95 protein-coding genes, 1 tRNA gene and 1 pseudogene (2 of these 97 cut by a window edge) are annotated in these 115,343 nt (G+C 61.2%); 59 read left to right on the top strand and 38 right to left on the bottom strand.

Annotation, left to right across the window (positions count from 1 at the left end; genetic code table 11):
- A protein-coding gene (locus tag ABZS45_RS05750) for a BCCT family transporter (protein ID WP_412101013.1) crosses the window boundary here: on the top strand, nucleotides 1–902 show its 3' end. It extends 1,036 nt beyond the left edge of the window; the window shows 902 of its 1,938 coding nt (coding positions 1,037–1,938); its start codon lies off the left edge, out of view; it ends in the stop codon at nucleotides 900–902.
- Between the two features lie 9 nt (nucleotides 903–911).
- Nucleotides 912–1,709 (top strand): zinc transporter ZupT, encoded by a 798-nt coding sequence (zupT, locus tag ABZS45_RS05745; RefSeq protein ID WP_412101012.1) that lies wholly within the window; start codon nucleotides 912–914, stop codon nucleotides 1,707–1,709.
- 3 nt (nucleotides 1,710–1,712) lie between these two features.
- On the opposite strand, the gene ABZS45_RS05740 is transcribed toward zupT, so the two are convergent.
- The 3 genes from ABZS45_RS05740 to ABZS45_RS05730 are packed head-to-tail and all read right to left on the bottom strand — an operon-like array spanning nucleotide 1,713 to nucleotide 3,932.
- A complete protein-coding gene (locus ABZS45_RS05740; RefSeq protein WP_412101011.1) occupies nucleotides 1,713–2,633 on the bottom strand; it encodes a DUF808 domain-containing protein in 921 nt (306 codons plus the stop codon).
- A 43-nt stretch (nucleotides 2,634–2,676) separates the two neighbouring features.
- Nucleotides 2,677–3,213: a DUF402 domain-containing protein gene (locus ABZS45_RS05735; protein WP_216379834.1), complete on the bottom strand. Its 537-nt coding sequence runs from the start codon at nucleotides 3,211–3,213 to the stop codon at nucleotides 2,677–2,679.
- Nucleotides 3,213–3,932, bottom strand: a complete 720-nt coding sequence (locus ABZS45_RS05730; protein ID WP_070718718.1) for a hypothetical protein — start codon at nucleotides 3,930–3,932, stop codon at nucleotides 3,213–3,215. Before ABZS45_RS05730 ends, ABZS45_RS05735 begins: the two co-directional genes overlap by 1 nt.
- Before the next feature lie 270 nt (nucleotides 3,933–4,202).
- Between ABZS45_RS05730 and typA the strand changes: the two genes are divergently transcribed.
- The 8 genes and pseudogenes from typA (at nucleotide 4,203) to ABZS45_RS05690 (ending at nucleotide 11,974) form a co-directional block, all read left to right on the top strand.
- Nucleotides 4,203–6,113 (top strand): translational GTPase TypA, encoded by a 1,911-nt coding sequence (gene typA / locus ABZS45_RS05725; protein ID WP_070443198.1) that lies wholly within the window; start codon nucleotides 4,203–4,205, stop codon nucleotides 6,111–6,113.
- 71 nt (nucleotides 6,114–6,184) lie between these two features.
- The gene (locus tag ABZS45_RS05720; protein WP_412101010.1) at nucleotides 6,185–7,786 is read left to right on the top strand and encodes an ABC transporter family substrate-binding protein; all 1,602 of its coding nucleotides are present in this window, start codon (nucleotides 6,185–6,187) and stop codon (nucleotides 7,784–7,786) included.
- The gene (locus tag ABZS45_RS05715; protein WP_412101009.1) at nucleotides 7,776–8,645 is read left to right on the top strand and encodes a PIG-L family deacetylase; all 870 of its coding nucleotides are present in this window, start codon (nucleotides 7,776–7,778) and stop codon (nucleotides 8,643–8,645) included. The genes ABZS45_RS05720 and ABZS45_RS05715 overlap by 11 nt, the downstream gene beginning before the upstream one ends.
- Entirely contained in the window at nucleotides 8,642–9,034 is a 393-nt protein-coding gene (locus ABZS45_RS05710) for a hypothetical protein (protein ID WP_412101008.1), read from the top strand. The genes ABZS45_RS05715 and ABZS45_RS05710 overlap by 4 nt, the downstream gene beginning before the upstream one ends.
- 50 nt (nucleotides 9,035–9,084) lie before the next feature.
- Nucleotides 9,085–9,408 (top strand): ferredoxin, encoded by a 324-nt coding sequence (fdxA, locus tag ABZS45_RS05705; protein WP_005327491.1) that lies wholly within the window; start codon nucleotides 9,085–9,087, stop codon nucleotides 9,406–9,408.
- A 3-nt stretch (nucleotides 9,409–9,411) separates the two neighbouring features.
- Entirely contained in the window at nucleotides 9,412–10,497 is a 1,086-nt protein-coding gene (gene dapC / locus ABZS45_RS05700) for a succinyldiaminopimelate transaminase (RefSeq protein ID WP_412101007.1), read from the top strand.
- 48 nt (nucleotides 10,498–10,545) lie between these two features.
- Nucleotides 10,546–11,305, top strand: a pseudogene (locus tag ABZS45_RS05695) (pseudouridine synthase).
- Between the two features lie 105 nt (nucleotides 11,306–11,410).
- Nucleotides 11,411–11,974, top strand: coding sequence for a GtrA family protein (locus ABZS45_RS05690; protein ID WP_412101006.1), 564 nt, complete (start codon nucleotides 11,411–11,413; stop codon nucleotides 11,972–11,974).
- A gap of 420 nt (nucleotides 11,975–12,394) precedes the next feature.
- Here the strand turns inward: ABZS45_RS05690 and ABZS45_RS05685 are convergent, their stop codons facing one another.
- From ABZS45_RS05685 to ABZS45_RS05660, 6 genes are all read right to left on the bottom strand, one after another.
- Nucleotides 12,395–12,874: a transcriptional regulator gene (locus ABZS45_RS05685; RefSeq protein ID WP_412101005.1), complete on the bottom strand. Its 480-nt coding sequence runs from the start codon at nucleotides 12,872–12,874 to the stop codon at nucleotides 12,395–12,397.
- Nucleotides 12,858–13,067, bottom strand: a complete 210-nt coding sequence (locus tag ABZS45_RS05680) for a helix-turn-helix transcriptional regulator (RefSeq protein WP_412101004.1) — start codon at nucleotides 13,065–13,067, stop codon at nucleotides 12,858–12,860. The genes ABZS45_RS05685 and ABZS45_RS05680 overlap by 17 nt, the downstream gene beginning before the upstream one ends.
- Nucleotides 13,068–13,121: 54 nt before the next feature.
- Entirely contained in the window at nucleotides 13,122–13,982 is an 861-nt protein-coding gene (locus ABZS45_RS05675; RefSeq protein WP_412101003.1) for a DUF559 domain-containing protein, read from the bottom strand.
- 489 nt (nucleotides 13,983–14,471) lie between these two features.
- Nucleotides 14,472–15,902, bottom strand: coding sequence for an amino acid permease (locus ABZS45_RS05670; protein WP_412101002.1), 1,431 nt, complete (start codon nucleotides 15,900–15,902; stop codon nucleotides 14,472–14,474).
- Between the two features lie 123 nt (nucleotides 15,903–16,025).
- Nucleotides 16,026–16,997 carry a 2,3,4,5-tetrahydropyridine-2,6-dicarboxylate N-succinyltransferase gene (gene dapD / locus ABZS45_RS05665; protein WP_070443173.1) on the bottom strand — a complete coding sequence of 324 codons (972 nt, stop codon included), beginning with the start codon at nucleotides 16,995–16,997 and terminating at the stop codon, nucleotides 16,026–16,028.
- Nucleotides 16,998–17,015: 18 nt separating this feature from the next.
- On the bottom strand, nucleotides 17,016–18,374 hold the full coding sequence (locus ABZS45_RS05660) for an amino acid permease (RefSeq protein ID WP_412101001.1): 1,359 nt from the start codon (nucleotides 18,372–18,374) through the stop codon (nucleotides 17,016–17,018).
- A gap of 91 nt (nucleotides 18,375–18,465) precedes the next feature.
- On the opposite strand from ABZS45_RS05660, the gene dapE reads away from it, so the two are divergent.
- The 7 genes from dapE to ABZS45_RS05625 all read left to right on the top strand — a co-directional run bounded on the left by dapE (nucleotide 18,466) and on the right by ABZS45_RS05625 (nucleotide 23,408).
- Nucleotides 18,466–19,554, top strand: a complete 1,089-nt coding sequence (gene dapE, locus ABZS45_RS05655; protein ID WP_412101000.1) for a succinyl-diaminopimelate desuccinylase — start codon at nucleotides 18,466–18,468, stop codon at nucleotides 19,552–19,554.
- Nucleotides 19,555–19,561: 7 nt separating this feature from the next.
- Entirely contained in the window at nucleotides 19,562–20,332 is a 771-nt protein-coding gene (locus tag ABZS45_RS05650; RefSeq protein WP_412100999.1) for a TIGR00730 family Rossman fold protein, read from the top strand.
- Between the two features lie 26 nt (nucleotides 20,333–20,358).
- Nucleotides 20,359–21,171: a dihydropteroate synthase gene (gene folP, locus ABZS45_RS05645; RefSeq protein ID WP_412100998.1), complete on the top strand. Its 813-nt coding sequence runs from the start codon at nucleotides 20,359–20,361 to the stop codon at nucleotides 21,169–21,171.
- A gap of 3 nt (nucleotides 21,172–21,174) precedes the next feature.
- On the top strand, nucleotides 21,175–21,912 hold the full coding sequence (locus ABZS45_RS05640) for a glucosyl-3-phosphoglycerate synthase (protein WP_412100997.1): 738 nt from the start codon (nucleotides 21,175–21,177) through the stop codon (nucleotides 21,910–21,912).
- A 3-nt stretch (nucleotides 21,913–21,915) separates the two neighbouring features.
- The gene (locus tag ABZS45_RS05635; protein ID WP_216379824.1) at nucleotides 21,916–22,212 is read left to right on the top strand and encodes a DivIVA domain-containing protein; all 297 of its coding nucleotides are present in this window, start codon (nucleotides 21,916–21,918) and stop codon (nucleotides 22,210–22,212) included.
- Between the two features lie 131 nt (nucleotides 22,213–22,343).
- A complete protein-coding gene (locus ABZS45_RS05630; protein ID WP_010187237.1) occupies nucleotides 22,344–22,511 on the top strand; it encodes a DUF3117 domain-containing protein in 168 nt (55 codons plus the stop codon).
- A gap of 9 nt (nucleotides 22,512–22,520) precedes the next feature.
- On the top strand, nucleotides 22,521–23,408 hold the full coding sequence (locus ABZS45_RS05625; RefSeq protein WP_216379823.1) for a methyltransferase domain-containing protein: 888 nt from the start codon (nucleotides 22,521–22,523) through the stop codon (nucleotides 23,406–23,408).
- 430 nt (nucleotides 23,409–23,838) lie between these two features.
- Here ABZS45_RS05625 and ABZS45_RS05620 read toward each other — a convergent pair whose 3' ends face one another.
- Both ABZS45_RS05620 and glgA read right to left on the bottom strand, forming a co-directional pair.
- Entirely contained in the window at nucleotides 23,839–25,296 is a 1,458-nt protein-coding gene (locus ABZS45_RS05620) for a GH32 C-terminal domain-containing protein (RefSeq protein ID WP_412100996.1), read from the bottom strand.
- Between the two features lie 11 nt (nucleotides 25,297–25,307).
- Complete coding sequence (gene glgA / locus ABZS45_RS05615; RefSeq protein ID WP_412100995.1) at nucleotides 25,308–26,462, bottom strand: glycogen synthase; 1,155 nt, start codon at nucleotides 26,460–26,462, stop codon at nucleotides 25,308–25,310.
- Nucleotides 26,463–26,627: 165 nt separating this feature from the next.
- Here glgA and glgC point away from each other — a divergent pair, with 165 nt between their 5' ends.
- Entirely contained in the window at nucleotides 26,628–27,845 is a 1,218-nt protein-coding gene (gene glgC, locus ABZS45_RS05610; protein ID WP_070443154.1) for a glucose-1-phosphate adenylyltransferase, read from the top strand.
- 393 nt (nucleotides 27,846–28,238) lie between these two features.
- Here glgC and ABZS45_RS05605 read toward each other — a convergent pair whose 3' ends face one another.
- Nucleotides 28,239–28,886 (bottom strand): O-methyltransferase, encoded by a 648-nt coding sequence (locus ABZS45_RS05605; RefSeq protein WP_070443206.1) that lies wholly within the window; start codon nucleotides 28,884–28,886, stop codon nucleotides 28,239–28,241.
- 162 nt (nucleotides 28,887–29,048) lie between these two features.
- Here ABZS45_RS05605 and sigE point away from each other — a divergent pair, with 162 nt between their 5' ends.
- From sigE to ABZS45_RS05590, 3 genes are all read left to right on the top strand, one after another.
- Complete coding sequence (gene sigE, locus ABZS45_RS05600; protein WP_216379819.1) at nucleotides 29,049–29,714, top strand: RNA polymerase sigma factor SigE; 666 nt, start codon at nucleotides 29,049–29,051, stop codon at nucleotides 29,712–29,714.
- A 94-nt stretch (nucleotides 29,715–29,808) separates the two neighbouring features.
- Nucleotides 29,809–30,258 (top strand): anti-sigma factor family protein, encoded by a 450-nt coding sequence (locus tag ABZS45_RS05595; RefSeq protein WP_412100994.1) that lies wholly within the window; start codon nucleotides 29,809–29,811, stop codon nucleotides 30,256–30,258.
- Between the two features lie 67 nt (nucleotides 30,259–30,325).
- Nucleotides 30,326–30,904 carry a Sec-independent protein translocase TatB gene (locus tag ABZS45_RS05590; protein WP_070718753.1) on the top strand — a complete coding sequence of 193 codons (579 nt, stop codon included), beginning with the start codon at nucleotides 30,326–30,328 and terminating at the stop codon, nucleotides 30,902–30,904.
- Between the two features lie 7 nt (nucleotides 30,905–30,911).
- Here ABZS45_RS05590 and ABZS45_RS05585 read toward each other — a convergent pair whose 3' ends face one another.
- The gene (locus ABZS45_RS05585) at nucleotides 30,912–32,051 is read right to left on the bottom strand and encodes an Mrp/NBP35 family ATP-binding protein (protein ID WP_307891089.1); all 1,140 of its coding nucleotides are present in this window, start codon (nucleotides 32,049–32,051) and stop codon (nucleotides 30,912–30,914) included.
- A gap of 161 nt (nucleotides 32,052–32,212) precedes the next feature.
- Here ABZS45_RS05585 and ABZS45_RS05580 point away from each other — a divergent pair, with 161 nt between their 5' ends.
- On the top strand, nucleotides 32,213–32,989 hold the full coding sequence (locus tag ABZS45_RS05580; RefSeq protein ID WP_412100993.1) for a hypothetical protein: 777 nt from the start codon (nucleotides 32,213–32,215) through the stop codon (nucleotides 32,987–32,989).
- Between the two features lie 379 nt (nucleotides 32,990–33,368).
- Nucleotides 33,369–39,248 carry a YPDG domain-containing protein gene (locus ABZS45_RS05575; protein WP_412100992.1) on the top strand — a complete coding sequence of 1,960 codons (5,880 nt, stop codon included), beginning with the start codon at nucleotides 33,369–33,371 and terminating at the stop codon, nucleotides 39,246–39,248.
- Nucleotides 39,249–39,807: 559 nt separating this feature from the next.
- Here ABZS45_RS05575 and ABZS45_RS05570 read toward each other — a convergent pair.
- Nucleotides 39,808–43,551 (bottom strand): multifunctional oxoglutarate decarboxylase/oxoglutarate dehydrogenase thiamine pyrophosphate-binding subunit/dihydrolipoyllysine-residue succinyltransferase subunit, encoded by a 3,744-nt coding sequence (locus ABZS45_RS05570; protein WP_412100991.1) that lies wholly within the window; start codon nucleotides 43,549–43,551, stop codon nucleotides 39,808–39,810.
- 153 nt (nucleotides 43,552–43,704) lie between these two features.
- A complete protein-coding gene (locus tag ABZS45_RS05565) occupies nucleotides 43,705–44,472 on the bottom strand; it encodes a hypothetical protein (RefSeq protein WP_070710948.1) in 768 nt (255 codons plus the stop codon).
- A 115-nt stretch (nucleotides 44,473–44,587) separates the two neighbouring features.
- Here ABZS45_RS05565 and ABZS45_RS05560 point away from each other — a divergent pair, with 115 nt between their 5' ends.
- From ABZS45_RS05560 to ABZS45_RS05550, 3 genes are all read left to right on the top strand, one after another.
- Nucleotides 44,588–46,309: a carboxylesterase/lipase family protein gene (locus tag ABZS45_RS05560; protein ID WP_412100990.1), complete on the top strand. Its 1,722-nt coding sequence runs from the start codon at nucleotides 44,588–44,590 to the stop codon at nucleotides 46,307–46,309.
- Nucleotides 46,310–46,385: 76 nt separating this feature from the next.
- Nucleotides 46,386–47,249: a DNA primase gene (locus tag ABZS45_RS05555; RefSeq protein WP_412100989.1), complete on the top strand. Its 864-nt coding sequence runs from the start codon at nucleotides 46,386–46,388 to the stop codon at nucleotides 47,247–47,249.
- 75 nt (nucleotides 47,250–47,324) lie between these two features.
- The gene (locus tag ABZS45_RS05550; RefSeq protein ID WP_412100988.1) at nucleotides 47,325–48,176 is read left to right on the top strand and encodes a hypothetical protein; all 852 of its coding nucleotides are present in this window, start codon (nucleotides 47,325–47,327) and stop codon (nucleotides 48,174–48,176) included.
- A gap of 50 nt (nucleotides 48,177–48,226) precedes the next feature.
- On the opposite strand, the gene ABZS45_RS05545 is transcribed toward ABZS45_RS05550, so the two are convergent.
- On the bottom strand, nucleotides 48,227–48,754 hold the full coding sequence (locus ABZS45_RS05545) for a hypothetical protein (RefSeq protein ID WP_308607479.1): 528 nt from the start codon (nucleotides 48,752–48,754) through the stop codon (nucleotides 48,227–48,229).
- Nucleotides 48,755–48,860: 106 nt separating this feature from the next.
- Here ABZS45_RS05545 and ABZS45_RS05540 point away from each other — a divergent pair, with 106 nt between their 5' ends.
- On the top strand, nucleotides 48,861–50,096 hold the full coding sequence (locus ABZS45_RS05540; protein WP_412100987.1) for an MFS transporter: 1,236 nt from the start codon (nucleotides 48,861–48,863) through the stop codon (nucleotides 50,094–50,096).
- A 306-nt stretch (nucleotides 50,097–50,402) separates the two neighbouring features.
- Here ABZS45_RS05540 and ABZS45_RS05535 read toward each other — a convergent pair whose 3' ends face one another.
- Genes ABZS45_RS05535 through ABZS45_RS05520 form a run of 4 tightly spaced genes read right to left on the bottom strand, consistent with a single transcriptional unit; the run spans nucleotide 50,403 to nucleotide 56,313 of the window.
- The gene (locus tag ABZS45_RS05535) at nucleotides 50,403–53,519 is read right to left on the bottom strand and encodes a DUF3427 domain-containing protein (RefSeq protein WP_412100986.1); all 3,117 of its coding nucleotides are present in this window, start codon (nucleotides 53,517–53,519) and stop codon (nucleotides 50,403–50,405) included.
- Nucleotides 53,516–53,908, bottom strand: a complete 393-nt coding sequence (locus ABZS45_RS05530; protein WP_412100985.1) for a (deoxy)nucleoside triphosphate pyrophosphohydrolase — start codon at nucleotides 53,906–53,908, stop codon at nucleotides 53,516–53,518. Before ABZS45_RS05530 ends, ABZS45_RS05535 begins: the two co-directional genes overlap by 4 nt.
- Before the next feature lie 33 nt (nucleotides 53,909–53,941).
- Nucleotides 53,942–54,910, bottom strand: a complete 969-nt coding sequence (hutG, locus tag ABZS45_RS05525; protein WP_412100984.1) for a formimidoylglutamase — start codon at nucleotides 54,908–54,910, stop codon at nucleotides 53,942–53,944.
- Between the two features lie 2 nt (nucleotides 54,911–54,912).
- Nucleotides 54,913–56,313 carry an amino acid permease gene (locus ABZS45_RS05520; protein WP_412100983.1) on the bottom strand — a complete coding sequence of 467 codons (1,401 nt, stop codon included), beginning with the start codon at nucleotides 56,311–56,313 and terminating at the stop codon, nucleotides 54,913–54,915.
- 362 nt (nucleotides 56,314–56,675) lie between these two features.
- Here ABZS45_RS05520 and ABZS45_RS05515 point away from each other — a divergent pair, with 362 nt between their 5' ends.
- The 8 genes from ABZS45_RS05515 to ABZS45_RS05480 all read left to right on the top strand — a co-directional run bounded on the left by ABZS45_RS05515 (nucleotide 56,676) and on the right by ABZS45_RS05480 (nucleotide 68,645).
- Nucleotides 56,676–58,022: a YjiH family protein gene (locus tag ABZS45_RS05515; protein WP_216380455.1), complete on the top strand. Its 1,347-nt coding sequence runs from the start codon at nucleotides 56,676–56,678 to the stop codon at nucleotides 58,020–58,022.
- A 37-nt stretch (nucleotides 58,023–58,059) separates the two neighbouring features.
- Nucleotides 58,060–58,788 carry an IclR family transcriptional regulator C-terminal domain-containing protein gene (locus tag ABZS45_RS05510; RefSeq protein ID WP_167595757.1) on the top strand — a complete coding sequence of 243 codons (729 nt, stop codon included), beginning with the start codon at nucleotides 58,060–58,062 and terminating at the stop codon, nucleotides 58,786–58,788.
- A gap of 185 nt (nucleotides 58,789–58,973) precedes the next feature.
- Nucleotides 58,974–60,527: a histidine ammonia-lyase gene (gene hutH / locus ABZS45_RS05505; RefSeq protein ID WP_412100982.1), complete on the top strand. Its 1,554-nt coding sequence runs from the start codon at nucleotides 58,974–58,976 to the stop codon at nucleotides 60,525–60,527.
- Between the two features lie 297 nt (nucleotides 60,528–60,824).
- A complete protein-coding gene (locus ABZS45_RS05500; protein ID WP_070443688.1) occupies nucleotides 60,825–61,724 on the top strand; it encodes an endonuclease domain-containing protein in 900 nt (299 codons plus the stop codon).
- A gap of 349 nt (nucleotides 61,725–62,073) precedes the next feature.
- Entirely contained in the window at nucleotides 62,074–63,750 is a 1,677-nt protein-coding gene (locus ABZS45_RS05495; protein ID WP_070443691.1) for a urocanate hydratase, read from the top strand.
- Nucleotides 63,751–63,771: 21 nt separating this feature from the next.
- The gene (gene hutI / locus ABZS45_RS05490; RefSeq protein ID WP_412100981.1) at nucleotides 63,772–64,950 is read left to right on the top strand and encodes an imidazolonepropionase; all 1,179 of its coding nucleotides are present in this window, start codon (nucleotides 63,772–63,774) and stop codon (nucleotides 64,948–64,950) included.
- A 58-nt stretch (nucleotides 64,951–65,008) separates the two neighbouring features.
- Nucleotides 65,009–66,559 carry an ATP-binding protein gene (locus ABZS45_RS05485; protein WP_412100980.1) on the top strand — a complete coding sequence of 517 codons (1,551 nt, stop codon included), beginning with the start codon at nucleotides 65,009–65,011 and terminating at the stop codon, nucleotides 66,557–66,559.
- Nucleotides 66,560–66,635: 76 nt separating this feature from the next.
- Nucleotides 66,636–68,645 (top strand): DEAD/DEAH box helicase, encoded by a 2,010-nt coding sequence (locus ABZS45_RS05480; RefSeq protein ID WP_412100979.1) that lies wholly within the window; start codon nucleotides 66,636–66,638, stop codon nucleotides 68,643–68,645.
- 103 nt (nucleotides 68,646–68,748) lie between these two features.
- Here the strand turns inward: ABZS45_RS05480 and ABZS45_RS05475 are convergent, their stop codons facing one another.
- From ABZS45_RS05475 to putP, 3 genes are all read right to left on the bottom strand, one after another.
- A complete protein-coding gene (locus ABZS45_RS05475; protein ID WP_070443704.1) occupies nucleotides 68,749–69,192 on the bottom strand; it encodes a DUF2269 domain-containing protein in 444 nt (147 codons plus the stop codon).
- A gap of 47 nt (nucleotides 69,193–69,239) precedes the next feature.
- Nucleotides 69,240–69,782, bottom strand: a complete 543-nt coding sequence (locus ABZS45_RS05470; protein WP_412100978.1) for an HNH endonuclease family protein — start codon at nucleotides 69,780–69,782, stop codon at nucleotides 69,240–69,242.
- Nucleotides 69,783–70,095: 313 nt separating this feature from the next.
- Complete coding sequence (putP, locus tag ABZS45_RS05465) at nucleotides 70,096–71,658, bottom strand: sodium/proline symporter PutP (RefSeq protein WP_412100977.1); 1,563 nt, start codon at nucleotides 71,656–71,658, stop codon at nucleotides 70,096–70,098.
- Between the two features lie 243 nt (nucleotides 71,659–71,901).
- On the opposite strand from putP, the gene ABZS45_RS05460 reads away from it, so the two are divergent.
- The 8 genes from ABZS45_RS05460 (at nucleotide 71,902) to ABZS45_RS05425 (ending at nucleotide 81,638) form a co-directional block, all read left to right on the top strand.
- Nucleotides 71,902–74,973: a DEAD/DEAH box helicase gene (locus ABZS45_RS05460; RefSeq protein WP_412100976.1), complete on the top strand. Its 3,072-nt coding sequence runs from the start codon at nucleotides 71,902–71,904 to the stop codon at nucleotides 74,971–74,973.
- On the top strand, nucleotides 74,974–75,807 hold the full coding sequence (locus ABZS45_RS05455) for a hypothetical protein (protein ID WP_412100975.1): 834 nt from the start codon (nucleotides 74,974–74,976) through the stop codon (nucleotides 75,805–75,807).
- Nucleotides 75,808–75,869: 62 nt separating this feature from the next.
- Entirely contained in the window at nucleotides 75,870–76,994 is a 1,125-nt protein-coding gene (locus tag ABZS45_RS05450) for a metallophosphoesterase (protein WP_412100974.1), read from the top strand.
- A 3-nt stretch (nucleotides 76,995–76,997) separates the two neighbouring features.
- A complete protein-coding gene (locus ABZS45_RS05445) occupies nucleotides 76,998–79,583 on the top strand; it encodes an AAA family ATPase (protein WP_412100973.1) in 2,586 nt (861 codons plus the stop codon).
- Between the two features lie 24 nt (nucleotides 79,584–79,607).
- On the top strand, nucleotides 79,608–80,117 hold the full coding sequence (locus tag ABZS45_RS05440) for a MarR family winged helix-turn-helix transcriptional regulator (protein WP_412100972.1): 510 nt from the start codon (nucleotides 79,608–79,610) through the stop codon (nucleotides 80,115–80,117).
- Between the two features lie 65 nt (nucleotides 80,118–80,182).
- Nucleotides 80,183–80,476: a molecular chaperone GrpE gene (locus tag ABZS45_RS05435; RefSeq protein ID WP_412100971.1), complete on the top strand. Its 294-nt coding sequence runs from the start codon at nucleotides 80,183–80,185 to the stop codon at nucleotides 80,474–80,476.
- A gap of 181 nt (nucleotides 80,477–80,657) precedes the next feature.
- A complete protein-coding gene (locus ABZS45_RS05430; RefSeq protein ID WP_412100970.1) occupies nucleotides 80,658–80,867 on the top strand; it encodes a hypothetical protein in 210 nt (69 codons plus the stop codon).
- A gap of 330 nt (nucleotides 80,868–81,197) precedes the next feature.
- Nucleotides 81,198–81,638, top strand: a complete 441-nt coding sequence (locus ABZS45_RS05425) for a hypothetical protein (RefSeq protein ID WP_412100969.1) — start codon at nucleotides 81,198–81,200, stop codon at nucleotides 81,636–81,638.
- Nucleotides 81,639–81,838: 200 nt separating this feature from the next.
- Here the strand turns inward: ABZS45_RS05425 and ABZS45_RS05420 are convergent.
- The 6 genes from ABZS45_RS05420 to ABZS45_RS05395 all read right to left on the bottom strand — a co-directional run bounded on the left by ABZS45_RS05420 (nucleotide 81,839) and on the right by ABZS45_RS05395 (nucleotide 88,636).
- Nucleotides 81,839–81,912 (bottom strand) — tRNA-Arg (locus ABZS45_RS05420).
- 140 nt (nucleotides 81,913–82,052) lie between these two features.
- On the bottom strand, nucleotides 82,053–83,648 hold the full coding sequence (locus ABZS45_RS05415) for an alpha/beta fold hydrolase (protein ID WP_412100968.1): 1,596 nt from the start codon (nucleotides 83,646–83,648) through the stop codon (nucleotides 82,053–82,055).
- Nucleotides 83,649–83,752: 104 nt separating this feature from the next.
- Nucleotides 83,753–84,382: a LutC/YkgG family protein gene (locus ABZS45_RS05410; protein ID WP_412100967.1), complete on the bottom strand. Its 630-nt coding sequence runs from the start codon at nucleotides 84,380–84,382 to the stop codon at nucleotides 83,753–83,755.
- Nucleotides 84,379–85,884 (bottom strand): LutB/LldF family L-lactate oxidation iron-sulfur protein, encoded by a 1,506-nt coding sequence (locus tag ABZS45_RS05405; protein WP_412100966.1) that lies wholly within the window; start codon nucleotides 85,882–85,884, stop codon nucleotides 84,379–84,381. Before ABZS45_RS05405 ends, ABZS45_RS05410 begins: the two co-directional genes overlap by 4 nt.
- Nucleotides 85,884–86,669: a (Fe-S)-binding protein gene (locus tag ABZS45_RS05400; protein WP_412100965.1), complete on the bottom strand. Its 786-nt coding sequence runs from the start codon at nucleotides 86,667–86,669 to the stop codon at nucleotides 85,884–85,886. The genes ABZS45_RS05405 and ABZS45_RS05400 overlap by 1 nt, the downstream gene beginning before the upstream one ends.
- Before the next feature lie 314 nt (nucleotides 86,670–86,983).
- A complete protein-coding gene (locus tag ABZS45_RS05395; protein ID WP_412100964.1) occupies nucleotides 86,984–88,636 on the bottom strand; it encodes an L-lactate permease in 1,653 nt (550 codons plus the stop codon).
- 236 nt (nucleotides 88,637–88,872) lie between these two features.
- Between ABZS45_RS05395 and argS the strand changes: the two genes are divergently transcribed.
- The 4 genes from argS (at nucleotide 88,873) to thrB (ending at nucleotide 94,318) form a co-directional block, all read left to right on the top strand.
- On the top strand, nucleotides 88,873–90,534 hold the full coding sequence (gene argS / locus ABZS45_RS05390; protein WP_412100963.1) for an arginine--tRNA ligase: 1,662 nt from the start codon (nucleotides 88,873–88,875) through the stop codon (nucleotides 90,532–90,534).
- 28 nt (nucleotides 90,535–90,562) lie between these two features.
- Entirely contained in the window at nucleotides 90,563–91,900 is a 1,338-nt protein-coding gene (gene lysA / locus ABZS45_RS05385; protein WP_412100962.1) for a diaminopimelate decarboxylase, read from the top strand.
- Between the two features lie 151 nt (nucleotides 91,901–92,051).
- Complete coding sequence (locus tag ABZS45_RS05380; RefSeq protein ID WP_412100961.1) at nucleotides 92,052–93,377, top strand: homoserine dehydrogenase; 1,326 nt, start codon at nucleotides 92,052–92,054, stop codon at nucleotides 93,375–93,377.
- Between the two features lie 17 nt (nucleotides 93,378–93,394).
- On the top strand, nucleotides 93,395–94,318 hold the full coding sequence (gene thrB, locus ABZS45_RS05375) for a homoserine kinase (RefSeq protein WP_412100960.1): 924 nt from the start codon (nucleotides 93,395–93,397) through the stop codon (nucleotides 94,316–94,318).
- Between the two features lie 5 nt (nucleotides 94,319–94,323).
- Here thrB and ABZS45_RS05370 read toward each other — a convergent pair whose 3' ends face one another.
- The 4 genes from ABZS45_RS05370 to ABZS45_RS05355 form a co-directional block, all read right to left on the bottom strand.
- Nucleotides 94,324–95,025 carry a helix-turn-helix transcriptional regulator gene (locus tag ABZS45_RS05370; RefSeq protein ID WP_412100959.1) on the bottom strand — a complete coding sequence of 234 codons (702 nt, stop codon included), beginning with the start codon at nucleotides 95,023–95,025 and terminating at the stop codon, nucleotides 94,324–94,326.
- Between the two features lie 116 nt (nucleotides 95,026–95,141).
- Nucleotides 95,142–96,872 carry an ATP-binding cassette domain-containing protein gene (locus ABZS45_RS05365; protein ID WP_412100958.1) on the bottom strand — a complete coding sequence of 577 codons (1,731 nt, stop codon included), beginning with the start codon at nucleotides 96,870–96,872 and terminating at the stop codon, nucleotides 95,142–95,144.
- Between the two features lie 9 nt (nucleotides 96,873–96,881).
- Complete coding sequence (gene modA, locus ABZS45_RS05360) at nucleotides 96,882–97,604, bottom strand: molybdate ABC transporter substrate-binding protein (protein ID WP_412100957.1); 723 nt, start codon at nucleotides 97,602–97,604, stop codon at nucleotides 96,882–96,884.
- Nucleotides 97,605–97,626: 22 nt separating this feature from the next.
- Entirely contained in the window at nucleotides 97,627–97,887 is a 261-nt protein-coding gene (locus tag ABZS45_RS05355; RefSeq protein ID WP_412100956.1) for a DUF2249 domain-containing protein, read from the bottom strand.
- Between the two features lie 96 nt (nucleotides 97,888–97,983).
- Here ABZS45_RS05355 and ABZS45_RS05350 point away from each other — a divergent pair, with 96 nt between their 5' ends.
- A complete protein-coding gene (locus tag ABZS45_RS05350) occupies nucleotides 97,984–99,183 on the top strand; it encodes a beta-carotene 15,15'-monooxygenase (RefSeq protein WP_412100955.1) in 1,200 nt (399 codons plus the stop codon).
- On the top strand, nucleotides 99,164–100,543 hold the full coding sequence (locus tag ABZS45_RS05345) for a multicopper oxidase domain-containing protein (RefSeq protein ID WP_412100954.1): 1,380 nt from the start codon (nucleotides 99,164–99,166) through the stop codon (nucleotides 100,541–100,543). The genes ABZS45_RS05350 and ABZS45_RS05345 overlap by 20 nt, the downstream gene beginning before the upstream one ends.
- Here ABZS45_RS05345 and ABZS45_RS05340 read toward each other — a convergent pair.
- The 5 genes from ABZS45_RS05340 to ABZS45_RS05320 all read right to left on the bottom strand — a co-directional run bounded on the left by ABZS45_RS05340 (nucleotide 100,530) and on the right by ABZS45_RS05320 (nucleotide 105,870).
- Entirely contained in the window at nucleotides 100,530–101,096 is a 567-nt protein-coding gene (locus ABZS45_RS05340; protein ID WP_154762053.1) for a molybdenum cofactor guanylyltransferase, read from the bottom strand. The genes ABZS45_RS05345 and ABZS45_RS05340 overlap by 14 nt on opposite strands.
- A 6-nt stretch (nucleotides 101,097–101,102) precedes the next feature.
- Nucleotides 101,103–101,588 (bottom strand): cyclic pyranopterin monophosphate synthase MoaC, encoded by a 486-nt coding sequence (gene moaC, locus ABZS45_RS05335; RefSeq protein WP_046648922.1) that lies wholly within the window; start codon nucleotides 101,586–101,588, stop codon nucleotides 101,103–101,105.
- A 127-nt stretch (nucleotides 101,589–101,715) separates the two neighbouring features.
- Nucleotides 101,716–102,933, bottom strand: a complete 1,218-nt coding sequence (locus ABZS45_RS05330) for a molybdopterin molybdotransferase MoeA (protein WP_412100953.1) — start codon at nucleotides 102,931–102,933, stop codon at nucleotides 101,716–101,718.
- Between the two features lie 10 nt (nucleotides 102,934–102,943).
- Complete coding sequence (gene moaA, locus ABZS45_RS05325) at nucleotides 102,944–104,077, bottom strand: GTP 3',8-cyclase MoaA (RefSeq protein WP_412100952.1); 1,134 nt, start codon at nucleotides 104,075–104,077, stop codon at nucleotides 102,944–102,946.
- A gap of 41 nt (nucleotides 104,078–104,118) precedes the next feature.
- Complete coding sequence (locus ABZS45_RS05320) at nucleotides 104,119–105,870, bottom strand: long-chain fatty-acid--CoA ligase (RefSeq protein ID WP_412100951.1); 1,752 nt, start codon at nucleotides 105,868–105,870, stop codon at nucleotides 104,119–104,121.
- 470 nt (nucleotides 105,871–106,340) lie between these two features.
- On the opposite strand from ABZS45_RS05320, the gene rho reads away from it, so the two are divergent.
- The 10 genes from rho to ABZS45_RS05270 form a co-directional block, all read left to right on the top strand.
- Nucleotides 106,341–108,257 (top strand): transcription termination factor Rho, encoded by a 1,917-nt coding sequence (gene rho, locus ABZS45_RS05315; RefSeq protein WP_412100950.1) that lies wholly within the window; start codon nucleotides 106,341–106,343, stop codon nucleotides 108,255–108,257.
- Nucleotides 108,257–109,333 (top strand): peptide chain release factor 1, encoded by a 1,077-nt coding sequence (gene prfA, locus ABZS45_RS05310; RefSeq protein WP_412100949.1) that lies wholly within the window; start codon nucleotides 108,257–108,259, stop codon nucleotides 109,331–109,333. Before rho ends, prfA begins: the two co-directional genes overlap by 1 nt.
- Nucleotides 109,334–109,349: 16 nt before the next feature.
- The gene (gene prmC, locus ABZS45_RS05305; RefSeq protein WP_412100948.1) at nucleotides 109,350–110,270 is read left to right on the top strand and encodes a peptide chain release factor N(5)-glutamine methyltransferase; all 921 of its coding nucleotides are present in this window, start codon (nucleotides 109,350–109,352) and stop codon (nucleotides 110,268–110,270) included.
- Nucleotides 110,271–110,323: 53 nt separating this feature from the next.
- Entirely contained in the window at nucleotides 110,324–111,001 is a 678-nt protein-coding gene (locus ABZS45_RS05300) for an L-threonylcarbamoyladenylate synthase (protein WP_412100947.1), read from the top strand.
- A gap of 10 nt (nucleotides 111,002–111,011) precedes the next feature.
- Nucleotides 111,012–112,187, top strand: coding sequence for an MraY family glycosyltransferase (locus tag ABZS45_RS05295; RefSeq protein ID WP_070443800.1), 1,176 nt, complete (start codon nucleotides 111,012–111,014; stop codon nucleotides 112,185–112,187).
- Nucleotides 112,188–112,203: 16 nt separating this feature from the next.
- On the top strand, nucleotides 112,204–112,638 hold the full coding sequence (locus ABZS45_RS05290) for a hypothetical protein (RefSeq protein ID WP_049155069.1): 435 nt from the start codon (nucleotides 112,204–112,206) through the stop codon (nucleotides 112,636–112,638).
- 444 nt (nucleotides 112,639–113,082) lie between these two features.
- The gene (atpB, locus tag ABZS45_RS05285) at nucleotides 113,083–113,895 is read left to right on the top strand and encodes a F0F1 ATP synthase subunit A (RefSeq protein ID WP_070443803.1); all 813 of its coding nucleotides are present in this window, start codon (nucleotides 113,083–113,085) and stop codon (nucleotides 113,893–113,895) included.
- A 98-nt stretch (nucleotides 113,896–113,993) separates the two neighbouring features.
- On the top strand, nucleotides 113,994–114,236 hold the full coding sequence (locus tag ABZS45_RS05280) for an ATP synthase F0 subunit C (RefSeq protein WP_010187073.1): 243 nt from the start codon (nucleotides 113,994–113,996) through the stop codon (nucleotides 114,234–114,236).
- Nucleotides 114,237–114,281: 45 nt separating this feature from the next.
- Complete coding sequence (locus ABZS45_RS05275; protein WP_070443806.1) at nucleotides 114,282–114,854, top strand: F0F1 ATP synthase subunit B; 573 nt, start codon at nucleotides 114,282–114,284, stop codon at nucleotides 114,852–114,854.
- 6 nt (nucleotides 114,855–114,860) lie between these two features.
- On the top strand, nucleotides 114,861–115,343 hold the 5' portion of the coding sequence (locus ABZS45_RS05270; protein WP_412100946.1) for a F0F1 ATP synthase subunit delta. It continues 333 nt past the right edge of the window; 483 of the gene's 816 nt are visible here — the first part of the coding sequence; it begins with the start codon at nucleotides 114,861–114,863; the stop codon falls past the right edge of the window.

Raw genomic sequence — 115,343 nt, 5'->3', positions numbered from 1 at the left:
AAGGCGAGGAGATGGTGTCATTCCTATCCTCCTGGACCACGTTCTACTGGGCCTGGTGGGTCTCTTGGTCGCCCTTCGTTGGCGTCTTCGTGGCCAAGATTTCGCGTGGCCGCACTATCCGCCAATACATTTTGGGCGTCTTACTCATCCCTTCCGCCATCATCGTCTGTGCTTTCACCATTCTGGGCGGTACCACGATCTGGCTGCAGCGCCGCGATGGCGATATTGCTCCTGATGGCACGATTGATTCTATGCCGCCGGCGGAGGACATCTTCTTCACCGTCCTAGACCATCTCCCGGGCGCGCACATCATGGCTCCGCTCGTGCTCGTGATGCTCATCGTCTTCTTTATCACGACGGCGGATTCTGCGTCCATAGTGAACTCACAGCTGACGCAGCGTGGTAACCCGAACCCGAAGCCTGGCGTCACAATCTTCTGGGTTGTGTGCATGGCCGGCATTGCTGTCGTGATTTTGCTAGCGGGCGGCCGCAACGCCCTGCAAGGCCTGCAGAACCTTATTACCGTGACGGCTCTGCCTTTCGCGGTCATCATCGTGCTCATGTGTATCGCGCTGATTCGAGAATTGCGGCACGACCCTGCAGCAATCCGTAGCTTCTACGAGGAACAGGCCATCTCTAATGCTGTCTTGCAGGGTGTGCGCGAGCACGGCGATAACTTCGCGCTAGCCATTGAGCCGACTGCGGACGACTCCGATTACGCCACTGGCGCGGAATTTGATTCCACCGCAGCGGAAGTCACCGAATGGTACGCGCGCACGGATGAAGAAGGCCACGCGGTGGGTTATGACTATGAAACCGGCGAATACACTGACGATGATCCAACCGTGAAGGATGGCGAGTCACTGGTGCTACCCCCAGAGGAGAACTCCGACAAGCTATAGTTTCCCACTATGGACTTAGTCACCATTGCCTTCGCTTTCAGCCTTGTGCTGTTGTCGGGCTTGTCGACGTCCATCGGTGCTGCCTTGGCCGTCGGCAAGCGCGAGCCTGGCCCGAAGTTCATGGCGGCTGCGCTGGGCCTGTCCGCGGGTGTGATGCTTTATGTCTCCTTTATGGAAATCCTGCCGGAGGCCTTGAAGAAGCTAGAGAGCACTCTCGGGGACGAAGCTCGCGCCACCTGGACGATGATGGGGGCGTTCTTCGCGGGCATTGCGCTTATCGCCATCATTGACCGCCTCGTGCCGGAGGAGATTAACCCACACGAGCCGGCCACCACCGAAGAAGAAGCCCGGCGCAAAAGGCTAATGAAGACCGGCATGTTCACCGCCTTCGCGCTGGCCATTCACAATTTCCCCGAGGGTTTTGCCACGTTCCTCTCGGGCCTGGAAGCCCCGGAGATCGCCATCCCCGTTGCCGTGGCTATTGCCATTCACAACATCCCCGAGGGCATTGCGGTAGCGGTACCTTTGCGCAGTGCAACGGGCTCACGCAAGAAAGCCTTCTGGTGGGCCACGCTATCTGGCTTGGCAGAGCCCCTCGGCGCCCTCATTGGCTTCGCGCTGCTGATGCCATTTATCGGGCCGATGACTATCGGCATCTGCTTTGCCGTCATCGCCGGCATCATGGTGTTCATCTCCTTGGATGAGCTTTTGCCCACGGCGGAGGAGACCGGAGAACACCACTGTGCCATCTACGGACTGATCGCCGGGATGGCGGTCATGGCCGTCTCCCTCGCGCTGTTTATCTAAGGTCTATTTCACGCGCTCGGCGGTGGCCTTGACCGCCATGATGATGGTGACGATAACGGCGCCCAGAATAAAGCCGCACAACATCGACAAGCCGGTGTCCGCCAACCAGGCGAGGGCACCGTTGTTGATGCTCTCGGTCACGTGGTGGCTAAAGCCATAAGGCTGTTCGGCGCCGAATTCGCTCAGACCCTTGACCACAATGTGGCCGCCGACCCACAGCATGGCGGCGGTGCCGATGATGCCGATGATATTGAGCACAATCGGCATGCCCTTCACCAAGGCGGTGCCCAGGGCGGAGTCACCATCGTGACGCTTGAGCAGGGCGACGCCGATGTCATCCATCTTGACTAGCAGCCCGACGGCGCCATAGACGCCCAACGTGAGGAGGACACCAACGGTGACCAAGGCGCCGAGGCGCAGCCAGAAGGGCTGATCAATGACCTCGTTGAGGGAGATCACCATGATCTCGGCGGAGAGGATGAGGTCGGTGGTGATAGCGGATTTCACCAGGGAGTCCTCGGCATCGGGGCCCTTTTCTTCCACGGTCTGTTCGTCCTTATCACCGCGGTGAAGGACAGCATGGAAGATCTTCTCTGCGCCCTCGAAGCACAGGTAAGCACCACCGCACATGAGGATAGGGGTGAGCGCCCACGGCGCGATCCACGACAGGATGAGCGCAATCGGCAGGATGATGACGAGCTTGTTGATGAGCGAGCCCTTGGTGATGCGCCAAATCATGGGCAGCTCACGCTGCGGCTTGACGCCCTGGACATATTGGGGCGTGACAGCGGCGTCGTCGACAACGACCCCGGCGGCTTTCACCGAAGTCTTTCCGGCCAATGCTGCCACGTCGTCGACGCTGGAGGCAGCGGAGCGGGCGATCAGGGCGACGTCGTCAAGCAGGGCAAAGAGACCACCGGCCATGGCTCACATCCTTTTAAGGTGGGGGAGAAGTACTCACCCTAGGTTACTCGGCAGGAACGAGCTCCACATTTTCTGCCCAAGTAAGGTCCATTCCCAGCGTGCGCAACCAATTCATGGCGTCATCGCCGTAGCGCGTGATGCCTTCGACGGCGGTCAGGGTCCGCTCCATGGCGCGCTCGGCCTCCTCGGCACTGATGAGGCCGTTGGAGGTGGCGGCGGCTAGCTCGTCAATATCGAGAACATCGACTGGCTCGCCAGAGGTGGAGACCAAGTCGACGTAGAGATCGCGGGTGGTCCACACGTCCCCGTCAATATCGATATCGGCAACGTCGATGTAGAAGTCCTGGTGCACATCGATGCCCTTGCGGAAGTGGAAGATGTTGGCGCGCAAGCCAAGGTCCGGCAGCAGCCAAGACTCGAGGTAGCCGAAGCGCGGGTGATTAGCGCCGCGGGCCATGTAGAGGCCAAAGTCGGTGACCCGGTAGGTGTCTACCTCGCGCTCGAAACCTTTCGGGTCGACGTTGATGTTGTCGGTGGTATTAAAGGTTTCTTGCTTGACTGGGTGCAGGTCTGTGCTCATTAGTTCACCTCGAGGTAAGCCGCGGTAGGTGGGAAGGAACACGAGGATTCAGCAGTGTTGACCGCGCCGGAAAGGACCGCCACGACGGTACCCTTGCCAGTCGTGGCACGGCCCGAGACCGTGGTTGGCCCATCGGTGTTGATGCCATTGTTGAACAGGGGAGTAGTGCCAAACTGGAAGGTGTCCAGGTTGAACCACTGAACGCGCATGGCGCCCTGCTCTTCAGCGGCGGTCGGGGTGCCCAGCGCGGTGAAGAGGAAGACTGCTTCGCCTTCACCGGCACCTGGGGCCGGCATATCGGTCGGGCCAGGCACGGCGATGGCGGAGCCCACCGAATCGCCCTGCCCGCCGATGCACTGCGCGGAGACCGTGGGCCAGTAGAACTGGCGGAAGCCGGGGTTATTTCCCTCCGGCATGGCAACGCCGCCTTCGCCGCCTTCACCGGCGGTGAAATTAAGGGCGGTGAGGATGGCGCTGCGGGCCTCCTGCGGGATCCATGGCTGTGCCGCGAAAGCACGAACGCGCTCCTGCGTCTCCGGGGTGGGACGGCCGAGGCTGTCCAGCGGGTTGCTGCTCTGTGGGATATTCACGAGCGAGGAGAGGTCGGGGGCGCCGGCGTTTGCGGGCGTGATGCTGAGTAGGCCCATCATCACGGCAGCAGTGAGTCCGGCGACGCCACGACGGGCGGAGCGGGAAGAGTGCTGTTCGGAAAAGGCCATGGAAAATCCTTGTGTGTGGGTGGGGGGCGTGACGGCAGAAACTAAATCACATGCGTCACAATAGTATCTGCTGCCACAATATTCACTTTTTTGATGTAGTCAACTCTCAATAGAGGACTACTGTGCGGTATGTCGGGTGTTGATATCAATTCGTTACATCCCGCAGCGCTCTGCGGGATCCTGCGCGATGCTGCACATCAAAGAGCTAGAGAGTATATTTAAGGGCCGTTCACATCGCTAACGCATCATGCTTTAAGGAGCACCCCACACGTGAGTAATACTGAGTTCCGTAACGTAGCCATCGTCGCGCACGTTGACCACGGTAAAACCACCCTCGTCAACGGCATGCTGGAGCAGTCCGGCGCTTTCGGCGACCATGGCGAACACTCGGATCGCGTCATGGACTCCAATGATCAGGAGCGCGAGCGCGGCATCACCATTCTGGCGAAGAACACCGCCATCCACCGCAAGGGCCTGGGCAAGGACGGCGGGGATCTCATCATCAACGTCATCGACACCCCGGGCCACGCCGACTTCGGCGGCGAGGTGGAGCGCGGTATCTCGATGGTCGACGGCGTCGTGCTGCTTGTCGACGCCTCCGAAGGCCCCCTCCCACAGACCCGCTTCGTGCTTACCAAGGCGCTGGAGGCGAAGCTGCCGGTCATCATTTGCGTGAATAAGACCGACCGCCCGGATGCCCGAATCGATGAGGTCGTTACCGAGGCCCAGGACCTGCTGCTGGAAATCGCCGCCGGCCTGGAAGATGAGGAAGCAGCAGCTGCTGCCGAGGAGCTGCTGGATCTGCCGGTCCTCTACACCTCCGGCCGTGAGGGCAAGGCCTCAACCGAAAACCCGGGCAATGGCAACGTCCCGAACGCCGATGATCTGCAGGCGCTTTTCGACGTCATCTATGACGTCCTCCCTGAGCCCTCCGCCAAGGTCGACGCCCCGCTGCAGGCGCACGTGACCAACCTGGACTCCGATGACTTCCTCGGCCGTATCGCTCTGCTGCGCATCTACTCAGGCACCATCAAGAAGGGCCAGCAGGTGGCCTGGATACATTATGACGAGGAAGGGGAGATGCACACCAAGACCGTCAAGGTGGCAGAGCTCCTGCGCACCGTCGGCTTCCAGCGCCAGCCGGACACCGAGGCTATCGCCGGTGACATCGTGGCCATCTCCGGTATCTCCGACATCATGATTGGTGACACCATCGCGGACGTCGAGCACCCAGAGCCGCTGCCGCGCATCAAGGTCGACGAGCCGGCTATTTCCATGACCATCGGCGTCAACACCTCCCCGATGGCAGGCCAGGGCGGCGGCGATAAGCTCACTGCCCGCATGGTCAAGGCTCGCTTGGACCAGGAGCTCATCGGTAACGTCTCCCTCAAGGTGCTGCCGACAGAGCGCCCGGATGCTTGGGAGGTTCAGGGCCGCGGCGAGATGGCCTTGTCCGTGCTCATCGAGAACATGCGCCGTGAGGGTTTCGAGTTGACCGTCGGCAAGCCGCAGGTGGTCACCCAGGTCATCGACGGAAAGACGATGGAGCCGTACGAGATGCTCACCATCGATTCCCCCTCCGAGCACCAGGGCGCTATTACCCAGTTGCTGGCCACCCGCAAGGGCCAAATGCAGTCCATGGATGTCCGCGAGGGCGACTGGGTCCGCATGGTTTTCCGCGTCCCCGCCCGCGGCCTTATCGGCTTCCGCACTCAGTTCATGACGGAGACTCGCGGCTCTGGTATCGCCAACTCCATCTCCGATGGTCTCGATGTTTGGGCTGGCGATATCAAGGCACGCCCGACGGGCTCGCTGGTGGCCGACCGTTCCGGCCAGATCACCGCCTACGCTCTGCAGCAGTTGGCGGACCGTGGTGACTTCTTCGTGGAGCCGGGCATGGAGGCCTACGAAGGCATGGTTGTCGGCGCCAATAACCGTGATGAGGATATGGATATCAACATCACCAAGGAAAAGAAGCTGACCAACATGCGCTCCGCTACCGCGGATGCCACCGTCACCCTCGCCAAGGCTCGGACCCTGTCCCTGGAAGAGGCGCTGGAGTTCTGTGGCACCGACGAGTGCGTCGAGGTCGGCCCGAACGTCCTGCGCGTGCGCAAGGTCGAGCTGTCCTCCACCGAACGCAAGCGTGCGGCCGCCCGCGCCAAGCAACTCAACAAGTAGCTCGCTCAGCGGCGCCCCTCGCGGAACTACAGTGGTGGGGAAAGTTTTCGGAACGTAAAAGGTTGTGTGGAGTGGACCGTTTCCTGCCTCGGCTCGGCGTTATCCTCGCAGCCGCCCTGCTGACGGCCTGCCAGGCCAATCCTGGCCCGCCGCCAGTGGTAGATGAGGATGATCGCAGCGCCACTCCTACGAATTCCAGCACAACGTCCCCGCCACCTGAGGCAGTGCCCGAAGAGGACCTTCTGCCGAAGCGCAGCACCGTGGCCATCGGTGTCGACCCGCTGCGCGGCGGGCTCAACCCGCACCTCGTGGCAAATAATTCTGAGCTGGTCAACCAGATTTCGGAGCTAGTGCTGCCTTCTGCTTTCCACGGCACCGAGATGGACACGGATGTCCTCGAATCCGCCGAGGAGATCGAAGCCCCCGAAGGCGTTGCGATGCGTGTGCGCTACAGCATCGCCGCGCCAGCCCAATGGTCTGATGGCACGCCGATCAGTGGTTCCGACTTTAACTATTTGTGGTCCCAGATAACGCGCACACCAGGCGCGAAAGACGTGTCCGGCTATCGCGCCATTACAGCCGTGCGGACCTCCGGCAATGGGCGAGTGGTCACCGTCGACTTTGGCCATCGCGTCGAAGATTGGCACAAGCTTTTTGCTCATCTCATGCCTTCCCACCTCCTCGAAGACCGGGACTTCACCTCGGCCTTGGCGGATGGCATCCCCGCCTCAGCCGGGCGTTACCTTGTGGAAAGCATGGACCGCGGGCGAGGGATTATCACTCTGAACCGCAATGACCGTTTCTGGGGAGAAGATCCCGCGAACATCGATATCATCCAACTGCGCGCTGTCCGCGATACCGCGCAGGCGGTGAACATGCTGCGTTCGCACCAAATAGGGTTTGCTGATATCACCCCGCAGCAGACCACTTTGGAGAATTTGAGCCTGATCAGCGATGTCAACACCGGAGTGGTGAACCGGCAGCGCCAGCTGCGCTTGGAAATGTCGGCTGCGGAGGGGGCTCTCGAGGAAGAACCGCAGCGCCGCGCCTTGGCCTCGCTTCTCGACACCGACCAAATAGCCCGCTTGGCCACTGGCCGCGCCTCGGAGCTGGAGCCGGGGGATAATCCCTTCGATAGCAATGTTGAGCTCGCCCCACTGCGGGAGCGGGCGGGACGCAAACCCGTGCGCATTGGTGTGGATCCCCAGAACCCCACTGCTTTGGCGGCGGCCACCACCATCGTGGACGTGCTGCAAGCCAAGGCCATTGACGCGGAGGTCGTCACCGAACGCCTGACTACAATTACCTCGGATCTGCTTCCGGCGGGCAAGGTGGATGCCGTGGTGGCGTGGGATGAGAACGGCAAGGATGCGATGACCTTGGCCAATTACTTCGTGTGTGCAACGCCGACGCGCCCAGCGGCAACGCTGTCGAGTTTCTGCCCGGACAACTCTGCGGAGACGGCCTTTGGCATTCTCTCAGGCGAGCTGGATTCCACAGCCGCCCAGGAGAACGTTAAGCACCTGAACAAGGAACATGTGCTTTTTGTCCCGCTGCTCAATGAGGTGCGAATCCACGCTTTAGGCAAGGGTATTGTTGGCCCCGGACAAAGCATTCACGACTGGGATTCCGGTCTTGTCAGCGCACCGCAGTGGAGGAAAGATGATGAATAAGGATCTCACCGGATATCGCGTCGTAGCTGTCCACGCTCACCCGGATGACGAGGTGCTTTTTACCGGCGGCACGCTGGCGGACTTGTCCGCGCGCGGCGCGCAGGTCACCGTGATTACCGCGACGCTGGGTGAGGAAGGCGAGATTATTGGCGAGCCCTACCAGGGGCTCGCGGAGACCGACCAGCTGGGAGGGTTCCGCGCCTGGGAGCTCAAGCACGCGCTCGATGCTTTAGGTGTTGAAGGCATTCAGCTGGGTGGCTTCGGGCACTTCCGCGATTCTGGGATGGAAGGCTCGTCTGCACACGAGAACCCGCGGGCCCTGGTCAATCGTGTGGAGGAGGCCGCAGGCCTGCTACGGGGCCATCTCGATCGGCTGCGTCCGCACGCGGTACTGACCTATGGTCCGGACGGCGGCTACGGGCACCCCGACCATATCGCCGTGCACAAGGCCGTGCATGCGGCTGCCGAGCCGGAGCAGCGGATCTGGTGGGCCGTCTTCGAGCGCACCGCGCACTACCGTGCGCTCGACGCCATCACTCCTCCGGAGGGGTGGAGCGTGCCGGATAAGGCATACCTGGACAACTTCACCAACGCCGGCTGCGATGTCGCCTACGAGCTCACTGACGCGGCTCTCAGCGCCAAGCGTGCAGCGATGCTGGCCCATGCCACACAGATCTGGCTTGCCGATGGCTCCCTCACCACCGTCAACCCGCACGCCGCCCAAGCGGCGCTGCAAGCCCCTTCCGAGGTTCCCGCCGCCTATGCCTTGTCCAACTTGCTCACCATGCCTCTGCTGCGCCAAGAGTTCTACCAATTGGGACAGGGTGAACCACAGGATTCATTGCTGGGGGAGAAATGACCGAGCGCGCCATTCGCACTGATTTCTCCCGCGGCGAGCAGGTAGGGGGTCTAGTGTGGCTCGTCTTAGGCGCACTCTGCTCGCTGACCCTCGAGGTTGTCTACCTCACCGCTCGCTTGCCGTGGCCTGGCGAGGCGGGCGTGGCCTTTCCCATCACCATCCTCATTGCATTCTGGTTCAACGGAGTGTTGACCCGCACAGCCCGCCTGTGGAGTGAGAATCCCTACATCGCAGGTGTGCCCGGGCTGGCGTGGGTGGGAGGATTTCTCGCGTTCATGCTGGGAGCCGCCATCGGTGGCGGTAGCCTGCTGCCCAATAATATTCTCAGCCTGCTGCTGTTCGCCGCGGGAATCGCGGGTAGCGTTTGGCCATTTTTCGCCTCGGAGTAGCATACTGTTAGTCGTAGAAAACCCGTGACACACAGGAGTTTAAACACCTTATGACTTACACCATCGCGCAGCCTTGCGTCGACGTAATGGATCGAGGCTGCGTTGAAGAGTGCCCGGTCGACTGCATCTACGAGGGCAAGCGCATGCTCTACATCCACCCGGATGAGTGCGTGGACTGCGGCGCCTGTGAGCCGGCTTGCCCGGTGGAGGCCATCTTCTATGAGGATGATGTCCCGGATGAGTGGCTGGACTACAACGATGCCAACGCCGCCTTCTTCGATGATCTCGGCTCCCCGGGTGGCGCAGCAGCTCTCGGCCCGCAGGACTTTGACGTCCCGATGATCGCTGCACTCCCGCCTCAGAACCAGGAGTAGACCATGAGCCGCACGCCGCTTGGACACACGCTCCCGGATTTTCCGTGGAACTCGCTTGCTGACGCCAAGAAGAAAGCACAGGCGCACCCAGACGGAATCGTCGACCTATCAGTTGGCAATCCCGTTGATCCGGTCGCTCCTGGCGTGCAGTTAGCAATGTCCGCCGCGGCTGAGGCTCCCGGTTATCCGCAGACCCAGGGCACCCCGGAGCTGCGGGAGGCCATCGCGAAGGCGCTGCAGCGCCGCTACAACATGAACGTGGACGCGGTGCTGCCGGTCATCGGCACCAAGGAGGCTATCGCCTGGCTGCCCACTTTGCTGGGTATGCGTGGCGAGACCGTAGCTTTCCCGACGGTGGCTTATCCCACCTATGAAGTCGGTGCGCTCTTGGCCGGTGCTAAGCCCCTGCGTGCGGACGATGACTTCGAAGACTCCTCGCTGGTGTTCATCAACTCGCCGTCGAATCCGACGGGCAAGGTGTTGGGCGTCGAGAAGCTGCGTGAGATCGTCGCTTGGGCGCGCGCGAACAATGTCATCGTGGCCTCAGATGAGTGTTACATGGGCTTGGGTTGGGATGATGAGAACCCGCCGGTGTCCATCCTGGACCCGCGCGTAACAGACGGCGACAATACCGGACTCATCGCCATGCATTCGCTGTCTAAGAGCGCGAACATGGCCTCCTACCGCGCCGGTTTCTTCGCCGGTGATGCCCAGCTCATCGCGGAGCTGTTGGAGCTGCGCAAGCACGCAGGGCTCATTGTTCCGGGCCCCATTCAGGCGGCCATGGTTGCCGCGCTTGACGACGACCCCTCCGAAGCCCTCCAGCGCCAGCGCTACGCCGCGCGCCGTGTAGATCTGATGCGGGCGCTGACCAGCGCGGGCTTTAGGATTGATCACTCCGAAGCCGGTCTCTATCTGTGGGCAACCCGCGGTGAAAACTGCCGCGAAACCGTCGACTGGCTGGCCGAGCGTGGCATCCTCGTTGCGCCTGGTGATTTCTATGGTCCGGCGGGCGAGCAGTACGTGCGCATCGGCCTCAACGGCACCGATGAGCGGATTGCCGCAGCCGTTGCGCGCTTGGCTGAGTAAGTGGTCTTTCGCCCGCCGGCGCGGGAGGGGATTAGCCCGCGCAAGGTGATGCTCACCGGCATCGTGCCCGCCACTCCTACCTATTGGGCAGGTGAGGCGGGCGATTCCGCGTTTTCTCCTGGCACTCGCTTGGAGCCCGGCACTCTACTTCCTGGGCCCACGTTAGCGTGGTATCACCCTTCTATCCCGCGTGAAGTGCCCATTCCCTTTGACTACCGGGTGGTATATGAGGACGAGGACCTGATAGTCGTCGACAAGCCGCACTTCTTACCCCACGACTTCGAATGGGCGCATCGTCCGCGAGACCCTCCAGACCCGCCTGCGAGTGGATTATGGGGAGGACTCCATTGTTCCGCTGCACCGGTTGGACCGGTTGACGTCGGGGTTGGTGTTGTGTTCGCGCAATCCGCGTACGCGGTCTGCCTACCAGCTTCTTTTCCAGGAGCGTGCGGTGCTTAAGCACTACAGGGCTAGGGTGGCCGCGCCCTTCTCCTTCGACGGCACGGTGCGGCTGGGTATGCGGCGAGTGCGGGGCGAGCGCCAGGTCCGCGTGGATCCTTCCGGCACGCCTACCGTGACTCGGGTGCGCGTTCGGGGAACGGTGGCCGATGTCTGGCCGCTGACCGGCCACACCCACCAGATTCGCGTGGTGCTTAAGCACCTGGGGCATCCGATTGTGGGGGATGATACCTATCCGGTGGATCGTGGATTGTCCCTCTATGATTTTTCAACGCCGCTGCAGCTTTCCCACATTGCGATGAGCTTTAAGGACCCGCTTTCGGGCGAGAAGCGTGAGTTTAAGCTGTGAGATTGGGCGCTATTGCGGCGCGCGTTTTAGTCTGCGCTTCGCGAGGGACTAGACTCATACGAAGTTTTATTCATCATTTTTGAGCATTTTGCAAAGGACGTGTCCATGGCGGATCTGAGCTTTGCTCGCTTTGCCTCGAATCTTGGCCAGTTCATCAAGTTTGGTCTGGTCGGCGGCTCGGGCACGTTGGTCAACATTGCGACCTCGATTGTGGCTGCGAAATGCGGTTTGGCCTGGTTTGACGCCACGCCGCATGACGCGATGTTCAATCTCTTCGGCACACAGTTCCACGTGCGCTGGTTCATGCTCTTTTCCACCATCGCCTTCCTCGTGGCAAACACCTGGAATTACCAGCTCAACCGCATGTGGACGTTTAAATCCGTCAACAAGGTGTCCTGGCTACGCGGCTTTTTCCCATTCCTTATTACGGGTATCGGAGCTTACCTGGTTACACTCGCGGTGCAGTACCTGCTGATGAATCCGACCTCGCCGCTGCAACTGCCTCCCCATATCTTCGATGACTCCACGGGCTTCCGCACGATGTACTACTGGGCCAATGCCATTTCAATCGTGGTAGCCATGCCCATCAATTTTATCTTCAACAAGCTGTGGACCTTCCGCTCGACGCCCAAGGCGCCGGTCGTGGTCCACGAGACCGAGCCGGCTTAACCCCTTCCGCCCCGCCTGTCCTTCCGCACGGCACCTGCCCCGCGCCTGCCTTTCACGCTCACCAGCGATGGCCGGCGGGGCTTTTTACATGCTGCGGTGAGCGCGAAGGGGGCGTCGGCAAGCTATGCCCCTTCGCGCTCACTGAAGGCACGGCGTGGAAGCGCTCCATCGCGCTGGTGAGTGCTTAGGCGTGGAAATCAGAAACCCGCCCTTTGCGCTCACCGGCATCTAATAGATTCGCTAGTTCCCGCTCACGGTGAGCGCGAAGGGAGATGGCAGCGGTTTAGCGGGGCAGGGCCGCATTCTTAGCGGGGGCGGGCAGTATCGGCTTGAACTACCTTTGGCGCTCACCGGCGCCTGTAAAAAGCAAGACCCGCCGTCCGCGGTGAGCGCGAAGGGCGGGACGGCAAGGAGAGCAAGCTAGTCGTCGAGCTCGGCGTCGAGGCGGGCTTGGTCGCGTTGGTGCTGGCGGCGGCGGAGGAATGGTGTGAAGATGATGGCGGCGGTCACGCCGGCCCCAGCGCCAATCAAGTAGGAGGTGGAGTCCGGTGCGTAAGCGTTATGGGCAATTCCGACGAACATCACAATGAGCGGGATGAGGTCGACGGTCATCGCAGACCAATTACGGCCAACAGATGGGGTGGCGACTCGTTTGCGCAGCCACGCCGTGCCGAAGAGATTGCCGATGATAGACGGCGCGATGGCGAGGAAGCACAGCATGCTCATCTTCCCAGGTAGTACCCAAGCGAGGATGGCTGCTGCGACGATCTCGAGGAACTGTGCAGGCGGCGCAGCGATGGCATACGCCTTGTAGAAAGTCTCGCGCTCGAATTCGTCGCGAGAGGCGCGGTCGATCTCGCGGAGCGTGTAGTTGGCCAGGGCGTTAATCATGTTGTTCATCTCCAAAGATTTCTTCGACGGTTTTTCCTAGTTCGCGGCAAATGTCGAGTGCTAGGTGCACAGAGGGGGAGTAGTTGCCGCGCTCGATATTGGCGATTGTTTGGCGGGAAACGCCGGCTCGTTCGGCGAGTTCGGTTTGAGACATTTCGAGCCAGCGCCGCCATTTGCGAACCATGTTCTGGTGCTCAGCCATCTGCCCTCCTTTACGGTGTGTCGTGCGTACATGACTAAGTGTAAAGCAAACTTGTCACGATGGCAATGTTTGCATGCATAAGTGCCAAGTCCAATAAGGCTGGGTCGCGGCAGAAGGGAGCTTGGGATTTCGCCCTTTGAGCAGCTCAAGGGTCGCTTTGATAAGCAAGAAGGCATCGTCGAGGTGGTAGCGGATATCGTCGGCAGTAAAGCGCAAAACCGTATAGCCATGCGCCACGGCCGCGTTCTGCTTCGTACGGTCTGCCTGAAAAGCCCTTCCATGCTTGTGGTATTCCCAACCGTCGACCTCGATGATGAGCTTGCCAATCTTCAGGTCAAAGCGGTAACCCGCAATGAGCACGTTGTGCTCAGGAAAGATCCCGTCCGCGCTAAGCCTTCGGCTAAGCTGGCGCTCCGGCACGCTGTCCGCGCCGATGGGCGTGTGGCGGATAGTCTCTTTCAAACGCCGGGGAACTCGACGCATTCTCCGCCGGTCATTTTCTAGACGGGCAGGCCCTGTCTTGCTGCGATAGTACTCTTCCAGCAGCTGCCCGCACGCCGCAGCTATACGACGGGCTGCCCACAGCACTTGAACAACAGGCAGGCCATTCACTTTGGCGGTGGCCGACAGGCGTGAATGCGTTACGCGAAAATTCTTGCCCTTAAGCGTGCGTGGGCCCTCGGCTTCCAGCGGAAACGTCAGTTTCCTCCCCAAGTGAATCTCCTGTGCGGTCTTGCCCGTGAAATGTATTCGACTGAGACCGTGCGCCAGAGCCCGCGCCACAGCTAGCGGCGACCACTCGTCGCTATAAATCCCGCGGTGCACGCGAAAGAGCGTCCCCGCGCGAAGCTTCCGCCTGATTGCTTCCTTGCTCAAGCCTTGCGCGCGAAGCTCCGCGGTTGTCCATGTTTTCATGACGCTCAAGGTATGCAGTGCTTAACGACGCGTCGAGGGTCAATTCCTCGCCTGTGGATAACTCGTCTCTGCGTGGTCGATTTTGCGCTAAGAAGCTGTCATGTCCGCAATTTAAGTTGCCATACGCCCCTCAAAACTCTCTTCGCGCTCACCAGGTGCGGGAAAACTGTGGTTTGCACCATGTCAGTGAGCGCGACGGGAGGAGGCGACGGGGAAGCGGCACCAATTCGGGTCCACCTACCTTTCGCGCTCACCGGGAAGCATCGGCCGTTGTTCCACCCATCGCTGGTGAGCGCGAGGGGCACGAAGCTGCGGTGTGAAGGGCGCGTGGGAGGGCGCGTGGGGAGGGGATTTCACGCGGCATGCCCTTGGCGGCCACGGGGAGCAGACAAGCGGCGCTACGACCGGCACCGGTGAGCGCGAAGGGAAGGAGGGGTCCGGTAGTGAGGCGCGGCGCGAAGGGAAGGAGGGGCTGCGAGAAGGGGGCGGCTAGCGGGCCTCGAGCTCCTCGGCCGTTGGTAGGGGCAGGCGCGAGGTCGGGGCGATGCCGCGGGCCTTCGCGTTGATGACACCGGCGATAGCCAGTACCACGAACATGGCGGCGGCGGAGAAGAGCTGGATGCGGGCGGAGGCGTCGGTAAGCATGAGCACCGCGATGGCCGCAAAGAGCACCAGGGCGAACCACGTGAGATACGGGTAGGCCCACATACGCACCGGCAGTGGATGCATGGCCTCGAGCTGGGGGCGCAGGCGCAACTGGCTCACCGCGATGAAGACCCACACGATAAGCAGCGAAGCACCAGCGGCGTTCAGCATGAAGGAGAGTAGCCATCCGGTATCCGCATAGTTGAGAACAACCATCACCGTGGAAAGAATGACAGATAGCGCGATGGCCGCAGTCGGGACGCCGCGACGGTCGGTGGCGGCGAAGAGCTTGGGGGCTTCACCGCGGCTAGCCAGTGAGTGCATCATGCGGGAGGAAGCGTAGATTTGCGCGTTGAAAGCAGAGAGTAGCGCGAGAACGATGACCACTTCCATGATGGCTGCCGCGCCTGGGATACCAGCCCGGTCCAGCACCATGGTGAACGGCGACTCGGCGGCAGACTGTGCTGAGCCGAGCGAAGAGTAGGGCAGGAGGAAGGTGATAACGAGGACAGAGCCCAGATAGAACACCGAAATGCGAGTAATGGTAGTGCGCACTGCGTTGACGAGAGATTTCTCGGGGTCCTCGGATTCCGCAGCGGCGATGGCGACGACCTCGATGCCGCCGAAGGCGAATGCCACGGCGAGCAGACCGGCGGCCACACCACCGAGGCCGTTGGGCATGAAACCGTCGGCAAGGAAGACGGATGTGCCGATGAAGGTGTGGCCGGGGAGAAGACCGAAGATGAGCAGCGCGCCGATGACAAGGAACGCAATGATGACGGCGACTTTGATGAAGGCGAACCAGTACTCGAACTCGCCGAACAAGCGCACCCGCAGGAGGTTGATGGTGCCGAAGAGAGCCACACAGATGGCTGCAGGAATCCAGGGCGGGCAGTTAAACCACGCGCCGATGAACCCGGCCGCGCCGGTGATTTCCGCGCCGAGAACCGCGACGGTGGCGAGCCAGTAAATCCAGCCCTGCGTAAAGCCTGCCCAGCGGCCGATGCCGTGCTCCGCGTATTCGGAAAAGGAGCCGGATGCGGGGATGACCGTGCCCATCTCACCGAGCATCTGCATGACTAGGATGGCAAGGAAACCAGCGATGAGATAAGCCAAAAGGACCGCGGGGCCGGCGGCAGAAATGCCTACACCGGTGCCTAAGAAAAGGCCAGCGCCAATGGTGGAGCCCAGCCCCATCATGGTCAGGTGGCGGACCTTCAAGCCGCTGCCGAGTGAGCGAGAGGAGGAATCGTTTTGAGCAGTCACCTTTAGCATTCTAGGCCGCGGCTGTCGTAGGTAGGGCATCGAGGGGTGCCCGTGGCGCAGGGACGTGGGCGAGGGAATGAATTTGGGATCACGAAAGGCCCCCGCAGAAACGGGGGCCTCAAGCAGCAGCGCTTAGTTCTTGTGCAGATCCTCGTTGAGAGCCACAGCCTCAGACTTCCAATCGACGGCCTCGACGGCGCCGGTCACGGAGTTGCGGCGCAGCAGCACGCCGGAAACACCAGAGAGCTTGGAACCCTTGATGGTGTCGCCCTCAGACAGGCCTAGGGCCGCCGCGATCTTGCCAAAGACGGCAATCTTGGTGCCGGCGGTGACGTAGAGGCCGGCTTCGACGACGGCGTCGTCGCCAAGCGAAATGCCCACGCCGGAGTTCGCGCCGAGCAGGCAGCGCTCACCGATGGAGATGACCTCCTTGCCGCCACCGGACAGGGTGCCCATGATGGAGGCGCCGCCGCCGATATCGGAGCCATCGCCCACGACGACGCCTGCGGAAATACGGCCCTCGACCATGGAGGCGCCCAGGGTGCCGGCGTTGAAGTTAACGAAGCCCTCGTGCATCACGGTCGTGCCCTCAGCGAGGTGGGCACCTAGGCGAACGCGGTCCGCGTCACCAATGCGCACGCCGGAGGGGACAACGTAGTCCACCATGCGCGGGAACTTATCGACGGAGTAGACGACGACCGGGCCGCGGGAAGCGAGGCGGCCGCGGACCATCTGGAAATCGGCAACCGCGCAGGGGCCGTAGTTGGTCCACACGACGTTGGCCAGCTTGCCGAAGATCCCGTCTACGTTCAGGCCGTGAGGCTTGACTGCGCGGTGGGAGAGCAGGTGCAGGCGCAGGTAAGCGTCGTAGGTGTCGGCGGGAGCCTCGTCCAGATCCTTGATGGAGGTCTCCACCGCGATGCGGGCAACGCCGCGCTCCTCGTCGGGGCCAACCAGGTCAGCGAACTGCTGCGGAACCTCCTCCAAGCGCTCGGTGCCGCTGGCTTCTACAGAGATATCGGTGTGAACTGCGGGGAACCAGACGTCCAGGACGGTGCCGTCGTGGGTAATGGTTGCCAGGCCGCGTGCGGATGCTGAAGTCATAGGCTCACACCCTAGCAGTTACGCGTCCGCCGCGCGCCTTGAGTTACCCGGGAGTAGGTGGAATATCACAACCAGGGCCACGGTCAGGATGAGGACGGCGAGGACTTGGTTGCGGGCGGAGGGATCGAAAAGCATGAGAATTGTAAGACCCACCAGCGCCAGGGCGGTGATCCATGGCAGCCACGGGAAGCCCGGAACACGCAGCGTAGTGAGCTCTCCATTGGCCTTCATCTGAGGGTGCAGCTTGATGTAGGACGCCACGATGAAGCACCAGATGATCAGCAAACAACCGCCCACCGCGTTGAAGAGGAAGGCCAGAAGCCCCGGCGGGTTCCAGTACTGCAGAGCTACCGATGCAAAGGCGAAGACGATGGAGAGCACCACCGCATAAATGGGGGAGCCGGAGGCGTTGGTCTTCAAAAAGACGTGGTGCGCGCTGTGGTCCTTAGCCATGTCATAGACCAAGCGGGAGGTGGCGTAGATCTGCGCGTTGAAGGCGGACAGCAGCGCCAGGGCAATGATCGCCTCCATGAATCCCGCAGCGAAGGGGATTTTCGCGGCCGCAAGGACCAACGTGAAGGGCGAGTCCGCGGCCACATCGGCGTCCTGGATAGAGCTGAAAGGCAAGGCCATGGTGATGACCAGAATGGAGCCGATGTAGAAGACCATGATGCGCACGATGATGGCGCGCACGGCAGTGGCCACGTTGTGTGCGGGGTCTTCGGACTCAGCTGCGGCAATGGTGACCAGTTCGATGCCACCGAATGCGAAAGCCACGGCGAGCAGGCCGGCAGCAAAGCCGGGGCCGCCATTGGGGAGGAAGTTCTCCGTAAAGTTGTGGCCCGCCACCGAGAGATCCATACCCGGCAGGATGCCCAGTGCCATGAGCACGCCGATGCCGAGGAAGGCCACGATGGTGGCAACCTTGATGATGGCGAACCAGAACTCGAATTCGCCGAAGCCGCCCACGGCGGCAAAGTTGACGATGGCGAAGAGAATTACGGCCACCAATGCTGGAATCCAGGGGTCTACCCCGAACCAGTTGGAGACGATTGCCGCGGCACCAGTAATCTCTGCGCCCATCACCATGACCAGCATGAACCAGTAAATCCAGCCCAGCGTGAACCGCGCCCACGGCCCGAAAGCCTGGCCCGCATAAGTGGAGAAAGCACCCAACGAAGGGCGGGCGGCAGCCATCTCACCGAGCATCCACATCACCAAGGCGATGAGCACACCAGCCACCGCATAGGAAATAAGGACGGAAGTGCCGGAGACCTGGATGCCCAGGCCGACGCCCAGGAAGAGGCCCGCGCCCACCGCGGAGCCGAGCCCCATCATGGTGAGGTGGCGGGTTTTGAGTTGAGTGGCCGCAGCCATAGGGAAATCACCTTCAACGCTGTTGATTGTTTGCAACGGGAAGTACTTTACGCAATGCACTAAGCAACCGGGGGCGCTAGCATGGCGGGTTGTGACTTTAAATCTCTTCTCCGATCCCATTGAGCTGACCAAGGCCTTGGTGGATATCCCCAGCCCTTCACACCACGAGCAAGCGATCGCCGCTGCGGTCGAAGAGGCTCTGCGTGGTCTGGACCAGAGCAAAGTAGAGGTGGAACGCTACGGTAACACCGTCTGTGCCCGGACGAATCGGGGCTTTAAAAGCCGCGTGGTCCTCGCCGGCCACATCGATACCGTGCCCTTAGCCGATAACGTGCCCCACACCATGTCGGAGGACGGCAGCATCATGTATGGCTGCGGCACCGTTGACATGAAGTCCGGCATGGCTGTCTACCTCAACGCTTTTGCGCAGCTGTACAACTCCGATGAGCTCAAGCACGATCTCACGGTTATTGCCTATGAGGGCGAGGAGGTCGCCACCGAATTCAACGGTCTGGGCCACCTGCAAAAGGATCACCCGGAGTGGTTGCAGGGAGAACTAGCGCTGCTGGGTGAGCCTTCCGGCGCCATGATCGAAGCCGGCTGCCAGGGCACCATCCGCGTGCGGGTGACCGCCCACGGCACCCGCGCGCACTCAGCCCGCGCCTGGCTCGGCTCTAACGCGGCGCATACCTTGGCGCCGGTGATGCTCAACGTGGCCAACTACCAGCCCCGCGACGTTGAGATTGACGGCTGCACCTACAAGGAAGGCCTCAACATCGTCCACCTCGAATCGGGTGTGGCGACCAATACCATCCCGGATGAGGCCTGGATGTTCGTCAACTTCCGTTTCGCCCCCGACCGCAGTGCCGAGGAGGCGCTGGCGCACCTGATGGAGGTCCTCGGCGAGCACGAGAACATCACCGTGGAGGTCGATGACATCGCGGGTGCGGCCTTGCCCGGTTTGGGCCAGCCGGCGGCACGCGCGCTTGTCGACGCCGTCGGCGGCAACGTCCGCGCCAAGTATGGTTGGACCGATGTGGCCCGTTTCTCCGAGATGGGGACCCCAGCCGTCAATTTCGGCGCCGGGGATCCGGGCTTTGCCCACAAGAAGGACGAGCAAGTACCCGTCGTTCAGATCACCGAAGTCTCGACCGCACTCTTGAATTACCTGAAGGGATAAGACCACTATGACGCCTGAGCAACTGCGCACTCTGCGCGGACCTCTTCTCGTGCGCACTGCTGGAGAGCAGTCCTCCACCTTTGACCAGCGCCTGCTGCAGTCCGGTGCGGATCATGAGTGGCAGCACGCCGATCCCTGGCGCGTCCTGCGCATTCAGGGCGAGTTCGTGGACGGCTTTGACGCGCTGGCCAAGCTGCCCAAGGCCGTGACCGTCTTCGGCTCTGCGCGCACCCCGGAGGATGATCCGAATTACCAGCTGGGCGTGGCTTTGGGCCGCCGCCTAGTAGAGGCCAAGTACGCCGTTATCACCGGCGGCGGCCCCGGCATCATGGAGGCGGCCAACCGCGGCGCGCATGAGGCCGGCGGACTGTCTGTGGGCTTAGGCATCGAGCTGCCGCACGAGCAGGGCCTGAACCCCTACGTCGATCTTGGCCTGAACTTCCGTTACTTCTTCGCCCGCAAGACCATGTTCCTCAAATACTCCCAGGCCTTCATCTGCCTACCCGGCGGCATGGGCACCATGGATGAATTCTTCGAGGTCATGTGCATGGTCCAAACCGGGAAGGTGACCAACTATCCCATCGTGCTCATGGGCACCAAGTACTGGGCCGGCTTGGTGGAGTGGATGAAGAAAACCTTGGCCGAGGGCGGGTTCATCAACCCTGAAGACCTCGATCTCTTCTTGATCACCGACGATATCGATGAAGCCGTCGCCCACATCTTGGCCGCGCACAAGGTGATGTCGGACAAGCGCCTGCGGGAGCAAGAAAACAAGTGACCTCTGCTCCTAACCTCGCGCGGGTCATGGCGATCGTGAACCGCACGCCCGACTCCTTCTACGACAAGGGCGCTACCTTCGAGCTCGACCCCGCCATCCAGCGCGCTGAGCAGGCGCTTGACGACGGCGCCTCCATCATCGACATCGGCGGAGTCAAGGCCGGCCCGGGTGAACATGTGGACGCGGCCGAGGAAATTGAGCGCGTCGTGCCCACCATCACGGAACTGCATCGCCGCCGCCCGGAGGCGCTGATTTCCGTGGACACGTGGCGCGCCGAGGTAGCAGAAGCGGCTATCGCCGCCGGTGCTGGCCTGGTCAACGACACGTGGGCCGGCTGGGACCCCGAGCTCATCGAGGTGGCTGGCCACCACAAGGTGGGCTACGTGTGCTCGCACACCGGTGGGGTCACACCACGCACCCGCCCGCACCGCGTTCATTTCGATGATGTTGTCGCCGATGTCATCTTCGAGACCACGCAGCTGGCCGAGCGAGCCGCCGATCTGGGTTGCCCGGAGGAGCTGACGTTCATCGACCCCACGCACGACTTCGGCAAAAACACCTTCCATGGTCTGGAACTGCTGCGACGCATCGACGAAATTGTCGCGACGGGGTGGCCGGTGCTCATGGCCTTGTCAAACAAGGACTTTGTCGGCGAGACCCTTGACCGCGCTGTGGACCAGCGCGTCGCGGGCACGCTGGCGGCAACGGCGTGGTCAGCTGCACGTGGCGTGGCAGCGTTCCGGGTCCATGAGGTGGCCCCGACGCTCGATGTTATTCGCATGACCGCCGCCATCCAGAGCCAGATGGCGCCCTTGGCGACGACCCGGGGGCTAGCCTAAGCCATGTCTGTCAGCGTTTCCGTAGTCATCCCTGCGCTTAATGAGGAGCGCACCGTCGCCCACGTGGTGCGCGCCGGCCTGGCTGACGATCCGTTAGAGGTCATCGTCGTCGACGCCGACTCCACCGATGGGACCGCGGCACAGGCAGCCGCGGCCGGGGCTCGGGTGTGCAATTGGCGCGACGTGGTGGAGGAGCCGCCGCAGCCTGGCAAGGGCGAGTCCTTGTGGCGCGGGGTGGCCGCGGCCCGGGGCGAGGTCGTCGTCTTCATCGACGCGGATTTAGAATCCGCCGCCCCCGGCATGGTCACCGCACTCAGCGAGCCTTTCGTGGATCCCCACGTGCAGATGGTCAAGGCGCGTTATACGCGCAGCCTGAACGGTCAGCCCACAGGTGGCGGGCGGGTCACGGAACTGAGCGCCAAGCCGCTGCTGCGCATGTTTTTCCCGGAGCTCGCGCACATTGATCAGCCTTTGGGCGGGGAGTATGCGATTCGCCGCGATGCGGCTGTGGGTTTGCCTTTCGTTGCGGGCTATGGGGTGGAAGCGGGGTTACTGATAGACGTCGCCAAGCGCCACGGCCCCCACGCCATCGCCGAAGTGGACCTGGGCACTCGCGCCCACCGCAACCGCCCGCTCCATGAGCTATCCCCGATGGCCGATGTAGTTTCGCGCACCATCCTCTCCCGCGCGGGCGTGGTCGGGCCTGTTACCCAACGACCGCCGCTGCTGGGTAAGATTTAGCGCATGTTGTCCTGGATTCTTCTTATCGTTGTCCTTATAGCTCTCGTCATCTTTGGTACATGGTTGTGGGGAACCCTTGTGGGGCGCGGAACTGTCATGGACGCACCCGACATAGCGGTGAGCACTGTTAATGAGAATCTGCAGGCTCTTGACGAGGGGCGTTTCGACGACCTGCGTTTCGACGTGGTCGCGCGCGGCTACCGTCAGGACCAGGTGGACGCCCTCCTAGCTGCGGTGGAGCGCCGTTTAAAGGCCGCGCCGGCGACATCGTCTGACGCTTCTTCCGAACCTTCGGCTTAACCCTTTGACTCGTCCTTGGACGAGGCCTTGAGGGAGCTTGCGGGGAAGCCTGTGGGAACGAGCCTGCCGCCGTCGGCTGAAAAAGGGCTAGACTAGAAGGACGTACAAAACTCAGTCGAAGGAGACTCAATATGGCAGCGATGAAGCCCCGTACCACTGGTGGAGAGATGGAAGCGGTAGAGGAGTCCCGCAAGATCGTTATGCGCATTCCTTCTGACGGGGGTGGGCGCATTGTTATTGAGCTCAGCAAAGAAGAAGCAGCGGAGCTGGGTTCACTCCTCGTAGCAGTTTCTAGCTAGTCTAGGAGCATGCTTTCACATATCGTCGATATTCTGGCCGATCCCGCCGATGGCAGCGCCCTGCAGGGTGCGGATGATTTTTCCCGCCTCGTGTCGGAGACTGGCCATTCCTATGATGTGGCCAAGCAGGGCTACGTCACGCTGGCAGCCGGTGCAGGCCTGAAGCATCAAGGCGATGATGCCGCGATGGTCACCGCCCGTGAAACCTACCTGGCCATGGGGCACTTTGCTCCCTTCGTGGAGGCAGTCACCGGTGCGGTGCAGGATTCTCTGGAGACCCAAGATGCGGCCGAACATGCGGCTGGCCTGAATGTGGACACCGCACCTGCGCTGCTTGAGGTCGGCGCGGGTACTGGCTACTACCTCGCTCACACCCTTGATTCGATTGCGGGCGCACGCGGCGTTGGCCTGGATATCTCTACGCACGCGGCTAAGCACTTGGCCAAGTCGCATGAGCGAGTTGGTGCCGTGGTTGCGGATGTATGGGAGCGTCTTCCGCTAAAGGATGATTCGATTCACGCCATCTCGGTGGTCTTCGCCCCGCGCAATCCGGCGGAGTTCCAGCGCGTTCTCGCACCGGGCGGGGAGGTCATCGTGCTGACTCCACAGGCGGGCCATCTGGACGAGCTGCGGGAGCCCCTGGGCATCCTCGGTGTGGAAGAAGGCAAGGTGGAACGCCTCTATGCGCAGGCGGAAGGCTTCTTGGAGCAGGCGGCCGACCCGGTCGATATTTCCTTCCCCATCGTCTTGGATAAGGCCTCCATCGCCGCACAGGTCGGCATGAGCCCGTCGGCGCGCCACATCAGTCCGGAAGAGCTGGCAGAGCGCATGGCCTCCTTGCCGCAGTCGCTGACCGTGACGGCTCACGCTCGCCTGGATCGCCTGCGCTCGGCCTAATTGCTGACGCTCCTTTTTAGGGCCTTCCTTCGCTGCTTCTCTTCGAAACCACCCTTCGCGCTCACCGGCAGCGCCCGCGGTGGTTGTTTGATGTCCTCGGTGAGCGCGAAGGGGGCTTGCAGCTGCCCAGTCCGCCGTGGTCTCCCTTCGCGCTCACCGGGGATGAGCGTGGAGGAAGTTTATGGTCCGCGGTGAGCGCGAAGGGCGGGGTGAGGCCCGGCCTGGCTCGTTGTGGCTCTGATGTTGCGTGGTCTTGTCGGCGCTCGAAGGCATCTGCATCGACCTCCGCCTCAATCTCCTTTCGCGCTCACCGGCAGCGCCCGCGGTGGTTGTTTGAGAACCCCGGTGAGCGCGAAGGGTAGGGGCGCATTAAAAAGAGGACCGAGACAACTCGGTCCTCCTCCTATATGCCGTCTCGCAGTCGATGCGATTAGGAGCGCTTGGTACCCTTGCGGCTCCACGATTGCTCAATGACAGCTTCGCCATCGGTGCTGACCTCGATGGCGGAGCAACCACCATCGAAGTAGACACGGGAGCTCATGGCCACCAAACCGCCGTCGACGAAGACCTCAACGCTGGCACCATCCTGAATGACGGTGAGGGTATCCGAATCCCCCTCAGCCAGCGGCGCTACCGCAGGAGCGGAGTCCTTGAAGTAGTTATCGAAGGCCTTGGACATGGAGCGGTCCAGGCTGATTTCTTCACCAGTATGGCGAATGACCGCAGCGGTATCGCCAGAGCCGTCCTTCAGCGTCACGGTCACGCTCGAACCCGTAGGTACTTCGAGGACGCCCGTCCAAGACTGTGCGTAATCCGAAAGCTTTACAGCATCCGGCAGCCCCTCTGCCGGGGTTTGGAACAGCACGCCGCCCTGCAGTGTCACCGCGCGCGGCAGGGACAAGCTATTAGCCCAGCCCTCAGCCTCCCACGTGGGGTGCTTGGTGGCATCATCGCCGCGGCCGTTGCCGTTGAGCAGACCGAGGATGACTGCGCGGTCGTAGCGGCAATCCTGCGGAATTGTTCCGGTCGTGGTGTTGGTGTTGCGCGGGCGGGAGAAGTCATGGCCAAAGTCCACGCGCTGGAAGCCTTTCGCCACGGTGAAAACGGTGCCATCAAGGCGGCCCACGATATATCCGGAGACATCGCGGCCCTCGCGTTCCAAGGTCACGAAGAGAACGTCGTAAATTTCCCTATCCACCTCGTCGCGCAGGCGTACCAGACGCGGTGAAACCACCGGCGGGATGGGGGAGGTGGCCGGAACTTCGTCCTCCTTAAAGCCAGGATCACCATCGAAGCTCAAGGGCCCGAGGAGCGTCCAGGATTCGCCATTGGGGCTGTCCAGGATTACCGGTACTGGTGCGTCGGAATGCCCGGTCAGCGCCAGCATAAGCCAGCCATCGTGTCCTTCTTCGCGGTCTTCCTTGGCCCAGTCCGGGACCACGGAGGGCGAGCGGAAGCGGTCATAATTGGTGTGGGCGCCTACGGCTTCCCCGAAGCGGACAACGTCTGGGTCGAGCGCCGAAGAGTCATCTGACACGATGCATTCATCGGCGTAGTCGGTGTAGCGCGCCAAGCGCACGCTAGTGCCGACCGAGGTCACCGACGTGAAGTACAGGTTGAGAGCGTCCTTTCCTTCCGCCACGGATCCTGCACGCAGCGATAGCTCGCCGCCGACGGTGGCGAGGACGTCGTCGCACTCCAGCCACTCGAAGGCCGTTTCCTCAGAGGTGGAATGGCCCCAGCGCGCAGGCTGGCCGGCATCAGGACGGTACTGGTGGAACAGGTGCCAGGTATGACCGTCCCGAACGATTCCTGCGGGGGCCTCGAGGATCCCGCTATCGGGAACGAAGTGAAGTTCTGGGCGATGGTGCGTTTCTTTATGCGTCACGGCAGTCCTTCCTACATTAACGAGCGGTAAATGTCCACGGTCTGCTGCGCGATGGTAGCCCACGAGAAGTCCTCGATGGCGCGCTGGCGGCCGGCGGAACCGAAGCGTAATGCCAGCTCTTTATCGGCGGCGACACGGTTCACAGCGGCAGCCAGATCAGCTTCAAAGGTGGCTTCGTCATTTACGTCATAGTTGACCAGAACGCCGGTTTCGCCGTCCACGACGACCTCAGGGATGCCACCCACATTGGAGGCCACAACCGCGGTGCCACAGGCCATTGCCTCAAGGTTGACAATCCCCAGCGGCTCATAAATAGAGGGGCACACGAAAACGTCCGCACCGGAGTAGACCTGCTTGATCTGCTCGCGCGAGAGCATGTCCTTGACCCAGTACAGGCCGTCACGTTGCGCGCTCAGTTCCTCCACGAGGGCTTCGGTCTCTGCCGCAATCTCCGGTGTGTCCGGCGCGCCAGCACACAGCACAAGCTGAATGTCTGCATCAAAGCTCTGGGTAGCCTTGAGCAGGTGCTTGACGCCTTTCTGCCGAGTAATCCGGCCCACGAAGGCAACGATGGGACGCTGCTTGTCGACGCCCAGCTCATCCAGCACCGTGGATTCACCCGGCTGCCAGACCTGAGTATCAATGCCGTTAAGGACTACATGGACCTTGTCGGCGTCGATGCGGGGGTAGGCATCCAAGATGGAATCTTTCATCCCGGCCGACACGGCGATGACGGCATCGGCATATTCCATAGCGTTCTTCTCGGACCACGAGGAGACCTCATAGCCACCACCGAGTTGCTCGCGCTTCCATGGGCGGTGCGGTTCGAGCGAGTGCGCGGTGACCACGTGGGGGATGCCGTATAGGCGGCCGGCAAGGTGGCCACCTAGACCGGTGTACCAGGTATGGGAGTGAGCCACATCGATATCGGAGGCGGCATTGGCCATACGCAGACCCGTGGAAAGCGTCTGCACGGCGGCATTGGCCTCCTTCAACGCAGGATCAATGCCATGTACAAAGACGTCCTTCTCATCGCGTTCAGAACCCATGCAGTGCACAGAGACATCAATAATCTCGCGCATGAAGCGCGTGAGCTCTGCAACGTGGACGCCCGCTCCGCCATAAATCTCTGGCGGATACTCCTTAGAAAATATTCCGGCTCTCATACTCGCCAGAATACGGATTATCCACAGCTCGCGCTAAACCTTGATGGACAGGTCGGTGCGGTGGTTCGTCGGAAAGCAGCGGGCGGGGTGTGAGGTGGACAATGGGGGGTAGAAACAAACGCACTTCTTCTGCGCGATCCAGAAAACGTCTATAAATTGGGTGGTGTGAGAAGCCTTCCTAATGTCCTTGCTATTGTCCTTGCCGGCGGCGAGGGAAAGCGCCTCTTTCCGCTGACGGAAGACCGCGCTAAGCCCGCCGTTCCTTTCGGTGGTTCCTATCGCCTGATCGACTTCGTGCTGTCGAACCTTGTCAACGCCGGATTCCTCAAAATTGCTGTGCTGACCCAGTACAAGTCCCACTCTCTGGACCGCCACATCTCCCAAGCGTGGAACCTGTCTGGCCCGACTCCGCAGTACATCGCTTCCGTGCCCGCTCAGCAGCGCCGCGGTAAGCGCTGGTACAACGGTTCGGCCGATGCGATCCTGCAGTCGCTGAACCTCATCTATGACGAGAAGCCGGATTATGTCATCGTCTTCGGTGCTGACCACGTCTACCGCATGGACCCAGCGCAGATGGTGGAGGAGCACATCGCGACTGGCCTGGACTGCTCGGTGGCGGGCATCCGCGTCCCGCGTTCTGAGGCTTCTGCCTTTGGCTGCATTCAGGCGGATGGGATGGGTACGATTACGGAGTTCGTCGAGAAGCCTGCCAATCCTCCGGCGACCCCGGACGACCCGAACATGACCTACGCCTCCATGGGCAACTACGTTTTTACCACGCAGGCGCTTATCGACGCTTTGCTGGAAGACGAAAAGGATGAGGACTCCGCACATGACATGGGCGGCAACATCATTCCTTATTTTGTGGAGCGTGGGCAGGCGCATGTTTATGACTTCATGGCCAATGAGGTGCCCGGTGCCACGGAGCGTGACCATGGCTATTGGCGTGATGTTGGCACCATCGACTCCTTCTATGAGGCACACATGGACATGATTTCGGTGCACCCGATTTTCAACCTGTACAACCGTTCGTGGCCCATTCACTCCACGGATGATTCCAACTTCCCGCCGGCGAAGTTCGTGCAGAACGGTATTGCGCAGTCTTCGATGGTGGCTCCGGGCTGCATCGTCTCCGGTGGTACGGTGCGCAACTCCGTGTTGGCTTCAGACGTGCACGTGGCGGATGGCGCGACGGTGGAAGGCTCCGTCATCCTGCCAGGCGTGCGCATTGGCCGGGGCGCGGTAGTTCGTCATGCCATCTTGGACAAGAACGTGGTGGTCAGCGACGGGGCCATCATTGGTGTTGACCGCGAGCGCGATGAGGAGCGATTCAAGGTGTCTGAGGGCGGCGTGGTTGTCGTGGGCAAGAACGTAAAGGTCTAAGCCGCGAGACAGCGCAGCGCCTTAAGCGGGCGTGTGGGTGGATTGAAGTCCACTCCACGTCCGCTTTTCGTGGTTTTGGTGGTGCCGACGAGTCCCGGAATGCTTCAGGAGCTGCGTAACAACGCCCTGCAACACCGCACCTTTCAGTACACTCCCTTCGCGCTCACCGAGAGCGCGCAGCCCGCCTAGAGAAGCCCCCACGGTGAGCGCGAAGGGTGGGGGAACGGAGAAGGAATAAAAAGTCGGCGCCAAAAGGACACCGGCGACACAGGGCGGGGTTTAGCTCGGAGACGTATCAGTGGCTAAACCAACGGTGCCCTAGATGACGAAAATCTCCGTGCCGATCGAAAAACGGGCGATGGTTTTGGCAGATCGGGCAGTTTCAGAAGGCGACTACAGCTTGGTGATGAGTGTTAGGCCCGCCCCATACGGCAGGCGAGTGACGGCAGCACCCTCGAGAGAGCGAGCGTATTCGTCGGCTTCGCGGGCGGCGGCGGTGTCGCGGTCGGTGCGGGAGGGGTCGGCGACGGTGCCGTCGAGAAGCGCATTGGCCAACACCAAGGTGCCGTGCTGATGCAGTAGAGGCCAAGCGGCCTTGAGCAGCGCGGGCATATCGAGCGCCGGGACCTCGGCGTAAATCACCTGGTAGGTGTCATTGGCTAGGCGGCCCATGATGTCGAGGGGGCGCGAGGGCAAGAAGCGCCCACGGCTAGGGGAGTAACCGGCCTCGCGGAAAGTTCTCTTGGCGCTGGCCTGGTGCTCGGCTTCCGGGTCAATGCAGGTAAGGATTCCGTTCTCCGGCATGCCGGCGAGCAAGTAGAGGCCCACGACGGATGCTGCGGGAGTAATCGCTACCGCTTGCGGGCGGGAGGTGGTGCCGGATGAAGCCGCCGCGAGCGTGCTGAGCAGCTGGCCGGTGGCTTCATCCGGGGCCGGCAGGCCGTACTCCTCCGCATGGGCGCGGGCGCCGGCGAGCACCTCGGAGACCTCGCTGGTGGATTCGATATAGGTACGCATTGCGTCATAAGCCGTAGTAGTCACAAAGAAAACCATAGTGAAATCGCCACAGCTGCGTGCCGAGAATCGCCCGCAACTCTCCTCAGCTGTGACGCAAGAAGCGCATGTAAGAGGTGTGACGGATTCACAGGTTGCTCACAGGGCCGTGGCTGGAGTTTCGACGCGCACTATAGAAAGATATTCGCCATGACCACACAGCAGCGCGAGTTTGAGCACGCTCACCGTTCCACCGATTCCTCTGCCACTGGCAGCCATGATGTCAGCGCTGAAACTGAGAAGTTGACCGGAACCGCTGCGTTCGACGCCGGCCAGGCCGATATGCCTTCCTGGGGCGAACTCGTGGCCGAGCACGCCGATGATGTCTATCGCTTGGCTTACCGCCTCTCCGGTAACCAGCACGATGCTGAAGATCTCACGCAGGAAACTTTCATGCGTGTCTTCCGCTCCTTGGATAAGTACCAAGCAGGAACCTTTGGGGGCTGGCTGCACCGGATTACCACCAATCTCTTTTTGGATATGGTCCGCCACCGCTCCAAGATCCGCATGGAGGCGCTGCCGGAGGATTATGAGCGTGTCCCAGGTACAGATATGACCCCGGAGCAGGCCTACTCGGTGGCCAACCTGGATCCGGCGTTGCAATCAGCCCTGGATAACCTGGCGCCGGACTTCCGTGTGGCGGTGGTTCTCTGTGATGTCGTGGGTATGAGCTACGACGAAATCGCTGAAACCCTCGGCGTGAAAATGGGTACTGTGCGTTCGCGCATCCACCGCGGCCGCTCCCAGCTGCGTGCCGCGCTGGAAAAGGAAGCCCAGACAAACGCAGACACGCGCAGCCTGCTGCGTACCCGCTAGACTGGGCAGCGTTTGAATCTTAGAGGGCTAGACTCCCGCAGCTAAGCGCTAGGCCACTGCAGAAGAGCATGCACTGAGGTGAGGTGACGTTGAGGTGAATGCAGAAGGACATAGCAGCGACGGGCATTCCCTGAGCCTGTCCGGGTTCTTCACCGAGGCCCAAGCCAAAGTCCGCGATAAAGCAAAGTCCCGCGCCCAGCGGGCAGATACTATCGGCCATTTGGGGCCCGAGGCGGTCGTCGCTTTTGTCGACGGCGAAATGCTGGCCAAATATGCCCACCGCGTACGCATCCACCTCGTGCACTGCCCGGAATGCCGGGCGGAGATTCACCACCAGCGCAACGCCGCCGAGTGGGTTCGTGAATGCAGTGTGGAATCCCATGTTAAGGCCCCGGATTCCCTCATGGCGAAGCTCGCGGGTATCGCCCATCAGGGCATAGGGCCCGGGCCGGATGCGGAAGCGCCCGCGCACCAGCCACGCCAGGATTTCCTGGACAAGGTGGAAATGGTGGTGCGCGCCATCCGGCATAACCAGCGGGGCTAACAAGAGACCGAAGCCTCCCGCGCGCCCGTCGCCCAGTCACCACTAGCTAAGTAGTTAAGATAGTTTCGTGTTTTCCTCAATTGGTTGGGTAGAGATCCTCGTCATCGTGCTGCTGGGGCTGGTGATCATTGGTCCCGAGCGCCTGCCCGGCGTGATTATGGATGTCCGTGCGGCTATCTACGCGGCGCGCAAGGCCATTGCCAACGCCAAGGCGGAGCTCAACGGCGAGATGAGCGGTCTCGGGGCGGAGTTCGACGATCTCCGGGTGCCTTTGAGTCAGGCGGCGGAGTGGACGCGGATGGGCCCGCGCGGGGTTATCACCAAGGCGCTTTTCGACGGCGACGATTCCGCCTGGGATGACTTCAACCCGAAGAAGATGGCTGAGGACATCAAGAAGAGCACCAGCCCGTATGAGCACGATGCGGATATGAACAACCAACCCGCGCACACGCAGCAGGGTCCGGCGCAGCCAGCGCCGCAGCAGACCCCTGGCCGGCCGACTTTTGATTATTCGGAGGTCTACCCGGACCTGAACGCCGGAGTACAACAGCCGACGGGGGAGAAGGCGACTAAAACGACACAGCCCCCGCGCGGTGGGAATGCGCCCACCGGCGAGGGCAGCTCCTCCTGGGAGGATGTCACCTAAAGGCTATTTAGCCTTTGCGGGTCACACCCAAGCCGAGCTTCTTACCCACGAGGGAATCGGAGCGCACCGCAATGGAATCCGCCACCTTGGTGATGGCTTGGGTAGCGGGGGAGTCGGGCGCGGAAATGACGATGGGGGTTCCGGCATCGCCAGCCGCGCGCAGGCTCGGATCGAGCGGAATGCTGGCCAGCAGGGGAACCTCGTGGCCCAGCAGCACGCTGAGGCGCTCGGCCACCACGCTGCCGCCGCCGGAGCCGAAGATATCCATGGTGGATCCATCCGGCATGACCATCGCACCCATGTTCTCAATCACACCGGCCACGCGCTGGCGCGTTTGCTGCGAGATGGAACCGGCGCGCTCGGCCACCTCGGCGGCGGCCGCCTGCGGCGTGGTCACGATGAGGAGCTCCGCATTAGGGATGAGCTGGGCTACGGACAGGGCAACGTCACCAGTACCCGGCGGCAGGTCCAGCAGGAGCACGTCCAAGTCACCCCAGAAGACATCTGCGAGGAACTGCTGAAGTGCGCGGTGGAGCATCGGCCCGCGCCAGACCACGGGCGCATTGCCCTCCACGAACTGGCCAATGGAAATGTGCTTGATGCCGTGGGAGATGGGGGGAAGCAGCATTTCGTCGTCAAGCACGGTTGGCCCGGCAGTAGAACCCAGCAGGCTGGGGACGGAGTGGCCGTAAATATCGGCGTCCACGATGCCTACCTTGAGGCCCTTCTTGACCAAGGCCGCGGCAAGGTTCACCGTGACGGAAGACTTGCCCACGCCACCCTTGCCGGAGGCCACCGCAAAGACTCGGGTGGTGGACTCCGGCTTGGCAAAGGGGATCTCCGGCTCGGCTTGGCCGCCGCGCAGCTTCTGCTTGAGTTCTTTGCGTTGCTCGTCGCTCATCGGCGTCATGGAGATGCTGATGTCGCCGACACCGTCGAGCTCTGCGACGGCCGCGCGGGTATTGGACTCGATGGTGCCCTTCATCGGGCAGCCGGCGATGGTGAGATAAAGCTCGATATCCACGTCCGAACCGTTAACAGTCACGGACTTCACCATGCCGAGCTCCGTGATGGGGCGGCCGATTTCTGGGTCATCGACGCGGGTGAGCGCGTCGCGAACGGAAGATTCAGTAATAGCGCTAGTCATAACGGGCATTAGTCTAGTCACGTGCTATCGGGGAGAGCCACCCCGCCGTCTGGCCAGCGGGGCGTGTAAAATTCAGCCAGATGCTGCGGCCCAGCGCTGCGGACTTTGGACCCTGAAGAACAGCGACATGTGTGCTCGACATGTCCAGTTGAATAGAAAGAATGCGCCTGATTCTGATGCCCCGCCTTATTGCACATTCCCGCACCTTCGCCCGCATTGTTGGGGTGGCCTTGGTGGGGGTTGTGGGGGCGTCGTTAAGCGCCTGCTCTGGGTATGAACCCAAGCCGGAACCGAACCCAGTGAACTCGGCGCCGATCACCATCATGATTGATCCGACTTCCCATGAGCAGCGCGTGCTGGCGGAGATCTATCGCCAGACCCTGCGCGATGAGGGACGCGCGGCTACCGTTTCTCAGAAGCCAATGCTGGTGCGCCAGGGAGGGGAGCATGTCAGCGGGGTAAGCGCTAATGGCAACTTCTTCGTCGGCTGCACGGGTGAATTCTTAAGCGTCTACAACCCGGAGGAAGCCCGCGCCGTTTCCAAGGACTACGTGGCTGCCAAGGAAGAGGGCGCCAAGGACGTGGATTTTTTGGAGCGCACCCACATCGCTCTCATGGCCTCCTTGCCGCCAGAGGTCTCCGTGGTGGAGCCAGCCGGTGCTGAAGGTTGCCCTAGCTCTAAGCCGGAGCTTCCACAGAATTACGTCGTGGTCTACCAGGATGGGCTATTCAACCGCGATGAGAAGCTGGAGATAGCCTCCTTCACCAAGTTCCTCACCACGCAGGATCTTGATGAAGTCGTGCAGGAAGTGGAAGATGCCGAGGACTTTGAGGCGGCCGTGCGTGCCTGGATGGAGGCCAACCTCATGCAGAACCTCAACGAGGAGGGCGACTCCAATTCTTCCGGTGGCTCGGATTTGGTGCACGGGCAATCCTAGAAAATTCACCTTCAGAGATTCAGTTCTAGTGGACGCGCGTGGCGGGGTGGGGCTGTTGAAACGGTCTTGCTTGGCGCTGGCTCCCTGCACCGCTAACGCCCGGAAATGGGAGGAAAATCTCTAAAACTTGGCAAACCTGACGATTCTGTGAAGTTCATCCTTCACATGAAACGTGCACTGGCTTTCTTAAAATGCAGGTTAAACAAGTTTTTCCTTGCTTATGTCTGAAGAGAGAGGTATCGTTTTTAGGGATCGTCTGCTTGTTCCCTGTCTATTCTCTGGGGCAGTCGTGGGGAAATAACTTGATAATCCACAGGGGTTTGGGTTTTCCGCGCTCAGAGGGCGAGGCAGAGTGCTGCATTTGAAAGGACATTTAATAATGAATGCACCAAAAAATCGCTCCACCCGGCTGCGCTCCTCCCGTAAAGGGGTGGCAGCTCTTTCTGCTATTACGCTCGCACTGAGCGGCCTTAGCATTACCTCTTTTAATACGGTGGTCCCTGACGCCACTGCTGCGGAGTTTTCCGGAGGCATTCGTGAGCATTCCGGTGCGGTGGAGCCCGATGCCCAGCAGGCCTCGGATCTGCCGGCCGGTTCGTGTGTTGTGTCGGAAAACTCTCCGCAGGGCAGCCAGGCTGGTTTCAGCTGGTATACCTCTGAGCCGGCTGCGGCCAGCCCCGACAAGAAAGCCTGGGGCTTGAGTGTTTCCTTTGATAACTCGAAGGACCGCACGTTCGCTGATTGGAGCTTTTCCAATTCAGGCCTTATGGGTGCGTACCTCGATGCAGCGCAAATTCCCGCTACGGACGGGGGCCAGACCTTTGTTGACAAGGTAGTCACGCACAAGGCCGACGAAGCCCTCGTGATTGATGGCTCTAGGCAACAGCGAAATCTGAACCTCTACGCGGAACTGACCGATGCGAAAGTCAAGCAGTTCGCTGAGGCCACTGCCGCTAACCCGGTACGTTACGCCTGGCAGGGAAAATATAAGACTGACCGTACCTCCGCTCCGTTTGCCACCCAGGGAGACAGTGCATCCTTTAAGGCCGTCGTTAACCCGTGGCCGAGCGAGAACATCGAATGTAACCCGATTTCAGTGTCATGGGAGAACCAAGAAAAGCTGGTGATCAGGCCGGGCGAAGAGCTTAAGGTCGGCAAGATTAACGTTCCAGCGATTAAGGGCGGGGGCGTGGATGATTCCCTGTCCCGCATGGTTGTGGAGGCCTACGACGCCCAGGGTAACTTCATCGGAACAAGTGACACTGACGCTTCCGGTGGTGGCACGCCGAGCGTGCGTATTGACCAGACCACCGGCGAGATTTTCTACACCATGCCGGAGTACAAGGGTACGAAGCTGAGTCAACAGCAGGGCATGCGGTTTAGCGTGTTGGCAAAGCCGCGTTCTGTGGAGCAGCTTCAAGCTGCCGCTGAGACGAATAATGACGGCGAAGGCAGTGCTTTTGATAGCTCTAATTCGCTTTCTCGCTACAATAAGGCCAACGTAGTGAGTAACAATCAGTGGAGTTTCGACGACACTCAGTTCCACGATCCGGAGTATTCGCCGGTCCAGCAATCAGTGACCTCTGGCGTTGATAAGACTTCGAATACAGTTGTCACTGGGCCCCAAACTCTTACCTATAAGCAGGTTGGTGACAAGATCGCTGATCTGGTGAGGAGGCGTGAGGATGGCGGCGTCGAAGCCGAGGTGAAGCTTGATAAGCGCTACGTTTATAAAGGTTGGGACGCCAAACTAGATCCAAACACTTACGATGTCACCGTCACAACACCTGCTAATCCGATGCCGGGCACGTTCGCTCAGCCTCGTGTTATCGTCACCTATTCCAATGGCTCGCAAGATATTATTCCGCTGCTCGCTGTCATCGACCCGAACGATACTCAGGTTACGGAATTAGCTGTCAGGGGAACGGTTGAGGGCCCAGCTGGTAAAGTACTCGTTTCAGAGCTTGACCTAAAGCCTAGCTTTGAGGGATACGACCCAGTCCGGCCCAAGTCTTTTGATGTTGACCCTGCGTCAGTTCCAGAAGGATGGAAGGTGACCGTCGATGATGATGGCACCGTCAAAGTCAGGGCAACGTCCCCGGAAGCTGCTGCGAACAACACCAAGATTTTGCCGAGGGTTATCGCTACCTACCCAGATGGGACGACCGATACCGTTGAGGTTCCCTTCCAGATCGTCAATGCGATCAAGGTGCCGGACTACACCGCGGAGTCTGGCCACGTAAATGAAACGGTTACGCTTCAGCCAACCTTGCCAGAGCTTGGCTTGGGCGGTCGCGCCGATGACGAGAAACCTAATCGCTATACCTTCCCCGACGGTTCTTTGGAGTACAAGTATGGTGACTGGACAGTCACTATCGACGAGAATACTGGTGAGCTGACTTCGACGATTCCGGAAACAGCTATACCTGGCGCGCGACTAACCATCCCAGTGAAGGCTTACTACGCTACGGGCGCTACCCCACAGGTGGTGACCGGCACCATCAACGTTATTGGTGATGGCACCGGCAAGGACTTCGCTTCCTACCCTGCGCAGGTGACTAAGGCAGGGGAGAAGGTGAGTTCGGATATCGATACGATGTTGCCTGATCCGACACTTGCTAAGTACAAATTGCCTGATAACTTGCCGCAGGACTGGGAATTCGACATTGATGAGAAGGGTACGGTTACCGCAACCCCGAATGTGACAGTGGAGAATGGTACGACTGTCACCGTCAATGTAGAAGTAACCTACCCGGATGGTTCCACGGCTACTGTTCCGGCTGAGTTTACGGTCATCGATGCCTACGCGCGTACGAATGACCCCTTGTATCCGACGGTTAGTGGTCAACCCGGTACATTAGTGGTTAGCCAGGTGGATCGTACTAACCTGTACGATGCTGCTGAACCGAAGTTTTCCATCATCACGGATCCGAATGACCCGGAATATATTGATCCACCCCGCAACCTGAAATGGGAAGATGTGAAGATTGACCCGGTTACGGGCGTCATCACCACTCCGATCAGCAAGTTTGCTCTGCCTGGAACTTCCGCAGATATCCCTGTTCGTGTCACATACAAGGACGGTTCGACTGATAAGACCATCGCCACAGTCGTCGTTAAGGCGGAAGTACGGCAGGTCTATGAGGCACAGTACTTGCTGCAAAACACCACGCCTGGTGGAACAGTCAAGTCCGAAATTACGGAAGTAACGAGGATTCCTGAACGCGACCTCGCTAAGGATCCTTCGAAGCGTTTCCAGGTGCCCTCAGACTTCAATGGATGGAAGGTCAGCGTCGACGAAAACGGTGTCGTCACCGCCACCGCACCGAAGGACGCTCGACCTGGTGACGGTGTGGATATCCCTGTTACCGTCACGTACTACGACGGTTCCACTGACACCGTCTTCGCACCGTTCAATGTGAAGGAGAACCAGAAGGACATCAGCGAGCCTACCTACCCGGTTCAATCCACCAAGCCAGGCCACGAGGTGAAGCGTTCCGTTAACCGGGACGGTGCACCGGACGGCACGGCCTTCTCCTTCGGCATGGACGGCGGCAAGCCGAAAACTGAGGACACCGTTGACGGATGGACCTACACGATCGATCCGAAGACCGGTGAGGTTTCCGTAACCCCGCCCGCTGACTCTAAGCCGGGTGACAAGCACGTACACAACGTCACGGTGACGTACCCCGATGGTTCGACCGACGAGACTCCAGTTACCACTGTGGTGAACTTGACTCAGAACTTCGAGGTTGATCCGACCTATCCACCAGAGACTACGTTCCCAGGCGAGACTGTGACTTCACCGCTCACCATTGAGCTGCCTGACGGTATTACCGTGGCGAAGGAACAGCCATACAAGATCACTCCGGCTGATGGCTACACGGCAACCGAGGATAAAAACGAGTTTGGTAACCCGACGTACACGGTTACGACAGCCAACGGTGACTGGCTCGTAGGCTTGGATGACAAGGGCAATGTAATTGCTACCGCACCGAAGACCGCGAAGCCGGGTGACTCTATCAAGGTTCCGGTCACGGTGACATATTCTGATGGTTCCACTGATCGGATCTATGCACCGATCAACATCCAGGATGCCCCGACTCGCGAGGTGCCGTTCGATGTTGAGTACAAGTTCGATGACACCGTCCCGCAGGGTACCTACAAGGTCGAAACCGAGGGTGTTCCGGGTACAGAGGTACAGGACCCTAAGGGCAACTGGTCGCAAACCAAGGCACCGGTCAATGAGGTCGTCGTCATTGGTACCAAACCCGCAAAGGCTACCGATGAAATGACCTGGAAGATGTCTACCGGTTTCGACACCATCATGCGTCCGAACCCGGCACTCAAGCCGGGTGAGGTAAAGGTCGTTCAGGAGGGCGAAGCTGGCGAGCGCACGATTACTGCGAAGTTCGACGCCACGCTCGAGCCGGGCGGTGTCCCGACGGTAAAGACCACGTCAGATACCGTGACCAAGGACCCGAAGCCACGCATCGTGGAGTACGGCCCGCGCCTTAAGGATCAGGAACTGGTTTTCACTGACAAGAACCGCATCCCGTTCGAGACTGAGGTTAAGTACGATCCGAACCTGGAGGCTGGCAAGCAGGTTATTGACCAGGAGGGAGAAGAAGGCGAAGAGACCGTTACGACTAAGCAGAAGCTTGTCGACGGTCAACCTTCTGGCGACCCTGTAATCACCACCGAGCGCACCAAGGAACCGGTCAAGCAGATCATCCGCGTTGGTGGCAAGACCGAAGGCTCTGACACCTCCGAGCACGAGGTTGATGTTCCGTTTGAGACCGAGGTCATCTTCGATGACACGATGGAAGCCGGTACCCAGGAGACCGTCCAAGAGGGCAAGCTGGGTAAAGACAAGGTTACAACGACCAAGACCATTGAGAATTCAAAGGTCACGGGTTCGGAGACCAACATCGAGCGTGTTGCCGATCCAGTCAAGAAGATCGTCAAGGTCGGCACTAAGGGCAAGCCTGCATCCACGGTTATCGAATGGAATGAGCACACTCCGTTCGAGGTTGAGGTGCGAGTTAACCCTGCGCTGAAGCCGGGCGAGACCAAGGTTGTCCAGCAGGGCAAGCAAGGCGAGGTTAAGCACACCGTTAAGGTGAATGCCGAGAACGGTGAGGCGACAAAGGACGAGTCCACTGAGAAGATCAGTGATCCGACCACGCACATCATCGAGGTTGGTCCTGCGGACCACCACGAGACTGAGCTGACGGATAAGTACAAGGAGAACACTCCTTACGACACCATCATTGAGTACGACCCGGACATGGAGGTTGGCAAGGTCGTTGAAGACCAGGCTGGCCAGTTCGGTGAGAAGGAAGTAACCAAGACCTGGAAGCTCAAGGACGGCGTGCCGGAGGGCGATCCGGAGACTTCTGAGGAAGTCATCAAAGACCCGCAGCCGCGCAAGCTGCGCGTCGGTACCAAGTGCAAGTGCGAGGGACCGACGGACGATCCGAGCCAGGAGCCGAGCGAAGAGCCCGGTGACGACCCGAGCCAGGAACCCAGCCAGGAGCCGAGTGAAGAGCCCGGTGACGACCCGAGCCAGGAACCCAGCCAGGAGCCGAGTGAAGAGCCCGGTGACGACCCGAGCCAGGAACCCAGCCAGGAGCCGAGTGAAGAGCCCGGTGACGACCCGAGCCAGGAACCCAGCCAGGAGCCGAGTGAAGAGCCCGGTGACGACCCGAGCCAGGAACCCAGCCAGGAGCCGAGTGAAGAGCCCGGTGACGACCCGAGCCAGGAACCCAGCCAGGAACCCAGCCAGGAGCCGAGTGAAGAGCCCGGTGACGACCCGAGCCAGGAACCCAGCCAGGAGCCGAGCGAAAAGCCGGATAAGCCTGGTACATCGAGCATCCCGGATCTCAGCAGCCTGTGGCCGCTCATCCCGCTGGTGATTATTCCGCCGGCACTGGCCCACTTCTTCAAGCCTCCGCACATTCCGGAGCTGCCGACGAAGCCGGCCAAGCCAGCAGAGCCGCTGAAGCCTGAGGAACCGAAGGCGCCAGAGGCACCGAGCACGGAAGCACAGCCGACGGCTGAGCAGACTCCGAGTGCACAGCCGAGCCAGGCTAGCCAGCCAGGAACGACATCGAGCACCCCGGCCTCTTCCAAGAGCACCTCGTCTAGCAAGCTTGCCAACACCGGTGCTAACGTCCTAGGCCTCATTGGTGTGGCACTGGCACTCATCGCTGGTGCAGCTCTGATTCTGCGTCCTAGCCGCCGCAAGGATTCCTAAGCACTAGGTATCCGCAGGGGCCCGACCGGCCTCACGGCAGTGGTTGAGTAAACCACGAGCAAACGCCCGAGCATTAGCTCGGGCGTTTCTTTTTGCTCAATCACACTGAGGCGATCCACTTGCCCTGTCGAGGTTCGATGCCACATGAGAAGGGGTGTCTGCCGTCGTCGTCGGCTAGGGCGTCAGCGTGATCAATCGCGCCGGTTGACGGATGGATCACTTAGAGGTTGTGCCACAGCCTCATCTACGTGTGCCACGCTGCCTAGCCTTTCGCGGGGTATCTGAGAAAGCACTCACTCATATGGGCGTCTCCCTTCGCGCTCACCGGGAGTGCTTGCGGTTGCTGTTTGAGGCTCACGGTGAGCGCGAAGGGCGAGTAAGGGAGCACGGAGGGCGGGTGGCTGAGCGCGCAGCGCGGCTTTTGTGGTCTGGTAGGGGAGGCACCCCGGGTTACACAAGCAAGAAAAGGCCCCGGCCACCGCACTCGCTGTGAGTTCGTGGTGGCCGGGGCCTTGCTCGGCGCTGGGCTGTGTGCCAGCGCCTTCGGCTTTAAGCGCCTTTAGACGTCGAAGGCTTCCTCGAGCAGGTTCTTCTGCTCAATCTGGTGGACCTTCGCGTTGCCGGTGGCAGTCGAGGACTGCGAGCGGCGGGAGACGCGGACCAGCTCCGGCATATCCGGGATGAGCTCACGCAGGTGCTCGTTGTAGAACGGCCACGGGCCCTGGTTGGCCGGCTCGTCCTGTACGAAGCGAATCTGCGTTGCGTTCGGGTAAGCCTCGAAAGCCTCACGCAGGCGATTGAACGGAATCGGGTGGAGCATCTCCACGCGCACGATGGCGATGTCATCGCGGCCATCGGTTTCCTTCTTCTTGGCCAGCTCCCAGTAGAGCTTGCCGGAAACCAGCATGATGGTCTTGACCTTGTCAGTATCGCCGACCTTCTTGCCGTTGATGTCAACGTAGTTCGGGTCGTTGATAACGGACTGGAACTTCTTGACCTCAGTGAAGTCCGCCACGGAGGAGGTCGCAGCCTTGTTACGCAGCATGGACTTCGGGGTGAAGACCACCAGCGGGCGCTTCATCTCACCGAGAGCCTGGCGGCGCAGCAGGTGGAAGTGGTTAGCCGGGGTGGAAGGCTGAGCCACCGTCATGGAGCCCTCAGCGCACAGCTGCAGGAAGCGCTCGATGCGGGCGGAGGAGTGGTCCGGACCCTGGCCCTCGTAGCCGTGCGGCAGCAGCAGGATCAGGCTGGAGAGCTGGCCCCACTTGGCCTCACCGGAGGAGACGTACTCATCGATGATGGTCTGCGCACCGTTGGCGAAGTCACCGAACTGTGCCTCCCAGGCCACGACAGCATCCGGGTTACCCACGGTGTAGCCGTACTCGTAGCCCATGCCGGCGAACTCGGTCAGCGCGGAGTTGTAGACCATGAACTTACCGCCATTGCCCTTGGACTTCGCCAGGTGAGCAACCGGGTTGTGCTCCTCACCCGTGCGCGGGTCGAAGGCCACCGCGTGGCGCTGCGTGAAGGTACCGCGGCGAGAATCCTCACCGGCCAGGCGCACGACCTTGCCGGAGTTAGCCAGGGAACCGAAGGCGATGAGCTCGCCCCAGCCCCAGTCGATGCCTCCCTCGCGCGAGGACTTCTGGCGCTCCTTGGCCACCTTGGCCACGCGCTTGTGGTACTCGAAGCCCTCCGGCGGGTTGCCGTAGGCATCACCAATCTCGGCGATCTCCTCAGCGGTAATGGAAGTGTCCAGACCGCGGGTCAGCTCCTGGGAGGAGGTGATACCAGTCTGCTCCTTCGGGCCAGCCTCTTGTGCCTTCTTGTGGTCAGCGAAGACGGACTCCATCTGGTCGTGGAAGTCACGCGCAGCTGCCTCTGCCTCTTCATCGGAGAGGTCACCGCGGCCGATGAGTTCCTCGGTGTAGCGCTCACGGACGGACTTGTGGTCATCGATGATGTCGTAGAGACGTGGCTGGGTCATGGACGGGTCATCGGCCTCGTTGTGGCCGCGCAGGCGGTAGCAAACGAGGTCAATGAAGACGTCCTTGCCAAAGCGGCGGCGGTACTCGGTGGCCAGCTTGCCCACCCAGACAACAGCCTCCGGGTTGTCGCCATTGACGTGGAAGACCGGGCAATCGAAGCCCTTGGCCAGGTCGGTGGCGTAGTGCGTGGAGCGACCGGAATCCGGGGTGGTGGTGAAACCAACCTGGTTGTTAACCACCACGTGGACGGTACCGCCGGTGGTGTAGCCGCGCAGCTGGGAAAGGTTGATGGTCTCCTGGACCACGCCCAGGCCGGTGAAGGATGCATCGCCGTGGAGCATGATCGGCACAACAGTGTGGCCCTCAGCACCCTTGTCCAGGATGTCCTGCTTGGCGCGTGCGATACCTTCCATGACCGGGTCGACGGCCTCGAGGTGAGACGGGTTAGCAGCCAGGGTGACCTTGATTTCCCCGTCACCGAACATCTGCAGGTGCTCGCCCTCTGCGCCCAGGTGGTACTTCACGTCACCGGAGCCGCCCATTTGGCCGCCCTTGTAGTTGCCGTCGAACTCACCGAAGATATCTGCCAGTGGCTTGCCAACGATGTTGAAGAGGACGTTGAGGCGGCCACGGTGCGGCATGCCGATAACAACTTCGTCGAGGTCCTGGCCTGCTGCGGTGTCCACGATGGAATCCAGCAGGGCAATGAGGGACTCAGCGCCCTCCAAGGAGAAGCGCTTCTGGCCCACGTACTTGGTCTGCAGGAAGTTCTCAAAGGCCTCAGCGGCGTTGACCTTCTGCAGGATGTACTTCTGCTCAGAGTTAGTCGGCTTCGGCATGCCGGCCTCAATCTGCTCCTGCAGCCAGCCGCGCTCATCGCGGTCGAGGATGTGGGCGTACTCGGAGCCAACCTTGAGGGTGTAGGCGGAGCGCAGGCGGGTAACCACCTCGCGCAGCGTCATGGTCTCCTTGCCACCGAAACCGCCAACGTTGAAGGTGCGGTCCAGATCCCAGATGGTCAGGCCGTGGGTAGCCAGGTCGAGGTCGCGGTGATCCGGCCAGGGCAGGCCCGGCTGCTTCCAACCCAGCGGGTTGATGTCCGCGAGAAGGTGGCCACGGGAGCGGTAGGCCTCGATGTACTGCATGACGCGGGTGTTCTTGTCGACGCCCGTGTTCGGCACGTCGGCAGCCCAGCGGAAGGGCTGGTAGGGAACTCCCATGGACTCGAAGAGCTCGTCCCAGAAGGCATCATCCAGGATGAGCTGGCCCACGGTACGCAGGAACTCACCGGACTCCGCGCCCTGAATAACGCGGTGGTCATAGGTGGAGGTCAGGGTAACCAGGCGGCCGACGCCGAGGTCTGCCAAGCGGTCGGCGGAGGTGCCGGCAAACTCTGCCGGGTAATCCATGGATCCCACACCGATGATGGAGCCGGAGCCCTTGGTCAGGCGGGCGATGGAGTGGCGGGTACCGATGCCACCCGGGTTGGTCAGGTTGATGGTGACGCCGGAGAAATCATCCATCGTCAGCTTGTTCTTGCGGGAGCGGTCAACGATGTCCTGGTAGGCATCGATGAACTCGGAGAAGGTCTTGTTTTCCGCTTCCTTGATGGCGGCGACGACGAGGGCGCGGGAGCCATCCTTCTGCGGAAGGTCGATGGCCAGGCCCAGGTTGATGTGCTCCGGCTGAACCACGGTGGGCTTGCCGTCCTGGATTTCGTAGCGGACGTTCATATCCGGGTGGATCTGAACAGCCTTCACCAGCGCGTAGCCCAGGATGTGGGTGAAGGAGATCTTGCCGCCGCGGGTGCGCTTGAGGTGATCGTTGATCATCGCGCGGTTTTCCCACATGAGCTTGACTGGGATATCACGCACGGTGGTAGCGGTGGGGATCTCCAGGGACTCGTCCATGTTCTTGGCAATGGCCTTGAACATGCCCTTGAGTACGCGGGAGCCCGGCTCCGGTGCCTCCTTGATGCGGTCCAGCGGGGCCTCGGACTTCTTCTCCGTCTTCTTCGCGTCCTTCTTGGATGCGGCGGAAGTCTTGGAATCGCTCGGTGCCTTAGCGCCTGGAACAGCGGATGACTTCTCCTCAGCCTGGGTCTTCTTCGGCGCAGCCTGTGCCGCGTCCTTCTTCTTGGTGGGGGTGCTGGATTGAGCGTTCGCAGCCTTGGACTGTGCGGCCGACTTCGGTGCTCCGTTGGCCTCAAAGTACTCGCGCCACTCCTTGTCTACGGAGTTCGGGTCCTTGGAGTACTGCTGAAACTGTTCGTCAATCAGCCACGCATTCGGGCCATAGATGCTCGAGTTGCTCACGGCAGATGCTCGCCTCTTTCTGTGCTTCTAAGTTTGTCTTTATTCGACTCTAGTAGGCCAATCCACGGGTGCGAAAGGCACCCCGAAAAGTGTCTCTCCTTATGATACGGCCCTTGTAAGTTTGCTCACTAACCTGAGCGGGTTTCGCCCCTTTTATTCCCCCTGCAGGGGGGAGAGTTGGGTGCCCGCATGGCTGATTACTTGGCGGCCCAATTTACGGTTGGCGGTTGTTCCCAGCACCGCGCCTACACCCATCGGCAGCAGTTTGGATACCCATGCCCACTTGAGCTTCTTGGTGGCCTGCTTCATGAAGAGCTTGGTCAGGCGGCCGTTGAGACCGCTGAGGGTAGGGCCGGAAAAACGCGAGAGGGTAGCAGCGGAGGTGACGCCCGACAGCGAGGTTGCATCACCCACAAAGGTATCGACCAACGCGCTGCCTTGGGAGCCGGTGAGCACCACCAAGACCAGCGCGCGGCGGCGCTCCTTATCCCGGATGTTGTCACCGCGCAGGTGCGCGGAGGCGAGAATGTACCAGGCGGCGGCTTCAAGGAAGACCAGGGATTCCGCGCCGATAGTGGCTGCGCCGGTGACCAGGCCGATGCCAGGGATAGCCGCGGAGGCGCCCGCGGCAGCACCGGTACCGGTGATGATGTTCATGAAATGCTTGTCGATGAGCTCTTGCAGCTCCGCAGGGCTGGCGTCGGGGTTGCGCTTCTTTAGACCCTCGACATAGTTGATGATGACGGAGGACTGGACGGAGACGACTTTGTCGATGGCCGCCAGGAATCCCTTGGTGATGCGGTTGGCCTCATCCACCTCCAAGGTTCCCACAGCCTCTGCGGAGCCGGCCTGATCGACCGATGCATCCCGGCGACTAATGTCCTTGCCCTCTTTCTCCTTGTTAAAGACCTTGTCCAACATTGTCTCACCTAACTTTTTAACTAAATCTGATTGTGAATCTGAACTGTATGTTTACCACCGTATCGAAAAAGCTTTATCCAGCGCGCTAGCAGGGTGGCGCACTAGGGTATGAGGCATGAGCGAGTTTGAGCCTTTCCCTCCGCGTGAGGTCAGCGCGGCTGCGGCGCGCTTGCTTGCAGATTCCCTCCACGCCCGTGCCCTCGCCGCACAGGAGGCGGCACGCACCGCGCTTGCCGACGATCTCACGGTGCTCACCACCGGCGGTTGGGTACGAGGTTGCATCGAGGAAGAGTTACGCACGGACCGCCCGCTCAGCGCTCCTGTCCGCTCGTGGCGCGGTATCCCTTTTGGCGCAGATACCTCGGGCGCCAACCGTTTCATGGAACCGCGGCCTGCCCCGGCGTGGGAAGGAATCCGGGATTGCCGTGAGTTCGGGCACGTGGCCCCGCAGCCGGTGTACTCTTGGACCGACCGCATCGAGGGTGCAGAAGATTGCCTGACCCTTGATGTCGTCCGGCCGCACGATACGGGTTCACCCGATACACCGTCGGGTTCTAAGGCAGGGGAGAAGCTGCCCGTCGTAGTGTATTTGCATGGCGGCAGTTTCATTGTGGGTTCCTCCCACATGCTGATGCTGCGCGGCTTCGAGTTCGCAGCCCAGATGGACGTTGTTTATGTTTCGGTGAATTTCCGCTTAGGTGCCTTGGGCTACCTCGACGTCCGCAGTCTTGGCGGTGAGGCCTGTGCCAACCCGGCCGTGGCAGATCAGGTCTTAGCGCTGGAGTGGGTGCGCGAGAATATCGCGGCCTTCGGCGGGGACCCGGACAACGTCACGCTCATGGGCGAATCCGCTGGCGGCGCAGCGGTCCTGACTCTCATGGCGGTGCCGCGCGCAGAAGGGCTCTTCCACCGCGCGATTGCGCAGTCACCGCCGATAGGCATGATTCATTCGCGGGCGCAGTCGGTGTTTTGGGCCCGCGAGCTGGTTCACAAGATGGCCTTGCCACGCGATACCACCGCCGATGATCTGCGCCGCGAGGACTTCGCGGACCTAGTGCGCTCTGGCCAGTCCATGATGTGGCGCGCGGGCGAGTTGCTGTACCTGAACTCCTGCTATGCGCCGACTGTCGACGGCGACCTCATCCCGCACCATCCCATCGAAGCCTTTGAGGACGGCAACCAACACCCGGTGCCGCTGCTGGTGGGAACCAACTCCGGTGAGGCCAGCTTTGGAAAATTCCTCTTCCAACGCCAGAGCGCCCGAGAGCGCGCGGCCCTGCGGCTGCTAGCCTCTTTTGATCCGGAGAGCGCACCGGATGTCATCGCGGCCTACGGCGGTGCGGTCTCGCGCCGTGATTTCGGGGATCTGCTGACCGACGCCCTCTTTTGGGCCCCGACCGTCCGCGTAGCTTCCGAGCACGCACGGCGCTATCCCACGTGGATGTACCGCTTCGACTTCGCTCCGGCGGCGCTGCGCTGGTTAGGTCTGGGTGCGATGCATTCGATGGAGCTATCCAACATCTTTGGCGATCCAGGGGCGTCGAGAGTGTCCTTCCTAAACAGCATTGCTAAGCCTTCCGAAATGGAGGACGTGACCGAGACCATGCAGGCGCAGTGGGGCGAGTTCATTCGGGGCGGAGCGCCTCTAGACAACTGGCCGCAATACCGCGCGCCGCAGCGCTCGACCATGGTTTTTGATGTGGGGCCGCGCGTGGAGGAGGCGCCGATGGAAGGGCGTCGCCAAGCATGGGAGGCCTATGACATGTTGGAGTGGGGTACTGGGCGCCCGGAGATTCTGAAGGAACTGGGATTCCTGCTCGATGAGGAGAGCTATTGACGGAGATCGCAGGTAAGATGTGTGGGGCCTTGGCAGCAGCCCGGGTGAGACTCCCACATGGACGGATGTTAATCACATGAGCTTTTTTGAAGATATCGCCTCTGCGCTGGACGGGGAGGGCATTGAGTCCCGCGTCAACGACGATGTGATGTTCGTGCCCATCACCTCCGATTTGGAAATCCAGTTTGTGGAAATTGACCCCATCCTGCCGGCGGCCAACGTCTACATTGCCGCGGCCGATGTGGATGAAGATGATGAAGACTTCGAGGCCGTTTTGGTGTCCGTGGCGTTTTCTGTGGACGATGCGGTTGAGGCCGTATCCCGCCACATTGCCACGGACCAGGTGGTGACGGTGCTGCGTGACCTGCTGGAGGGCACTGACGAGCGCATCGCCGAGTTGGAGTTTCTCCAGGATGAGTTCAACCCGAACCTAGTCGTGGCGGAAGTCGCCAACGACTCGGAGCTGCGCGTGCTCGTGGAAACCATCGACGGTGTCCCGAGCGCGATCGTGCGTTTCCTCTCCTTCGACTTCGATGAGGAAGAGCTCGACGAGCTGGAGGATGAGGCGATCAGCAAGCTCTGGGAAATCGATACCCCGGAGGACATGAGTGAGGAAGAGCGCGTTGCCATCTTCGGTGATGCGGACGACGAAGACGGCGGGCTAGCCCCCATCATTGAGGTCCCGGCTGAGGCACTTGAACTGGGTACCTACACAGACTTCGACCGCCTCTTCGATGTGCTCAACTTGGTCTCCGATCAAGCCTTAGATTGGGAAGCACAGCTAGTGAGCATCGATGACGATGACTTCGACGAGCCGGAGGTCTATGACATCTTCGGCGCCGACGACGAGGATGAGGACGACGTTCTCTTCGACGATGACGATGACGAAGACTACGACGGGGACGTCGAAGACGTCGAAGAAGGCAACGAGTCAGACTAATCAGACGACACCGAGCTTCTACGGTAGGGTAAGCGGGTATTATTTCTCGACTTCGAAGAGGAGCAGCCGCAGCCAATGCCGGATAACAAGGCATCGCACAGCCAACGTCTGTGTGTTGGATTCGCTCTAGCATGCTTGTGCCTGGCCTGGGTTCTGACGCTGAACCCGAGTTACGGCCACACAGGCTTTGTCTTCGATTCCGTCTTATCAACCGGTGCATGGTGCCTGAGTTTGCTGGCAGCATTGCTGTTCATTGCCGCGCAGTGGCGTTCCTTGGGGAACCACGCGCTTTTCAACCCACTGCTGGCGGTGGCGGCAAACCTGCTGTTGTCATCGCTGATTTTCAACGTCAACATCCCCTTGTACCTTGACATGATGGGCACGGCGTTTATAGCAATCGTCTATGGCCCCGTCTTAGGAATGGGCACGTCAGTCTTGAGCGCGTGCCTGGCCAGCATCAACAACCCGCTGCTCTTGGTCTATCTGCCGACCGCGGTGGTGGTGGCGTACCTGTTTGGCTGGCTAGCGCGCCGTGGAGTGTTTAAGCGGATGGTGCCCATGATGCTCGCCGGAACCGGGGTAGGCGTGGTTGCCGGGCTACTATCCGCTATGTCGACCTTGCTCCTTCCAGCTGAGTACGAGCAGCGCGGGCCCCTCCAGTTCATGGCATTGCTGGAGCTGATTCTGCGCGACGAGCGCCTAGCAGTCCTAGTACAAACCTTGAGCTCCGACATGATTGATAAGACGTTTACGGTGCTCGTGGTCTGCTTTTCCATTCGCTTGGAGCCGCAGGCGATCCGCCGTCTCTATGATTTCCCGGAGACACGCCCGGCTCTCGGCCGCGTGTTAACGGAGGATCGGTTCTCGCTTTCGCTTGAAGAAGAGCCGTCCCGCAACTTTTTCGACCGCATACAGCGCTACTTCTAGCAGGCGTATAGCACTCGATGCAGGGCCTCACGCACTGCGGAGGGTGCGCATTACGCCGCCTGGCTGAAGCCTTCGAAGAGCGAGAGCGGTGAATGCACCGGGGTATAAGTGCTATCCACCAGCCACACGAATGTGGCCGCGCTGCTGCTGGAAATCTCATGCACCGCGGAGACGAGCTCCTCTGGGACTAGGGCCCGCACCCATGCTTCCGCCAACGAAGGGGAAACCGGGCGGCCGGTGGGGTCGGTGATGCGCACCGTAATGAGATAGGACGGCACGCGCTTTTCGCCGTAGCCCAATACGCGAGCCTTGGCGCGCTCACCCACGCGGTGGCGCGAGACAGTAAAGGTCAGTGGTAGTGATTCACCACCCTGTATGTCTACTGGTGGCAGCATCTTGGATGGTGGCCGCCACTGCGGTGTGGGTCGCGCGAGCGAGCGTGGGTGGCGGATGATGCTTTCGATGGAGCGAAGAGTGTCATGGTGGTGGTAGAGGATCTCAGTGGTGAGTTCGCTCGTGCTCACGTCGGCCGGGAAAGGGGGCTGAACGGACTGGTGAATGCTGCTGTAGTTCTTCATGGCCCACACACTAGGAGTCGGCACGGACATCACTGCACACAGATTCGAACAGAGGTTCGGTTAAACGTTCGGCCATTTGACGTGATGGGCTACAGTGAGTGGCGATATGAAAAATACTGCAGTACCGCAGGTTAAAATCCCGCGGGAAATCTGGGTCATGGTCGCCGCCGGGTTCATCATTGCCTTAGGCTACGGTCTCATCGCGCCGCTGCTGCCGCAGTTCATCGTCAGCTTCGATGTCTCGATGGTCGCGGCCGGTCTGGTTGTCTCAGTCTTTTCTGCCAGTCGTCTCATCTTTGCCCCTGCTGCGGGCTTTCTCATCGACCGCGTAGGTACGCGCAGGGTGTATGTGACAGGATTACTTACCGTGGCGGTCACCACCGGCCTCGTGGGCGTGGCGCAGGAGTACTGGCAAATCGTTGCCTTGCGCACTATCGCTGGCATTGGTTCGACGATGTTCACCGTCGCGGCGATGGGGCTCATTGTGCGCCTGGCACCACCCAGCATTCGCGGGCGCTGTTCGGCCACCTATGCCACGTCTTTCCTCTTGGGTAACGTGATTGGCCCGCTCGTGGGCGCAAGCCTCTCTTTCTTGGGATTCCGTTGGCCTTTCTTCATTTATGGCGTTGGCGTCGCCATCGCCGCACTCGTTGTGTGGATCCTTATGCCCTCGGTCAATGAGGCCGATGAACGTCGGCGTCACCTAACTCCAATGCGCTTGGAGGAAGCTTGGGAGGATACTGCTTTCCGTGCAGTGCTCACGTCGAACTTCGCCCAGGGCTGGATCAATATGGGGGTTCGCGTGGCGGTCCTCCCGCTCTTCGCGGCCGCCATTTTTGCCAACGGTGCATCTACATCAGGCGTTGCGCTAGCGGCCTTTGCCGCGGGCAACGCCATCGTCTTGCAGTTCTCCGGCTCTTGGTCGGACCGCGTGGGGCGCCGGCCACTCATCGTGGCGGGACTTGTGGGCTCCGCGTTGTTCGTGGGCACACTGGGCTTGGCGACGAACATCGTCACCCTCCTCGCCCTCTCGGCCCTGTCCGGCGCGGCCTCGGGCCTCATTGCCCCTTCGCAACAAGCAGCCGTGGCGGATATCGTCGGCTCGAAACGCTCGGGTGGTCAGGTGCTGTCGACATTCCAGATGGCAGGCGACTTTGGGCAAATTTTAGGCCCCATCGTCATTGGACTGCTGGCGGATAAGTACGGGTTTGAGACGGCCTTTGGCTTCTGTGCGGTAGTGGCTGCAGCTGGCGTTGTGGCGTGGATTTTCGGCCGCGACACGTTGGGGGAGAGGAAAGGTATCCTGCAGGGCCTGCGCCACCGCTACCGCCCGCGGCGATAGTAAGCGTGGTTCTAGTGAGCGCGGCGCGCTTTCTTGCTACACGCAGCCCACGGAGGGGTGGTGCCAGTTTTGAAGCTGCGCTCCCGAAAGCGCGTAAAGCCATACACGGAAGTTTCAGAACCGTTATCTGGGTGGCTCCACCCCTTCCGGCTACGCTCGCTCGCGGCTTCCATAACCGTCCTCCACATTTCTGTCCACGGCATCAGAGACTAATCTTTTCTTAATCTGCTAAGGAAATCTTAATTTAACGGTGATTACGGCGTCAACTTCATAACCTGACCATAATTACCTGACCATAATTGAGGTTTAAGCCACAGTGCGCCCGGCGGCGTATAGCTGCTTAGGCATATCGCGGCGAAGGCTCCATTCAAACTGGATGGGTTTCTCGCCTCGGTGCGAGACGTAATCGACATTGCCCAAGAAGGTATACGCCGACGCCGTGTCGACTTTGTTCCGCTTGGTAAAACGCGTGGCGATGATGATGTTGCCGTTGAGTTCGTGGTGGTGGATGTAGCGTCGGGCCATTGCGGACTTGAGCGACGTAGTGGATTGGGATTCCCAGTGCAAACGATCGGGCGCCAAAGGGTAATCACGGTAGTTCGTGGAGGCACTCACGTTCTCATCCTTCTGGAAAGTTACCAGGAAGAGATCGGTATTGGTGGCATCGAAGCGGCGTACGCCCTCACGTGGCAAATTCGCGAGCTTGCGCAACGGGCCATCATCCAATGCGCCTACCAGCTCGGCAAGGCTGTAGTCCGCGTGAGTCTCCAAGACGTTATTCGTAGACTTCTCTGGAATGACGCGGGAGCGGTCGAGCGTGAGCTGCATGACCTGAGTTACCTCAGCGACGAAGGAAGGACAGGCCCGGATGATACGCAGGGCCTCATCAAGGGATTCCGGCACCGTCGTATTTGAATTTGCCCACAGAGCCAACACGAGCATGGTGGCATATCGGGTTTGCTCGGGAGTCATATCCTTCTCCTTGGGACCGTCCGGGGAAACAAGAAGGCTGTAGGCCGCTACGCGGTTGGGGTCATTGATGTGCAACAGCACGCGGATTCGGCTGAGAAGGAATTCTTCGTGCTCGCCCGCGGGGCTGGAGGGTAGCAGCTTCTCATCACGCAGCAGCGTGGTCCACGTAATTCCCTTACGGCGGTAGATATCTTCCACCGGAACACCGGAGCTATTAATGAAACTAGCGAGATCGGTTGTGCCGTAATCAGAAATGAGCGCTCGTATCTTTTTAACGGAGTTACGGGCCAAGCGCTTCATGTTCTTGAGAACGCGTTCGGTCGTTACTCGGTCCAAGGTGATGTTGGAGCCCGGCGGAGCAGTGGGGAAACCTTGCTCCACTTCCTTGGCGAGGTTCTTTCCACGTGCGGCAGTCAGCGCTTTGAAACGTTGTTCGAAATCGAATTCTTCGTGCTGAACACCCAAGAAATCAAAGACGGTGCAGGCATTCTTTCCCTCGTGGAGGCGCAGACCGCGGCCTAGCTGTTGGGCAAAGAGCACCGGACTTTGCGTAGGGCGCAGAAGCAGCAGCGTGTTGACCGCGGGGATATCGACGCCTTCGTTGAAAATATCGACCGCAAAGATCGTCTTGATAGTGCCTTCGCGGAGTTGCTCTATCGCGCGGCGACGTTCATCAACGCTGAGCTTGCTACTGACGGCCAGGGAAGGGATACCGAAATGAGTAAATTGCTCCGCCATGTATTCGGCATGGGCGATGGATACGCAGAAACCAAGGGCCTTCATATCGGAGAGGTCGAAGATACGGCGGTTGAGCTCATTGATGATGAACCTGGTGCGCTTCTCACCGGCCTTGATATAGAACTCGCTTAGCTCCGAAACCTGGTAGTCCTTCTTCCCGCGGTTCCAGGTCAAGCTCGTCAGGTCAGTATCATCGTCGACTCCGTAGTAGTGCAACGGGGCGAGAAGCTGCAGACGCAATGCATCCCAGAGACGAAGCTCATGGGCCACGCGGTAGTCGAAGTACTTTTGTACGTTTTCTCCGTCACCGCGCTCTGGTGTGGCCGTTAGTCCCAGGAGTTCACGCGGTTGGAGGTAGTCAAGTACTGCACGGTAGGTCGGGGCCTCAGCGTGGTGAAACTCGTCAATGACGACGACTTCAAAGTGCTCCGGTGCAATGTTTGGCAGGCGCCTGCTATGCAGAGACTGGATGCTCGCAAAGACATGGTCCCACTCGCCGGGCTGCGAATCGCCGACAAGGAGCTCACCAAAATCAGAGGTGCTAAGCACCTCGCGATATGTCCGCTGGGCCTGGGTAAGAATCTCGCGCCGGTGGGCAATGAAAAGCATTCGTGGTCTGCGCCCCAGCTTCTCACTTAAGCGGCGGTAGTCAAGTGCCGCCACAACAGTCTTGCCTGTACCAGTAGCGGCAATGAGCAGGTTGCGGTGGCGGTCGTGAACTTCGCGCTCGGAGTCTAAAGCTTCGAGCATTTCCTCCTGGTAGGGGTAGGGCTCAACGCGAAGGCCTGAGAGTTCGAGCTTTTCACCGGGCTTTGCTTCTAGAAATCTGGCACTGCCGAGGGCCTCCTTGAGGCGCTCATAGTCTTGGGCCGGGTCAAATGCTTTGAAATGAGTGTCGTACCAATAGCTGTCGAAAGTCTTGATGAACTTCTCGATGATCTCCGGAGTGGAGGAGCGAGAGCCCCGGACATTCCATTCCCAACCGTCAACAAGCGCTGAGCGCGAAAGGTTTGAGCTACCGATAAACGCGGTGTCGAACCCAGACTGGCGGCGAAAGAGCCAGGCCTTGGCATGCAACCGTGTGGTCTTGTGCTCGTAACAGATCCGGACTTCAGCGCCGTAGTCTTCCACGAGGCGGCGTACTGCGGCGGCCTCGGTCGCCCCGCAGTACGTCGAAGTGATAACACGCAGTGGGATCTGATGATCCCTGAGGTATTCCAATTCATCGCTGATGACCGCGATGCCTGAAGTCTTGATGAAAGCGCACAATAAATCGACGGAGTCCGCAGTGCGGATCTCGCGGGCAATCTCGACCGACATATTCGTGTCGTCCACGCTGTTGGTGAACAAGGCGCTGGAGTTGAGCGAGACTTCCGGGAGTTTCGGAGCCTCTTCGAGCTCTGAACTATAGATGGCGTAAAGCAGTTCTTCGGCGGAGATGGACTCATCTTCCCCGAGGTGCTGGGCCAGTCCATTGATGAGGGCTACACGCTCCTCGGGCTTAGTTAGCTCTGTGAGCTTGTGCTCGAGGACTTTGGCAAAATGCTGGGACACCGCCGCGGCGAACCGCGGGTTGACATCCTTCTTGGAACCGGGGGCGATGCCGGTTGCTGCCGTGGGCCGGGCACGCGTGGTTTCCTCGATTCGCTCCTGGATACGAGCAGTGACTGGGGTTTCGTAGATGCCAAACGGCAGGATGGATCCGGAACTCATAGGCGCGAAGAAAGCAGTTTGACGGCGGGGATATCGGCAGGGGCCCAGTCGAGTTCCTGCGCCTCGGCAGGGGACACCCAACGGGTGGCATCGTGATCACTAAGAACGAGTTCCCCGGAATCCTTAGTGCACAAGAACGTAGTGAGTTCGATGGTGGCGAAATCGTACTCGTACACAGTCGTGGTGACCTTGTCACCCACGGTTGCGATGACGGACAGCTCTTCCTCGATTTCGCGCGCGAGAGCCTCCTTAGGCGTCTCGCCTTCTTCAATCTTGCCGCCTGGAAATTCCCACATGCCGGCGAGTGATTTTCCTGGAGCTTTGCGACAGGCCAGGAATCGCTTGCCGTCTACGAAGACGGCTCCGACGACGCGAATCGGTGAACTCATGGGCACTAGTATGCCGGCTGGCCGGCGTCTTATCTAGGAATTCGCTCCTGTGGTAGCAACAAAATGCGCCGTCACAATGTCATCAATTAACCGCGCGGCCAGCTTGGCGGTGTGGTTGTCGGCGTCGAAGGTGGGGTTGAGCTCGACGACGTCGACAAGCGCGAGGCGTCCCGTGGCGGCGATGGTGAGCGCGAGTTCACGGATGATGTTCAGGGGTACGCCGAGGCCAGCGGGGGCGGAGACACCCGGCGCCTGGTCGGCGGGGAGGACATCCAAGTCGATGGAGAGGTGGATGGGCTTGGTACCGGCGCAGATACTGTCGACGGTTGTGCGCAGCTGGGAGCGATCCATGTTGAGCAAATCCTCGTCGAGGACGACGGTGACGCCGAGGGCGGAGGCTTCGTCGAAAAGCACGGGCGTGTTGTTGGGGCGGGAGATTCCCAGGACGGAATAGTCGAAGTCCTCGCGGCCGACCAGTTCAGAGATCTGCTTAAACGGGGTGCCGGAGGTAGGCACGTCCGCGGTGCGGAGATCAAAGTGCGCATCCAGGTTGATGATCTGCAGAGGGCCCTGTGCGCGGAAAGCACCGCGGTGGGAGCCGAAGGCGGTCTCGTGTCCACCGCCGAGGATGATGGGCAGGTGCCCGGCGCGTGAGAGTGTCTCCACCGTATCGGAGAGACGCTCGTGGGCGGCCTCCAGGTCGGTGCCTTGGGTGGTGATCGTGCCGGCGTCGTAAAGCGGATGCGGATGGTGCAGCGCCAGGGAACCCAAGGCGTCGCGCAGGGCGGCCGGGCCCGCAGCCGCGCCGGGGCGGCCATGGTTGCGCTCAACGCCCTCGTCGGAGGCAAAGCCCAGGAGCGCGATGCCGGGTTCTGCCTGGGGCTTGGCGACGTCCAGCGGGCGAACCACGCTGTGCCACCGCGCATGCTCGGGGCCTGGGCCATCGGAGCGGCCGGACCACTCGGGGGCAGGGGAGTAGGCGGGGGCATCAACGGTGTTCATGGTTATCCTTTCGTGGTTGTTCCTTGTGTGGCTGTTTCTTGTGGGGCACTCGCGGCGGCGCTACGGCGGCCGGTGAGGTAGAAGATGGCGGTCATCAGGAGGATGAAGATAACGCCGGTGGCGAGTGCCGGGCGGTATTGCTCCTGCCACACCATGATGCCAAAAGTAAAGATGATGAAGGCGATGGAGAAGTACTGGCCCCAGGGCCAGAAGGGGACGGTGTATTCCAAGCTGGCGCGTTCTTCGGTGGGCATTTGGCGGCGGGAAGCCACGTGGGCCAAGAGGATCATCAGCCACACATAGATGGTGGCAAACGTGGCCAGGGAGGCGATGACCTCGAAGACGTTTTCTGGGATGAGCGCGTTGAGCCCGGTGCCGATAATCATGACGATGAGCAGGATGATCATGGTCATCACCGGCACACCCCGAGTCTTTTTGGCCATGATCTTTGGTGCCAGGTTCTGGCGTGCCAGGCCGGTGAGAACGTTGCCGGCGCCGAAAAGGTCGGCGTTGATGGCAGAAACCGCCGCGGTGATGACAACGACGTTGAGTGCGGCGGCAGCCCAGGTGACACCGAGTGTGGAGAAGATTTGGACGAAGGGGCTTTCCTCACCGGTGATGCTGCGCCAAGGATTGATCATGAGGATGACCAGGATGGCCAGGACGTAGAACAGCAGGATGCGCACCGGGATGGTGTTGACGGCCTTCGGTACGGACTTGGCGGGATCTTCTGCCTCCGCACTGGCGACGCCGACGATCTCCGTGCCGCCGAAGGCGAAAAGAACGAGGATGAAGGAGGCGACCATGCCGGAGACGCCGTTGGGGAAGAAGCCGCCATCGTTGACGAGGTTGGCCGGGCCGGTGGTCTCCGCGGTGGAGAGGCCGAAGATTAAGACGGCTACGCCGCCTAAGATCATGGCGATGACGGCGCCGACCTTGACGATGGTGAAGGCGAATTCCAGCTCGCCGAAAGCCTTGACGGTGGCGAGGTTGGCGCCGCCGACGAGAAGCAGTGTGGCGGCGACCCACACCCACTTGGGTGAGCCGGGGAACCAGAATTGCATGTAGACGCCAATAGCGGTGAGGTCGGCGAGGGCCACGATGACCATCTCGAAGGCGAACATCCAGCCGGTGATGTAGCCGGCCCAGGGGCCTAAGAAGGTGCGGGCGTATTCGGCGAAGGAGCCGGTAACGGGGTGGTGCACGGACATCTCACCGAGTGCGCGCAGGAGGAAATAAACCACGGCGCCGCCGAGGAGATAGACCAAGAGGACCGAGGGGCCGGCGGCTTGGATGGCGCCGGCAGAACCGTAGAACAGGCCGGTGCCGATAGCTGAGCCTAAGGCGATGAAGTGCAGGTGCCGGTGTTTCAAGCCGGCGCGCTTGGTGGTGGTTTCTGCCACGGGGATGCGTCCTCCTCTGTCCCCCTGTGCGGGCGCTAGTTGGTTCTAGCACCGCGAATGTGGGGAGTGGTTGGTGCGAGTGGGTCTGGGAGCTACTTTCCTCTAGTTGAGACGCGGGGTCAATTTTGTGGTGGGTAGCTTCATCCGGCGCTATGGTGGGCGCCTCATTTCGTGCGTGGGGGTGACGTGCGTGACATTTGTGTGGGGTGCCGCTAGTATGTGGGAGACCTGCGTGTGGCTGTCGCGTGGGCATGGCTAGAAGCAATCGCTGTGTAGCGGCGTGTGTGCTTGGCGCGTTCCTTTAAAGGGCGCGTGCGTGGCCGTGCTAATGACGTGTCGTTTCCACCACCGTGAGGTAGAACATGAACTCTGAAGACGCAATCGTTGACGCCTTCTACGAGAACGAGGATGACGTGCCCTCCAAGAAGGGCATCTGGCGCCTCTTCGTCTACAGCGCTATCGGCGCTTTCGTATTCTTCTTTCCCATTAGTTATGACGGAAAGAAATCCATCCCGCTTGACCACATGGTCACCATCATCCGCACCTATGCCGATGCCTTCGTGCCGTGGTTTATCCTGGCGCTAGCGCTCTATGGCACGGTGCGCAGTATCGTGAATAAAAACTGGCAGGAAGGCCCGCTGCAAGCGGTCTTTACCGCGCTCAACGTGGTGGGCCTGGTGGTCTCCTTCTTGATGGTCATCGGAAAGCTTCCAGGGGTACTCGGCAACGAGGACATCGTGCCCTTCCTGTGGAATTCGGTTGCGACACCCGTCGGCCTCATCGTACCCATCGGCGGCGCATTCCTAGCTCTGCTCATCAGCTACGGCTTTCTGGAATTCGTGGGCGTATTTATGCAGCCCATCATGCGCCCGCTCTGGCGCACACCGGGGCGCTCCGCCATCGACGCGGTAGCCTCCTTCGTGGGCTCCTACTCTTTGGGAATCCTCATTACTGACCGTGTGTACCAGCGCGGCGGCTACACCGCGCGTGAGGCCTCCATCATCGCGACGGGCTTCTCGACGGTCTCGGCAGCGTTCATGGTCATCGTGGCCAAGCAGCTGGACTTGATGGATATGTGGGGCGTGTACTTCGCAGTATCCCTTGTGGTGACCTTCCTGGTCACGGCGATTACCGTGTGGATTCCGCCGCTGAGTAGGATTCCTAATGACTACGTAGATGGTGTAAAGCCGGACCCGGAAAAGCCGGTAAAGGGCAATTTCTTTAAGGCCGCCTGGCGGGAAGCGCTGCTAGCGTTGGACCGCGCGCCGTCTTTAGGCGCTGCCATTTGGGAGAACCTGCGCGATGGCGTGCGCATGGCGTCGGCGATTGTGCCCTCCATCATGTCCGTGGGCCTGATTGGTTTGCTGCTGGCAAACTACACCCCTCTCTTCGACTGGCTGGGGTACCTGTTCTACCCGTTCGCCTGGATTGTTCAATTACCGGAACCGGAACTGGCGGGTAAGGCCGCGGCCATGGGCATTGCGGAGATGTTCCTGCCGGCGACGGCTGTGGCGGGCTCAGAAAGCATGGTGCTCAAGTTCGTCATCGGTGTGGTGGCTATCTCCGCCATTATCTTCTTCTCCGCGCTGGTGCCGTGCATCTTGGCCACCAAGATTCCGATCAAGCTGTGGCAGATCGTGGTCATCTGGTTCGAGCGCGTGGTGCTGACCATCATTATTGCGACGCCGATTGCCTTCCTGGTGACTTAGCTGGGGCTTGTACGAGGGCTCATTAGAATGTGGGCCCATGAGTACCTCCCGAGTCCCGGCGGCGCGCAATGCACTGGAGATCCTCCGGCTGCTGTCGACCATCGACGTGCCGATTTCCGCCGCGCGCATCCGCAGTGAGCTGGACCTGCCACGCTCAACTACTTACCACCTGCTCAAGGAGATGGTGGACGCGGGATTCGTGGTACACCTGCCGGAGAACCAAACCTACGGGTTGGGGCTTGCTGCCTACTCGATGGCCGCGGCCTATGCCACGCAGCAGCCCTTGGTGCGGGCGACCCAGGGGCACCTCGAGCGGATTGCCAGCAGTGTTGGGGGATCGGGGCACTTATCGCGTTTGGCGGGCTCGGAGATTCTCTACCTCAACGAGGTGCGCGCGCCGGGGGCGCTGTCGCTGGTGACGGAGAAGGGCGTGCGGCTGCAGGCACAGCGGACGGCCTCTGGGCGGGCCATGTTGGCATTGCTTCCGGAAGCAGAGTGGCGTGCAGCATTTGTCCCGGGTTCCTTAGGTTTTGGGGAGTACAAGGAAATCTTGCGCCAGGTACGCGAACGCGGTTGGGCCGAAGAGGTCGAGGTGGTGGCGCGCGGGCAGGCGTCGGTAGGCGTGGCGGTGGTTGACCACGTGGGCAGGCCAGCAGCGGCACTCGCGGTGACTTTTCCCGCGGGCACAGCTGATGCCACTGATGCTGCGCAGCAACTGCGCGCGGCCGCGCAGCAGGTGGCGGAGAGGATGTACGGGCGCCGCTAACAGGTAGTGCCCGAGGTATTGGCGCGTCGGGCAGCCTGTTGTACTATGAGCGCAACGCGTAAGGCTGTCGCGCGTATCACTATTTTTCTATTCTTGTGAAAACGAGTACGTGTTTTCACGTGCCTTCTTCCCTTCCACGTGGGTGGTGGGACGTGGGTAACGCAGCGACGTTAAAGGAGCCTTACATGTCTAATTCTTATCCTTCCACCGTGACCGTGGGTATCGGGGCGCTGAGTATCGAAGAAGTCGTGGCCGTTGCGCGCTACGGCGCGAAGGTGGAAATTTCCGAGGACGCCCTGGCAGAAATCGCCTCGACCCGCGAGCGCGTCGAGGAACTAGCCCAGGATCCGACCCCCGTCTACGGTATTTCCACCGGCTTCGGTGCGCTGGCGCGGCGCCACATTCCGGAGGAGATGCGCGCGCAACTGCAGCTCTCACTCGTGCGCTCGCATGCGGCGGGAACGGGCCCGGAAGTTGAGCAAGAGGTCATCCGTGCGCTGATGTTGCTGCGCTTGTCCACCCTGTGCACTGGACGTACCGGCGTGCGTCCGGTGGTGGCGGAAACTTATGCCGCGGTGCTCAACGCCAATATCCATCCGGTGGTCCGCGAATACGGCTCCCTGGGCTGCTCCGGTGACTTGGCGCCGCTGGCACACTGTGCGCTGGCGCTGCTGGGTGAGGGTGAGGTGCGCGTCGATGGCGGCCAGGTCACCCCGGCCGCCGAGGCGCTGTCGGCTGCGGGCATTGAACCGCTCAAGCTGCGGGAGAAGGAAGGCTTAGCACTCATTAACGGCACCGACGGCATGCTGGGGCAGCTCTGCCTGGCTATCACTGACCTGCGCGAGCTTGCCAAGACCGCTGACATCGCCACCGCAATGACGGTGGAAGGCCTGCTGGGTACGCTCGTGGTCTTCGCCGATGACCTGCAGCAGCTGCGCCCGCACCCGGGCCAGGCAGATGCCGCGGCCAATATCCTGCAGGTCGCAGAGGGCTCGGAGATTCTCGCGGCCGCCCTCGAGGAATTCAAGAAGAAGCAAGTCCAGGACGCCTACTCCGTGCGCTGTGCCCCGCAGGTGGCCGGTGGTTTCCGCGATACCGTGGCGCACACAGCAACGGTTGCTGAGCGCGAGCTGGCCGCGGCCGTCGACAACCCGGTGGTGGCCAAGGATGGACGCGTGGTCTCCAACGGCAACTTCCACGGCGCGCCGGTGGCCTATGCGCTGGACTTCTTGGCCATCGTCGTGGCTGACCTGGCCTCTATTTCGGAGCGCCGCACCGACCGCTTCCTCGACGTCGCCCGTAACCGCGGCCTTAACGCCTTCCTTGCGGATGACCCGGGCGTGGACTCCGGCCACATGATTGCGCAGTATGCGCAGGCGGGCATCGTCTCTGAGCTCAAGCGCTTGGCCAACCCGTCTTCGGCGGACTCCATTCCGTCTTCGGCCATGCAGGAAGACCACGTGTCCATGGGCTGGTCGGGTGCCCGCAAGCTGCGCAAGGCCGTAGACGGTCTGCAGCGCGTCCTCGCCATTGAAATCCTCACTGCCGCCCGCGCCATCGATATGCGCGAGGGCCAGCCCGCCAAGGGTACCGGCGCGGTCATCGATGCTCTGCGCCAGACCGTCCAAGGTCCGGGCACCGACCGCTATCTGTCCCCGGAGATCGAAGAGACCGTGCGCCTGGTCAAGGAAGGTGCGCTGGTGGCTGCGGTAGAGGGGGCTGTCGGCACGTTGCGCTAACTCCACCCCCAGCCCCATGGCGTATGCCATGGGGCTTTTTCATGCGCGCTTGATTTCAAAAGTGCAGACCTGGAAGTGCAGACCTGCTGGTCGCCGCAAAGCACTGTCCTCGCGATTGACGACGCCCACCTGCATGAATGCACTTCCAGGTCTGCACTTTTGCCTTCGCAGCGGAGACGAGAGGCGCCCTGAGGCAATGAGTGGGTGATTTTTTGTAGTGCGGCGCGGGTGTGGATGCGGGTGAAGAGCGGAAGCCTATCTGTGGCGAGTCACACAAAGCTGGGTTATGAGTAGTGCATGAACAATGAAGAACTCTTTAACTTTTTAGACCAGCATCTTATCGACCTTCGGAAGCTGCCCAATGATGATCCCCGATGGAAGAAGGTGCACGCCGGCAAAGTGGCCACACTGGCGTGGTGCTTCGTGCTGCCGTTGGTGCACTGGCACGAGCTCAAGCCGTGGCACAAGGAGACCGCGAAGGCATACGCGCTCGGGTTGACCTTGCCCAAGGCAACATTAGTAGGAAAATCCGCCGCGCTCATTCACGGGGTTCCCCTGGTTGTGCCACCCGCCGAGTGGGAGGCAACGTTGCCTTCGAACTCGGTACCCCCACGAGCTAAAGCCAATGTCCGGTATCGGCGCATGAACTTGCGCGGTAAAGAGGCGGTGGTGCACGGGATTCGCGTGTCCTCGCTGGAACGCACGGCCATTGATATTGCGCGGTTCTATGGATTTGAGGAGGGGCTCGTTGCCGTCGATGATGTGCGGGCGCGCAATGTTGGCCAGTTCTGGATCAATGAGACGCTCGGCGCTATGGGGAGAGTTAAGGGCGTTGCCGCCGCGCGGCGGGCGGTTGCTGAAAGTATTAACTGCGCGGAGTCACCGTGGGAATCCTATGCCCGTGCCTTGATCCTTGCGGCTAATTACCCTGAGCTGCGCTGGGTCAAGGCGCAATATGTGATTGAGAATTACCGGGCGGACCTGGTTATTAATGGGTGGTTGGTGATTGAGATTGACGGGAACGTCAAGTACCGGCACGAGGTTGAAGAGGTGATTCGCGCGGAGCATCGGCGTCAGCAGGACATCCTCAACAAGGGCTACATCGTCTTGAGGTTTAGCCCGGAACAATTAAGCGCGCGCCCCGACTACTTCCAGGAGACCGTGGGGAAGCACTTGGCGCGTGGTCCGCGGTTGTAAAAGTGCAGACCTGGAAGTGCATTCATGCAGGTGGGCGTCGTCCAGCGCCCGGGCAGTGCTTGACGACGACCAGCAGGTCTGCACTTCTAGGTCTGCACTTTTGGCTTTGGGCGTTGCTGGGTTACTGGGTGTCAGACGGACATGGCGGGTGTAGGCAAGACGGGGGCAGACCACCGGTCACGCGGCAGTCTCGTATCTGAGACAGCTAGGCCAAAAGTGTCCTGGCTCATGGTTTTGGGTCACAGTAACTTGTGCTGTGTGACGCTGACCAAGCCCCACTAGGGACAGCCCCGGGGAACCGGCCTTGGGGGTTTGGGAGGGCGTCGAAAAGCACGAGCGAAAGGAAGTCATGTCTGAACCCCGCGAAGTACGCGCTCCGCGCGGAACCGAAATCACCGCCAAGTCTTGGCAGACCGAAGCCCCGCTGCGCATGCTCATGAACAACCTTGATCCCGAGGTTGCTGAGCGCCCCGAGGACCTCGTGGTCTACGGCGGCACCGGGCGTGCAGCCCGCAGCTGGGAGGCTTTTGATGCCATCGTGGAGTCCCTCAAGGACCTCGAGTCCGATGAGACGCTGCTGGTGCAGTCCGGCAAGCCGGTCGGCATCTGGAAGACCAATGAGTGGGCGCCGCGCGTGCTCATCGCGAATTCCAACCTGGTGGGCGACTGGGCCAATTGGGAGCACTTCCGCAAGCTCGAGGACGAGGGCCTGATGATGTACGGCCAGATGACGGCCGGTTCCTGGATCTATATTGCTACCCAGGGCATCCTGCAGGGCACTTTTGAGACCTTCGCGGCCGTGGCCAAGAAGCGTTTCAACGGCACGCTCGCCGGCACTTTGACGCTGACCGGTGGCTGCGGCGGCATGGGCGGCGCGCAGCCGCTCTCCGTAACCTTGAACGGCGGTGCCTGCCTCATCGTCGATGTGGATGAGACCCGCCTGAAGCGCCGCCAGCACAAGCGCTACCTCGATGAGGTTGTTACCGACCTGGATGAGGCGCTCAAGCTGGTGCTCGACGCCAAGGAGAACAAGAAGCCGCTGTCCGTGGGTCTCGTGGGCAACGCCGCCGAGGTTTTCCCGGAGGTGCTGCGCCGCCAGCGCGCGGGTGAATTCACCGTGGACATCGTCACGGACCAGACCTCCGCGCATGACCCGCTGAGCTACCTGCCCACCGAAATCACCGTGGAGGATTGGCACAACGAGGCCAAGGCGGACCCGACCACCTTCACCAAGAAGGCCCGCGAGGCCATGGCCGCCCAGGTCCAGGCCATGGTGGAATTCCAGGACGAGGGTGCTGAGGTCTTCGACTACGGCAACTCCATCCGCGACGAGGCCCGCAAGGCCGGATACCAGCGCGCCTTCGAGTTCCCGGGCTTCGTCCCGGCCTACATCCGCCCGCTCTTCTGCGAGGGGCTCGGCCCGTTCCGCTGGGCAGCGCTCTCCGGCGACCCGGAGGACATCAAGGTCACCGACCAGGCGCTCAAGGAGCTCTTCCCGGACAACGAGCACCTGCACAACTGGCTTGATGCCGCCGAGGAGTACGTGGAGTTCGAGGGCCTGCCGGCGCGTATTTGCTGGCTGGGCTACAACGAGCGCCACAAGGCTGGTCTGCTCTTCAATGACCTGGTCAAGGAAGGCAAGATCAAGGCCCCGATCGTCATCGGCCGCGACCACCTCGACTCCGGCTCCGTGGCCTCCCCGTACCGCGAGACCGAGGCCATGCTCGATGGCACCGATGCCGTGGCCGACTGGCCGCTGCTCAACGCCATGACCGCTGTGTCTTCCGGTGCCACCTGGGTATCTCTCCACCACGGTGGTGGCGTGGGCATGGGCCGCTCCATCCACGCCGGCCAGGTCACCGTGGCCGATGGCACCGAGCTGGCCGCCGCCAAGCTGCGCGCCGTGCTCACCAATGACCCGGGCATGGGCGTTATCCGCCACGTGGATTCCGGTTACACTCGCGCCAAGGAAGTCGCCGACGAGCGCGGCGTGCGTATCCCGATGGAATTCAAGGCCCGCGACTAGATAAGAGAGGAAAAGAAGATCATGTCCACCCTGTTTACTGGAATCTCAGAGCTGCGCACGGTGTCGGAGGCAGGCACGCTTGCCGACGCCTCCCTCATCGCCAACACCGACGGCACCATCGCCTGGATCGGACTGGAGTCCGAGGCGCCGGCCGCGGATGAGAAAGTCGACCTGGGCGGGCGCGCGGTCCTGCCGGGATGGGTGGATTCTCATACGCACATGATCTTCGACGGCGACCGCTCCGCCGAGTTCGAAGCCCGCATGGCGGGTGAGTCCTACCAGGCCGGTGGCATCGCGGTGACCATGGACGCGACCCGCTCGGCGGGGGAGGAGCGCCTGGAAAAGCTGTTGGTGGAGCGCATTGCCGCCGCCCGCCGCGGGGGTACGACGACCTTGGAGACGAAGACCGGCTACGGTCTTAATACTGAATCCGAGGTGGAGGCCGCTCGCGTGGCGGCTCGCCACGTCGATGACGTTACCTTCCTCGGCGCACACCTCGTGCCGCCGGGAGCGGAAGCCGAGACTTACCTCGACGAGGTTGTCGGCCCGATGCTGGACGGTGTGGCCGAGCACGTGCAGTGGATCGATGTCTTCTGCGAGCGCGGCGCCTTCGACGAGGGGCAGTCGCGCCGCGTGCTCGAGGCGGGCAAGGCCCGGGGCTTAGGCGTGCGAGTGCACGGCAACCAGCTCGGCGAGGGCCCAGGCGTAGCACTCGCGGTGGAGTTGGGCGCTGCCTCCGTGGACCACGTCAACTACCTCAGCGATGCCGATGTCGAGGCGCTGGCCTCCTCCGATACGGTGGCTACGCTGCTGCCAGCCTGCGATCTGTCCACACGCGAGCCGCTGGCGCCGGGCCGGAAGCTTATTGATGCCGGCGCGACCGTCGCCATCGCCTCGAACCTCAACCCGGGTACCTCGTATACCTCCTCGATGAACTTCTGCGTGACCACGGCTGTGCTCCAGCAGCACCTCACGCTTGATGAGGCCATCGCCGCCGGCACGCTGGGCGGTGCCACCGCGCTGCGCCGCCAGGATGTTGGCTCAGGTAAGGACGCGCAAGGCCGCCCGGCTAAAGGCTCGCTGGTGGTGGGCGCTGCTGCGGACCTGCACGTGCTTGATGCCCCGAGCGCTATCCACCTGGCTTATCGCCCGGGCATGCCGATGACCTGGAAGACCTTCGTGGGTGGCCGTGAAGTCTAGAACGTAAAGTCTTGCACTCTAGAGTGTAACACTTTGTAGTCTGCGGTATTCTGCAGGCATGATGTGGACGGTTGATGAGCTCGAGGATTACCTCGAGCACTGTCGCCTTTTGCAGTCGGATACTACGACCGTGGAAGTGAAGTCGGGACGCGGGGGAATGCCGCAGTCCCTCGGGGCTACTCTGTGTGCCTTCGCCAACATGCCGCGCGGTGGCACCGTCATTATTGGAGTGGCGGAACCCGACTTTGCGGTGCACGGCGTGGACGATCCCGGCGCCATCGAAAGCGCGCTGGCGGATCAGGCACGCACTCTAGTGGAACCCGCGCCCTTCATTGAGACTCAGACCCTGTACGTCGAAGGGCGAGCTGTCGTGCTTGGACACGTCGAAGGCGTGCTGCCGCACCAGCGGCCGGCACTCTATCGGGGTCGGCCTTACCTGCGAATGGCGGATGGTGACTACGTCATGAGCGCCAATGATCTTCGCATGGTCGAGGTGGATAAGCTGCACGCTCGCGAGGCCATTGCCTATGACTCAGCACCGGTTCCCGGGTCAAACCTAGAAGTCTGTGATGCTTCGGTGCTTAAGGAGGCGGTGGCGGAGCTGCGCAGCGCCACCCCTCGTTTGCGGGGTGCGAGCGATGCCGAGCTGCTGGAGCTATTCCGCGTGCTTGATTCCCAAGGGCAGCTGAGTGTGGCAGGTTTATACGCTCTGGGGCGCTTTCCGCAGGGATTCTTTCCCGACCTGCATATTTCTGCGGCCGTGCAATACCCAGCGGGGGAAGAAGGACCGCGTACCCGGAATCTGGAGGAATTCTACGGCCCTGTGCCGGATCTGGTGGATGGAGCCGTGGCGTGGGTGCACAGGAATATCGACACTGACTTGGTCTATGGCACAGATGGCCACCTGCGCGAGGTTCCAGAACTACCGCTGGAGGCTGTTCGTGAAGTCATTGCTAATGCCGTGGTCCACCGCGACCTTGGCCCAGAAAGCTTAGGCGCCGGCAAATTTGTCACTGTCCGGCTGACCCGCCAAGCACTGATTGTGACCAGCCCCGGTGGATTGCGGGGCATCTCCGTGGAAGAGCTTAGGGGAAAGATGCTGTCACCCGTCGCTGTGAACCCGCGCCTATACACATTGAGCACGAAGCTGCGGCTTGAGGACGGCGAGCGTGTCATTGAGGGCCAGGGCGGAGGAATGCGGGTGGTTTTTGAATCGCTTCGGAAAGCTGGATTGCGTCCGCCCACCCTCATCGACACTGGTGTGCGCTTCACCGTGATCCTCTGGAGGGCGGGGCGAGGCGATGACGAACATGACGCGGCACCGCACGGCGCTAACGCTTCCTCTCTGTCTGCTCCGGAGCCTGCGAGCATAGGCAGTGAGGGCAGTGTGGTGGAAGACGGGCTCGTCGCCAAGCTCGGCGGAAACCCCGCACTTGTGCTTGCTGCGTTGCGCCGGAAGGGCGAGCTCTCGCTCGTGGACATCGTAAACAGTACGCAGCTCACCCGCGGCCAGGTGCGTTACGCGCTGGGCAAGCTTATCGAGTCTGGGCACGTCATCATGCGCGGCAAACACGGTGACCGAGCCACGCGTTACGCTGCGAAGGAGTAGCCCCTAGTGGAAAAGCTCGGGTAAATCTTCGGCGAAATAGCTAATTGGATGTTGGTACCGTACTCTGGTGTGAGCAATGAGCATTACCGATAACGCCACCGGCGGCGTCAACGAGCCGGAAGAATTCAATAAGTCGGAATCTCAGGAAAACTCGCAAGGTGGCGAAGCATTGGACGCTTCGCAGGTGTCGAATCAGGACACCGGGGCTGCGAATAACCCTGAGGACACCGGCGCTGAAGAAAATTCAGCCAACGACAACTCCCAGGGTTTTGCACACCTCGGCCTTCCCGATGACGTTCAGGAAGCCGTGTCCAAGGTGGGCTTTGCCAAGCCATCCCCAATTCAGGAAGAAACCATCCCGATCCTCATGGAAGGCCGCGACGTCGTCGGTCTGGCCCAGACGGGTACGGGTAAGACCGCAGCCTTCGCGCTGCCGGTCCTATCTCAGATCGATACCGAGGCCCGTTACCCGCAGGCTTTGGTCCTCGCGCCCACGCGCGAGCTGGCCCTCCAGGTAGCGGACTCCTTCCAGTCCTTCGCTGACCACTTGGGCCGCATCGAGGTTCTGCCGATCTACGGTGGCCAGGCTTATGGCATCCAGCTCTCCGGGCTGCGCCGTGGCGCCCAGATCATCGTCGGCACCCCAGGCCGCGTCATTGACCACCTGGAGAAGGGCTCCCTGGACATCTCGCAGCTGCGCTTCCTCGTGCTCGATGAGGCGGACGAGATGCTCAACATGGGCTTCCAAGAAGACGTCGAGCGCATTCTTGAGGACACCCCGGAAGATAAGCAGGTCGCACTCTTCTCGGCGACCATGCCGAATTCCATTCGCCGCCTGTCCAAGCAGTACCTCAACAACCCCGCTGAGGTCACTGTGAAGTCGGAGCGCCGCACGAATGACAACATCACGCAGCGCTTCCTGTTGACCCCGCACCGCCACAAGATGGATGCCTTCACCCGCATCCTCGAGGTCATTGACTACGACGCCATTATTGTCTTCTGCCGCACCAAGCACGCGACCGAGGACGTGGCCGATAGTCTCAAGGAGGCCGGTTACAACGCTGCCGCCATCAATGGCGATATTGCCCAGCAGCAGCGTGAGCGCACCGTGGACCAGCTCAAGGATGGCCGCCTCGATATATTGGTGGCTACCGACGTTGCCGCTCGTGGTCTTGACGTGGACCGCATTACCCACGTGGTCAACTACGACATCCCGAATGACACCGAGTCCTACGTGCACCGCATCGGCCGTACCGGCCGTGCTGGCCGCACTGGTGAGGCCATCCTGTTCGTCACCCCGCGTGAGCGTCGCATGCTGCGCTCCATCGAGCGCGTGACCAACGCCCGCCTGGAGGAGATGGACCTTCCGACTGCGGATGAGGTCAACGCCAAGCGCAAGGAGAAGTTCTTCGCTTCCATCGGCGCTTCGCAGGAGGACAAGCAGTTCGAGTTCTTCCGTGACATGGTGCGCGAGTACTCCGCGGCTGAAAACGTGGCGATGGATGATATCGCTGCCGCCCTGGCCGTGCAGCTGCAGGGCGGGACGGATTTCCTGCTCAAGGAGCGCCCGGTATCCAAGAAGGACCGTCGCGAGCGCGACCGCTTCGAACGCGATGGCCGCGGGCGTGACCGCGGTGATCGTGGCCGTGATCGCGGCGGCCGCGACCGTGACCGCGGCCCGCGCCGACCGGACGGGGACTTTGAGACGTACCGGCTGGACGTCGGCAAGCGCCAGAACGTGCGCCCCGGAGCCATCGTGGGCGCGCTGGCCAATGAAGGAGGTCTGTCCTCGAAGGACTTCGGTCGCATCACCATTGCGGTGGGCCACACCTTGGTGGACCTGCCGAAGAACCTGGACCCGGCAGTGCTGGAGCGTCTGAAGGACACCCGCATCTCCGGACAGCTGATCAAGATTCAGAAGGACACCGGCCGCCCACCGCGCCGGAACTTCGATGATGACCGTGGACGCGGCGGCTACGGCGGACGTGGCCGTGGTGGACGCGGTGAGCGCGGCGGATACCGCGACCGTGACCGCGGTGGACGCGGTCGTGATCGTGGCGGGCGCCGCGGCGGCTGGCGCGATTAATACCCGCTAGGCGTTGCAGCGGCCTTAATGCTGCACGAGAAAACCTCCCAAGCCCTCATTGAGGGCTTGGGAGGTTTTGCTATTGAGGGCTAAACCGGAAAGTTTAGACGTACATCAGGATGGCGCACACAACCCACAGCAGGTTGAAAATGCCGGAGAACATTGCCAGCTGCTTCTTCAGCTTGGCCACATCGGCGCTGCCCGGGCTAGCAATCGCAGCCATGGCCTTGTTCTGCTTCGGGATAACGACGACGAGCAGAATTACCCAAGCGATGACAGAGAGCAGAAGGGCAATGTGGAACTGGACCTGGGACTTGTAGGCATCCAGGTCAGTAAGGAAAACGGCCAGGCCAATAACCGGAACAATGGCGGAAATGTAGCCATAGGTCGAGGTGATCTTGTTGAGGATGCCGGCGGCACCAGCGGCCGAAGCATCACCAGCGCCAGCCTTTGCCAGCTGTGCTGGGAAGGCGGAGGTAGAGATACATACGGTACCGACCAACAAGATAGCGGCGAAGGCGTGGAGGAAAATGAGCAAGCTAGTCATGGGGAGTGCGCTTTACCTTTCTGTACGGGGCTTTTCCCAGCGAAAGTCTAACGGTGCTGTGAGATGAAATCGAATCGGCACTGGTGGCGCATGACCGCATAGTCACGGGAGGGGAGCGGTAGTTGGTACTTGCGTGCCACCGCAGCAAGCCGCTGCGAATAGTCGCAGCGGTCGGCGGGCGGGAGCCACTCAGCCGGCAAGGAATCGGACTTGGCTTGGTTCAAATTGCGGGCGGTAGCGACGAGGTTGAGCGGATCGTTGGCGAAGGCCATTTTCTTATCACGCGGCCAATCTGAAGCGCCGAGATCCCAAGCGGCGGAGAGCGGAAAGACGTGGTCGACTTCCACGCGCGCCGGCGCCGGGGCGCGGGCATAGGGATCGTAGAGAGTGCCGTCGATGGTCTGCGCGTCTTTAACGTTGTCGCGGGTTCCGGGTGCCCAGCCGCCGAAATCATCGCGGTCATAGCCAGGGGCCTCCACGCGCGCAGGCACGGTAGTCACACCCAGGTCGGGGCCGGGGAGGAGGTGGTAGCCGCTGTAGGCCACCGTGGCTATAGAGAGGAAACCGATATAGGCCGCGCGCAGGTTCATGCACTTTTAGACTGTGCGGCGGTGTTCGCGGTTCCCGAATCAGTAGCAAGCTTGTGAGCACACAGAAGGGCTACGTGGATGCACTCAAAAAGGCATTTCCCAGAAGGCATTAGTTAGAAGGTTTCTTTGGGGGCAAAGGCACCTTTTAGAGGCTCGCACACGGCGTTTTCGAGGCAAAGGCACCTTTTGAGAAATGCCTTTTGAGTAGCGACCATGTAAAGCCATCCGAGCCAATCACAAGCGAAACCCCGCCACAGCAGTAACTTGACTGCCGGAGCGGGGTTTGCGCGTAGGGAGGGAGAAGGGAAGAGGCTTACTTCTGAACCTTCTCTGCGGCCTCCTCGAAGTCCAAGTCGTCGTTCTTCTCAACGAGCTTGGCCAAGCGGGTAGCCTCCTCGAACTCCTGGGTGACCTTCGCATCCGGGGCCTTGGTGGCCAGGGAAGCGCCGACAGCCACGAGTAGAGCGGAGATGAAGCCCGGAACCAGCTCGTAGAGGGTATCGCCCAGCGGGCTCATGCCCCAGCCGATGGCCACGATCGCACCGGTGAGCATGCCGGCGATAGCGCCGGTGGAGTTGAGGCGCTTCCAGTACAGCGCCAGCAGGATGATTGGGCCGAAGGCGGAGCCGAAGCCAGCCCAGGCGAAGCCAACTAGGCCCAGAATCGAATCCGACGGGTTGATGGCCAGCACAGCAGCGATGATGGCGATGGCCACGACCGCGGTACGGGACAGGTTGATCAGAACGTTCTGGCTCGGCTTCTTCTTAGCGAAGATGAGGTAGAGGTCCTCGATGAGGGAGGTGGAGACCACCAGCATCTGGGAGGACATGGTGGACATGATGGCCGCGAGAACGGCGGTCAGAACCAGACCAGCAAACAGCGGGTGGAACATGACCTGAGCCATGTCCAGGAAGATGGTCTCGTAGTTCTCCTGGTCAGTAATGGAGTGGCCGGTCTGGGTGAAGAACACGGTACCCGACAGCGCCACGAAGATAGCGCCAATCAGGGAGATACCCATCCAGCTCACACCGTAGAAGCGGCCCGCGCGGGCGTCGGAAGGCTTACGCAGCGCCATGAAGCGCACGATGATGTGCGGCTGGCCAAAGTAACCCAAGCCCCAAGCCAGATTACCGATGATGACGGCGGCGGATACGCCGGAGAACATCGAGAAATAATCGGGGTTCTCAATAACGCCATTGGTGGCGTAGGGGTTCTCAGCGGCGAAGCTGAAGATTTCGCCCGGGTTGTCCAAGGAGAAGAGCACCATGATCGGCACGATGATGAGAGAAGCGAACATGAGCAGGCCCTGGACGGTATCGGTGTAGGACACCGCAAGGAAGCCACCGACGAAAGTGTAGAAGACCGTCACGGCAGCAACGACCAACATGCCGACCATGTAGTCGCCGCCGAAGCTGGACTCGAAGTAACGGCCGCCGGCCACCATGCCGGAGGAGACGTAGAAGGTGAAGAAGAAGATAATGATCGCCGCCGCGATAATGCGCAGCAGACGCGACTTATCGTGCAGGCGGTTTTCAAAGAAGGAAGGCACGGTAATAGAGTTGCCGGCAATTTCGGAGTAGGAGCGCAGACGTGGCGCAACCCACTTCCAGTTGGCCCAAGCACCGACGAGCAGGCCGATGGCCATCCACAGCTCGGACATACCGGTCAGGAACAAAGCGCCCGGCAGGCCCATGAGCAGCCAACCAGACATATCGGAGGCGCCGGCGGACAGGGCGGCTACGAACGGGTGAAGGCCGCGGCCGGCGAGAACGTAGTCGTCATACTCATCCGTCTGCTTGTAGCTCCAGAAGCCGATAGCGGCCATGGCAAGCAGGTAGATGATCATCGCAACGACATACCAAGTGGAGTCTTGCACTGATCTCTCCTTGAGATTGAGATTAAAAAATAGGACCTAACCACGCTAACGAGGCACAAGCTCCTACCCAACTGAAAATTGGCTGGTTGACCAGTATTTGGTTACCTTGGTCACAGCTTAATGTACGGTCTTACTGGTGTTACGTTGTTATGTAACGAGACTGTAACGATTGTTTATTTGGGCTGGATTTGGGAACTTTCTGAGACCTCCACCCACAAAAGGTGTGCTGCTAAACTGGCCCCTATGGCTTCTTACCTGCTGCATGGCCTCTGGCTGCCCGTCTCCGGCCTGAGTCTATGGATCGAACAGGTCGAAGGGCACAAAATCATCATGCCCTCAGCAGTCCCAGAGGGAACCTTCCCGGATGTGGTCGATAGCATCCTGAGCAAGAAAACCTTCCGCAACCGAGCGCGAGTCTCCCTGCGCACCCCGAAGGGCAAAGAAGTCTCCCTCATGGTGCCCATGGCTATGTTCGCCCCAGATGAAGCAGTGGAAACACTGGCCAAGCTGGAATTCCTTGACACCGATAGCCAGGCGGTTTCGGCGAAACAGCGTGCAGCTATTGCGCCGGATCTCCTGTGGCTCATTCGCGCCTACCGCGGGCTTTACCGTTTTGTCCGCGCCGGCCGCGTGACCATCCGACTGTCCTATCAAGCCGGCGAGTGGTATCCCATGTGGCAACTGGCCTCCGGTTTGGGCGAGCGCAGCTGGTTGGCGGAAATGCTGGCGTCCGCACCCGGCATCCTGTCCATTAATAACCGGGCTCTCTCTGATGATTTGGCAGATGAGCTCACGCACTGGATTGCCTATACCCAGCTGCGCCCGCAGATCGACGCCCCACGCGCTGCCCCCTGGCACGACTTTGCCCAAGCGCTGCTGAAAACCGCGCCCGTGAAAAAGGGGCGCGCTCAGCTGTTGCGCGGGCTCAACGAGTGGAAAGATTCCATAACCTCTGTGGACCTGCAACTGGTCTTCCTCGTCGAGGAGCCGCCAAACGATGACGTCGCCGTCGAGGATGCGGCGTGGCCCATCCGCCTGCTGGTTCGCTCTGGTACGGATTCTCCTCTGCCGGTGCGGCAGGAGCAGTTGGATCGGGGGAGCGTCGAGAAGCTGCGTGAAGCCCGTCGACACGCCTTCGACGTGGCCCCGCGGCTAAAGTACAATTCCGCCCCGGCGAGCCGGAATGCGGGGGACTGGGATGTGTACCTGACCACGGAACAACTCGTGGATTTTGTGACCCACGACGCCGCCGCCCTGCGCAAAGCTGGCTTTACCGTGCTGCTGCCCAAGTCCTGGTCCCACATGGAGACCAAGGCCAAGCTGGAAACCACAGAGGTGCGCGATCCTGCTGATGCTGCCACCAAGGCGCACATCGGCATGGAGAAGCTGTTCAGCTATGACTGGAAGCTTTCGGTGGGGGATACGCAGCTTACCGACGCCGAAATGCACGAGCTCATCTCCTCCAAGTCCGGCCTCATTCGCCTGCGTGGCGAGTGGGTCATGGCGGATACACAGGCCCTCAACAAGATCTCGCAATACATGCGCGAACTGGCCGATACCGCCCGCAAGCGCGCCCTAAAGGAACTGGAGCAGCTCGCTGCGACCGCGGAGATGGCCCGCCAACTGGAACAGCCTGGCTGGGAAGAGCTCGTTGCGGAGGTGGAGCGCCGCCGCAAGGAATTCAACGAGGGTGAACAAGAAGAAGCGGTAACGCTTGCGGACCTACGCGAGATGGCCTTGAAGTCGATGGCGGAAGACCCCGTTGCCTTCACCGGCTCTGAGTGGCACACCTCGCTGCTTGGCGGGCTGGATAGTACTGCGCCCGACCGCGTGGAAATTCCCGATATGGTCCATGCCGAGCTGCGCGAGTACCAGCGCCGTGGCGTGGATTGGCTGTACTGGATGTCCCGCAACAATATCGGCGCGGTGCTGGCAGATGACATGGGTTTGGGCAAGACCCTGCAGCTGTTGTCCCTGCTGGCGGTAGAAAAGGCCGCCCATGAGACAGAGGGGGAAGCAGAGGCGTGGAAGCCTACCCTGGTGGTTGCCCCGACCTCCGTGGTGGGCAACTGGGCTAGGGAAGCCACGCGTTTCGTGCCGGACTTTAAGGTCATGGTGCAACACGGCACCGGGCGCCTGAAGGGCGAGGAGCTGGTCACGGCGGCGCAGAACGCCGATATCGTCATCACCTCCTATGGCACGGTCAGCCGTGACTTCCTGACCTTGAGCAAGGTGGAGTGGGACCGCGTGGTCCTCGATGAAGCCCAAGCGATCAAGAACGCCTCCACGCGCTCCTCCAAGGCCGTGCGCGCCATTCCTTCGCGGCACCGCGTGGCGCTGACGGGCACGCCGATTGAGAACCGGCTGTCGGAAATGCGCTCTATCCTGGATTATTGCAACCCCGGGATCCTGGGCTCTGCTTCCTTCTTCCGCAACCACTTTGCCAAGGCTATTGAGCGCGAAGGAAGCGATGTCATGGCGGAGCGCCTGCGCCTGCTCACCGGCCCGTTCATCCTGCGCCGCCTCAAGACGGACCCGAATATCATCGATGACCTGCCGGAGAAGTCTGAGCAGATCATCACCGTGCGCATGACCGATGAGCAGGCCGCACTCTATAAGGCTCTGGTCAATGACGTGGAGCAAGCCCTACAGAAGAAGAAGGAGGGCATTTCGCGCCGCGGCCTCATCTTGGCTTCGCTGACCCGCATTAAGCAGATTTGTAATCACCCGGCCCACTTCTTGGCTGATGGCAGCGCTGTCACCATCAAGGGCAAGCACCGCTCCGGCAAGGTGGAAGAGCTCATGCGGATCATCGACCAGGCCATCGAATCCTCGGAGCGCGTACTGATCTTTACCCAGTACAAGGCCTTCGGTGACGTTCTCCAGCCCTACCTGTCTGAGCAGCTGGGCTGTGAGATTCCCTTCCTCCACGGCGGGGTGAGCAAGAACCGGCGCGACCAGATGGTGGAGGACTTCCAGGCCGAGGATGGTGCGCCCGTCATGCTGCTCTCGCTCAAGGCGGGTGGTACAGGCTTGAACCTCACGGCGGCGTCGATTGTCGTGCACATGGACCGCTGGTGGAATCCGGCGGTGGAGAACCAGGCCACAGACCGCGCCTTCCGCATTGGCCAGCAGCGCAACGTGCAGGTGTACAAGATGATTACCGCCGGTACCTTGGAGGAATCCATCCAGGACATCCTTGATGGCAAGACGCAGCTGGCCGGGGCCGTCGTGGGCGAAGGCGAGGGCTGGCTCACAGAACTGAGCCCCGAGCAGCTGGCGGATCTCATGAGTTATAGGGAGCAGGAGAAGTAAATGGCACCGAAGAATACTGAGGACAACAACGTCATCTACGCCAACTTCGGCACCCGCAAGCGCGTGAGCACGCCGGAGGAGGTCAACCGCGTCGACCGCGTGCGCACCATGCAGCCGGCGGCCACACGCCTGCTCAATTTTGTGAACCAGCAGACGGATTCCGGTCGCATTCGCCGCGGGCGACAGTACGCCACGGAGGGCCATGTCGTGGGCCTTGACGTGCGCAATGGCGCGGTGCACGGAAAGGTCGCGGGCTCCCAGAATGAGCCTTTTGCGGTGCTCATCCAGGTGCCCTACCGCAATAACGAGGACATCGGGCGGCTGTCGGAGATGTTCGCACGCACCCCCAACTCAGTAGCGAAGGCTAAGGAAGGCATGCTTGCCGACGCCTCCCTCGACATCCTCATCGCCGAATACCCCGACGACCTCCGATTCTCCTGCACCTGCCCCGACCCGGAATATGTGTGCAAGCACGTCGTGGCGGTGGCGGACCGCCTCGCGGCCCGGATGGATGCCGATCCTTCCGTCATCTTCGCCCTGCGCGGACTTGATTTCGCGCGGCTGGAGCAAGCGGTCATGGAACAGGCCAAGGCGGCCTCGGAGGACTCTTTTTCAGCTTCCGCGGCCTCTGAAATCTCTGCCGAGGAACGCAATGCCTTGTTCTGGGAGGGGCGCGAATTGCCGCCCTTGCCGGAGCCCAAAACTGCTCCTGCCGTGGATGATTCCGACCCGGAATTGCTGCGCAAAGCCATGCGCTCCGTGAGTCATACGAACATAGATTTGCTTCGGGCAGTCTCCGATGTCGAGGACCTTTACTATCATCTGACGCACTAGACATTGCCACCCCAGGGGACAGGCTCAAGCGCCAGCCCTGGACCACGTTGTAGGGAGTTTGCATGGCCGCGGTTACGTTCATCCACACCTCAGATTTCCAGCTGGGAATGACACGCTGGTTTTTAAGTCCCGCGGCGCAATCGCGCTTTGATGATGACCGCGAAGCAGCGGTCCTGCGGCTGGGGGAGCTGGCCACCGAGACGGGCGCGGAGTTCATCGTCGTGGCCGGTGACGTCTTCGAGCACAACTCCTTGAACAAATCAACGCTGCTGCGCGCGAAGGACATGTTCAAGCGCCTGCCGGTTCCTGTTTACCTGCTGCCCGGCAACCATGATCCGCTGGTGGCGGATTCCATCTTCTTCAACTCTTTTGCGGATAACGTGCACGTCATCGCTGATTCGGAGCCGATTGAGGTTCGCCCAGGCATAGAGATCGTTGGTGCCCCTTACCTGTCTAAGCGGGCTAATTATGACCTCGTGCGCCGTGCGCTGGAGCCTTTAGAGCCTGCCGAGGAGGGCGCGGTTCGCATCGCAGTGGGCCACGGCCAGGTGGAGTCCCGCGCAGGCACAGGGGAAGACTCGGACGCCGATACTATCGACCTCGCCTTCGTGGAAGAGTGCCTGGATAAGGGTGTTATCGATTACCTTGCGCTGGGGGATACGCACTCCACCGAATCCCTCGGTTCTACCGGCAAGGTATGGTTCTCCGGCAGCCCGGAGACCACGGCCTTCGACGATAGGGAGCGCGATTCGGGCAACGCCTTGGTGGTGACCGTTGAGGGGGAGCGGGTGGATGTGGCCAAGCACCACGTTGGCCGTTGGGACTTCCGGGCGATTGATGCGGACGTTAACTCACTGGAGGAGGTCGAGGCTTTTCTTGCGGAGCTCGATGCCGTTCCGGAGAAGATTCGTACCGCGGTGAAGTACAGCCTGCGCGGCACCGTGGGCTTGAGCGCGCAGGCCCGTCTGGAGCAGGGCCTGGCGGAGATGGAGGAGGTCTTTGCCTCCCTCAAGCCGCGCAAGAGGACCATGGACCTGCATCTGGCGCCCTCAGAAGAAGAACTCGGCGAGCTGAGTTTGAGCGGGTACGCCGCCGATGCGCTAGCGGAGTTGCTCGAGGACCTAGATAATCCCACTGCCCGCGACGCCGCCAACCTGCTGTTCCGCCTCAGCGCGAAGGGAGCCTAAACCATGATGCAGCTGCATTCTGTTGAACTGAACAACGTCCGGGGCGTGGAGCACCTGGAGGTCAAGGACCTCCCGGAGACCGGGGTGGTGGTCATCGGTGGGCCGAACGAAGCTGGAAAGTCCACGCTGGTGGAGGCCATCGATTTCGTGCTCACGGAAAAGCACACGGCAAATTCCAAGCCGGTGAGGGCGCTGCAGCCTGCCGGCCGCGATGTGGGACCTGAGGTCACGCTGGAGGCAACCGTGGGGCCGTACCGCTTCCGCATTCGCAAGCGGTGGGTGAAAAAGCGCACCTCGGAGCTGCATGTTTTCTCCCCGCGCCCGGGCCAGTGGACCGGTGCCGAGGCCGATGGGGAGCTGGAGCGCATCCTCAGTGAGCACGTGGACCGCGCGCTTCTCGACGCCCTCTTCGTCCGTCAGGACGACCCCCACCAAGGCATCGCCGCAGTGGGCATTCCTTCCCTGACCGCAGCGCTGGAGGAGGAAACCGGGACGAGTGCCGCGGCGGAAGACTCCGAGCTGCTCACACGCATCGAGGCGGAGTACAAGGAGTACTTCACCGCGAAGACAGACAAACCGGCAGGAGACTATAAGGCTGCCATTGCTGCGCTCGCGGATGCTGAGGAAAAGCACGCTGCCGCCGAGGCCTCGCTGCGCGAACTCGACGGCGTGGTGGAGCGCTATGAAGCCGCCGAGCTGAAGAAAGCCGAGGCTGAAGCAGCCCTGCCGGCCGCCGCGGAAGAACGCGAGCGCCGTGACGGTGAGCTGCTCGCCGCTCGGGCCGCCCAAGAGAAAATCACCGCGCAGAAGCAAGCAGTGACTCGAGCGGCGGAGGCTGTGACTCGCGCAGAGGAGGAGGCAGAGCGCCGTAAAACTGTGGTTGCTGAGCATGCCGCAGCTGTCGAGGCTGCTGAGCGTGCCGCCGCTGCGGTTGTGGGGGCCCGCGAGCGGGCCGAGGAAGAAGCCACTGCCCGCACAGCCTTGGAAAAGGAGCGCGCCGAGGTTCACCAGCGCTACGAGGCCGTGCGCGAGGAGCGCCAGCGCGCCCGCCGCGCGCAGCAACGCGCTGAACGCGAGGCCCTGGGTACCCGCCTCGAAGCACTGAACAAACTGGAAGAGACTTTGGCGTCCCGCCGCCGCGAGCTGGCTGCGACGCCCGACGTACCGAATCTGCAGGCACTGGAGGACGCTGCACGCGAGGTCACTGTCCAGGAGCGCCTGCGGGCGGCTGCGGCGGCCAAGCTCTACTTTTCTGGCGAAGGCGTTGTCACCGTCGATGGCGAAGCACGTGCACTGGAGAGCAACAAAGAACTAGTCGTTGAGCTGCGCGAAGGTACCACGCTGAAGATCGGCGACATCACTGCCCGCTATGCAGCCGGTGCGGGCGATAGCGGTGAGGAAGGCGTGGAGAAAGCCCGCGCGGAGCTCACACGCCTGCTGGAAGACGCCGGGTGCGAGGACGTGGAGGCTGCCCGTTCCATCCACGAAAAACACGTAGAGCTAGCATCCGCTGCCGATACCGCAGCCCGCGAACTCGCTGCGGCACTGGGTGGGGAGGACCTCGGTGAGTTGCGTGCTCGCTTCGAGGCGGGTGCGGCCGATGCTGAGGACACCGAGGGTGCCGGCGGCACTACCGATTCCACCGCACAGCCGCGGGAGCTCGACGTCGTGGAGCGGGAAGAAGAGAAGCTGCGCAGGAAGCTGGATGAGCTCGACCGCGCCCTGGCACCCTACCGCGAGAACAAGGCGGGCGCCGCACTGGAGGTGGCGATGGTCCGTGCGGAGGAGGCCACGATGCAGCGTGATGCTCAGGCCGCAGCCGTGGAGGCCGCCCGCGCCCAGCTCAGTGATGCCGAGGTGACCGCCGCGATTGAGACAGCACGGACTGAGCTGGCGAAAGAGAAGGCGGCTTTGGAGGAGATGTCCACCGTGGATGTCGACACCGCAGAGCAGCTAGCTAGGGGAGCACACACGCACGTTGATTCGCTGAACGCAGCGGTTAATGCGGCGGTTGGCGATATGCGCGAGTTTAACGGGCTTATCACTATGCACTCTGGTGCAGCTGAGGATGCAGAGAAAGCTGCCGCGGAGCTCGAAGTGGCTCGTGAGCGCCACGCCGCTATCGAGCGCCGTGCGAATGCCGCGCGCTACCTGCGCACGCTCATGCTGCGCCACCGCGATGCCGCCCGCCAGCGCTATGCTGCGCCCTTTGTCACGGCTCTTAATGGTTTGGCTCGCACCGTCTTTGGCGGTGACGTGGACTTCGAGCTCTCCGAAGAACTCAAGGTCCAAGCTCGCAGCCGTAACGGTGAGACCGTGTCCTTCGACGCGCTCTCCGGCGGCGCCAAAGAACAGCTGAGCATCCTGACACGCTTTGCCATCGCACAGCTAGTGTCCGGCGAACCGGTTCCCGTCGTCATCGACGACGCGTTAGGGTCTACCGACTCGCAACGCCTTCAGCTTATGGCGGCGTTGTTCAGCAAGGCCGGGAAAAACACTCAGGTCATCGTGCTGACCTGTATGCCGCAGCGCTACTCGTGGGTACCGGGGCGCATGGACCTAGATATGGAGAGACTTACAAGCGCTTAAGTCATGGAGTGTAGGGTGTGAGCCATGACTGCGGACACTCGATGGCTCACCGAAAGCGAACAGGACCTCTGGCGGCACATTCTCGCCAGCATTCGCAAGATTAATCGCGGTATGGAGGAAACCCTCTTAGCCTGCAGCGATATCTCCGCGGCGGAGTTTGCGGTCCTCGTCTCGCTTTCGGAGGCACCCGAGCGCACGCTGCGTTTGCGCGAGTTGTGCTCGGAATTGGAGTGGGACCGCTCCCGTGCCTCCCACCAGATCACCCGCATGGAAAAGCGCGGTTTGGTGCGCAAGGAAAAGTGCGCAGGCGATGCGCGCGGCGTTGAAGTCGTCATGACTAAGGCCGGCCGGGCACGCCTGGAGGCGGCAGTTCCTGAGCACGTCGAGTCGGTGCGTCGCATGGTGTTTGATCACCTCGATCCTGCCGATGTTCCGGCACTTCTGCGCTTTTGCAAGGGCGTCCTGTCGGAGAATAACCTTCCGGGCTTTGACGGCTTCGTTCCGGACGAACGTCTGGGCCTCCACGCAGACTAGCCGTGCTTGGCGCGGGTAGAGTAAGGCCCGTCCGTTTACGCACCAGGAGGTGACCTTCCCACACCATGATGGGACAAGAACTGTTTGAGCATCCGCAGCGCCAATACGCTACGTACGGCATCACTCCCTTGAAGGAACTGAGCGCTCAGGTTGGTCCGGTTGAGGATCTGGAAGAGCTCACCGAGGAACAAGCCACCGCGCTTGAGGCAGCCCTTGAGCAGCATCCGGAGGGCGCACTAACCTTCGATGATGCCGCACAGCTGTGGATTATTGGCGCGGAGGAGGATATTGAGCGCATGTTCCAGGACCGTGAGGACTTCGTCGAAGCGCTCAATAACAATGAGGACCCTGGGGTCTAGGCCACAGTCGGCGTCAAACTAAAGGCGGATGCCGGCCGAAATATCTGCGTTTAACTACGGGCGGCTCTGCATAAACTGCTAAGATACTCTGTGTTAAAGGGCGAGCATCCCCCGTGTAGTGAAGAGAAGGCATTCAATGAGAATGCAGTCTGGCTAGGGGAGCTAAGTGAAAGGACAAAACATGATGGTCGAGCGCGATTTGGCTCAGGAGCAGCGCGAAGCAGCTGCACGTGACAAGGCTGACGGCTGGGTATCCGTCTTCGTTCAGTGGATCCCCTCCATGCTTCTTGCCGTGGTGATGGTGGGTGCCATGATGCTCGGTATGTACTACGTCGAGCACGGCACCCTGGATATCACTCAGCCGATCGTCAACCAGTACATCACCCAGTAACCTGGTTCGCTTTCCACGCTGCCGCCCAGCGGGGAGAGTAGTTTGACGTCAAGCCCCAGCAGATTTGCTTGCTGGGGCTTCATCTTTTTCACCAGCCCCCAAATCTTTAACTCGTGCCGCCAACTGCCCTAGTTGCCAAAAACATTGCTCCTGCCGCACGATCTGGCCAGAACTTTGTCAACTAGGGCAGTGCTAAGCCTGAAAGTGAGTCTCCGAGTGCGATGTCTCCGAGACATTTTGACCCCTTCGCGCTCACCGTGGGCCTTAACCGTCTACCGCGCGCCCTTCCGGTGAGCGCGAAGGGTGTATTCGTCCGATAGTGTGAACGCTATGGACCCTCACATCTACGTTCGCTATCTCAACGGCCCGCTCCAGTGGCTAGGAATTATCGTTGGCCTTGCCGTCGTGGCAGCAGTGGTGCCCACAATGATCGATTCCACATGGGCAGCGATCCTCTTTGGCGTCCTGGTCATCGCTGCGACGGCAGTGTGCATTCTGATGCGGGTAAAGATCGTCGTCAACGACCATGAAGTTGCAGTGTCTGTTTTGGGAGTCTTCACACAGACGATTCCTCTGCGCGAGATCACCGAGGTAAGTAAAGGTCCCGAAACTGGGCTCAAGGAAGGCGCGGGCCCACGCGTCGTCGACGGCGCACCGGCTTATATCGTTTCTGGGTCGACGGTGCGCATCAAGTATGGCCACGATTCTCTTATCGCTTCGGCGAAGCACCCGGAAAACGTGGTTGCGGATATTAAGGCACGCTTGGGTTAGTTCCATACCCCCAGACCTGGATCCCGCAACCTCCTGGTGGGTGGTGGGCGACGCCAAGGGCTTGGCGACGCCCACCTGCAGGTTGCGGGTTTCAGTTCTGGGGAAATGCAGAATGTGTACAGTTCCCCCGCACACGTGGCGTCGTTGAAACTGTGGGCCGGGGCGGAGCCTGATTGGAGAGAGATTTGGGCAAGAAAAAGTGCCCCTGACAGGGATCGAACCTGCGACCTTCGGTACCGGAAACCGATGCTCTAATCCGCTGAGCTACAAGGGCATTGCTGGCTAAATGCCAACGATGCGATTCTAGCCTATAAAGGCTGAAGCGCAGTAATTGGCCTCACGCCGATGGGGGTGTGGTGGAGGACAGAGCGGCTAAGATAGCCGCTCCCTCGTCGCTTTCAGCAGCTTGTAGGGCTAGGCTGGCTGCTCCTGAGCCTGGGGCTGGTCAAAGAAGCCCGGGGCGTCCGCGGTGTGGACTTCACCGGTGCGCAGGTAATCAACCACAATCTGGTCGACGGCCTTGTTGCCCATTGCGAAGTGGCCGTGGCCCGGGCCGTGGACGGTCACCACGCGGGACTGCATCGGATCGGAGAGGCCGCGGTAGAAGGCGTACGGGGTCTGCGGGTCACCGGTAGCCTGCAGCTGCAGAGGCTTGGTCTGCAGCTTCTCGCCGGAAACGGCAATCGGGGTGCTGACGGGCGCGCGTCCACCGCAGCCGACGCCCGAGGCATACATGGAGTTGAACAGCGTGAAGGGATCAATCGTGACGTAGTTCGACCAGAGGAACGCCGGAATGAGAGTCGGATCCGTCGGTGCGGTGTTCTCATTGCACATAATGATGTTCTGCATGCTCATTGCGTTGACAAGCTGCTGCTGGGCTTTTTCTGGATCCTGCTGAGCCTGCTGTGCGGCCAGGTCCGCAAAGTTCATGGGCTCAACACCGCCGATGTGCTTGGCCAGTGTGTCCCACATCTCGGGGCGGGGGAGGAGCTCACGGGTCGCGCTCAGCGTCTGCGAAGAAGCTTGAACAGCCTGCGGGTTGCGTACCTTGCCTGCAAGGTGCTCTACCTGTACGCGCAGCTCACCCGTGGCGGTCATGACATTGGCGCCGGGCTGGCCAGCAAACTCCAGTCCTGGCGGGAGGTCACCAATTTGGGCGTTTGGCGGAAGCACAGTCGGGCGCACGCCTGCTTCCTTGGCCACGATCTGGGACCAGCGCTCATAAGCCTTCAGGGGAGTCGTGCCGGCGTGGTAGGTGGCGTCATTCTTGGCCACGTACGCAAAGAAGTCATGGAGGGCATTCTCATAGCCTGCCTGCTGGGAGGCGAAGATCTGGTTCCATGCCATCTTCGGATTCATACCGGAGTCCAAAACGACCTTGTCGGTGTGCTCCGGGAAGAGCGTGGCATAGGTGGACCCCAGGAAGGTGCCGTAGGAGAGACCAGCGATGTTGATCTTCTCCTCGCCGAGGGCTTGACGGACAACCTCCCAGTCCTTGGCGGTGTTCTCCGTCGTCAGAGAGTCGGTGTAGCCCGGGGTGTTTTTCTCGCAGTCATCGCGGGTAATTGCACCAATCTGCGTGAGTTCTGCGAGCGGGTTTGCTCCAGTCTCACGCGACGTGCAATTCACCTCGCCGGATTCGCGCAAACCACGCGGCTGAACGCCGATGATGTCGTAGCTCTGTTTGACTTCCTCCGGCCACGCGGCGAAGCTCACCCAGCTATACGCGTCACCGCCCGGGCCGCCCGGGTTAGTGAATAGGGCGCCCTGGCGGTTGCCTGTGGCCTTCAGACGGATGAGGCCGACATCGATGGTGCCTTTCTCCGGGGCATCGTGATAGGTCGGAACGGTTATGTGGCCACACTCGGCGCGCTCTTCGGTGACCCCCTCCGGGCACGAGCCCCAGTTGATGGAGGGTTGGTCTGCGTGAGCGACAGCGGGCGCGGCAACCAGGCCAGCAGCGATAGCCACGGGCCCCAGCACCGAGCCTAAAACGCGAGAAAGACGCATAGAATAAGGCTCCTTAAATCGTTAATTGCTTTGGGCCTTATCCTATGCGCCGGAGGTGATGTGAGCCGAGTGCTCGGAAGGGTCGGGTGCCCCCGAACGTCACATTACTTAACAATCACCACAATCAGATCGCGCGGGCCGTGGACACCCTCCACGCGGGAGAGCTCGATATCCGAGGTAGCGGAAGGGCCAGAGATCCACGTCGCTGGGCACTCCGGGTTCATACGGGAGACCATCTCCGGCACACCGTAGACGATCTGGTCTTTGCGCACGATACATACGTGACGGTCCGGCACCAAGGTCAGCGCGCGGCGGCCACAGGTCTCATTGGACTCAAGCACAATGGTGCCGGTCTGCGCAGAGGTGACGTGGGATTCGGTCACCACGGCATCGACAGCGTCGAGCTCGCGCGGGTCCTTGGCGTTGTCATCAGGGGTGATGGTTCCCTCGAAGCCGTCCAGAAGCCCAGCGTCCATGCCGGGGGCGTAGACGACGTTCGAGCAGCCGCGCTCCTTCAGGATGCCCACGAGGGTGGAGTTCAACCCAGACTCATCGGTGACGTGCACATCAGCCTTGTAGTCCTCGAGGCGGTCCACCAGCATGTCCCGCAGCTCCTCTTCGTTGAGCGTGCCTTCCTTCTGGTACTCGCGCGGAATGTCTACGTGGTCCGGCAGGCCGGCCTGCTTTTGGGCGGCTGAAATGCGGTTGAGGATTTCCTCTTTGGCGGTGGTCACTTGATGCCCTCCTTCTTGGCTTGGGCGAGGAGTTCTTGAGCTTCGTCAGTGTTGAACCATTGGCGGAAGGACTTCTTCGGCGGAACGGCAGTATCGCGTACCTCGGACCACCCAGACATGAATAGCGGCAGCTTGTCGATGACCCCGTTGAAACCACCGAGGACACGGCCGAGCGCCACCATGTGGGTGATCTGGTTCCAGATCTTCGGGTTCTTCCACACCAGCTCCACGACTTGGAAGAGCTTCTCTTCGACCGGCGGGGTGGCGTTGGTGACCTTCTGGTAGCGGTTCTCCAGAATGACTTGGGAGAGCGGAATGCGTACCGGGCATACCTCGTCGCAACGGCCACACAGGGAGCAGGCATAGGGCAAGCTTGCCGACGGATCGTTGTGGTCCTTCATGCCAGTCAGCTGCGGCGTCAGGGAGATGCCAATCGGGCCGGGGTAGACCGAGCCATAGGCGTGGCCGCCGGCGCGCTCGTAGACCGGGCAGACGTTCAGGCAGGCAGAGCAGCGGATGCACTTGAGTGCCTCGTGGCCCTTGGGGGAGGACAGAGCAGCGGTGCGGCCGTTATCCAGCAGCACGATGTGGAAGTTCTGCGGGCCGTCACCTTCGGTCACACCAGACCACATGGAGGTGTACGGGTTCATGCGCTCTGCAGTGGAGGAGCGCGGCAGCAGCTGGAGGAAGACCTCGAGGTCCTGGAAAGTCGGGACCAGCTTCTCAATACCCATCACGGTAATGAGGGTCTCCGGCAGGGTCAGGCACATGCGGCCATTGCCCTCAGATTCCACGATGTTGATGGTGCCGGTCTCTGCGACACCGAAGTTAGCGCCGGAGATGGCGACCTTGGCCTTCATGAACTGCTCGCGAAGGAACTGACGGGATGCTTCAGCCAGTTCCGCCGGCTCGGCCTTGAGCGAGTCATCGGTATTCGGCATCTTGTTGACAAAGATGTCACGGATCTCCGCGCGGTTGCGGTGGATCGCCGGGACCAGAATGTGGGAAGGTTTGTCCTCTCCCAGCTGGACGATGAGCTCCGCCAGGTCAGTTTCCTGGGCGTGGATACCGGCTTCTTCCAGGTGTTCGTTGAGCGCGATTTCCTGGGTGGCCATGGACTTGATCTTGACCACGTCGGTCTCGCCGGTTTCGCGGATAAGGCCCTCGATAATTTCGTTGGCTTCCTTGGCGTCGCGTGCCCAGTGGACGATGCCGCCGCGTTTGGTCACCTGCTCTTCGAACTGGACGAGTAGCTCGCCCATGCGAACAGCAACGTCATCCTTGAGCGCGGATCCGGCGTCACGCAGCTGCTCCCAGTCCGGGGTCTCATCCACGGCGTGCTGGCGCTTGTCACGAATGGTGGTGGTGGCGTGGTGCAGGTTGCGGCGCTGGGTGGCGTTGTTGAGGCCCACGTGAGCCAGCGGCACGAAGGCCTTCGAGCCGCGCAGGTTGCCGTAGCCTTCAGGGGCGCGCGGAGGGGTGGTGTCGAGGAAGGAAGTCATTAGAGCATCTTCTCCTTGGAGTAGGCCGCAGAGGTAGGAGTCCACGGGTGTTCCTTGGTGGAGGCGAGGATTTCCGCCAAGTGGATAGCGCGAACACCGGAGCGCTGGCGAGCCAGAGCACCACCGATATTCATCAGGCAGGAGGAGTCACCGCCGGTGACGTACTCGGCTTCGGTTTCGCGGATGTGGCGGGTCTTATCACCGACCATCGCTGCGGAGACCTCGGCGTTCTTGAGGGCGAAGGTGCCGCCGAAACCGCAGCATTCTTCTGCATTAGGCAGCGGGGCGAGGTCGATTCCCTCGACCTCCTTAAGCAGCTGGTAGGGGCGGTCACCCAACTTGAGGAAGCGCAGGCCGTGGCAGGAGGGGTGGTAGGTCACGCGGTGAGGGAAGAAAGCGCCGACATTGGTGACTCCGGCGATGTCGACCAGAAACTCCGGCAGATCCAAAGTCTTGCCGGCTGCCTTCTTGGCGCCGTCCACATCGGCGGAAGTGCCGAAACGATCAGCGATCATCTCGTGCTGCTCACGCACTGCGCCCACGCAGGAGCCGGAGGCTGAGACCACGTAGTCGATGGAGGGGTCCGCAAAGGCGTCCGCATAAGTGCGGATCATGCCCAAGGTCTGCTCCTGGTAGCCGGTGTTGATGTGCATCTGGCCGCAGCAGGTTTGCTCCTCTGGGAAAACTACGTCATAGCCCAAGCGGGAGAGGATGAGGGCCGTGGCCTTATGAGCATCGGGGAAGAGTGAATCACCGATGCAGGTGGAAAACAATGCTATTCGCATTCGTGAGCGCTCCTTAATCTGCCTCTTCGTGGCTTTGTCCCGTGCTTGGCACAGCGATGGTGTACTCGGATGCGCGCTACCAGGACAGCCGTAGTGGGCATTTTTCGAGTTTGTATCTATGAGCCTACCGCCCAAAACTCACATTATCGAGACGGGATTAGCCCTCCTACCTGGCGTTTTATCGCAACATTAATGTTGTGAAATTCCTTACGTGCAGAGATGGAGCAGTCACAAAACGCGGGCAAGCGAAAACCCCCAGACGTGGCGAGTGAAGTGCCCGATTCTGGGGGTAGTTGGTGCTGAGGACTGAGAGCTTAAGGAACCAAGAATCCCAGCACGTTGCTCATGAGGAAGACGATGATGCACACGACGGCAAGGAAGGCCACGGAGTAGCCCACGACGGCCTTGAAAATGCGAGATTCCTGGCCCTCCATCTGGACCGCGGTGGCGGCGATGGCCAGCGACTGCGGGGAGATCATCTTGCCTACTACGCCACCCGAGGTATTGGCGGCCAGCATGAGGTCCGGATTGACGCCGATGCGCTCGGCTGCGGTGACTTGCAGATTGGCAAAGAGCGCGTTGGCGGAGGTATCCGAACCGGTCACCGCGGTACCAATCCAGCCCAGGACGGGGGAGAAAAGCGCGAAGATACCGCCGACAGAAGCCACGAACTGGCCGATGGAGATGGTCTGGCCGGAGTAGTTCATGGTGTAGGCCAGCGCCAGGACCAGGATGATGGTCAGCGCCGAGAACTTCATACGGGAGATAACCTCGCCAAACTTAGCTAGCGGTGCCGATGCCTCCAGCGTGTAGCGGCCGTTTTCGTTGAAAGACATGTAGATAGCAGCCACGATGATGCCGGAAATCAGCAGCAGGGTGCCCGGGTTGCCCAACACGTTGAACTTAAACGCGGTATCCATGGCTTGGCCTTCGGCGTCGAAGACGGTGCCGTCGAGAAGCGGCCAGGCAACGTTGAGCTGCAGGAAGCCGAAGATGGCCGGCCACGCGGTGGCGATGGCGAATACTGCAGTGACCACGGCATAAGGCAGCAGTGCCATCCAGATGCGGCTGCCGTTTAGGTCCGTGACCTCTTCCTGGGCGGGCAACTCCATGCGCTCACGCAGGCTGTCCACGCCCTTGGGCTTCCACACACGCAGGAAGATAAAGCCCGCGCCGAGGGAGACAATGCAGGCCACGACGTTGGTGAGCTGGTAGGCAAAGAACGTGGCGGCGGCCCACTGAGCAATGGCGAAGGAGATGCCGATGACAGCGGCGGCGGGGCCGGCCTCCTTGACGCCACGCATGCCGTCGAGGATGAAGAGGATAAAGAAAGGAACGACGGCGGCGATGAGCAGGACCTGCAGGGAAATCAGACCGGCGATATCGGCGGTCTGCTCGGCGGTGCGCCCACCCACGGAACCGGCAGTGGTCACCGGGATGCCCACCGCACCGAAGGCGACGGGCGCGGTGTTGGCGATGAGCACGGTGGTGGCTGCCTTGAGGGGTTTGACGCCCAGCGCCAGGATCATGGTGGCCGTAATCGCCACGGGGGCACCGAAGCCAGCGAGGGCCTCTAGTAGGCCGCCGAAGCAGAAAGCGATGAGAATGGCCTGGATGCGAATATCGCCATCGCCCAAGAGGTCAAAGGTCTTGCGCAGGTCATTGAAGCGGCCAGAGGCCACGGTGACCTCGTAGAACCAGATGGCAGTAATGATTACCCAGACGATGGGAAAGAGGCCGAAGAGCCCGCCGCGCACCGCGGAGGACAATGCCATGCCGGTTGGCATGCCCATGCCAAAAATTGCGATGAGAACCGCGACGAGAAGCGCTACCGCACCCGAGGTGTGAGCGCGGGCCTTGAGCCCTAGGAGCATGATGAAGAACGCGATAAGCGGCAACGTGGACACCAGCGCGGTGAGCCCGACGTTGCCAGCAATGGCGTCGGTGGTGATGGTGAAGGTTGACATAAAACTCAATTCCAGTTGGCTCCCGCTGGCGTCTTTGCGGAGAAACCCAGCATGCGGCACCGCATGTGTCGGCCAAGCGAGAGGGCGAAAGATTGAATCGATTCAGATAACGCCTTTTAGGGTAGAACTTGGTGCTTCGCTGTGCCGCATTGTTCACCCGATGGGGGTAAGTGACCTTGCTAACGTCTGTGACCTGATAGCGCCTCCCAGCGGCGGAGACGATAGACTTTGGCCCTATGAATCCAGAAGATCTTTCCGTCTTGATCAAGAACACTGCCGCCGCCGTGCTCACCGAGCATGAGCTGGACGCCTCCGTCCTGCCGAAGACTGTCACTGTGGAGCGCCCGCGCAACCCGGAGCACGGCGATTACGCCACCAATCTGGCACTCCAGGTGGCCAAGAAGGCTGGCGCCCAGCCCCGCGAGCTGGCGCAGTGGTTGGCGGATGCCCTCGCCGGCAACGACGCCATCGATGAGGCCTCCATCGCGGGCCCGGGATTCCTTAACATTCGCCTCGCTGCCGCAGCGCAGGGCGCCATCGTGGCCCAGGTGCTCAATGCCGGCGCAGACTTCGGCAGCAACACCACCTACCAGGGCAAGAAGATCAACCTGGAGTTTGTCTCCGCGAACCCGACTGGCCCGATCCACCTGGGCGGTACCCGTTGGGCTGCCGTGGGCGATTCGCTGGGCCGCGTGCTCGAAGCCTCTGGCGCGGAGGTGACCCGCGAGTACTACTTCAACGATCACGGCGGACAGATCGACCGCTTTGCGCGTTCGCTGGTGGCCGCAGCTAAGGGCGAGCCCACGCCGGAGGACGGTTACGGCGGCGATTACATTAAGGAAATCGCGCAGGGCGTGCTCGAGCAGAACCCGGACGCCCTCGACGGCAGCGATGCCGAGGTCCAGGAAGCCTTCCGCTCGGCGGGCGTGGAGATGATGTTCGCCCAAATTAAAGAGTCCCTCCATGAGTTCGGTGTGGACTTCGATGTCTACTTCCACGAAAATTCCCTCTTCGAGTCTGGCGCAGTGGAGAAGGCCATCCAGAAGCTCAAGGACAACGGCAAGCTCTACGAGTCTGAGGGTGCCTGGTGGCTGAAGTCCACCGAGTACGGTGATGATAAGGACCGCGTGGTCATCAAGTCCGATGGCAATGCGGCTTATATCGCCGGCGATATTGCCTACGTGGCCGATAAGTTTGACCGCGGCCACGACCTGGCCATCTACATGTTGGGCGCAGACCACCACGGCTACATCGCCCGACTGCGCGCATCCGCCCAGGCCCTGGGCTATGACCCGGAGGCTGTCGAGGTCCTCATCGGCCAGATGGTCAACCTGGTCCGCGATGGTCAAGCGGTCAAGATGTCTAAGCGTGCCGGCACCGTCATCACTCTTGATGACCTCGTCGAGGCCATCGGTGTCGACGGCGCGCGCTACTCTCTGGTGCGCTCCTCCGTGGATTCCAGCCTGGACATCGACTTGGGCCTGTGGGCCTCCCAATCGGCGGATAACCCGGTCTACTACGTGCAGTATGGCCACGCCCGTATCTGCTCCATCCTGCGCAAGGCAGAAGAGCTGGGCTTCGACACCGCCGCGCTTGCCGATGCCTCCCTCGACCTCCTCACCCACGAGAAGGAGGGCGACCTCATCCGCACCCTGGGCGAGTTCCCGGAGGTTGTGGCCACCGCCGCCACGCTGCGCGAACCGCACCGCATCGCGCGCTATGCCGAGGAGCTTGCTGCTGTGTTCCACCGCTTCTATGACCAGTGCCAGGTGCTGCCGAAAGCTGGTGAAGAGACCGAGTCGATTCACTCCGCACGCCTTGCCCTGGCCAGCGCCACCCGCCAGGTCATGGCCAATGCCTTGACTATGGTCGGGGTAAGCGCACCGGAGAAGATGTAAGACGGAGACGATGTAAGACAAGGTATCGATGACTGATTTCAATTCTCTTCCGGCCCACGTGTGGCCGCGTAACGCTGCTCGAGATTCGGATGGCGTGGTCTCGATTGGTGGCGTTTCCCTGACCGAGCTGGCTGAAGAATACGGCACCCCGCTCTATGTCTTTGATGAGCAGGACTTCCGCTCACGCTGCCGGGATATGGCCCAGGCCTTCGGCGGCCCCGATCACGTGCACTATGCCTCCAAGGCTTTCATCACCAAGCGCATCGTCCGCTGGGTAGATGAGGAGGGCCTGTGCCTTGACGTGGCCTCCCTCAACGAGGCCAAGCTGGCGCTCGCTGCGGACTTCCCACCGGAGCGCATGACAGCGCACGGCAATAACAAGGAAGACGAGTACCTTGAGCTGTGCGTAAACGAGGGGATTGGCCATGTGGTCTTGGATAACGCGGAGGAGCTCTCGCGCCTCAACAGCATTGCGGCGGCCGCCGGCCGTGTGCAGCCGGTGATGATCCGTGTCAAGCCCGGTGTGGATGCCCACACGCACGAATTCATCGCCACGGCTCATGAGGATCAAAAGTTCGGCATTTCCCTGTCCACCGGCGCCGCCTTCGATGTCGCTCGCACGGTGCTGGAATCCGCGAACCTAAAGCTCGTGGGCTTGCACTGTCACGTGGGCTCCTCGGTGTTTAATGCCGATGGCTTCAAGCTGGCCGCCGAGCGCGTGCTGAGCCTATACAAGCGCATTCACTCCGAGCTCGGTGTTGCCCTTGAGGAGCTGGACTTGGGCGGCGGCTTCGGCATTCCCTACATGGAATACGAGGAAGCCCTCGACGTCGCCACGCTGGCTAAGGACCTGCTCGACGCCGTGGAGCGCACCGCCACTGAGCTCGGTATCAAGCCGCCCTTCGTGCTGGTGGAGCCCGGCCGCTCGCTGGTGGGTGCCTCCGCGGTCACCGTATACCGCGTGGGCACGGTCAAGGACGTGGAGACCGGCAAGGCGGATCTGCCGATGCGCCGTTACCTCTCCGTGGACGGCGGCATGTCCGATAACATCCGGCCGGCGCTCTATGGCTCTGAGTATGACGTGCGCGTGGTCAACCGCCGCACCCAGGGTGAGCCGGTGGACTCGCGCATCGTGGGCTTCCACTGCGAGTCCGGTGACATTCTGGTCAACGAGCGTCGTTTCCCCTCGGATATCACTACCGGGGACCTCCTCGCCTTCGCCACCACCGGCGCCTATCAGTACATGATGGCGTCGCGCTATAACGGCGCTTTGCGCCCGGCGGTTGTTTCCGTGCGTGACGGCAAAGCCGCGCTCATGCTGCGCCGGGAAACGGTGGAGGACTTGCTGGCGTTGGACGTCGACTAGCGCGGCGTTGCCACAGCTCACTGCATTTTATTCACAAAGACATGGCCGGTCGCACGTTGTGCCGGCCGTTTCGTATAGAAATAGACAGCTCGTTCTGTATAGTGATGGGCTAGCACGTAAGAATCTTTCGCAATTTCAACAAGGGGACACCATGACGACGACGTACCGTAGCAAGAAGCCCGAAGGCGAACCCGTAGGAATCGCGCTGCTTGGATTTGGCACTGTGGGCGCTGAGGTTTTCCGCCTCGTGCAGGAGAACGCTGATGCTTTCGCGCACCGCATCGGCGGCCCCGTGGAGATCCGCGGCGTCGCCGTGCACAACAAGAATAAGCTGCGCCCAGGCGTGCCGGCGGAGCTGCTGACCGACGACGCCAAGGCCCTCGTCCTGCGCGATGATATCGACCTTGTCGTCGAGGTCATCGGCGGCATTGACTTCCCGCGCGAGCTGGTTCTCGCTGCCCTCAACGCAGGCAAGTCCGTGGTCACGGCCAACAAGGCTCTCGTGGCCGCACACGCGGACGAGCTCGCTGAGGCTGCCGACCGTGCCGACGTCGACCTTTACTTTGAGGCCGCTGTAGCCGCCGCCATCCCGGTGGTGGGCATGCTGCGCCGCTCCCTGGCCGGTGACAAGATCCAGCGCATCTCCGGAATCGTCAACGGCACCACCAACTTCATTTTGGACGCCATGGAGTCCACCGGTGCTTCCTATGAGGATGCACTGGCTGAGGCCACGCGCTTAGGCTACGCTGAGGCCGACCCTACCGCTGACGTAGAGGGCCACGACGCTGCCTCCAAGGCCGCCATCCTGGCATCACTGGGCTTCTATACCCGCCTGACCTTCGACGATGTCTACTGCGAGGGTATTTCTAAGATCACCGCCGATGACATCAAAGCTGCCAACCAGGCTGGCTACTCCATTAAGCTTCTCGCGATCTGTGAGCGCTTGGTGGACGAGGAGACCGGTGCGGAATCCGTCAACGCCCGCGTGCACCCGACGTTGGTTCCGAAGGAGCACCCGCTGGCTTCGGTCAGCCAGTCCTATAACGCCATCTTCGTTGAGGCAGAGGCCGCTGGTTCCCTGATGTTCTACGGCAACGGTGCCGGCGGTAACCCGACGGCATCTGCTGTGCTGGGTGATGTCATCGGCGCGGCACGCAACATCGTCCACGGCGGCCGTGCGCCGGGGGAGAACACCTACGCCAACCTACCTATTGCGGAGTTCGGAGAAGTGGAAACTCGTTATCACGTCGACATGGAAGTTGAAGACCGCACCGGCGTGCTCTCCGCTATCTCCGGAGTCTTTGCCCGCCACGGAGTCTCCCTGCGCACCGTGCGCCAGGAAGACGGCGATGCCACCGCGCGCCTCATCGTGGTCACCCACGCGGCCAAGGAAGCAGTACTCGAAGATATCGTCGCAGCTCTCGGCGAGCTCGATGAGGTCAAGGCCGTTCACTCCGTCATCCGCCTCGGCGTCTAAGGGCACAGGTAAAAACAATGAGTATCGATATCGAAGCAGGCACCAAGGTCACCGTCCAGGTCCCGGCCTCTTCGGCCAACCTGGGCCCAGGCTACGATACCCTCGGCATCGCGCTGAGCCTCTACGACACCGTGGAGGTAGAAGTCACTCGCTCCGGCTTGGAAGTAGAGATCTTCGGCGAGGGCGCCGACGAGCTGCCTCGCGATGGCTCCCACCTGGTAGTCAAGGCCATCCGTTCTGCACTGAAGGCTGCCGACGTGGAAGTTACCGGCCTGCGCGTGGTGTGCACGAATAACATCCCGCAGTCTCGCGGTTTGGGCTCCTCGGCCTCGGCCGCGGTAGCCGGTGTGGCCGCAGGCAATGGTCTGGCTGGGTTCCCGCTCTCGGAGGAACAGGTTGTTCAGCTCTCCTCAGCCTTTGAGGGGCACCCGGATAACGCTGCGGCCTCCGTACTGGGCAACGCGGTGGTCTCGTGGACCACCGTGCCTGTCGACGGCCGTTCGCTTCCGGAGTACCGCGCCGCCACTTTGGACGTGCACCCGACTATCAAGGCCACAGCCTTAGTCCCGGATTTTCACGCCTCAACGCAGGCAGTGCGCCGCGTGCTTCCCTCGCACGTCACGCATGCCGACGCCGCCTTCAACGTCTCCCGCACCGCAGTGAACGTGGCGGCGCTAACCGCCTACCCGGACCTGCTGTGGGAGGGCACCCGCGACCGCCTGCACCAGCCTTATCGCGCTGATGTTCTGCCGGTGACCGCGGAGTGGGTTAACCGCTTGCGCAACCGCGGCTATGCCGCCTACCTGTCGGGCGCTGGCCCCACCGTCATGGTCTTGCACACCGAGCCCATCGAGGAGGCAATCCTCGAGGATGCCCGCGGACAGAACCTTCGCGTGTTAGAGCTGGAGGTCGCCGGGCCGGTCTCTGTCGAGCGCGGATAGGCTAGCTAGCTAGCCTCCTTTTCCACACTGATCCGGCACACACCGTTGCCGGACTTTGGGATCAGCTTCAGGCTCAGCCGCCCGCCCGAAGCGGCGGCTGTTTGCTCTAAGTAGCCATCGTGGATGGCGCAGACGAAGGGGGAGGGCTCCACACCGGCGCTGACAAATGGGCAGGCGTGTAGCTCCACATCGGTGCGGCCCTCCTCGTCGAGGTGCTCGGACGAGGTTACCGGGTCAAAGCCCATATCGCGCATCATCAGATAAAGCGAGCTGAGTGCCTCAGCACCATGGCTGGTGGCCGCAGTTTTGGCCCATTCGCGGCCAAGCTCCCGCGCTTGCTCGGAGGAATAATCGTTGAGCTGGTCTTTTTCTGCTAGCGCTGAGATGAGCACGCTGATCAGCGTGACGTATTCCTCCGCCACTGAACGGTTGTCCGGCACCCGCACTTGGAAGATCAGTGAGGGGCGTCCGCGCCCCTTCGCCGGAGCAGTGACTACTCGCACCGCGCCAGCGCGAACGAGCTCATCTAGGTGGCCGCGCGCGGTGTTGACATGCATGCTCATCTTCTTCGCAATCTCTGCAGCCCGTGCTCCTTGCGGGAAATTCTGTAAGACCGAGAGGACGTCGCGCTGCTTGGGGGAGAGCTTCATCGTGTCAGGAAAGAGCTCGCTGGATGAGCGGGGGCTGGGCGTAACAAATGCAGACATGGACTGTGACTCCTTGAAACCTCTAGGAGGATCCTACATCCGAGGTCCTGATTTTCTCCTATTGGGCAGCGTAGAGGCACTAAGATATGCATCACGACGTGGATAAATCCACAGGATTAAATACGGGTATAGACCGTTAGAGCGTGCGTGTCGAGGGCCACGGTCACCTTATCCCCGGGGGCGTTGTGGGGTGCTGGCTGGTCCACTGTGAGCCGTTGGCCGTCAATATCAACAAGTGTGGTGTTGCCAAGATCTGCCAGAATGGTGGCGCTCAGTGCGCCAGCGGGGTCGAAGCGCAGCGCAGTCTGGGGAAAGACCGCCCAGTGCTCGCCGTTGCGAGCTGGCTGAAATGCATCATTCTGAAGGCAGCCGCGAAGCACATTGACGCCTGCCAGCTCTGCCATAAAGCGGGACGGGGGCTGTGCCAGTAGGCGCTCCGCGGAGCCTTGAGAGATGATGTTGCCGGCTTCCATCACCAGGATGTCGTCCGCCAGCGTGTCGAGGTCCACGCGGCTGTGGGTGACGATGACGGTGGTACGGTCAGCGGCTGAAAGGCGCAGTAAGTAGCGCCAACGCGCGGCGGATTCTACGTCCATGGCGGCAAAGGGCTCATCCGCAACCAATACCGCCGGGCGCGCCGCCAGCGCGCGGAGGAGGGCAACCTGCGCGGCTTGACCACTGGAAAGCTCGGATACATGGCCCAGCTCTTGCAATCCGGCGGCGTTGAGCAGCTCTTCGGTCCGTTGCGGGTCTTTGGTCACCATCGTCAAAGCTTGAGCCACGGTGGCGGTGGGCGGCAGCCCAGGGTTTTGAGAAAGCATGATCACGCGTTCGGCGTTGGTGCGTGCCCCTTGGAGTCGCCCGCTAATGAAACGCAGAAGCGTGGTCTTTCCGGCACCGTTGGGCCCGACCACCGCGGTCACGCGCCCGCCCCGGAACGTTGTGGTGGCGTTGCCGACCGTGACGTAAAGGTCCTGGGCTTTGCCCACCGGGGTGGTTGCAGCCCGGAGTGCCGCAGGATCCATCGGCTTGAGCATGCGCACCTTCGGCTCGCGGCGACGCCGCAGCAACAGGGGCAGTCCGGCGGCGGCGAGCGCAAGGATGGCTATTCCAATAAGCACGGCGGAAAGGGCATAGGCGTTGTCCGCGCTGACCTCGCGCTCTAGGTAGATTCCGCTCGGCATGGTCCGGGTCGAGCCGGGCAGGGAACCAGCGAAGGTGATAGTTGTTCCGAATTCACCCAGTGAGCGGGCGAAAGCTAGCGCACCACCGGTGAGCACAGCGGGGCGGATGGCCGGGAGAATGATGCGCCGAAGGATGGTTCCCGCTCCTAAGCCGATGCCGCGCGCGCTGGCGATGACCTCAGGATCGAGTTGCCGCAGCGCGGAGTCCACCGCCACCACCACGAAGGGAAGCGTGACGAAGACATGGGCTGCCACGACACCCGGGAAGGCGAAAGACACGTGCAGTCCAGCCTGCTCAAGCGCAGGGCCAAGCAGCCCACGGCGCCCCAGCAGCGCAGTGAGAGCCAAGCCACCCACGACGGGAGGCATGGCCAAGGGGAGGTAGACCACCAGCCTCACCAGGTGGGAGACGCGGTGTAGCTGCTGCAGCCACAGCGCCAAGCAGGTGCCGAGCAACGTGGACAGCACTGTAGACCACGCCGCCGCGAACAGGCTGACGCGGAGAAGATCCTGGGTCATCGGCGAGCTCAGCGTCTCCGAGAGCTGCCTCCAGGGCACCCGCACTCCCAGCGCGAGGACAGGGGCAAGGACGTAGATAGCCGCGAGCACGCCGGCGGCGATAACCGGCCAAGGGGTCCGTGGGCGCTGCTCGCGCAGAATCATACGCGACACCTAGTTCACCGGCGTGAAACCGAACTTTTCCCAGGTGCTATCAAAATCCGACTCGAGGAGCGAGAGGACTTCTTGGGCTTCTTCGTGGCGGTGTGAATCAGACACCACCGCGCCCATGATCTCATTGCGGAAGTCTTCCGCGTGGGCGAGCGGGATGGCCTCGACGTCCTCGCTGGCGGCGGCGTCGGTGGAATAGACCCACCCGGCGTCCGCTTCACCGGAGGCAACCTTTCCCAGGACATCAGCGACTTGGCTCTCCAAAGATGATGCGTGCAGATGCCAGCCATTGGCCTCCATAATGCGCGTGGAAATGGCTCCGCACGGCACGCTCGGATCACAGAGAACTAGGCGTGCCGAGGGCTCCAGGTCTGCCGCGGAGCGCAGACCTTGGGGATTACCTTTCGGCACGACCATAACCATGACGTTGCTGGCTAAGGCTACGGGAGCGTCCACGCTGCCCTGAGCAAGTGCATTCTCCATGGTTTCCCGAGAGGCAGTGAGGAGAAGGTCTGCGGGCGCGCCGTCATTGATTTGCTGTACCAGAGCGGAAGAGCCGCCGTTGTTGAAGGCGAGCGGAGTCTCGGAGGCACGAGAGAGTTCGTCATTGAGCACCCGCGTGGAAGACGCAGCGAATACCTGCAACGGATCTCCGGAGTCAGAGGCACAACCGGCAACGGTCACCGCGGCGGCGATGACGGGGATTGCAATCTTTGCGAGGCGCATGTTCAGTCAGCTTACGGAAGCTTTAGGCGGTTCGCGTGAATTTGATGTGGACGTCTTGTGGTTCTTTCTTAAGATACTCGCGAGTGAAAACCTCCTCCCGCTGGTCCACCTCTTTGAGCAGTGGAAGCGGGTCGTGCGGAGCTATGAGGATCATGGCTTCGCCCACGTTGAGGGTGCCCAGCGCTCCATGGATGGCGCCGTGGCGCACTGCGTGAGGGATTTCGGAGGCGTTGAGGGTGGGGATGTCCTGGCCCTTGGAGGCGTCGATAAGCGGCAAGTTCATTGATCGTTTCCTTTTCGATTCTCTAGGGGGAGCGGGCGTTGCTACCCCTACAAGCAATTTACTACGATTATATCCGTGCAAATAAAAATGTCAGACGTGCCTCTGCGTGACGCTTCCTTGGCTGCTCGTCGACGCTGGCACACCATCGCCTTTAGCCTGGTTGCCTTGTGGATCGCGGTGGGTGTGGGTATCACCGTGGCGAACTATCTGGGAGCACCCGTGGTGTGGTGGGACCTCATTCATCCCTTTACTCTCGGAGCGCTGACCACCGCCATCCTCGTATTTAGCACCCACTTCACTGAGGCACTGACCCGCACCCCGGCTGCCGGCTTCCGCGGGGTGGGCGCGCGGGTAGGCCTAGTGCAGGTGGGGCTGGTTCTGCTACTTGTTGATCGCGCAGGCTACGACTGGGGCGTGCTCGCGGATACTGGCTCCGCATTTGTGATCGTCGCAGTGGGGTGGCACGTGTGGGCATTGTGGACCAGGCTTCGAGGCTCTCTTTCTGGCTCTTTCGCAGTCACCGTGCCCTTTTATCTGGCCGCGGCGTGCTTCATGGTGATCTCTGTGCTGATGGTCATTCTGGCCGCGCACGGGGTGGGGAATTACTCGCTGTTGGTGGCCGCGCATTCACGCGGCATGGTGTGGGGGTTTGCACTGCTTACCATTGTGGGCACCGTAGTCACGCTGCTGCCGACGTTGACCCGCACCCCCATTTCCCCGGTGGCTCGGGCGCGGTGTAGTCGGGCTCTGACCGTGCATTGCGTGGGGCTGGGGGTGGCCATGCTTGCCGACGCCTCCGGGCTCACCCGCGCCGCCGGCATGGCGCAGCTACTCACCGTTCTTGCCGCTGTGTTCATCATTCAGCCAGTACTTGCCGGCGCGCTTGGTGGCGTGAAGACCACGGCAAGCGTGTCCGCGATGGCGGGACTGGTATGGATGCTGGCACTTTGTGCCGGTGACGCGGCAGCCACTCTCGTCGGGGCTTACCCACGCGCGGTGACGTTGCTGCTGATGCCCGCATTCGTCGGCGCCGGCCTCCTGCAGCTCGTGACCGGGGTACTCCACCACATGCTGCCCATCCTGGCCGGGGCTGCTCATCCCGCGCGAGGCCACCTTCCAGGGCTTGTGCGCGTAGCGCTTATCAACCTTGGCGGCGTGCTGAGCCTCACTGGCATTACTGGTGTGTTCGTCGCCGGGCTTATCATGATGGGGCTAGGCCTCATCGCCAATTGTGCGGCCCTAGTGTGGGCCGTCTCGTCATCTCAAGGAGAAGTTCATGTCAAGCGTGCCCGTTAAAAAGGAGCATTCTGAGAAGCAGTGGGCATCCTGGCTCATCATCATTGTTGCCTTGGTGGCGGTCATTGCACTGGCAGTGACCAATTCGCGGATAGGCAAACAGGATCCGGCGCTGGTAGCTTCCGCTGATGCCGTCACTGTGGATGTCTCTGTCGACGGCATGGCCTTTGTCCCTTCCTCCATCGACGTGGCTGCGGGCAGCCATCTGGTGGTGAATTTTCATAACACGGGCGACCAGGTCCATGACTTGAAGATCGGCCGTGAGGAGACCGGAAGGGTGGAACCGGGTGAGACCGTGCAGCTGGATGCCGGGATCATCGATGAATCTGTGGAAGGCTATTGCACGATCGCCGGCCACAAGATGCAGGGCATGACGTTTATGGTCAACGTTGACGAGCCAGCATCTGGGGAACATGAGCATGCGGGAGCGTCGGCAAGCACGGGCTCTGCTGGTGCCCCGGCGACGGTGCCCTCAGCGGCCGAGCGCATGGAAGCCCGTGAGGGATTTGACGCCGTCGATGCCTCCCTTGCTCCCGTGGAAGGCGACCTTCACGAGGAGACCTGGGTGATGACAGAGAAGGAAATGGAAGTCGCCCCAGGAGTGCGCCAAACCCGGTGGCTCTTCAACGGGCAGGCACCCGGACCAACCCTGCGCGGCAAGGTAGGGGATACGTTCCGCATCACTATCAAGAATGAGGGCTCGATGGGACATTCGGTGGACTTTCACGCTGGTGAGGTCAACCCGGATGAGAATATGAAGACGATCCAGCCGGGTGAGTCGCTGACATACGAATTTGTAGCGCACCGGGCAGGCATCTGGATGTATCACTGCTCAACGATGCCGATGAGCTTGCACATTGCTAACGGCATGGCGGGAGCAGTCATTATCGATCCGCGTGGTGAGGATGCACTGGGGGACGTTGATGCGGAGTACGTCATGACGGCCAGCGAAATCTTCCTCGCTACCGCGGGCAGGGAAGCTGAAGGTGCGGATGCGCAGCGAGTCAGCAATGGCGACTATGACCTCACCGCCTTCAACTACTATCCCAATCAATATGACGAGGGCTTAGCACCGCTGCGCGCCAAGGCGGGCGATACCGTGCGTATCTGGCTGGTTAATCTGGGCCCCGATCTTCCTTTGAGCTTCCACGTCGTGGGCGAGCAATTCGACACCGTGTACAAGGAAGGCACCTACCTCATTAAGGGCGCGAAGGATTCCGGCTCCCAGGCGCTGGACCTCTTACCTGCCCAGGGCGGATTCGTGGAGATGACCTTCAACGAGCCGGGCACCTATTCCTTTGTGAACCACCTCATGACGAACGCGGAGAAGGGCCAGCACGGTCAGATTATCGTTGAGTAGCAAGGCGCTCGCGCCGTATACGTAATTCGTCCATGGTGTCGATATCGCGCACTGCGGGCGTTGCCTCGACCTCGGCGATGGTGCCCGCGAGCCTCAGTAAGTGCATGGCCGGCTTGTTGCGTGGATCTCCGAGCTCCTCCAGCGCGCGGGTGAGGGCCTTAGTGCGCCACAGCGCGCACAGCGGTTGGAGGCGCCCATCGAGGGTGGCCACTGCGGCATCAGCATCGGAGCTTTCTAAGGCCTGTTCTAGGACAGGCAGGATACGCGGGGAATCCGGGGCGTCGACGGCAAAGATGGCGGTGGTGGGCTCTGAGGAGCTGACCAGCGCGGCATGGCCCGCAGCGATGCCTGCGGCAGGCCCGCCAAACAGGGGGCTTTCGCACACCTGGGGCATGCCCAAACGATAGGGCGAGACGACCGCTACCGGCGCGCCATAAGGAAGCTGGCGCAGGAGGCGGTCGATAAGGCGCTCACCGGCGAGAGTGATACTTGCCTTGTCCACGCCTCCCATGCGTGTGCCGCGTCCGCCCGCCAAAACAATGACACCTGGCATTGTTCTCTATCCTTCCGCGCCGGGCAGTTCGCGGGACCAATCACCCGAGCGACCGCCGGACTTTGCGGTGATGCCGCAGCGCCGGATATAGGCGGAGCGGTCGACGCCTTTTACCATGTCGATGAGCGCTAGGGCGGCGATGTTCACCGCGGTGAGCGCCTCCATTTCCACGCCGGTGCGGTCGGCGGTGCGAACTGTGGCTTCGATGAAAACGTGGTCTTCACACAGCTCAATATCCACCGCACAGCCATGTACCCCAATGGTGTGGGCCAGCGGAAGGAGATCAGGAACTTTCTTGGCCGCCGCGATGCCAGCAACACGCGCAACCGCAAGCACGTCGCCCTTAGGCACGGTTCCCTCCTGCAGCGCGGTGAGAACTTCTGGTGAGCACGCGACCTCGCCTTGGGCGGTAGCTGTGCGTACCGTGGGCTGTTTTTCGGTGACGTCCACCATGTAGGCGGAGCCGGCGGCATTGAGGTGAGTGAACTTCATGTCTAAACAAGAATCCTTTCCTAGCGTGGACCTAGCCTAGCTGACGAAGAGTAGGCCGATCCGGGTGTTCAGATGCGCGATCTTTGGCAGCAACGGAGGGGTGGGGATGTGGAGGCGGATTGTGAAGCTAGTAGGGGTAGACGGTAAGTTGCTCGCCGGCGGAGACCGGACTCGTTAACAGTGCAAAGCCGTGTGTGCCCGGTAGCGCGGCAACGTGGTGGCTGCGCATACGCGGACCCGGCGGTGGGCTTGCGGTGATGGTTTCGGCCATGGTGATGGAGCACGGCTGAATGAGCGGGTGGTGCGGTTCGGGGAAGTCCGCACCGGCGACGGCGGTGAGGCACGGCCGGTCCTTGACACCCGTGGGGCGGGGCAGTCCGCGCAGAGAGCACAGCAGTTGGGTGAGGTAGAGGTGTGCGGAGACAAACGCTGCCACCGGGTTGCCCGGCAAACACACCACGGGGATACCGTCCCAGAGCGCATGGCCTTGTGGCGCGCCGGGCCGCTGGTTGACGTGCCCGAACCAGTAAGAATCGCGTTCCACGGCATCCTCGATCACAGCGCGGACCACGTCGAAAGCGCCTGCGGACACGCCACCGGTGGTGACAATGAGATCGGAATCCGCAGCGGCCGCGTTGAAGCGCCGGTGCAGCTCAACGGGGGAATCTCCACAGGCCGTGCGGGTGATCTCGCAGAGACCGGTGGAAGAAATGAGGGCTTCGAGCATGGGCCCATTCGAATCGGAAAGCTGGCCGTTGAGCAGCTCCTCACCAGTGGCAATGATGGTCACTCGTGGGATGCGGTGAACCACGGCGGCGTCTACACCAGAGGAGAGGGCGGCGGCGATAAGGGGGGCGTCGACAAGCGTGGCAGAACCGGCGAGTTGGTGGCCGGCGCTGATGTGGGAGCCGCGCCGCCGGATATGGTTATGGTCGGGCAGGTGGTGCACCGTGACGGTTTCAGGCACAGGTCCGGGCCCCGGGGGCACATCGGTGCTTTCTACTGGAATGACCAGGCCATCAAACCCCTCCGGAACCTCCCCGCCAGTCATGATTCGCACCGCGGTCCCAGGCTGCGGGACCTGGGCGGGTGAGCCTGCTGGGACATCCCCTATGACAGGCAGGGTGAATGGCTTGGTGACGTCATCAGGTGAGGACGGAGCTGGGATGAGGAAGCCATCCATCGCCGAATTATCCTGCGGCGGGAGGGGAAGGCGGGCGAAGAGTGGCTCGGCCAGAACGCGGCCTTGTAGAAGGGGGGCGCGCTCCGCAGGCAGGGCGCGAACCAATGCGTGGAGGCGGTCGAAGTACTCCTCAATGCTTAAGCCAGTCCCAGTGCTTGTCATTGCACCCAATCTAGCCGCCGATGGCGGACATCGGGCGATCGGGCTGGAGGAATCCTTCATCATCCGCACCATGGCCCGGAAGCTTCTTCCACATTTCGCCTGCCCACGCGGCGGCGAGTTCCGCGTCGCTGGTGCCGCTGCGCAACAAGTCCCGCAAGGATGTCTCAGAGTTCCCAAACAAGCAGTTACGCACAGCGCCGTCCGCGGTGAGTCGCGTGCGGTCGCAATTGCCGCAGAAAGGCCTTGTCACGGATGCGACGACGCCGATTCGGCCTGCCGGTATAAAGCCATCGCGTGATTGTGCGTTCCACAGCGCGGCGGGGGCTGAGCCGCGGGGACTTTGCACAGGTGTGAGCTCGAATTCTTCACCCAAACGAGCCAAGATATCTTCCGCGGTCACCATCCGAGAGCGTTCCCATTCTTCGCGCGGGCCTAGGGGCATCTGCTCGATAAATCGTAGCTGCGCCCCGTGCTTCAGGCAGTAGCGCGCCAAGGGAACGATATCCTCTTCATTAACTCCGGGCATCACCACAGCATTGACTTTGACTGTGCCTAGACGCCCTTCGCGGTGGGCCTCCGTGGCGGCTTCAATAGCAGCGAAGACGTCTTTGATCCTGTCGCGCCGGGTGAGGCGAGCATAGAGGGCGGGATCAATGGTGTCTAGCGAGATGTTGACGCGATTCAGTCCAGCTTCAATGAGGCCGTCCAGGCGGCGGGAGAGTCCCAAGCCATTGGTTGTCAGGGCGGTGCCGGGCACCAAATGTTCGTCTGTGCGTAGCTGCGTTGTGGCGGCAATAATCTTCTCTAGCGACTTGCGCAGCAAAGGTTCGCCTCCGGTAAAGCGCACCTGACGGATACCCAATCGGGTCACGGCAATCCGGATGAGGCGGATGGTCTCTTCGTCGTTGAGAGTCTGTTCGGTGGGCATCCATTCGAGACCTTCAGCGGGCATGCAATAAGTGCAGCGCAAGTTACATCGATCGGTCAGCGAGACACGAAGATCCCGTGCTTGGCGTCCGTAACGGTCGAGCAAGTTGCGGCGACCATCGGGTAGGGCAGGCGGGAGATCCGCAGCCGTTGCGTCGGCCCCGCCACGGGGGATTCCGCGCGGGGAGGGCGTAGGTAAAAAGACGCGATCAGACATTAACCACACTTTAGCCGGAGTAAAAGCGAATCTATAGTCGTCTATTGTGGCGTGCCGTCCGCAGCATCGAGGCGCTGCGCCTCACCCGGGCCCTTGAGACGGATGATGTTGTACTCGCCCTCCGCAAGGTGGGCGCGCAGGTCCTTCTTATCGAATTTGCCCACCGAGGTTTTATCGATGGTTTTCACGAAGGTCCAGTACTCCGGCAGCATCCAAGAGGGCAGCTCAGAGCGCATACCGTTGCGCAGGCGCTCGGCGGTCTCAATCGTGGGGCTGATGCCTGCGGCGAGCACGGTGACAGCCAGCGGGCGCTCGACCCACTGTTTGTCGGGGTAGCCAATGACGGCGCATTCGAGTACCACCGGGTTGGCCATGATGAGGTTCTCCAACTGCACGGAGTAAATCCACTCACCACCGGAGCGAATGACATCGCGCGCACGATCCTCCACGGTAAGGAAGCCATCCTCGGTGACGAAGCCGACATCGCCTGTGCGTAGCCAGCCGTCCGCCGTGAACTTGGAAGCCGCGTCCTCGACGTCTTTCCCGCGGAACTCGTGAGCAGCGCCGCCATCCTCCGAGGTGGGCGAGTGGTAATAGGAGCCGGTGACCAAGTTGCCGCGCACCTGAATCTCGCCCGCATTGCGGTCGGTGGTGTTGACCACGTGGCCGTCATTGACCACCCGGTATTCCAGGGAGGAGGGGAAGCGCCCCTGGGAAATGCGGTAGGCCCACCGGGCTTCACCCGAAGCACCTGAGGGCGGGCGCGCCACGGTGCCCACCGTGGTGGTTTCCGCCATGCCCCACACGTGGACCACGTCCACGCCGTAGCGCTCTTCCCAGCTCTTGATGAGCTGCGGCGGCACAGGGGAGCCACCAGCGAAGATCTCCGTCAATGTCATACGCTCCGGCGGGTTCTTGAGGTAGTGCACGAAGAGCTGAATCCAAATGGTGGGCACACCGTGCGCCACGCGCGGGGAGGTGGCGGCGATGATTTTGGCCAGGGTGGCGGGGGAGACGTCGGCGTCGGGAAGCACCAGCGGCGTGCCCGTCATCCACGCAGCAAAGGGAACTCCCCAGCTCAGCACGTGGTAGATGGGGATGCAGCACAGAAATGTTTCCCCGTGGGTCACACACAAGGAATCGGAGGAGCGCAGCTGCATACCTTCCAAGTACAGGGCGCGGTGGGAGTAGAGCACGCCCTTGGGTGCACCGGTGGTGCCGGTGGAGTAGCACAGCGCGGCGGCGGTGTGCTCATCGAGAACCGGCCAGTCATACACGGTGGAGTGCCCATCCAGCAGTTGCTCATAACTATATACCTCGACGTTGCCCGGCAGAGCGGTGCTGGGCTTGTCGACGCCCGTGAATACCACCGCGCGCACGCAGTCCACGCCTTCCAGAACCTGGTCCAGTTGCTCGGCGAGGCGGCAATCCGCGACGATGACGCGGACCTCAGCGTGGTTGATGATGTGCCGGATCTGATCATTCATCAGCTGCTTGTTGAGCGGGGTAAACACCGCGCCCTTGCAGGCAGTGCCAAAGAGCACTTCGAGGTGTTCGGCGCAGTTCCACATTAGGGAGCCCACACGTTCATCACCAGTGATGCCGAGGGTGTCATGCAGGGCGTGGGCGAAGGCAGCGGCGCGTGCGCCGATATCGGCGAAGGTGGTTTCTTCGCGTTCATTGCCGGGATTGGCACTGTGCCACGTAACCACCTGGGTTTGGCCGTGGACAGTGGAACCGTACTCCAGGATGCGAGTGAGGGACAGCGGGATATCCTGCATTGTGGAGAGCATGCGCACTACTTTAGCCGTGTCAGTGTGAGCGCGGTGGAAGGATACGGTATAGTTGTTCGCGACTGGCGGGGAAAGCCTTCCTCGCACCTCCGAGCTCCCTCCACGGCGCACACACCTGCGGTGAAAACTCATGGCAGTCCAACGGTGCGCGCGGCGGTGAGAGGGGAGAGATACGCTCGCAGTCGCCTTCTTAAAAATATCTCCCCGCGATTGACCCGCGGCCGCATCCTTTTCAGATCTTTCAGGAGTTCTGCAAGGGGTTCCTAAAGTTCTGTACCGCAGGGCCGAAAAAAGAGGGGAGAGCCAAGACAACCACCGCCCACGGGGATCGCGGTCGCGTGAACTCGCTGGTGGCGGCGGACCATCTCAATTACACACTGGCTTCCAACGCCCGCTTGGAACAGCACCACACACAGTGCAGGTGCGGCAGATAAGACGGCGCGCGTTGGTGAAGCGACGAAAGGATATCCGTGAGCGATACGGACAAGACCGCAGCACAGGATCTCGCATCCCTGAAGCTGCCGGAATTGCGCAAGCTGGCTGCGGAGCGCGGACTTCGCGGCGTTTCTGGACTGCGCAAGGGGGACCTCATCACCGCACTGACCACCGGCCAGGTTCCGGCACGCGGCGCAAAGGCTGCTGCCGAGGGCGAGGCTAAGGACGCACAGCCGCGTCGCGCTGCCCGCAAGGCCTCGCGCCCCGCCGGTGCTGCTGACCAGGCCTCCGAGCAACCGGAGCAGGACAAGAAGCGTCAGCAGGAGCAGTCGCAGCAGCAATCCGAGAATGCCCACAAGGGTGAGGACGGTGCTCACGAGTCCGAGCACAAGGACGGCCACGACGAGCAGCGCTACGAGTCCCGTTCTCAGGCCCGCCGCGCCCGCCGCAACCGCGCTCGCCGTCAAGAGCGCGAGGCCCGCGGAGAGTCCAAGGGCAACGGGAATGACAATGGCGCCGAGGACAACAACGCCAAGTCGGACAACCAGTCCCGTGGCGGAAAGAACTCCGACAACGGTGACCACGGCCACGGTGGCAACGGTCATAACGGCGGCAATAACGGCGGTGGCCAGAACAACAACCGCCGCGATAACCACCGCAACGATGATGACAACAACGGTGGTGGTGGCCGCCGTAACCGCCGTAACCGTCGCAACCGCCGCGGTCGTGACCGCGACGGCGGCAATGGTGGCAATGACCTGCAGATCCGCGAGGGCGATGAAGTGCAGGTAGTCGGCGGCATCCTCGAGGTTGTGGACAACAACGTGGCCTTCCTGCGCACCACCGGTTACCGTGCGGCGAGCTCCGATGTCTTTGTCAACAACAACCTCGTGCGCCGCCTAGGCCTGCGCTCTGGTGACGCTCTGACCGGCAAGGTCAAAGTTTCCGGCCCGACCCACACCCACGGCAACGGCCGCAACCGCCGCAAGTACAACCAGCTGGTGGAGGTCGACACCGTCAACGGCCTGGATCCGTCCACCGCGAAGGAGCGCCCGAACTTCGCCAAGCTCACCCCGCTCTACCCGAACCAGCGTCTGCGCCTAGAGACGGACCCGAAGATCCTCACCACTCGCGTCATCGACCTCATCATGCCGATTGGTAAGGGCCAGCGCGCGCTCATCGTCTCCCCGCCGAAGGCCGGTAAGACGACGATCCTGCAGAACATCGCCAACGCCATCGCCACGAATAACCCGGAGTGCTACCTCATGGTGGTCCTCGTGGACGAGCGCCCCGAAGAGGTCACGGACATGCAGCGCAGCGTTAACGGTGAGGTCATTGCCTCCACCTTCGACCGCCCTCCGTCAGAGCACACCTCGGTGGCGGAGCTGGCTATCGAGCGCGCCAAGCGCTTGGTGGAGCAGGGCAAGGACGTCGTCGTTCTGCTCGACTCCATCACCCGCCTAGGCCGTGCTTACAACAACTCCTCCCCGGCATCCGGCCGCATCCTCTCCGGTGGTGTGGACTCCAACGCCCTGTACCCGCCGAAGCGCTTCTTGGGCGCTGCCCGCAACATCGAAAACGGCGGCTCGCTGACCATCATCGCCACCGCGATGGTGGAGACCGGCTCCACCGGTGACACTGTCATCTTCGAGGAGTTCAAGGGCACCGGCAACGCCGAGCTCAAGCTCGACCGCGCCATCTCCGAGCGCCGCATCTTCCCGGCCGTGGACGTCAACCCCTCCGGTACCCGCAAGGACGAGCTCCTGCTCGTTCCGGAGGAGGCACGCATCATGACCAAGCTGCGCCGCATCCTCTCCGGCCTGGACTCCTTCGCCGCCATTGACCTGCTCATCAAGCAGCTCAAGAAGACCCGCTCCAACGGCGAGTTCCTCATGCAGGTCGCTTCGTCCGCGCCCATGGCGGCAGACACGGACGAGGAGGACTACAAGTAATGTCTAGCCAGGTTTCCCTCGTTGATGACATCATCTCCGAGTACCAAGGCATCGAAATGCAGATGGCTGACCCAGAAGTAGCCGGGGATCAATCGCAATTCCGCAAGCTATCAAAGCGCTACGCTGAGCTGCGCCCTATCGTCGCCGTCAACGAAGAGCTGGTCCAGGCCCGCCAGGATTTGACCGACGCCAAGGAAATGGCCTACGAGGATCACGAGTTCCAGTCTGAGGTGGACCGCCTCGAGCCGCTCGTCGTGCAGCTGGAGGAGCAACTCGCGGACCTGCTAGCCCCGCGCGATGAGCATGACTCCGAGGACATCATCATGGAGATCAAGGCCGGTGCTGGTGGTGAAGAGGCAGCGCTCTTCGCCGGCGACTTGGCCCGCATGTACGAGCGTTTCGCCGACAAGGCAGGATTCCAGTGGGAGGTTCTGGGCCTCAACGAGTCCGACCTTGGCGGAGTGAAGGATATGTCCATCTCCTTCAAGTCCAAGACCCCCTCGCGCGATGGCGCGTGGAGCGTGTTCAAGTTTGAAGGCGGCGTCCACCGTGTACAGCGCGTGCCGGTGACCGAGTCCCAGGGCCGCATCCAGACCTCTGCGGCTGGTGTGTTGGTCTACCCGGAGCCGGAGGAGATCGACTCCGTCAATATCGATGACAAGGACATCCGTGTCGACGTTTACCGTTCCTCCGGTAAGGGTGGTCAGGGCGTGAACACCACTGACTCCGCTGTGCGTATTACCCACCTGCCCACTGGCCTGGTGGTGACCTGTCAGAAGGAGCGCTCGCAGATTCAGAACAAGGCGCGTGCCCTGCAGGTGCTGCAGGCTCGCCTGGACCAGATGGAGCGCGAGGCCCGCGAGGCCGAGGCCGGCGAGCAGCGCGCCTCCCAGGTGCGCACCATGGACCGCTCGGAGCGCATCCGCACCTATAACTGGCCGGAAAACCGCATCACCGATCACCGCATTGGTTACAAGGCCAATAACCTTGACTCCGTGCTCGACGGCGATATGCAGGATCTCATCGAAGCTCTGCAAGCCCAGGAGCGCGCGGAGCGTCTTGAGGCCGAAGGCTAAGGCACGGTTAGATACGGTGACTTTTCACACCTATAAGGAGGCGCTTCGTGATGCCACGGAGCGCTTTTGCGCTGTCGGGGTACCCTCACCCGAGTGGGATGCGCGCCTGTTGGCTGCCCACCTCATTCACTGCGGCCACATGGATATCCCGCTAAACGAGGCTCCGATCCCCGGCTTTGACGTGGCATATGGGGCGTTGGTGGGGCGTCGTGAAGCGCGCGAGCCCCTCCAGCACATCCTAGGAGTGGCGTGGTTTGGTCCCCTCGAACTCGAGGTCGGCCCCGGCGTGTTCATTCCGCGCCCAGAGACGGAGGTGCTCGCCGACTGGGGAGTTAAGTTTCTGACGAAACTTAACTCGCGGGAGATGACGAAACTTAACTCGCGGGAGATGACGAAGACTAACGCGCACCCTCCCCGCGTCGTGGATTTGTGCGCCGGATCCGGTGCGCTGGCGTTGTACGTCGCCCACTACGTACCGCAGGCCGAGGTGTGGGCAGTAGAGCTTGCCGACGCCGCCTTGGCTTACACCCGCCGCAACGCTGCGACTACTGTGCGCGGCGGGGCGAGGTCGGTGAACGTGGTGCAAGGCGACGTCACCGACGCTGGCCTCTTGCCAGAACTGCACGGCACCGTCGACCTCGTGCTGACCAACCCGCCCTATGTCCCCGAGACCCCGGACCTGGATCCGGAGGTCTACCAAGACCCCCACGAGGCGGTGTTTGGGGGAGCAGACGGCATGGAGACCATCAACGCGATGATTCCGTCCATCGCTGCGCTGCTGCGCCCCGGCGGAAAGGTGGGTATTGAACACGATGATGACACGTCTGAACAGGTGCAAGAAGCCCTGCGTGCGGATGGCGGGTTTACGCGCATCGAGGTACTTAAGGATCTGACTGGCACTGCCCGCTTTGTCACGGCCGAACGGGGAGTACAGTAGATTGGTCGAAGATTGGTCGACAAGCCGATAGGAACGGGATTAAGGAGAGACCAATGCAGGGACAGATTTATAACTGTGCGGACGCTGCTGAGCGCGAGGAAGGAATGGCCCTTGCCGTCAAGGCGGCTAAGTCAGGCCGACTCGTCGTCATGCCCACCGATACGCTCTACGGGTTGGGCTGCGACGCCTTCGATAACGACGCCGTTGCGAGCCTGCTGGCCACCAAGCACCGCGGCCCAGACATGCCGGTGCCGGTCCTTGTGGGATCCTGGGACACCGTGAAAGGCCTTGTCGCCTCTCTGGATGACACCGCACAAACGCTTATCGAGGCCTTCTGGCCGGGAGGTTTGTCCATCGTGGTCCCGCAAGCGCCTTCGCTTCCGTGGAACCTGGGCGATACCCGCGGCACGGTGATGCTGCGCATGCCCCTGCACCCCATTGCAATCGAGCTCCTCCGCGAGGTCGGACCCATGGCGGTGTCTTCCGCGAATATCTCTGGACAGACTCCGCCCACCACCGCGATTGCTGCCAAGCAGCAGCTGGGTAAGGCCGTCACGGTCTACCTCGACGGGGGAGAAGCTGAGGTGGGCAAGCCCTCCACCATCATTGATCTGTCCGGCTCACACCCGTATCTGCTGCGCGAAGGTGCTTTGAGCGCCGAGCAGATCGGCGAGGTCATCGGAGTGTCTGCAGAGTCCCTGCGCACACGCCCGGGCTCCCAATCCTCTTAAGGAGACATCAGTGGCTGGAACCGGAGTGCCGCTGCGGGAGCTGGCGTTGGTGATCTTCGTCGCCGCGGCGTTTACCTACCTCACCACCGGACTGGTGCGCACCTTTCTGGTGCGCAGTGGCCAGGTGGCGGAGATCCGCCTGCGCGATAGTCACTCCCAGCCCACCCCGCAGCTTGGCGGAGTGGCGATGTTTACGGGGTTTGCTGCCGCCGTGTACCTCGCCGGCCAGCTTCCAGCCTTGACTCGCGGGTTTATGCCCGTCACGCCAGAGATGAACGCTGTGCTCTGGTCCGCTGCCGCCATCGTGGTTGTCGGTGTGGTGGATGACCTGTTGGAACTGAGTGCTTTGGTCAAACTCATCGGGCAGCTCGTTGCCGCAGCCATTATGAGCGGATTGGGCTTGACCTGGACGCTTCTCTTTCTGCCTTTTGGTGATGGAACGACGGTCATCCTGGATCAGGTCCAGGGAACACTCTTGACCACTTTCTTTACCGTACTGCTCATTAATGCCATCAACTTCGTCGACGGCCTCGACGGCTTGGCGGCCGGGCTGGGCATGATTGCCGGCGGGGCCATCCTGGTCTTCTCCTTGACTGTTCTGCATGACCAAGGCGGTACCGTATCGGCCTATCCGCCCGCGATTATTGCGGCGGCACTTGTTGGTGTGTGTGCTGGATTCCTTCCGCATAATTTTGAGCCCTCCCGCATTTTCATGGGGGATAGCGGAGCGATGCTGATTGGTTTGTTGCTCGCCGCGGCGTCGACCTCAGCATCCGGCAAGATCAACATGTCCCTCTACGGCACCGTGGACATCGTGGCGCTGATGTCACCCGTCATCGTCGTCGTTGCCGCGGTCTTTATTCCAGTCCTGGACCTTGTCTGGGCGGTCATTCGGCGTGTTTCGCAGGGGCGTTCGCCCTTCGCTGCCGATAAGGCGCACATCCACCACCGGCTGCTGTCGCTGGGGCATACGCACCGCCGCACCGTGCTGGTGCTCTACCTGTGGGTCTCCGCGGTGGCTTTCGGGGCGGTTTCCTTCTCCATCGTTCCAGCCCCTGTCGCGGTGGTGCTCGCTGTTTTTGCGCTCCTCGTAGCCTTTGGCGTGACCTTGATTCCGCTGCGCCAGGGTAAGATTGGACGCCGGCCGCGTTCGACTAGCGTGGTGCTGGAAACGGATCCCTCCTGAGGTAGGGTATGGGGCTGTGACTGATTCAACGACTTCCGAAGAGCTATCGCCCTATGACGATCACCGGCGTCCCCTCAAGCGCGCCCTGCGCCTCGGAGCCATTGGCCTCGTCGTAGTGACCATCGCATCCCTAGCCATCTGGGGTGGCGTTCGTGGGTTGCCTGGCATTTGGGGAGTGCTCGTCGGTGCCGCTATCGGAGGCGGCTTCGTGCTCTTTACCGCAGCTTCGGTGCTTCTTACCGCGCGGACTACGCCCTCGACCACGATGGCTGTGGTGCTCGGCGGCTGGTTGCTCAAGGTGGTCATCCTCATCATGGTGCTGTTGCTGATTAAGGACTTGGAGTTCTATGACACGATGGCGCTGTTTGTGACTGTGTTGCTAGCGCTGGCGGTGACGCTGGGAACCGAGGTCTGGGGTGTGATTACTTCCAACGTGACCTACGTGTCCTAGCGCGCCTCGATCTTCATCAAAGCCACCGCTTCCGGTGACCCCGGGAGGGTGGCTTTTTGTGTAGTAAGACGCGTCTTTCAACCTGCTCATTACCCCCGTCAAGGTGGGAAAACGTGGGTATGTGACCAAATACACTCAGCAGGGTTTTGGCAGAATGCGGGCCTTTTATGGGGCTTTCTGGTGCTGGGCTGTGGCTTTAGGTCCGCAACGGTGCCCCCACGTGCGAAAACTTGAGGGCGAACTGATAGCATTCTCTTCGGGTTACCGCGGGTTAGCGTCATGCTATCCCGAAAAAGTACGGTTTATCCTTGCCCTGTTTACGCTGATGTGCGACGGAGTCCGTGGACAGGGCAAAGAGCTTGAGACGTCCATCGCACCACATAGCCTTCGACAAGCTGTGTGGCCCGAACACGGGAGAGAACGCTGAGCGTTACGACATTGGCCATGAAGGGTGAGTTTCACGCACCCGAACTGGATCCAGAATTTTTCCCGGGGCACGTAACCGATGATGGTGAAGTCGTCGATCTCTTGTTCGCCGATTTCGCCAACGGTTGGTTCGCTTTGGATCGCATCATGCTGGTTCGCCTGTTCATGGCGGCCATTCTGGTGCTCCTTTTTGTTGTCGCCTTCAGGAACCCGAAGCTGGTTCCTAAAGGATTGCAAAACGTAGCGGAGCATGCGATTGACTTCGTACGAATTCACATCGCAGAAGACATCTTGGGCCGCAAGGAAGGGCGTCGATTCCTTCCGATCTTGGCCACGATCTTCTTCGGTGTTTTGTTCTGGAACGTAGCAACTATTGTTCCAGCTCTAAACATCTCTCCGAACGCTCGTATTGGTATGCCAATCGTGCTGGCAGCTGTCGCGTACATCGCCATGATCTACGCCGGTGCTAAGCGCTTTGGCTTCGGCAAGTTCATCAAGTCCTCGGTGGTTATTCCTAACCTGCCGCCGTTGCTGCACGTGCTTGTTGTACCGATTGAGGCTTTCTCTACGTTTGTCATGCGCCCAGTCACGCTGGCTCTTCGTCTGATGGCGAACTTCTTGGCTGGCCACCTCATTTTGGTCCTGTTGTACTCGGCAACGAACTTCTTCTTCTTCCAGTTCAACGGCTGGACTGCCATGAGTGGCCTGACGCTGGTCGCAGCGGTTCTGTTCACGCTGTACGAAATTATCGTCATCTTCCTGCAGGCATACATTTTCGCCCTGCTGACGGCGGTATACATCGAATTGTCGCTGCATGCAGATTCGCACTAACAACAACGCGAACCTCGCGGTTAACTAAATACCCCAAAACCACCACATCCCCCGCGGACAAATCCGTGGGAAAACATTGAAAGGGAACGACTTTCATCATGAACGAAATCATTCTTGCTCAGGCCGCTGACGAGTCCACCCTCAAGGGTCTCGGTGCTATCGGCTACGGCATCGCAACCATCGGCCCGGGTCTGGGCATCGGTATCCTCGTCGGCAAGACCGTCGAGGGCATGGCTCGCCAGCCGGAGATGGCTGGTCAGCTGCGTACCACCATGTTCCTGGGTATCGCCTTCGTTGAGGCCCTCGCCCTGATTGGCCTCGTTGCAGGCTTCCTGTTCTAAAGAGCGCTTTACACAAAGTAAATCGAACTTTAAGAACGGAGCCCCATGAACAACGTCATTTACTACCTTGCAGCAGAGGGAAGTGAGCACCTGCCGCTGGAGAGCGGTAACTCCATCCTTCTGCCCAAGATGTACGACTTGGTCTGGTCCCTCATTCCGTTCACCATCATCCTGCTTGTGTTCTGGAAGCTCGTTCTTCCGGCATACAACAAGATGCTGCAGGAGCGTGAAGACCGGATCGAAGGTGGCCTTAAGCGTGCGGAGGCTCAGCAGGCCGAAGCAAAGGCCGCTCTGGAAAAGTACAATGCTCAGCTCGCTGACGCTCGAGCAGAGGCTGCGGAGATTCGTGAGCAGGCGCGTGAGCGCGGCAAGCTGATCGAGGCAGAGGCTAAGGAAGCTGCAGAGGAAGAGTCTCGTCGCATCCTGACCGCCGGCGAGAAGCAGCTTGAAGCTTCCCGCGCACAGGTCGTGTCTGAGCTGCGTTCCGACATCGGGCAGAACTCCATCAACCTGGCAGAGAAGCTGCTCGGCGGCGAACTTTCGGACGCCACCAAGCAGTCCTCCACGATTGATAACTTCCTGTCCGAGCTCGACACTGTGGCACCGGCCGGAAAGTAGGCAACGATGAAGGCAGCTAGCCGCGAAGCACTCGCTACCACTGAGTCCAAGCTGGATGAGTTCCTCTCCAGCGACCGCTCGGTAGCGACTGCTACCCAGGCAGGCCAGGACCTCTTCGAGGTAGTCCGCGTCCTCGACGGCGACCGCGAACTGCGCGTCGCGCTGACCGACGACGCCGCCACCGCAGAGGAACGCAAGTCCCTGGTCCAGACCCTTTTCGGCGGGAAGGTCACCCCGGTAGCACTCCAGGTGCTGCAGGAGGCCGCCGCCGCACAGTGGTCGACTCCGCGTGATATCGCCCGTGGCCTCATCATCCTCGGCCGCCGCGCACTGCTGCGTGGCGCTGAGTTTGAGGGCAAGCTGGGCCAGGTAGAAGACGAGCTCTTCTCCCTGTCGCGCGTGCTTGACCGAGAAGGCGAACTGACCCAGCTGCTTTCAGACCGTACTGCTACGTCCGATCGTAAGGTCGGGCTGCTGGCAAGCGTGCTC

Origin of the sequence: Corynebacterium aurimucosum (assembly GCF_046895345.1) — a bacterium.
GTDB classification, from domain to species: domain Bacteria; phylum Actinomycetota; class Actinomycetes; order Mycobacteriales; family Mycobacteriaceae; genus Corynebacterium; species Corynebacterium aurimucosum_G.
This window is presented reverse-complemented; position numbering and strand designations above follow the sequence as displayed.

Bases quoted from the DNA above. Each gene is read 5' to 3' on its own strand.
- zupT (WP_412101012.1), top strand. From the start codon at position 912: ATGGACTTAGTCACCATTGCCTTCGCTTTCAGCCTTGTGCTGTTGTCG.
- ABZS45_RS05740 (WP_412101011.1), bottom strand. From the start codon at position 2,633: ATGGCCGGTGGTCTCTTTGCCCTGCTTGACGACGTCGCCCTGATCGCC.
- ABZS45_RS05735 (WP_216379834.1), bottom strand. From the start codon at position 3,213: ATGAGCACAGACCTGCACCCAGTCAAGCAAGAAACCTTTAATACCACC.
- ABZS45_RS05730 (WP_070718718.1), bottom strand. From the start codon at position 3,932: ATGGCCTTTTCCGAACAGCACTCTTCCCGCTCCGCCCGTCGTGGCGTC.
- ABZS45_RS05715 (WP_412101009.1), top strand. From the start codon at position 7,776: ATGATGAATAAGGATCTCACCGGATATCGCGTCGTAGCTGTCCACGCT.
- ABZS45_RS05710 (WP_412101008.1), top strand. From the start codon at position 8,642: ATGACCGAGCGCGCCATTCGCACTGATTTCTCCCGCGGCGAGCAGGTA.
- fdxA (WP_005327491.1), top strand. From the start codon at position 9,085: ATGACTTACACCATCGCGCAGCCTTGCGTCGACGTAATGGATCGAGGC.
- dapC (WP_412101007.1), top strand. From the start codon at position 9,412: ATGAGCCGCACGCCGCTTGGACACACGCTCCCGGATTTTCCGTGGAAC.
- ABZS45_RS05690 (WP_412101006.1), top strand. From the start codon at position 11,411: ATGGCGGATCTGAGCTTTGCTCGCTTTGCCTCGAATCTTGGCCAGTTC.
- ABZS45_RS05685 (WP_412101005.1), bottom strand. From the start codon at position 12,874: ATGAACAACATGATTAACGCCCTGGCCAACTACACGCTCCGCGAGATC.
- ABZS45_RS05680 (WP_412101004.1), bottom strand. From the start codon at position 13,067: ATGGCTGAGCACCAGAACATGGTTCGCAAATGGCGGCGCTGGCTCGAA.
- ABZS45_RS05675 (WP_412101003.1), bottom strand. From the start codon at position 13,982: ATGAAAACATGGACAACCGCGGAGCTTCGCGCGCAAGGCTTGAGCAAG.
- ABZS45_RS05670 (WP_412101002.1), bottom strand. From the start codon at position 15,902: ATGCTAAAGGTGACTGCTCAAAACGATTCCTCCTCTCGCTCACTCGGC.
- dapD (WP_070443173.1), bottom strand. From the start codon at position 16,997: ATGACTTCAGCATCCGCACGCGGCCTGGCAACCATTACCCACGACGGC.
- ABZS45_RS05660 (WP_412101001.1), bottom strand. From the start codon at position 18,374: ATGGCTGCGGCCACTCAACTCAAAACCCGCCACCTCACCATGATGGGG.
- ABZS45_RS05650 (WP_412100999.1), top strand. From the start codon at position 19,562: ATGACGCCTGAGCAACTGCGCACTCTGCGCGGACCTCTTCTCGTGCGC.
- folP (WP_412100998.1), top strand. From the start codon at position 20,359: ATGGCGATCGTGAACCGCACGCCCGACTCCTTCTACGACAAGGGCGCT.
- ABZS45_RS05640 (WP_412100997.1), top strand. From the start codon at position 21,175: ATGTCTGTCAGCGTTTCCGTAGTCATCCCTGCGCTTAATGAGGAGCGC.
- ABZS45_RS05635 (WP_216379824.1), top strand. From the start codon at position 21,916: ATGTTGTCCTGGATTCTTCTTATCGTTGTCCTTATAGCTCTCGTCATC.
- ABZS45_RS05630 (WP_010187237.1), top strand. From the start codon at position 22,344: ATGGCAGCGATGAAGCCCCGTACCACTGGTGGAGAGATGGAAGCGGTA.
- ABZS45_RS05625 (WP_216379823.1), top strand. From the start codon at position 22,521: ATGCTTTCACATATCGTCGATATTCTGGCCGATCCCGCCGATGGCAGC.
- glgA (WP_412100995.1), bottom strand. From the start codon at position 26,462: ATGAGAGCCGGAATATTTTCTAAGGAGTATCCGCCAGAGATTTATGGC.
- sigE (WP_216379819.1), top strand. From the start codon at position 29,049: ATGACCACACAGCAGCGCGAGTTTGAGCACGCTCACCGTTCCACCGAT.
- ABZS45_RS05585 (WP_307891089.1), bottom strand. From the start codon at position 32,051: ATGACTAGCGCTATTACTGAATCTTCCGTTCGCGACGCGCTCACCCGC.
- ABZS45_RS05580 (WP_412100993.1), top strand. From the start codon at position 32,213: ATGCGCCTGATTCTGATGCCCCGCCTTATTGCACATTCCCGCACCTTC.
- ABZS45_RS05575 (WP_412100992.1), top strand. From the start codon at position 33,369: ATGAATGCACCAAAAAATCGCTCCACCCGGCTGCGCTCCTCCCGTAAA.
- ABZS45_RS05565 (WP_070710948.1), bottom strand. From the start codon at position 44,472: ATGTTGGACAAGGTCTTTAACAAGGAGAAAGAGGGCAAGGACATTAGT.
- ABZS45_RS05560 (WP_412100990.1), top strand. From the start codon at position 44,588: ATGAGCGAGTTTGAGCCTTTCCCTCCGCGTGAGGTCAGCGCGGCTGCG.
- ABZS45_RS05555 (WP_412100989.1), top strand. From the start codon at position 46,386: ATGAGCTTTTTTGAAGATATCGCCTCTGCGCTGGACGGGGAGGGCATT.
- ABZS45_RS05550 (WP_412100988.1), top strand. From the start codon at position 47,325: ATGCCGGATAACAAGGCATCGCACAGCCAACGTCTGTGTGTTGGATTC.
- ABZS45_RS05545 (WP_308607479.1), bottom strand. From the start codon at position 48,754: ATGAAGAACTACAGCAGCATTCACCAGTCCGTTCAGCCCCCTTTCCCG.
- ABZS45_RS05540 (WP_412100987.1), top strand. From the start codon at position 48,861: ATGAAAAATACTGCAGTACCGCAGGTTAAAATCCCGCGGGAAATCTGG.
- ABZS45_RS05535 (WP_412100986.1), bottom strand. From the start codon at position 53,519: ATGAGTTCCGGATCCATCCTGCCGTTTGGCATCTACGAAACCCCAGTC.
- ABZS45_RS05530 (WP_412100985.1), bottom strand. From the start codon at position 53,908: ATGAGTTCACCGATTCGCGTCGTCGGAGCCGTCTTCGTAGACGGCAAG.
- hutG (WP_412100984.1), bottom strand. From the start codon at position 54,910: ATGAACACCGTTGATGCCCCCGCCTACTCCCCTGCCCCCGAGTGGTCC.
- ABZS45_RS05515 (WP_216380455.1), top strand. From the start codon at position 56,676: ATGAACTCTGAAGACGCAATCGTTGACGCCTTCTACGAGAACGAGGAT.
- ABZS45_RS05510 (WP_167595757.1), top strand. From the start codon at position 58,060: ATGAGTACCTCCCGAGTCCCGGCGGCGCGCAATGCACTGGAGATCCTC.
- hutH (WP_412100982.1), top strand. From the start codon at position 58,974: ATGTCTAATTCTTATCCTTCCACCGTGACCGTGGGTATCGGGGCGCTG.
- ABZS45_RS05500 (WP_070443688.1), top strand. From the start codon at position 60,825: ATGAACAATGAAGAACTCTTTAACTTTTTAGACCAGCATCTTATCGAC.
- ABZS45_RS05495 (WP_070443691.1), top strand. From the start codon at position 62,074: ATGTCTGAACCCCGCGAAGTACGCGCTCCGCGCGGAACCGAAATCACC.
- hutI (WP_412100981.1), top strand. From the start codon at position 63,772: ATGTCCACCCTGTTTACTGGAATCTCAGAGCTGCGCACGGTGTCGGAG.
- ABZS45_RS05485 (WP_412100980.1), top strand. From the start codon at position 65,009: ATGATGTGGACGGTTGATGAGCTCGAGGATTACCTCGAGCACTGTCGC.
- ABZS45_RS05480 (WP_412100979.1), top strand. From the start codon at position 66,636: ATGAGCATTACCGATAACGCCACCGGCGGCGTCAACGAGCCGGAAGAA.
- ABZS45_RS05475 (WP_070443704.1), bottom strand. From the start codon at position 69,192: ATGACTAGCTTGCTCATTTTCCTCCACGCCTTCGCCGCTATCTTGTTG.
- ABZS45_RS05470 (WP_412100978.1), bottom strand. From the start codon at position 69,782: ATGAACCTGCGCGCGGCCTATATCGGTTTCCTCTCTATAGCCACGGTG.
- ABZS45_RS05460 (WP_412100976.1), top strand. From the start codon at position 71,902: ATGGCTTCTTACCTGCTGCATGGCCTCTGGCTGCCCGTCTCCGGCCTG.
- ABZS45_RS05455 (WP_412100975.1), top strand. From the start codon at position 74,974: ATGGCACCGAAGAATACTGAGGACAACAACGTCATCTACGCCAACTTC.
- ABZS45_RS05450 (WP_412100974.1), top strand. From the start codon at position 75,870: ATGGCCGCGGTTACGTTCATCCACACCTCAGATTTCCAGCTGGGAATG.
- ABZS45_RS05445 (WP_412100973.1), top strand. From the start codon at position 76,998: ATGATGCAGCTGCATTCTGTTGAACTGAACAACGTCCGGGGCGTGGAG.
- ABZS45_RS05440 (WP_412100972.1), top strand. From the start codon at position 79,608: ATGACTGCGGACACTCGATGGCTCACCGAAAGCGAACAGGACCTCTGG.
- ABZS45_RS05435 (WP_412100971.1), top strand. From the start codon at position 80,183: ATGATGGGACAAGAACTGTTTGAGCATCCGCAGCGCCAATACGCTACG.
- ABZS45_RS05430 (WP_412100970.1), top strand. From the start codon at position 80,658: ATGATGGTCGAGCGCGATTTGGCTCAGGAGCAGCGCGAAGCAGCTGCA.
- ABZS45_RS05425 (WP_412100969.1), top strand. From the start codon at position 81,198: ATGGACCCTCACATCTACGTTCGCTATCTCAACGGCCCGCTCCAGTGG.
- ABZS45_RS05415 (WP_412100968.1), bottom strand. From the start codon at position 83,648: ATGCGTCTTTCTCGCGTTTTAGGCTCGGTGCTGGGGCCCGTGGCTATC.
- ABZS45_RS05405 (WP_412100966.1), bottom strand. From the start codon at position 85,884: ATGACTTCCTTCCTCGACACCACCCCTCCGCGCGCCCCTGAAGGCTAC.
- ABZS45_RS05400 (WP_412100965.1), bottom strand. From the start codon at position 86,669: ATGCGAATAGCATTGTTTTCCACCTGCATCGGTGATTCACTCTTCCCC.
- ABZS45_RS05395 (WP_412100964.1), bottom strand. From the start codon at position 88,636: ATGTCAACCTTCACCATCACCACCGACGCCATTGCTGGCAACGTCGGG.
- argS (WP_412100963.1), top strand. From the start codon at position 88,873: ATGAATCCAGAAGATCTTTCCGTCTTGATCAAGAACACTGCCGCCGCC.
- lysA (WP_412100962.1), top strand. From the start codon at position 90,563: ATGACTGATTTCAATTCTCTTCCGGCCCACGTGTGGCCGCGTAACGCT.
- ABZS45_RS05380 (WP_412100961.1), top strand. From the start codon at position 92,052: ATGACGACGACGTACCGTAGCAAGAAGCCCGAAGGCGAACCCGTAGGA.
- thrB (WP_412100960.1), top strand. From the start codon at position 93,395: ATGAGTATCGATATCGAAGCAGGCACCAAGGTCACCGTCCAGGTCCCG.
- ABZS45_RS05370 (WP_412100959.1), bottom strand. From the start codon at position 95,025: ATGTCTGCATTTGTTACGCCCAGCCCCCGCTCATCCAGCGAGCTCTTT.
- ABZS45_RS05365 (WP_412100958.1), bottom strand. From the start codon at position 96,872: ATGATTCTGCGCGAGCAGCGCCCACGGACCCCTTGGCCGGTTATCGCC.
- modA (WP_412100957.1), bottom strand. From the start codon at position 97,604: ATGCGCCTCGCAAAGATTGCAATCCCCGTCATCGCCGCCGCGGTGACC.
- ABZS45_RS05355 (WP_412100956.1), bottom strand. From the start codon at position 97,887: ATGAACTTGCCGCTTATCGACGCCTCCAAGGGCCAGGACATCCCCACC.
- ABZS45_RS05345 (WP_412100954.1), top strand. From the start codon at position 99,164: ATGTCAAGCGTGCCCGTTAAAAAGGAGCATTCTGAGAAGCAGTGGGCA.
- ABZS45_RS05340 (WP_154762053.1), bottom strand. From the start codon at position 101,096: ATGCCAGGTGTCATTGTTTTGGCGGGCGGACGCGGCACACGCATGGGA.
- moaC (WP_046648922.1), bottom strand. From the start codon at position 101,588: ATGAAGTTCACTCACCTCAATGCCGCCGGCTCCGCCTACATGGTGGAC.
- ABZS45_RS05330 (WP_412100953.1), bottom strand. From the start codon at position 102,933: ATGACAAGCACTGGGACTGGCTTAAGCATTGAGGAGTACTTCGACCGC.
- moaA (WP_412100952.1), bottom strand. From the start codon at position 104,077: ATGTCTGATCGCGTCTTTTTACCTACGCCCTCCCCGCGCGGAATCCCC.
- ABZS45_RS05320 (WP_412100951.1), bottom strand. From the start codon at position 105,870: ATGCTCTCCACAATGCAGGATATCCCGCTGTCCCTCACTCGCATCCTG.
- prfA (WP_412100949.1), top strand. From the start codon at position 108,257: ATGTCTAGCCAGGTTTCCCTCGTTGATGACATCATCTCCGAGTACCAA.
- ABZS45_RS05300 (WP_412100947.1), top strand. From the start codon at position 110,324: ATGCAGGGACAGATTTATAACTGTGCGGACGCTGCTGAGCGCGAGGAA.
- atpB (WP_070443803.1), top strand. From the start codon at position 113,083: ATGAAGGGTGAGTTTCACGCACCCGAACTGGATCCAGAATTTTTCCCG.
- ABZS45_RS05280 (WP_010187073.1), top strand. From the start codon at position 113,994: ATGAACGAAATCATTCTTGCTCAGGCCGCTGACGAGTCCACCCTCAAG.
- ABZS45_RS05275 (WP_070443806.1), top strand. From the start codon at position 114,282: ATGAACAACGTCATTTACTACCTTGCAGCAGAGGGAAGTGAGCACCTG.